The following is a 115,343-nucleotide window of genomic DNA, read 5'->3' as shown; positions in this document are numbered from 1 at the left end:
TGAGCAGGACGACCCCGCACCCCTCGCCCCGTACGTACCCGTCGGCCGCCGCGTCGAAGGTCTTGCAGCGGCCGTCCGGGCTGAGCATCCCGGACTGCTGAAAGGAGACGAACAGGGCCGGACTGAGCAGGACGTTGACGCCGCCGACCAATGCCTGCTCGCACTCCCCCGCCGCCAGTGCACCGACCGCGTGGTGGAGGGCCACCAGCGAACTGGAACAGGCGGTGTCGACGGATTCGCTCGGGCCGCGCAGGTCCATCAGGTACGAGACGCGGTTGGCGAGGATGGCGTGCGCGACGCCGCTCGCGCTGTGCGCCTCCACCGGCGCCGTGTCCTTGCCGAGCAGGTCGGCGTAGTCGGAGGTGGAGACACCGGCGAACAGGCCGGTCGCCGTTCCGGCCAGGTCGGAGGGCCGGTAGCCCGCGTCCCAGACGGCGCGCCAGGTGGTTTCCAGGAAGAGCCGCTGCTGTGGGTCCATCAGGGCGGCCTCGCGCGGGGCGATGCCGAAGAAACGGGCGTCGAAGCGGCTCACGTCGGTCAGGAAGCCGCCCCGGTAGCCGGCGGAGCCGGGGGCGCCCGCGAGTTCCGTACGGTCCTCGGGCACCCCCGTCACCAGGTCCCGGCCCGCCAGCAGGTGGTCCCAGAACTCCTCCGTGGTGGCGGAGCCGGGCATCACTCCCGCCATACCGACGACCGCGACCTGGAACGCGCGGGGGGCCGCGCCTGGTGAGGGCTGTGCGGGTCCCGTATCGGAAGCGGTTGGAGGGGCCTGCGTCGGCTCCGCCACGGGTGTGGGCCTGTGCCGTGCGGACGTTTCGGCGGCGTGGTGGCGGCCCAAGTAGGCGGCGAAGGAGGCCAGATCGGGGCACTCGAAGAGGACGGTCGGCAGCAGGTCCAGGCCGTAGAACTCGTTGACCTGGTTGATCAGTTCGGTCAGCGTGATGGAGTCGAATCCGAGTTCCAGCAACTGGGCGTCCAGCTCCACCTCTTGCGGATCGACCAGCAGGAACCCGGCGGTCATCGCGCGCAGTTCGCGCTCCAGCTCGGCCATCGGCGGCTCCACGGGGCCGGCCGGTTCGGCGGACTCCGCCGCGAGGGCGCCGACGGATGTCACGGCGGGCGCGGCAGTGGGCGTGGCGACGGACTCCGGGGGCGGCACCGGCCGTTGGACGACCGTGACCCGTACCTCCTGACCGCCCACGGCCAGGTCGAGCGCCCTCAGCCCGTTGGCGGTGCTCAGCGGCGCCATGTCCCAGCGGCGCGCGAGGAGTTCGCGGGTGGCGGTGTCCACGCTCATGCCACCGTCGGCCCAGAGCGGCCAGGCGATCGAGACGGTGTGCCCGGTACGGACGCCGGCCGCGTGGCGCTGGGCCCGTTGCTCGGCGAACTCGTCCAGGAAGGCGTTGGCGTAGGCGTAGTCGAACTGGCCGGGGTTGCCGCTGTAGGCCACCACCGAGGAGTAGAGGACGAAGAAGTCGAGCGGCTGGCCGGCCGTCGCCTCGTCGAGCGCGACCGCGCCGGCCGCCTTGGGGGCGAGTACGGCGTCGAGGTCCGCGCGGCTCTTGGAGACCGCGCGGGAGTCGCGGGTGACACCGGCCGCGTGGACGACACCGCGCAGCGGGCCGTACCGCGCGACGGCGTCGGCGACCAGCCGGTGTGCCTGGCCGGCGTCCGAGACGTCGGCGCGCAGGTACGTGACGGTGCCTGCGCCCGCGCCTGCGCCCCGGTTCAACTCGTCCACCAGGTCCTGCCGCCGGGCTTCCAGTTCGGAGCGGCCCACCAGGAGGACGGTCACCCGCTCGCGGGAGGTCAGCAGCCGTGCGGTGTGCACGCCGAGCGGTCCGGCCCCGCCGGTGATCAGGTAGACGCCGTCCGGGCGTGGGCGGAGTTCCGCGGTGGGCGGGGGGACGAAGTCCCGCAGCACTCTGGTCTGCCGCGCGCCGTTGCTGTGGCGGACCTCTGCGGCGGTTCCCGGCCGGCATCCGGCCAGTTCCGCCACCAGCGCGGCGGCCCGGAGGTACGGCGGCGCCACCGCGTCGGCGCCCTCGAAGGCGACCCGGGCGGCACCCAGCCGGCCGTGTTCCAGCGCCAGAGTGCGCAGCGCGGCGCCGACCGCCGCGTCGTACGGGCGGGAGGATGGGGTGGGGGCGGTGAAGCCGTAGACCACCCGCAGGTCCCTCGGGGCGCCCGGCCGGGCGAGCAGGGCGGTGGTGAGGCCGGCCAGGGAGTGGAACCCCCGGTCGAGGCTGTCGGGCAGGTCGTCGCTGCCTAGGCCGGCCGGGTTCTCGGGGGCGCAGAAGATCAGGGCGTCCGGTTCCAGGCCCCGGTCGGTGAGGTCCGCGACGAGGCGGGTGCAGTGCTCCCGGTCGCCGAGCGCCAGCCGGTAGGAGTTGTCGTCGGTACGGGAGAAGTCCTCGGCGTTGTCGGTACGGGAGAAGTCCTCGGCATCGTCCGTACGCGCGAAGTCCTCGGCCCGGGTGAGGAGGACGGCCCGTACCCCGTCGGCGGCGAGCCGCTCGGTCAGGGCCTCGGCCAGCCCCGGCTCCTCGGCGACCACCAGCGCGGTACGTGGCGCCGGGGTGCCGGACGCGGGCTCCGGTAACGGTGCGTCCTCCCAGGCGGGGCGGGCGAAGCGGACGAGGGCGGCCTCTTGGCGGGTGGGGGTGGGCGGCGGGGCCGGTAGGTCGTGCTGCGCGGGGTTCGGTGCGGGGTGGGGGGTGGCGCTGCTTTGGCTGACCTCTTGTGCGCCGTTTCGTACGGCCTCCGCTTCGGCGTCCCGTACGACTTCCCGCGCGTCGTCCTGTACAACCTGGCGCACTTCCTCCCGTACAGCTTCCTGCACGTCGTCCCGTAGGGCCTCCTGCGTGCCGTCCGGCTCGGCGAGCCAGTAGCGGGCGCGGTCGAAGGGATAGGTCGGGAAGGCGGCGCGCCGTGGCCGGGGGCCGGACCACAGGGGCCGCCAGTCCACCTCCGCCCCGGTCAGCCACGCCCGAGCGGCTTCCACCCGGTCGTCGCCCTGCCACCGTGGTACGCCGGTACGGGCGGCGGTGCCGGTGAGGACTCCGGGGGCCCGGCGTCCCTCGGCGAAGGCCCGCAGGCCCTCGGCCAGTTCCGGCAGGTCACGGGCCACGACGGCAAGGCGCTCGGTCAGTTCCCGGCGCCCGGTCTGGCTGGTCCAGGCGAGCGAGCGCAGCGACGGTCCGGTGGTGTCGGCGGTGTGGGTGACGTCCTCGGCGAGTGCGCCGTGCCGCAGGTGCTCCGCGACCCGCGCGGCGAGCACGGTCAGCCGTTCCTTCGTCCGGGCGGACAGCAGGAACACCTCGTCGTGATCCTCGGGAGCGGCCCCGGCAGCGATCGCCGGAGCGTCCACCTCCAGGTACTCCTCCAGCACGAGGTGCGTGTTGGCCCCGCCCGCGCCGAACGAACTGACGCCCGCCCTGCGCGGATACGCGGTCACCCGCCCGTCGAGATTCAGTTCGGGCCGGGGCCACGGGGCCGCGCCGGTCAGCGGACGGAACGGCGATCCGTCGAAGTCGATCTTCGGGTTGATCCGTTCCAGGTTCGCGCTCGGGTACAGCGTCCGGTCCCTGAGCTGGAGCAGGACCTTGGTCAGCCCGGCGATGCCCGCCGCGCCCTCCAGGTGGCCGATGTTGGCCTTCACCGAGCCGATCGTGACCGGCGGGCCGTCCCAGCCGGCGCCGCGCACCGCGTCCTGGCCCGGGCCGCCCGCCGCATCCGCGCCCGAGCCGAAGGCGCGGGTGAGCGCCACGACTTCGATCGGGTCGCCGAGTGCGGTGCCGGTGCCGTGGGCCTCCACGTACCCGACCGTGCGCGGGTCGACCCCGGCCTCCTCCAGCGTCCGGGTCACCAGTGCCGCCTGGGCGTTGGGGTTGGGCACCGTGTAACCGCTCGTCTTGCCGCCCGCGTTGGCCCGGCTCGCCTTGATGACGGCCCAGATCCGGTCGCCGTCCGCCTTCGCCTCCGCCAGCGGCTTGAGGAGGACGGCGCCCACCCCCTCGCCGGGGACGTAGCCGTCCGCGCCCGCGTCGAAGGTCCGGCAGGCGCCACCGCTCGCGAGCATGCCCCGGCCGGCCAGGGCCACCAGGTGCGCGGGGTGGAGGATCAGGTTGACCCCGCCCGCGACGGCCATCCGGCACTCCCCCCGGCGCAGGCTCTCGCAGGCCAGGTGTACGGCGGTGAGCGAGGACGAGCACGCGGAGTCGACCGCGAAGCTCGGCCCGGTCAGGTCGAAGACGTAGCTGGCCCGATTGGCCACCGACCAGTAGGCGGAGTGCGCGGCACCGAACTCGCCCCGGTTCCAGCCGGAGGCCGCGGCGAGCTGACCGTACGAGCCGTACATCAGTCCGACGAAGACGCCGGTCTCCGGGACCCGGGTGTGCTCACCGAGGTAGCCGGTCTCCTCCAGGAGGTTCCAGCAGGTCTCCAGGAACAGCCGCTCCTGCGGGTCGATCGCGGCCGCCTCGCGCGGCAGGATGCCGAAGAGCTGTGGGTCGAATTCGTCGATGCCGTCCAGGAATCCGGCCCACTTGCCGTAGGTACGGTTCGGCCGGCCGCGCCGGGAGTCGAAGTGGTCGCGCCAGTCCCACCGGTCCGCGGGCACTTCCGTCACGGAGGTGGCGCCGGCGGCGAGGTTGCGGGCGAAGGCGTCGAGGTCGGGTGCGCCGGGGTAGCGGCCGGTGACGCCTACGACGGCGATGTCGAGGCTGTCGTGGGGGGCGGGGGCCGGGTGCGAGGGCGACGTGACGTCAGGGATTCCCTGGGCGGGGGGAGTTGGTGGGGTGGCGGGATTTGCCTCTCCCGTGACTGTGACCGTGACCGTGGCTGGGTCCGGGGAGTCGGTGGGCTGGGGCTGGGGCTGGGTGACTGGGGCCGCCGGATGTGCCGGGCCGTCCTCGTCACGGATCAGGACGGCGGTGAGACGCTCCCTCCGTATCTGAAGGAGGTGAGTGGCGAGCCGCTCGATCGTCGCGTGCTCGAAGAGCAGGGTCGCCGGGAGTTCGCCGAGGTCGTCGGAGAGCAGGTCGATGATCTCGGCACCGAGCAGCGAGTCGACCCCGATGTTGTCCAGGGTCTCCCGGTCGGTGATCTCGTCCTCGCCGCACTTGAGGAGCCCGGCGAAGACGCGCTTGAGGTAGTCGCGGGCTCGCCGCTCCAGATCGGGAGCGGAAGCGGGAGCGGGGATCGCCTGGGAGGTGGCAGCGCCGGTAGCGGCCGACGCCCGCTCGGTGGCGAGCGGCATGCCGTGCCCGGCCAGCCGGGCCGGGTCGGCCTTGATGACCAACGCCTGCCCCGCGCCACTGGACAGAGCGGTCCGCAGGGCCGAGAACCCCTCCGCCGGGTCGATGGAGCCGACACCGAGGGCGGCGAACGAGCGGTGGTAGCGCTCGTCCGACACCGCGCCGACGGTTCCCCAGAAGCCCCAGTTCACCACCGACACCGGGAAGTCGTACCGTCCACGCGCCTGCCAGGCGTAGGCGTCCTCCAGGGTCGCGGCGGCGGCGTAGTTGGCCTGCCCCGGCGAGGCGACGAAGGACGCGGCGGAGGAGAACAGGACGCAGAAGTCGGGCCGTTCGTCCGCGAGCGCCTCGACCAGTACGGCGGTGCCGACCGCTTTCGCGGCGAGTACGCGGGTGAAGTCCGCCTCCGTCATCCGGGCCAGGGGTACGTCACGCAGCTCGCCGGCGGCGTGCAGCGCGCCGTGCAGGGCGCCGAAGTCCTGCCGGGCCCGGGCCACGGCCGCCCGGACGGCGACGGGGTCGGTGACGTCGCCGCGTACGTAGCGGATGTCGCCGCCCAGCCGGACGATCTCGGCCGTTCCCGCCAGGACCTCCGGGTCGTCGCCGGGTCTGCGGCCGAGCCACACGAGCCGGGCGCCGTGCACGGCCGCGAGGCGTTCGCTCACCGCCCGGCCCAGGCCGCCGGCCCCGCCGACCACCAGGTACACGCCGCCAAGGCGCAGGGCGGGACCGGTCGCCTCCCGCGCGAGGGGCTCGAAGCGGCGCAGGTAACGGCGCTCGCCGCGCAGGGCCACGACGGGGTGCGTGCCGTCCTCGGCCACGATCCGGCGGGCGGCGCGGGACGGGTCGGCGGCCACGCTGTCCGGGTCGACGTCCACGCAGTTCACCCGCCAGAGCGGGTGCTCGGCCGCCACGGTACGGGACAGCCCGACCAGGCCCGCGCCGTGCGGCAGGACTCGGTCGTCGGGTGTGACCGGCAGGACGCCGTGCATGACGAAGGTCACGGCGAGCGGGCGGGCCGCCTGGCCGAACCGGAGAAGTTGCTTGAGCAGGTAGAAGGCGGCCAGGGTGACCGGGTCGCCGGTGGGCGCGGTGTCGGCGAGTTCCGGCACGGCGCCCGCGCTTCCGGCGAGGACGTAGAGCACGTCGAAGGGCCCCGGGGCGGGGGTGGCCCCGCCCAGCGCGATACGGATCACCTCGTCGTGGGGGTGCAGCCCGGCGAGCGCATCGGCGAGCGGGCCGCCCCCGTCGGCACAGGCGACCGCGACCCGACGCCCTGCGGCACCGGGGAGCCGATCGGCCGGCGCGGCGTCCTCGTACCAGGCCGGGCGGCAGATCAGCAGCGGGTGGTCCGGGGAGGGGGCGGCTGGTGCGGACATGGCGGGCGCATCGGCAACGACCGGGGAGTCGGGGGGCACTTCGGCCACGACCATGGGCTCGGCGGGCCGGTCGGCGACGGACGCGGACGCGGCTGGCGCGTCGGCGATGGTCACGGCCACGGCCGGCACGTCGGTGACGACTGCGGGTACGGCAGCTACGTCGGCGACGGCGGGCCTGGCGGCCGGGATGGCCGCCCCGGGCAAGACGATGGCTGACGCTGCGGATGTGCGGGAGTCCGCAGGCTGCACGACAGCGGAAGCGACGGAGGCGCCGGTCTCCACGGGCCGTACAACGGCGGGCGGCGTAGCGGGGCCGGACCCCGAAGGCCCCACGACACCGGGCGCTGTGAACGTGCCGGACACCTGAGGCCGTACAACGGCGGGTGCAGCGGATATGTCGAATTCCGCAGCCTGTACAACGGCGGGCATGACGGACGTGTCCGTCACCACGGGCCGTACAGCGGCAGCCGCCGTAGCCGGGTCGGCCCCCGCAGGTCCCACGACATTGGGCGCGGCCAACGCGCCTGACACCCCGGACCGTACAACGGCAGGCGCGGCGGACGCGCCGGATTCCGCAGCCCTCGCGACAGCGGACGTCCCAGGCACGACGGACGTGTCCGTCGGCACAGGACGTGCTGTGGCAGCCGCCGGAGGCGGGCCGGGCTCCGCAGGCCCTGCGGGTGCGGGCGCTCGGGACGTGTCCGATGCGCCGGGCCGTACAACTGCTGGTGCTGCGGATGTGCCGGGTGCCCCGGGCCGCACGGCGGCGGACGTGGCGTACGTCATCGGGTTTGTAGTAGTGGGGTCGGACTTCGCCGGTTGTGCCGTGGCTGGGGCTACCGTCCAGTGCCTGGTGCGGGCGAACGGGTAGGTGGGTAGTGGGACGTTGCGGCGTGGGCGGTCCGCGTGGGCGGTGGTCCAGTTGACGGCCTGGCCCGTTAGGTAATCCTCGGCGAGTCGCCGCAGGTGCTCGCCGTGGGTGTCCGTGGGCGGTCGGCCGCCGGTGAGTAGTTCCTCGGCCTGTTCGCGTAGTTCTGCCACGTTCCGGACCACGAAGGCGGCCCGTACGGGGAAGTGTGCCCTCGACAGCGCGAGCGTGCGGGCGGTGTCGCCCAGGTCGTGTTGTTCCGTCAGACGTCCGGTCAGCTGCCGCACCCGCTGGTGCAGGGCCTCGGCCGTGCGCGCCGACAGGGGCAGGACGACTGCCTCGTTGGCCGGTCCCTCGGCCGACGCCGCCTGGGGCGGGGCCTCGGCCAGCACCACGTGCGCGTTGGTCCCGCTGAACCCGAAGCTGCTCACCGCGCCGACCCGCACGCCGGACGGCCCTGGCGGCCAGGGGATCGCCGACGTGGCGACCCGGAACGGGCCGCGCTCGAAGTCGATCTTGGGATTGGGCGTCGCGAAGTTCAGCGACGGGGCGATCCGCCCCGCCCGCAGGCCGAGCACCACCTTGATGAAGCCCGCGATGCCCGACGCCAGCGTGGTGTGCCCGATGTTGGACTTCACCGAACCCAGGTGGCACACGCCGGCCGACGCGGCCCGGTCGCCGAAGACCTGCATGAGGGCCTTCACCTCGATCGGGTCGCCGAGCGCCGTCCCGGTACCGTGTGCCTCCACGTACCCGACCTCGTCGGGGCTGAGGCCGGCCCGCCGGTAGACGTCCGCCAGCAGCGCCGCCTGGGAGTCGGCGCTGGGGGCGGTGATGCCGTTGGTCCGGCCGTCGCTGTTGGAGCCGGTGGCCTTGATCACCGCGTACACGGTGTCGCCGTCCGCTAGGGCGCGGTCCAGCGGCTTGAGCACCACCGCGCCGACGCCCTCGCCGAGGACGATGCCGTCGGCCGAGGCGTCGAAGGGGGCGCAGCGGCCGGTGGGTGAGAGCATGCCCGCGCTGCTGGTCCAGACGTGCATCCGGGGCGTCAGCATCACCGCGACGCCGCCCGCGACGGCCGTGTCGCACTCGCCGGACCTGATGCTGCTCACGGCCTGGTGCACGGCCACGAGCGACGAGGAGCAGGCCGTGTCGATGGCGACGGCGGGGCCGCCGAGGTTGAGGTGGTAGGCGATCCTGGCCGCCAGGATGGACGGCGAGTTGCCGAGGAACGCCTGGCCGGTGCCGTCCTGGCCGTTCTCCTCCAGCAGCCGGAGGTAGTCGCCCGCGCCGGATCCGATGAACACGCCACAGTTGGCGCGCTCGGCGCCGGGGACGGCGTAGCCGGCGTCCTCCAGGGCCGACCAGGCCTCCTGGAGGAAGAGGCGCTGCTGCGGGTCCATCTGCTCGGCCTCCATCGGTGAGAGGTGGAAGAAGGCCGCGTCGAACCGGTCCACGTCATCGAGCAGCGCGGCCCACTTGCTGTAGGTACGGCCTTCGGCGCGGCGGTCGGGGTCGTAGTACTCGGCGATGTCCCAGCGTTCGGCGGGGACTTCGCGGACGCTGCCGCGTCCGGCGACCAGGTTGGACCAGAAAGCCGGCAGGTCGGGGGCGTCGGGAAAGCGACCGGACATGCCGATGACGGCGATGTCCGCGGGGGCGGGGGACGTGGCGGGCGTCGCTGGCCTGGCGGCCTTGGTGGGCGTGGCGGCCTTGGTGGGCGTGGCGGGCTCGGTGGGCGTGGCGGGCTCGGTGGGCTCGTTGGGCTGCGCGGGTGAGGCGGCCTCGGCGGGCTTGACGGACGGGGCGGTCTGCGCGGGTACGGCAGTCCCGACAGGTGTCGGAGATGCCGGAGACTCCGCAGGTACGGGGGGCACGGCTGCGGGCGGGCGAATCGGGGTGAGGGTTATGGGTCGTGGCCCGGTTGGGACCCCGGGGCCGTCCTGCGGTCCGGCCGGGCCCGCGGGGCGGATCAGCAGAGGTGGCGGCTGCGCTGGGCCGGTCGGTCGGTCCGGTGACGGCCCGTCACTGGACCGACCGATCGGGGTCTTGGGAGGTACGGCCTGCGAGAACGCCGTATCACTGGCTACGGGCCCCGGTGCGGCGGAGGAAGCCTCCTCGGCCGCCACCGGAACGTACGGGGGCTCCTCGGCCGGAACATATTGCGCCTCCGGGCCCGGACCCTGCGGTGCCTGCGGCGCTTCCTCGACCACGGCTGGGGCGTGGGGGCGGACGGCGGCGGCGTGGAGGGCGCGGCCACGGGCGAACTCGGCGACCACGTGGTCGGCCAGCCGGTCCAGGGTCGGGTGGTCGTAGACCGCAACCGAGTCGAGATCGAGGCCGAAGTGCTGGTTGAGGTCACGGACGATCTCCACCGCGCCCAGCGAGTCGACGCCCATCTCGCTGAAGGTCAACTGCGGGTCGATCTCGTTCCGGTCGAGGTACAGGTGACCGCAGAGCGTGTCCATCACCACGGCGATGACGACGTCCCGTTGCGGCCCGGGGGTGACCGGCCGGGGCGAGCCGCCCTCTCCGTCCTGCCGCGGCGCGACGGGCGCGGGCGGAGCCGCGTCCGAGGGCTGGGCCTGGGCCGAGGGCGAAGCCGGGGCTTGGGGCGACGCCAGGCCGGGGGCTGAGGCTAGGCCCGGGGGCGGCGACGGCACCAAGCCTGGAGACGAGGGCGATCCCGGAGCCGGGGGCTGTACCGCGTCCAGGCCCGAGTCCGTAGCCGGAGCTGGCGCCGGGCCAGCCAGGCCCGAACCCAGGAACCGGGCCGAAGCCGCGTCCGGGCCCGAGCCCGCTGCATTGGCTGGCACCGTGGTAGTCGAGCCGGAGCCGGGGCCCAGGAATGGGGCCGAGGTCGAGGCCGCGTCCAGGCCCGAGCCCGCCGCCGGAGCTGGCGCCGTGGCGGCCAGGCCCGAACGCGGGAACGGGTCCAGGGCCAAACCCGGAGCCGGGGCCGGAGCCGGGGGCAAGTCCGAGTCCGAGGCCGAGGCCGGAGCCTGGGCAGAAGCCGCGTCCGGGCCCGAACCCGCAACAGGGGCTGGCGCCGTGGCGCCCGGCCCCGAGCCGAGGAACGAGGCCGAGGTCGAGGCCGCGTCCTGCCCCGAGCCCCCAGCCGGAGCTGGCGCCGTGGTGGCCGGGCCCGAACCCAGGAACGGGGCCTGGCCCGGAGCCGGGGGCAAGCCCCAGGCCAAGGCCGAGGCCGGAGCCTGGGCCTGGGCCTGGGCCGGAGCCGGAGCCGGGGACGGAGCCAAAGCCGAGGCCGGGGACGGAGCCGGGGCCAAGTCCGGGGCCGAGACGTGGGTCTGGGCCGCATGGAGGGGCCAGTCCAGTGTCGGGGCGTCCACGTCTGGAGCCGGGAACGGGGACGAAGGCGAGGGCCGGGCATGGGTTGGATTCGGGGACTGGGGTGGGGCCCAGGGTTGGGGCTTTGGATCGGCCCGGGCCGGGGAGGGGGTGGGGACGTGGGGGCGTCCTGTGGCGTCTTGGGGGGTGGGCCTGGGGTGGGCGTATCCTCGTACCTTTGCCGTGTGGTGCTGTACCCGGGTCACCGCGTCCTCGCCCAGTACCCGGCGGTGCAGGTCGGCCTCTCGGGTGATCACTGTGTGCAGTTCGGCGAGGGTACGGTCCGCCAGTTCGCGTTTCAGGGCCCGTACCGGCAGGGAGGGTTGGGACGCGATCGTCCGGGCCAGGTCCAGGGCGGCCGGGAGTACCTCGTCGCGCGGGAGGAAGGTGACCTGGGCACCGCGCCGTTCCAGTTCGGCGCCGCTGAAAGGCCTGCCGGTGTAGAACATCTCAGTGGCCAGCGAGCGCCCGAACCTCCGCTCCAGGATGTACGTGGCGCCCATGCCGGGCGTGAAGCCGTACTTGAGGAAGCTGGCCGCGTACATCCCCTCGCGTGCCATCAGGACCATGTCGGCGTGCAGGCCGAACATCAGGCCGCCTCCGGACGCGTGCCCGGACAGCGCCGCGATCACCGGGCGGTCGCAGGACAGCAGCCCCTCGTAGAGGAAGGGCACGTCGGTGAAGCTGCCCCGGCCGCCGGCGAGCCGCTCCAGGGCCTCGGGCGTTCCGCCCATGCTGAACGCGGGTCCCGCGCCCGTCAGTACCACGGCCTTGACGTGGTCGTCCGCGCTCAGTTCGGCGAAGGCGGCCTCCAGGCCGCGGACGGTCTCCTCGGTGAACATGTTGCTGCTGGTCCGCATGACGACCAGGGCGATGCCCGGGTCGAGAATCCGTGTCTCGACGGCAGGGCCGTCCGCGGGGCCGTCCATGGGGCCGTCCATGGGGAGCGGACCCGCCGTCCGCCGTGCCGCGTGCGCGCCGGGAGCCGTGGAGGGTTTGGCCGACGTCGCCCTCTCGGCCGCCGCCACCGCCCGATCGGGCCCGCTTGACCGCTCCAACTCCAGCCCCGATCCAGGCTCTTGGCCGCCCGCCGCCCGCCGTACCGCCTCCGCCTCTCCCCCGCCGTCCTCAACAGCGGCCGGGCCCGTGGGCCCGCCCCGCCACTGGCCCAGCCAGCACCTCTCCTCGTTCAGCGGGTGCGTGGGAAGCGGGATCCGCCGCCCCGCCGGGCCACCGTCCCGCCCGCCCCACTCGTGCCAGCGCACCTCCGCTCCCGCCGCCCACGCTGCGGCCAACTCCCGGAGCCGTCCCCGCCGGAACAGCGCCGCGCACTCCTCCGGTGAGGGCCGGCCCGTCGTGCCGTCGGTGGTCCGGTCGTCGGGTCCGCCCGTGACGTACCCCGCGCTGTCCGGCGGCGCGCCGTCCAAGAAGGCGTCGAGGGCCTCCCGCAGCCGGTCGAGAGCGGTGGCCGGATCGTCCGCGACGACCGCCAGCCGGTAGGGCCTCGCCGTACGGCCGACCTGCAAGGTGTGGGCGAGGTCGGCCGGGTCGGGACCGGCGCCCGGCCTGGGCAACGCCGCGAGTTTCGCGATGCGGCGCAGCGTGCCGTCGGGGGCGAGGGCGTCCGGGGGTACCGCGAAGGCCAGTTCCTCCTCGATCCGCCGCGCCAGCTCCAGCAGGCCGGACGGGTCGAGGCCGAGATCGCCGAGCCAGGCGTCCGGATCGACCTGGTCGTCGCGTACGCCGAGCAGCTCGGCCGACAGCCGGACGAGCGTGGCGGTGCGCGCCCCCTCGTCCGGGGCCGGGCCCGGCCCGGCGTCGAGGTGGGCCCGTAGCGCATGTGCGTACGCGCGCAGGCCAGCCGGGTCCGGTGCCGAGAGGACGAAGAGCAGCGGGCCGCCGGTGCCGGACGGGGGCCGGGCACCACCGTCGTACCCCTCCACCACCAGATGGGCCCCCGCGCCACCGGCGCCGAAGGCGCTGATCCCGGCCCGGCGCGGAGAGCCGTCCGCCGGCCGGGGCCATTCCGCGGCGTCGCTCTGGATACGCAGCGGCGAACCCGCGAGGTCGAGGTGCGGGTTGGGTTCACGGGAGTGCAGGGACGGGACGAGGCGGCCGTACCGCAGTTGCAGCAGCACCTTGGTCAGCGCGGCGATGCCCGCCGCGCTCTCCAGGTGCCCGATGTTGGCCTTGACCGATCCCACCGCGACCCCGCCGTCCGCCGCCGCGCCGGTCCCCGCGAACGCCTGGCGCAGCCCCTCGATCTCCACCGGGTCACCGAGCGAGGTCCCCGTTCCGTGGGCCTCGATGTAGCCGATCGTGCGCGGGTCGACCCCGGAGCGGTGCAGGGCCGTACGGATCAGCACGGCCTGCGAGTCCGGGCTCGGGACGGTGAAACCGCTGGTGCGCCCGCTGTGGTTGGCGGCCGACGCCCGAATGACGCCGTGGATGTGGTCGCCGTCCGCGAGCGCCCGCCGCAGCGGCTTGAGCAGGACCGCGCCCACCCCCTCCCCCGGTACGTAGCCGGTGGCGCCCGCGCCGAAGCTCCGGCACCGGCCGTCGTCGGAGAGGAACTGCCCCTGCGCGAGCTGGAGATACTTCTGCGGATGGACGGTGACGTTCACCCCGCCCGCCAGGGCCAGACTCGTCTCTCCCCGGCGCAGGCTCTCCACGGCGAGGTGGATCGCGGTCAGTGAGGACGAGCAGGCGGTGTCTACGGCCATGCTCGGGCCGGTCAGGCCGAAGGTGTACGAGACCCGGTTCGGGACCGCCGCGTGCATGGCGGTCGGCGCCACGCCTCGGTCCTGGAAGAGCTGGTAGTGGTTCCACATGACCCCGGCGAAGACGCCGACGGTCTCGCCCCGAAGCGTGTGCGCCGGGCGCCCGGCGTCCTCCAGGGTGCGCCAGCAGACGGTCAGGAAGAGGCGTTCCTGCGGGTCCATCCGCTCGGCGTCGCGCCGGGAGATGCCGAAGAACTCCCGGTCGAAGAGGTCCACGCCGTCGAGGAAACCGCCCCATCTGCTGTACGTGGAGCCGGGGCGGCCTCGTTCGGGGGCGAAGTAGCCGCTGTGGTCCCAGCGTTCCTCGGGGACGGTGGTGATGGAGTCCCTGCCCTCGGCGAGATTGCGCCAGAACGCGTCGAGGTCGGGGGCCTGGGGGTATTGGCCGGCCAGGCCGATGATCGCGACGGCGTCGGTCTCGGGGGCGGGGGCGGAGGCGACGGCGGTCGGGGCGGAGGGGGCGGCTGTGGAGGGGGCGGGGGCGGGAGTGGCGTCGGCGGCCAAGTGCGGGGCTTGGTGCGGTGCTTGGTGCGTGGCTTGGTGCAGGCCTTGGTCCGGTGCCTGGTCCGGGGCTTGCTGGTACGGAGGCCGCTGATGCGGGGCTTGCTGGTACGGGGCCGTGTCCGCGTCCGCGAAGGGCCGGGCGACGCGGTCCGGTGAGCCGTACACCGCGACCGACACGCCCTCGGGTCCGGACAGGACACGCTCCAGCAGTTCGAGTCCCTCAGGCGTGGGCATCGGCCAGGTCCCCCGGGTGCGCCGTGAGTGCGCGATCGCGTCCGGGGTGAGCCGCATGCCGCCCTCCGCCCACATCGGCCAGCCGATGGCGTGGGTACGGCCTGGCCGGTCGGCGCGGGCGGAACGGGCCTCGGCGAAGTGTTCCAACCATGCGTTGGCGAAGGCGTAGTCGCTCTGCCCGGGGGTGGCCTGGGAGGCGGACAGCGAGGAGTAGAGCACGAACAGGTGGAGCGGATCGCCTGCCGTCGCCCGGTCGAGGTTCAGGGCGCCGAGGACCTTGGGGAGGACCACCGCCGTGGGCGCGGCGTCCGGCTTGGTACGGAACAGGGAGTCCGCGGTGACGCCGGCGGTGTGGAACACCCCGTCGATCGGCCCGAACCGCTCCCGGACCAGGGCGAGCGCCGCCTCGACGTCCGCCGGGCGGGTGACGTCGGCCGTCAGGTACGCGACCTCGGCGCCGAGGGCGCGCCAGGTGTCGGTCCTGGCGGCCAGTCCGTCGTCCATGGGACGGCGGCCGATCAGCGCGATCCGCGCGGCGTACCGGGCGGCCAGGTGAGTCGCGAGGGTGCTCGCGAGCGCCCCGGCTCCGCCGGTCACGACGTAGACGCCGTGGCGCTTGAGCGCGAGCGCCGAGTCGGGGTCCGTGGGGGTGGCGGGCGCCAGCCCCCGCAGTTCGCGACGGCCTGCGATGTGGCGGGACTGCGGGCCGCCCCCGCCCGCGGCGAGTTCCGCGAGGACGGCGGTCGCGACGGCGCCGGCCGTCCAGCGGTCCACTCCGACCGCGCGGCAGAGCAGTGCGGGAGCCTCGGCCGTCACGCACCGGGCGAGTGCACCGACGGCGAGGTGCTCCGGGGCGCCGCCGCCGTCCGGGACGGGATGGACGAAGAGGATCGCCGGTACCGGGTGCACGGCCGGGCGGCCGGTCACGGACCTCGCCAGGCGCAACAGGGTCAGGGCGGGCGCGTCCGGCCCGGTGGCCCCGGCCTGGGCTGCCGGGACGACCAGGGCGGCCGGGCGTACGCCTCGGGCGTCGAGCGCGGACCAGAGCAGGTCCAGCTGGGCGGGATCAGCCGCGTCGAGGCGGTAGCGGGCGGCACCGGCCTCCTCGAACACCGGTCCCGGGCCGACGTGGACGACGGACGCACCGGTCGCCAGGACGGCCAACTCGGCCGTGAGGCCGTCCGGTTCACCGTCAGGAGCGAACACCACGAGGTCGCCGCCCGGCGGGGTGTGGGCCGTGGCCGGAGCCTCGTACCAGCGCGGCCGGAACAGGGCGGTGGCGGAAGGACCGGACGCGGAGGGGGCCGTACCGGAGCCGGCACGCTCTCCACCGGCTGCGGGCGGAGTGGCGGCCGAAAGACCGGACGCGGCAGGGGTCCCACCGGACGCGTCACGCCCTCCACCAGAGGCCGGCAGAGCCGCAGCCGAAAGGCCGGACCCGGCAGTGGCCGCACCGAGCGCAGCAGCCTCGGCGCGGGGGGCCAACGGAGCCCCAGCCGAGGAGCCGGACTCGGCAGGAGCCACACCGAAAGCGACAGCCCCGGCACCGGGGGCCGGCGGAGCCGCCGCCGAAAGACCGGACCTGGCAGCAGCCGAACCGAGCACAGCAGCCCCGGCACCGGAGGTCGGCGGAGCCACAGCCGAAGAGCCAGACACGGCAGGAGCCACACCGAACGCCACAGCCTCGCCAGCCGGAGACGGCAAAGCCGCCGCCGAAAGGCCAAACTCCCCGGGAGCCACACCGGACGCGGCACGCCCCTCACCAGAAGCCAACAGAGCCGCAGCCGAAAGACCAGACCCGGCAGGGGCCACGCCGAGCACAGCAGCCCCAGCACCGGGAGCCTGCAAAGCCCCGTCCGAAAGGCCCGACTCCCCGGGAGCCACACCAGACATGGCAGGCCCCCCACCAGAACCCAACAGCGCCGCAGCCGAAAGACCAGACTCGGCGGAGGCCGCACCGAGCGCGGCAGCCCGGGCACCGGGAGCTGGCGGAGCCACAGCCGACGACCCAGCCTCGGTAGGCGTCACACCGGACGCGGCAGGCTCGGCGCCGGGAGACGGCAGAGCCGCGGCCGAAGGACCGGACGCAGACGCGGCGCGCCCTCCACCAGAAGGGGGGAGAGCGCCGGCCGTAAGGCCGGACCCGGCAGAGGCCGCGCCCGACGCGGCCGGGTCGGCGCCGGGAGGCCGTAGCGTGGTGGCTCCCTTCGGGTGCGCCTCCGCGAGGTGGGTGGCGAGGCTGTTGATGTGGGTGAACTCGAACAGCAGCGTGGGGTAGAGCGGGCTGCCCACCACCTCCTCCAGTAGTCCGCTGATCCGTACCAGGTCGGCTGAGTCCAGGCCGAGTTCGTAGAAACCCGTGCCGCTGTCGACCGCCGCCGGGTCCACGCCGAGTGCGTCGCCGACCAGGCGGCGTACCTGCGCGGTGTACGCCGTGACCGGGTCGGTGGCGCGGCCCGCCTCCGTACCCATGGCCGTGTCGGGGGCTGTGAGCGCGTCCGCACCTGCGCCCGCGCCCGCGTCCTCCGCCTCCCGCCACGCCGTCGGCTCGTCGAGCAGTCGGGTGATCAGGTCGGGGCGACGGATGCGCTTGCACGTGAGCGCGCCGAACTCGGCCGCCAGTACGCCGTGTTCGTCGTAGAGTCCGTAGTCGCTGCGGATCACGTCGCCGGAGTCCGCCAGGCGCTCGACGCCCGGCACGTACAGGTACATCTTCCGGCCGAGCGGCCGGGGCGCCCTGAACCGGTCGATGTGCATCGGGATGAACGGCTCGCGCGAGACCGCCTCCGTCTGCCCGTACGCGGCGATGGTGGCCGCGTCGAGCAGCGCGGGGTGCAGATGGAAATCGGCGGCGGCGGGGGCGGCCGCGTCGGTGCTCAGTTCGGCCAGCAGATAGCCGTCGCCTACGTGCAACGGACCGTGGCAGGCCATCGCGGGACCGTGCCGGATGTCCTCGTCCCGGGCGCGGGCGTACAGCTCGGCCATGTCGGTCGTACGGATCGCGCCGGCCCGCAGGGCGTCCACGTCGATCGTCCCCGGCTGCGCCGTACCGCCCGGTCCGCCGTCGAAGGAGTCGAAGGAGAGGACGGCCGTCAGGTTCTGCCGCCAGGGCGAGCCGGGAACCGCCGACCAGCGGCTGTCCACCGTCACCGGGCGCTCTCCCGCTCCGTCCGCCGCACCGATGATGATCCGGATCTCCCGGTCCATGCCCTCCGTGGTGGCCACCGCCTCGGTGAACAGGATCCGGCCGAACACCGCCCGTTCGTGGTCGAGCCCCTGGCTGCGCAGGATCCGCAGCAGGATGTCCAGGAAGGTCACGCCGGGCATGACCGGGACGCCGTGGACGCGGTGGTTGCGCATGATGAAGTCGGTGTCGGTCAGTACCACGCGACACTCGATCGGTCGGTCCGTCACGGTCGTGCTCCCCTTCGCCCGAGTGCTGAGGTCGGTTCGTCGTCACCGGCGAATCGGAGGTCAAGAATCGAGACCACCGGCCCGGGATCGCCATCCCGGCCGGGGCTGTTCGGGCCGGGGCTGTTCGGGCCGCCGGCATACTGGGGCGGCCCGCCCTCACCCGGGCCGTCTTGGAGCGGCCCGCCCTCTCGTGGTCCCTCCGGCTCGCGCTCCAGCCAGTACCGGCGCCTCTTGAACTCCGGTTCGGGCAGGGGCCGGCGGGTCGGGCGATACCGTGCCCGGCGTCCCGCGTCGAGTTCGCCGACGATCGCGTGGGCGTTGGTGCCGCCGAGTCCGAAGGCGCTGACCCCGGCGATCCGGCGGACCCCGGCCGGCCAGGAGGAGAGCGCGGTGTTCACGCGGAACGGTGACGTGCTGAGATCGAAGCGCGGGTTGGGACGGTCGCAGCCGATGGTCGGCGGGATCGCCGCGTGCTCCACGGCCAGCAGTGCCTTGATCAGTCCGGCGATCCCAGCCGCGCTGAGCAGGTGGCCCAGGTTGGACTTCACGCTGCCGATCGCGCAGCGGCCGGTCCCGTCCGCCGCGTCCGTCGCGTCCGCCGAGCCCGTACCGTCCGTACCGTCCTGGAACGCGTCGGTCAGGGCCCGGAGTTCGATCGGGTCGCCGATCAGGGTGGCGGTGCCGTGCGCCTCGATCATGCCGATGTCGGCGGGCCGCACTCCGGCGTCGGCGAGCGCCCTGCGGACCACGGTCGCCTGGGCCTTGGGGTTGGGCGTCGTCAGACCCATCGTCCTGCCGTCGTTGTTGACCGCCACCGCGTGGATGACGGCGTGGACGCTGTCGCCGTCGCGGAGCGCCGCGCCGAGCCGTTTCAGCAGCAGCACGCCACAGCCCTCGCCGGGTACGAACCCGTCCGCCCGCTCGTCGAAGGTCCGGCAGCGGCCCGCCGGGGAGAGCGCCTTCGCGGCGCTGAACTCCAGATACGGCTCTTCGTCGAGGAGCACTTCCACCGCACCGGCCAGGGCCAGTTCGGACTCCCCCGCCAGCAGGCTGCGGCAGGCGAGCTGGACGGCGACCAGTGCGGAGGAGCAGGCGCTGTCGACCACCATGGCGGGACCGTGCAGGTCGTACTGGTGGGCGACCCGGGCCGCGATGAAGTTCTGGTCCCCGCCGAGCCCCGTCGTACCGCCGGCCCCGGCCCGGTGCCGGTATCCCGACATCCGGGCGCCCGCGAAGACCCCGACGGAGCGCCCGGCCAGTTCCTCGTCCCGGTAGCCCGCGTCCCGTACGGCGCCCTCCGCGCCCTCCAGGAAGAGCCGTACCGCCGGGTCGAGGCCGGTGGCCTCCTCCTCGCTCATGCCGAAGTAGTCGGCGTCGAAGTCCTCGATCCCGTCGAGGAAGCCTCCCCACCGGCTGATGCTATGGCCGGGTTCGTACGTGGGACGGTAGAGGCGTGCGGTGTCCCAGCGGCCGGGCGGCACTTCGGTGACGGCGTCGGCCCCGGAGGCCAGTTGCTCCCAGAACGCGGCGATTCCGGCGGCGCCGGGGAACCGGCAGGCCATGCCGACGACGGCGATCGCGAACTCGCCTGCGGCGGGCGCGGGTCCGGGCGGTCCGGTGGGTCCGTCCGGTCCGTCTGGTCCACCAGGTCCGCCGCTTCCGTACGGTCCACCGGGTCCGTCGAGTCCGTCCGGTCCGTCGGGGCCACCGGGTCCGGCGTCGGGGCCGTCCGATCCACCGGGGCCGTCGGTTGCGTCCGGTCCACCAGGACCACCGGGGCCACCGGATCCGCCGGGGCCGTCAGCTCCACCAGGCCCATCGGATCCGTCCCGCCCGGCCCGGCCCGTCGCCCCGTCCGCAGGTCCTTCCCCGAGCGCCGCACCCTGCCCGACCGCGGGTTCGGCGGGCATCGCCGGGAGCGTTCGCGCCAGATGGGCGGCGAGGGTCTGTGGTGTGTCGTGCTCCAGCAGCGCCGTCGGTTCCAGCGGCCGGCCGGTGCGCTGCTCGATCCGTACCACCAGTTCCGCCAACATGACGGACTCGACGCCGAGTTCGGTGAAGGACGCGGTCGGCTCTAGCTCCTCGCGCGGGACACCCGCCACCGCCTCGAACACCTCAGCCAGCCACCCCGGCACCGCGACCGGCCCGGCCGCCGCCAGCGGCGGAGTCGCCGCGGGCGAGGTCACCGAAGGCGGGATCGTCGCGACCACCCGTGGCGCGGGCAGCACGACCGGCGGGCCGTCCGACGTCATCGCCCAGTCGAGGACGGCGAGCCCGTCCGCCGTGGACAACAGCCCGATCCCGGCGTCCCGGCAGGAAACCCGGGCCGCCTCCCCGGCGGAGCCGGCCGCCCAGACCGGCCACTGCACGGCCCGGACCCGGACCCGGCCGAGCCGCGCCAGGTGGCCCGCGACGAAGTCCGCTCCGGTGTTGGCCGCCGCGTAGTCGCTCATCCCGGCCGCCAGTCGTGGCAGGGCCGAGGAGACCGACGAGAAGAGGACGAAGAAGTCCGGCCGGTCGGCGCCGCACAGTTCGGCGAGGGTCTCCAGCCCGTCCGTCTTCGGCTCGAACACCTCCCGTATGTCCTCGGACCGCTTGTGGACGAAGGCCCCCGGGCCCCGTGAACCGAGCCCCGCGCAGTGCACCACTCCGCCGACCGGCCCCAGGACGGTACGGACCTCCGCGAGGAACGCCGACAGCCGGGCCCGGCCGGAGAGCGCCCCCGTGAACACCCTCACCCGGGCGCCGGCCCCTTCCAGGTCGCGGATCGTGGCCACCGCCTCGGCGGTCTCGGCGGACAGGCCGGGGTCGTCCCACCGTTCGCGTACGGGCAGCTCGCGCAGGCAGGTCAGGGCGAGCCGCCGGGCCCCCCGGGCCACGAGATGGCGGGCAACCCCGGAGCCGAGGCCGCGCGTGCCGCCGGTCACCAGGTACGCGCGCGCCGGGTCGGCCAGGAACGGCGCCGTGGTCGCCCCGGCAACCTCCGTCCACCGAGGGAGCAGCCGCCGCCCGTCCCGGTGGCAGACCTCGACGGGCGGCTCGGCGGCCCGCCACTCGGCGGCGATCGCCTCGGGGAGGAGCAGATCGCTGTCCAGGTGGGTGGCCAGGACCCTCGGGTACTCCGCGCCGAGCATGCGGACGAACCCCGCGACGCGGGAGCCGGCGAGCGACGGCCTGGTGCCGGGCAGGTCCTGGAGCCCCTGGGTCACGTGGAGCACGCGCGCTTCCCCCCGGTGACGGCGGATCAGCTCCTGGAGGATCACGATCCGGGCCGTCCATGGGCCGGGCCCGCCGTCCGGCCGGCCTACGTCGGTGAGGTCCAACAGGCCGGTGAGGCCGGGCAGTCCCTTGAGGATGCGGCGGACGGAGGCATCGTCGTGGAAGGCCGGTACGCCGCGACCAGTGCCCGGGCGCTCGCCGTCGCCCTGGCCGTTGCCCTCGCCCTCGCCGAGCAGCACGCAGTCGGTCTGTGGCGCGAGCAGCGCCATGGTTCGCCGCGCGAGGGCCTCACTGCCCGGCCCCGCGAGTACGGCCACCGTCCCGCGAGACACCGCTCCGGCGTCAACCGCCGACGGGGCCGCCTCCCAGCGACGCGCACGCAGCGGTACGCCGAGCGCGCGGCGAAGTGCCTGCGGCAGCTCGGGCACGGCGTTCGGCGCGGCGAACGGTGCGGCCCCGGCGACCGCCCCAGGTACGGACCCGGTGACCGCTACCCGTACCGGCTCGGAAGCCGCGACCGGCACAACTCCGATAACCGCCTCAGGCACGGACCCGGTGCCCGCAAGCGGTACGGGCCCGGTGCCCGCGGCCCCTACAGGCCCCGCGGTCTCCGCCCGCACGGTTCCAGTAGCCGCGGCCGTCACCGGTCCGGTAAGCGCCGCCCGGGCGGACTCGGCAACCTCCGCCGGTACGGACCTCGCGGCTGCCGCCCCTACCTGCTCGGCAGCTGCCACCGGCAGGGACCCGGCAGCCTCCGTCCGGACGGACCCGGCAGAGGCGACCGCCTCCGGTCCGCTGACCGCCACCCTTAGGGGGTCGGCACCAGCAACCGGCGCAGTTCCGGAAGCCCCTGCGTGCACAGACCCGGTAACCGCGACCGGTACGGACCTGGTGACCGCCGCCCGTTCGGCTCCGGTAGACGCGACCGCCGCCCGTAGGGGGTCGGCGCCAGCGACCAGCGCGGTCCCGGAAATCCCTGCGGGCACCGACCCGCTGACCCCGACCGACGCGGGCCCGGCGGCATCCGTCCGGACGGACCCGGCGGCCGCGACCGCCTCTGGTCCGCTGACCGCTGCCCGTACGGAGTCGGCAGCCACGACCGGCGCAGTTCCGGAAACCCCTGCGGGCACGGACCCGCTGGCCGCGACCGGCGCGGGCCCGGCAGCCTCCGCCCGGACGGACCCGGTGGCCGCGACCGCCTCCGGTCCGGTGACCGCAGCCCGGACGGGCTCGGCGCCAGCGACCGGCGCGGTCCCGGAAACCCCTGCGGGCACCGACCCGCTGACCCCGACCGCCTCCGGTCCGGTGACCGCCACCCGTACCGGGTCGGCAGCCACGACCGACGCAGTTCCGGAAACCCCTGCGGGCACAGACCCGCTGACCCCGACCGGCAGGGGCCCGGCAGCATCCGTCCGGACGGCCCCGACAGCCGCGACCGCCGCCGGTCCGCTGACCGCCGCCCGTAGGGGGTCGGCACCAGCGAGCGACACAGTTCCGGAAGCCCCTGCGGGCACAGATCCGGTAACCACGACCGGTGCGGACTCGCTGACCGCGACTGCCTCCGGTCCGGTGGCCGCCGCCCGTACCTGGTCGGCGGCCACGACCGGCACAGTCCCGAAAACCCCTGCGGGCACAGACCCGCTGACCCCGACCGGCGCGGGCCCGGCAGCCTTCGCCCGGATGGACTCGGTGGCCGCGGCCGCCTCCAGTCCGGTGATCGGCGCCCGTACGGGCTCGGCAGCCCCCACCTGTACAGACCCGGTACCCCCGACCGGCACGGACACAGTGGCCGCCGCCCGTGCAGGCCCGGTGGCCGCGGCCGCCTCCAGTCCGGTGACCGGCGCCCGTACGGGCTCGGCAGCCCCCACCTGCACGGGCCCGGTGCCCCCGACCGGCACTGACCCGGTGGCCGCCCGTGCGGGCCCGGCAGCCCCGACCGGCACGGACCCGGTGGCCGGCGCCCGTACGGACCCGGTGGCCGCAACCTCCGCTGTTCCGCTCGTCGCCACGAGCCCACCGGGCTGCCGTACGTCCCGCGGCGTGTTCTCCGGGGGCGATTTCGGGAGCCAGCAGTGGCGGCGCGCGAAGGGGTACGTGGGCATCGGGACGATCCGGCGCGCAGCCGCGCCCGGGAGGGCCTGCCAGTCCCAGCGCGTTCCTGTGACCCAACGGCGAGCTAGTTCCTCGAGTTCAAGACCGGCCGGGTCGACACGCTCCACGGGCAGGCCGGAGCCGGACGGCCCCGTCACCCGTCCGCGCAGCTCGGCCGTGCCCCGGCTGGCCGCGAACGCGGCGAGGCGGTCGGCCAGTTCGGGCACGGAGGAGACCACCAGGGCGAGGCGCTCCCGCAGTTCCTCGCGGCCGACCCGGCTGGTGTGCGCGACGTCCGCGAGGACTGCCTCGTCCGGTACGCCTCCAGGCCCGGCCTCCCGCAGGTGTGCGGCCAGGCGGCCCGCGAGGGTGGTCAGGGCCTCCTCCGTACGGCCCGACAGCGCCACCAGGTGCGGTCCCGCCGCCGCGTGGTCCGGGACGTATGGGGGCCGCGGGTACTCCTCCACCACCAGGTGCGCGTTCGAACCGCCGGCGCCGAACGAGCTGATCCCCGCCCGGCGCGGTCCCCCGGCCGGCCGGGGCCACTCGGCGACCGCCCGCTGCACCCGGAAGGGCGAAGCCGCCCAGTCGATCGCCGGGTTGAGCTCTTCGGCGTGCAGCGAGGGGACCAGCAGTCCGTACCGCATCTGGAGCAGCACCTTCGTCAGCCCGGCGATGCCGGCCGCCGCCTCCGTGTGCCCGAGGTTGGACTTGACCGTCCCGATCGCCACCGATCCCGGTGCCAGCGCGCCGAACGCCTGCCCCAGGCCCGCGATCTCCACCGGGTCGCCGAGCGCCGTGCCGGTGCCGTGCGCCTCGACGTACCCCACCGTCCCCGCGGGCACTCCGGAGCGTGCGAGCGCCTCGGTCACCACCCGGCCCTGCGCGGCCGGATCGGGAACGGTGTAACCGTTGGTGCGGCCGCCGTGGTTGACGGCCGTGCCCTTGATGACGCCGTGGATCCGGTCGCCGTCCGCGACGGCCCGGGCCAGGGGCTTGAGCAGCACCGCCCCGACCGCCTCGGCCGGTACGAAGCCGTCGCCGCCGGCGCCGAAGCCCCGGCAGCGGTGGTCGGAGGACGTCATGCGCATCGCGCGCTGCTGCACGTACTTGTTCGGGTGCAGCGAGAGGTTGACCCCGGCGGCCAGGGCCACCGCGCACTCCCCGTCGCGCAGGCTGCGCACGGCGAGGTGGATCGCGGTCAGCGAGGAGGAGCACATGGTGTCGACGGTCAGGCTGGGGCCGTGGGCGTCCAGGAAGTACGAGACGCGGTTGGCGATCCCCGCCGGTGTGGAGCCGCCCGCGACGGGCGTACCGGTGAGCGTGCGCTCGACGCCGAAGTACGGGTATTCGTTGTGCATCGAGCCGACGAAGACGCCGACCCGGGAGCCGTGGGTACGGAGCAGCCGGTCCCTGGGGTGGCCCGCGTCCTCCAGGGTCTCCCACACCACCTCCAGCAACAGCCGTTCCTGGGGGTCCATCAGGTCGGCGTCGTGCGGGGTGATGCCGAACAGCAGCGGGTCGAAGTCGGCCACCGCGTCCAGGAATCCGCCGTGCATCAGCTCCTCGCCCGGCCGGCCGGTGCGCCGTTCGGCGGGCAGTTCGGTCACCAGGTCCGTACCGCCGAGCAGGTGTTCCCAGAGCGCCTGGGGGGTGGGCGAGCCCGGGTAGCGACCGGCGAGGCCGATCACGGCGATGTCGTCGCCGACTCGTTCGCTCGCTCCTTCGCCTGCCCCCTCGGTCGCTCTCTCGCTCATCCTCTCGCCCGCCCGGTCATCGGCCCGTTCGGCGACCGTGGCGCCCTGTGCCGACCGCACGACTGCGCCCGTGCCCGTGGTGGCATGGGCGGCGACGCTCCTGGCGACCCCGGCCAGATCGCGCTGTTCGAAGAACACCGTGGCCGAGGTGACCCCGAACTCCTCGCGCAGGTCCGCGTTGAGCCGCGCCACCAGGAAGGAGGTGAGGCCGTACCGCTCCAGTGGCGTGTGCGGGTCGATGCCGTCCTCCGGCAGGCCCGACGCCCGCGCGTAGAGCTGCACCAACCGCCGCTCGATCCGGGCGGCGTCCGCCCCGGACAGAGCGGGCGCGGGCTCCGGACGCGCCCGGCCGGCCGGGAAGGTGCCGGTGGGCAGCGGCACCCGGCGGGCCGGTACGGCCCAGAACGTACGCCAGTCCACGTCCTCCCCGGCCAGCCAGGCCGCGCCGGGCCCGGTCGCGGGGGCCGCCGGGTGACGGCCCGCCAGATGGTCCGCGAGCGCGGCCCGCAGGGCGGGCAGGCCCCCGGAGCAGTCGAGGACGAGCCGGTGCGCGTGGTGGGTGCGTCCGGTCTGGAGGGTGTACGCCAGATCGGCGGGGGCGGGGGCGGGCGCGGCGGACCGCAGGTGGTCGGCCAGCCTCTCCGCCGTACTCCGCAGATCGTCCTCGTCCCGGCCGGAGAGCACCGCGAGGAGCGGGCCGTACGGGGCGCCGTCACCGGGGGCGAGTTCCTCTGCCGTCGCCGAGCGGATCACCGCGTGGGCGAGCGAACCGGTCGCCCCCGCCGCGTTGACCAGGGCGCGCAGCGGGGCGGTCCCGTCCGGCGAGCGCCAGGACACGGCGCGGTCCGCGAGCCGGACGGGGAGGGTGTCCCAGTCGACCAGCCGGCTGAGCCGGGCGGCGGTCGGTGTCGGCGCGATGCTGCGGTGGCGCAGCTGGAGCAGGGTCTTGGTGACCTGGGCCAGTCCGGAGGCGGCTTCCAGGTGTCCGATGGCGGATTTGACCGTACCGAGCAGGACGGGCTCCCCCGCCCGGGCGTGAAAGAGCCTCCCCAGCGCCTCCGCCTCGGCGGCGTCGGCGAACGAGGCCCCGGTGGCGGCGCATTCGACGTACGAGACATCGTCGACGGTGACTCCTGCCCGGTCCAGGGTGCGGGCCATCGCGTCCCGGAAGGCGGTCACGTCCGGGGCTCCGAAGCGGCCGGAGCCGCCGGCGAAGTCGATCCAGGTCCCCTCGACCACTCCGTGCATGTGGTCTCCGTCGCGGCGCGCGTCCTGGACGCGGCGCAGCAGGAGCGCGCCCACGCCCTCGCCGGGGGACCAGCCGCTCGCGTCGTCGTCGAAGGCGCCCGCGACGCCGGCGGGGGCGACGAGTCCGAGGCCTTCCAGCAGGGCCGTGTGGTACGGGTGGGCGATCAGGTTCGCCGCACCCACCACCGCGGCGTCGCAGTCGCCCCGGTGCAGGGCTTCGAGGGCGAGGTGCAGGGCCGTGAGCGAGGACGAGCAGGAGGTGTTGACGGCGACGCTGGGGCCGCGGAAGCCGAAGAGGTGCGAGATACGGTTGGGGATGTCCGAGGCGATGGCCGAGACCTCGGCCCGGCCGGTGCGCTCCCAGTCGGCGGCGCCGACGTGCTGGTGGTCGTTCCACATCGTGGCCACGTAGACGCCGACCCGTGGGGCGGCCCGGCGCAGGGACTCCGCGGTGTGCCCGGCGTCCTCCAGGCATTGCCGTACCGCGTGCAGCAGTTGGCGCAGTTGCGGATCGAGGGTGGCGGCCTCGGCGGGCGACAGGCGGAACAGTCCGCTGTCGAAGCCGTCGATGTCGGCGAGGTACCCACCGGGTACGGCACCGACCTCGGCGGCCCGGTCCGGGCTCGGGGCGGCGATGGAACGCCGGCCGTCCGCGAGGTGGCGCCAGAACTGGTCGGGCGTCTCCGAGTCCGGGTAGCGACCGGCGAGTCCGATGACGGCGGCGGGGGTGACGGTGGCCTTCCGGCCGGATGCGGGGACGCGGGCCGGAACGGGCTCGGCGGGGTTGGCGGGGTCTGCGGGTTCGGCGGGGTCTGCGGCGCGGTCGGTGAGGGGGCCGCCGAGGAACGACTGGAGGAATCGCTGGCCCTCGTCCAGGCGCAGTTGACCGCGGATCGCGTCGAAGGCGACGCTCCCGATGGGGCAGAGGCCCACTCCGGTGTCCTGCTGGGCCTCCATCAGGAGCTGCCCCATGTAGCCGGCCTCCAGCAGCAGGAAACGCTCGGCGTCCTTGCCGTACAGCGGTTCGATGCCCTGGGGCTGGCTGATCAGGTACAGCTCGAACGCCGACTGGTCGAACAACGGCCGGTTGTAGAAGAAGTGCGCGGTCCTGTCGATGGCCGGGTCCGGGTTGATCAGGCGGAGCGCGTGCACGGCGGGGTCGTAGTAGTAGGCGCCACCGGGCAGCGACTCGACGGCGCCGGCGCGTACGACGAGGTAGGTGTGGACGGCGTAGGTGTCGCCGGCCGAGGGGTAGCCGCGACGCTCGCGGCCGTCGCTGTCGCTCGCCCGCAGCCGGGCGAGCAGGGCGCAGAGGTCCGCGTACGGCAGTGGCCCCGGGGCGAACTCCCGGCTGCTGGACCGGGCGAGGTGCGGGGGGCCGCCGACGGGGACGCCGGAGTCCGCGAGCCGCAGAACGGGTTCGTCCGGGGAGGCCGGACGGAGATTCCACGCACCCTTCTTGAACGCGTCGCGCTCCTCGGCCGAGAGGACGTCCACGAACGGAGGGGCTGCGGGTCGGCCGACGACCGGGGCCATGGCGGGCGCGACGGGTACGGACTCCACGCCCCCAGGGACCGGGCCGCCGGGCGCGGGACTTGGGCCCGCGCCAGGGGTGAGCGTCGGGGCGACCCCGGGCGCCGAGGCCCGGGCAGAGCCGACGGCGGGCACCGGGGCAGGGCTTGGCGTGGTGGGTACGGAGGCCGGGACGGACGCGGGCGCGGCGGCAGGCGCCTCCGCCGTCACCAGGACAGAACTGGTGGCGGCGGCCTCCAGGACGGGACGTGCCGCAGGCACGGAGGCCGGGACGGACGCGGACGTGGCAGCGGACGCTGCGGCCGGAGCAGAGTCGGCAGCAACCACTGAGGCCAGGGCGGACGCGGGCGCGGGAGCGGACGCCGTCGCTGGGACAGAGCTAGCGGCAGGCACCGGTACGGGACTTGGCGCAGGTGTGGGGGCCGGGGCGGACGCAGACGTGGCAGCGGGTGCCGTGGTCGAAGCAGAGTTGGCAGCGGGAGCCGGGGCAGGGCTCGGAGGAGGCACGGTGGCGGGGACGGACGCGGACGTGGCAGCGGGCGCCGCAACCGGAGCAGACTCGGCAGTCGGAGCCGCGCCGGGACTTGGCGCAGGCACGGAAGCCAGCGCGGACACGGGCGCGGTGGCCGGGGCAGAGTTGGCAGCGGGAGCCGGGCTGGGGCTCGGAGCAGGCATGGAAGCCGGAGCGGACACGGACGCGGCAGCGGGCGCCGTGGTCGGGGCGGGATTCGCGTCAGGTGTGGAAGCCGGGACGGGCAACCCTGCGCCAGCGGGCGTCGGGACCGAGGCCGTGGCGAACGCGGGGGCCAGTCGTGTGGCGATTCCCGTGACCGTCGGCGCGTCCAGTAGGGCGTCGACCGGGATCCGGAATCCGTGTCGTTGTCGGAGCGCCCGGGAGATCCGCACCATCGTGAAGGAAGTCGCCCCCTGGTCCCAGAGGTCCTGGTCCGGGTCGACCGGGCGGCCGTCGAGCAGCCCCGAGACCAGGTCGGCGATCTCCCCGGCCAGCCGGGCGGCGTGCGCGGTGTCCGGCCCCGCCGCCGGATCCCCGGCCGTTTCCGGTACGGGAGCGGGCACCCGTACAGCACCCGACGTCGGCACAAGTACGGCAACCGGTACAGCAGCGGGTGTGTCGACGTCAGCCGTAACCGGGGCAGGAGCGAGCCCGGGAGGGACCGCGGGCGGTCCGGCGGGAGCGACCCCGGGAAGGCCGGCGGAAGCGGCCCCACGAGGACCGGCGGGAGCCACCCCCGGAAGGCCGGCGGAAGCGGCCCCACGAGGACCGGCGGGAGCCACCCCCGGAAGGCCGGCGGACGCCGCCCCCCGCAGCGGCCACGGCAGCGCGTCCCGGTCCAGTTTGCCGTTCGGCGTTGCCGGGAGGGTGTCCAGGAAGACCAGGTAGTTGGGGACCATGTAGTCCGGGAGGGCGCGCGCCGCGTACTCCCGTAACTCGGACACCGAGGGCGGCACGCCGTGGGACAGCAGGTAACCGACCACCTTGTGGTCCCCGGAGTCGTGCGGCCGCACCAGCACCACGGCCTCCCTGACGCCGGGGTGGCCCCGCAGCCGGTGCTCGATCTCGCCCAGCTCCACCCGGTGTCCCCGGATCTTGACCTGGGTGTCGGCCCGGCCGAGGAAGGTCATCACCCCGTCGGGGCCGAACGCCGCACGGTCACCCGTGCGGTACATCCGCTGCCCGCCGCCCGGTACGAACGGATCGGCCACGAAGCGCTCGCCGGTGAGTTCGGGCCGGTTGTGGTAGCCGAGCGCCAGGCAATCCCCGCCGATCATGAGGTCGCCCTCGATCCCGACCGCACAGGGCTCCAGGTTCTCGTCCAGGATGTAGTAGCGCGCGTTGTCGATCGGCCGGCCGTACGGAACGCTCCGCCACGCCGGGTCGACCTCGCCCACCCGGTGGTAGTTGGACCAGACCGTCGCCTCGGTGGCGCCGCCCAGGCTGACGAGTTCGGCGGAGCGGAACACCGCCCGCAGCTCGTCGGGCAGCGACAGCGGTGTGTAGTCCCCGCTGAGGAAGACCAGACGCAGATCATCCGTGCCGGCGGTGCGGTCGCCGGCCGGTGCCGGCAGCAGCGGCATCATCTGTGCGAGCGTGGTGGGCGCCGAGTTCCAGAAGGTGATCGGCCGCTCCAGCAGCAGGTCGAGCAGCAGCCCCGGGTCCTTCTGCTGGGCCTCGTCGGCGACGTACAGGGCGGCGCCCCGGCCGAGGAGGCCGAAGACGTCGAACACGGAGAGGTCGAAGGCGAGCGAGGTGACCATCAGCCCCAGGTCGCCCGGGCCGAAGTCGAAGGTGCGCCAGCACCAGTGCAGGAGGTTGCGCACCGAGCGGTGGGCGACGGCGACGCCCTTGGGCCGGCCGGTGCTGCCCGAGGTGAAGATGACGTACGCGGTGCTGTCCGCGTGCGCGGTCGTCAGGGGCGCGACGTCGGCGGGGACGACGGCCGAGCGGTCGGCCTCGACCACCCGGACCCCGTCCGGGACGGGGAGCGGCCCGGTGTCGGTGGTGGTGAGCAGCAGGACGGCACCGGCGTCGGCGAGCATCCCGGCGGCGCGTTCGGCGGGGGTGGTGGGCTCGATCGGCAGGTAGGCGGCACCGGCCTTCAGGACGCCCAGGACGGCCGCGATCAGCGCCGGGCCGCGCCGGGCGCGGATGGCCACGACCTGGCCGGTGTCGATGCCAAGCGCGCGCAGGCGGTACGCGATGCCGTTGGCCCAGCCGTCGAGTTCGCGGTAGCTGACGGTCCCTCCGGCGTGCAGGACAGCGGCGGCATCGGGGGTCCGTCGGGCGTGGTCCTCGAAGAACCGGTGGACGGGGCGCTCGTCGGGGACGGGTTCCGCGGTGTCGTTCCAGGTGTGGAGCACCCGTTCCCGCTCGCCCGGGGTCAGCGCCGCCGGCTCCTGAGAAGCGGAGACCGCGGCCGGGGCCGCCGCCGTGAAGGTCTCGGCGAGCCCGCCCAACAGGCGCTCGTACACGGCGAACATCGCCTCCAGGGCGCCGGGGGCGAAGTCGGCGGGCACGGTGTCCCAGTGGTAGTGCAGTTCGTCGCCCTCCTCGACGCAGATGCTGTCCAGGGAGACGCCGGGGGTGCAGGTCATCCACCGCCCGTTCCGCACGCCCGACGGGGGTGCCTGCGCGGTGAGTTCGAGCAGGCCGGTGTGCACGACGGGGAAGGCGAGACCGGTGCCGGCCCGCTCGCGCATGACCACGCGGCGCAGTTCGGCGAGCCCGTCCGCGCCCGCGCCCCGGGTGTCGTCCTGGTCCATGCGGTGCTGGTGGGCGGCGGCGCGTTCGGCGAGCGACCGTGCGGCGGGACCGTGGTCGAGCCAGCTGAGCCGGGTGTGCTCCCCCGGGCGCCGGTGCTCGTCGTCCCGGTGCCAGCGGGCGGCCACCACGGTGAAGTCGCCGTCCACGCACGTCGACAGGGCTTCGGTGAGGACGGCGAGGAGGGCCGCGTCGGGCGTCAGGCCACGTCTCTCGACGGCCGCCCGGGTACGCCGCCATCCGGTCAGGACGCCGGAGCGGCGGGTACGGTGCCGGTCGGCGCCGCCCGCGAGGGCGGGCCCCCCGGGGAGGCCGGTGAAGCGTTCCCGCCAGTACGCGACGGCGGAGGGGTCGGGCGGGCCGGGGAGTTCGACGGCGAGTGCGGCCCCGGGGGCGGGCAGAGCCGGCGGCCGGTGGGCCGGAGAGCCGTACCCGGCCACCAGTTCGCGCAGCAGCAGGTGGAGGCTGCGGCCGTCGACCACGGCGAGGTCGAGGGCGCAGTGCAGGGTCGCCCGGCCGGACGCCGCGCGGGTCACCCGGAGGTCGAATTGCGGCCAGCGGCCGAGCGGGAAGGCCGTCCCCGCCATGCGGTCGCGGAACGCGTCCTCGACCACGTCACCGGGCGTGCCGGACGCTTCGGCGGCCGCGAGGTCGACGACCGGGATCCGGCGGCGCGGGCCGGCCGTCCGCCGTACGCGCAGCTCGCCGTCGTACGACAGGTGGGCGCGCAGCACGTCGTACCGCTCGGTCATGGCGTGCCAGGTGTCCTCCAGGCGGCCGATGTCGAGGTGGTCGAGGGCGAAGGAGTGGTAGACCTGGCAGCCGTCCCAGGGCTCGGCGCCCTGCGAACGGGCGACGTAGTAGGCCTGTTGGAGCTGGTTGAGCGGCCTGGTCTCCTCGTCGGGCGCGGACACGAGGTCGCGCAGGGTGTTGCCGAGCGCGGTGAAGAGGGTGTCGGCGGCGCCCGGCGCGAGCAGGGTGTCGGCCACGTCCCAGCGGTAGTGCAGCGCCCCGTCCACCTCCCACATCTGGTGGTCGAGCGCGATGCCCGCGGTGCGGCTGGTGGCGTGCGCCAGGTGGTCGGTGAGACCGCCCGTGCGGCCCGTACCGGTGTCCAGGAGGCTGGTGAAGACCACCGGCAGGGCGACCGGGGGCGCCGATCTGTCCCGGGAGCGCAGTTCCCGCAGGATCTCCACCCCGGACACTCCGGTGTGGGAGAGGCCGGCCCAGAGCCGGTCGTGCAGCGTGCGGGCGGCGTCGCCGAAGGACCGGTCGGTGAGCGGCGGGACGGCCAGCAGCGCGGTGGAGGTGAAGGGGCCGACCAGGTGCTCGGTGCCGGCGGGCAGCCGTACCCGGTCGGAGGTGGTCAGCACCAGCGTGAACGGCTCGCCGGGCGCGTCGGCGGCCAGCACCTCGGCGAAGGCGGTGAGGACCAGCGCCGTGGGCGACACCTCCAGGGCGGCCGCGCGGTCCTTGAGGGCGTTCCACTGCGCCGGGGTCAGGGCGGCGCCGAGGGAGCGGCGCGGGTGGCCGCCGGGGCGTGCCTCCGGCCGTGTCCGGGCCGCCGCCGGGCCGGGCGCCGGGCGGCCGAGCAGGTCGCACCAGTGGTCCAGGTCCTCGCGGTGGGCGGGGGTGGAGCGCCGCGCGTGCAGCGAGAGGACGGCGTCGCGCAGCGGGACGGCCGAGGCCGGCAGCGGGTCGTCGGGCCGCTCGTGGGCGAGCCACCAGTGGTCGAGGAGGACGTCCAGTCCGTGACCGTCCGTCAGCATGGCGTCGATGTCCAGGTGGACGACGCCGGTGCCGTCCGGCCCCAGGGACATCTCGACGGTGTACGGCGGCCACCCGGCGGCGTGGAGCGGCGCCGGGTCCGTCAGCCGCTCGCGGACGTCCCGTACGTGCCGGGCGAAGTCGTCGGGTCCCGCTCCTGAGAGGTCGTGTACGGGCAGGTCATGTGCGGGGAGGTCGTGTACGGGCAGGTCGGCTGGCGCCCCCGAGGCGATCCGCTGGCGGCCGTCGTCATCGATCAGGACCCGCAGGATGTCGTGGTGCGCGACCACGCGCCGCCAGGCCGCCGTGAGCCGTACCGGGTCGAGTGCGGGCAGTGCGAACTCGCGGTAGATGCGGCAACCCACCGGGTCCGCGCCGAGGTCGGGGTCCCGGCCCACCAGGTAGGCCTGTTGCACAGGTGTGAGCGGGAACGGCTCCCCGCCGGGATCCGGCCCGGACGGCGCCGACGGGCTGTCCGGAAGGCCGGTGCCGGAGGGCGGCGGGGCCGACTCGGCGACCTTGTCGATGAGTTGACGCGTGGTGGCCCCGGCCCCCAGCCAGTCGACGGGGATCCTGACCCCGTGGGCGGCCTCGATCCCGAGCACCAGACGGGTCGCCGCCAGCGAGGCGAGCCCGTACTCGCGCAGGGGTGTGTCCAGGTCCGGCTCCGCGCCTCCCGACCTGACCTCGCCGACGAGGCGGACGACCGAGCGGGCGAGGTCGTCGTGGTTCATGGGATCCTCCTTCGCGGCGGGGGCGGGGGTGGTGCCCGGCTCGGGGAGCCGGGCGGCGGGGCGGAAGCGGCGTCTCGGACAAGCTCGGAACAACCTGACGAAGCGTCACACCATTGCGTCAGAGCGGGTGTTCGGCCAGAAACCCGGCCACCGCCTCGAACAACTCCGGCTCCCCCCGGAACACCGAGATGTGGTCGCCGTGCGGGCGGACCACGCTCACCGCACCCGGCAGCGCGGCGGCCACCGCCGCGGATCCGCCCGGATGGGCGGTGTGGTCGTCCGTGCTGGTCACCACGAGCACCGGCAGGTCCAGGGCGGCGAGCCGCGGGCGGAGGTCCTCACCCATCACCGCACTGTTCAACGCGCAGTAACGGGCGAACAGTTCGGCCGTCGCGTACGGATAGAGCACCAGGTGGGCGAGGTCGGCGGGGACGTTGTCGCCGAGCGACCGGCAGAGCGTCTCGTGGATCGTCGCGGCCAGCCCCGGGTCGGAGCACGCCATCGCCATGAGGGCCTGGAGATTGCGCTGGTGGTCCGTCTTGGGGCTGTCCGGGCCGAGGTCGAAGTCGCCGTGCCAGAGGCTGAGCGAGGTGATCCGGTCCGGGTGGAGCGCGGCGGCGGTGACCGCCGGCACGGCGCCGCCGCACAGTCCCACCACGTGCGCCCGGGTCGCGCCGGCCCGGTCCATCGCGGCCAGCAGGTCCCCGGCCTGCGCGGTCACGCCGTAGTCGGCCGGCGCCGGTTCGCCCGGATCCGCGAACAGGCCCCGGCTCTCCCAGGTCACCACGTAGTGCGTACGGGCGAGTTCACGGATCCACCGCTCGGCCAGCCGGGCCGGCATGCCGGGCGCGAGGGCCAGCACCACGGCCCCCTCACCGGGCCGCCCCGCGGTGTACACGCGCAGCGGCACACCGTCCCCCGCCTTGGTGTCGAGCCGGGCGCAGAAGCGCCCGAAGTCCGCCGCCTCGGCGTCGTCGACGATGTCGGCGAGCCGGTCGGCGCCCTCGACCCGGCCGTCCGGGGTGACGGGCAGCGCGGCCAGGTCCAGCCGGTCCGCGACCACCTGGGTGAAGGGGTCGGGCCGCCCGGGCCCGGCGGCCACCGCGACGGCGGGAGAGCCGAGCCGCCGGGTGACCGTCTCCAGCAGCGGGCCGAGGGCCTGGGCCCGGGGCCCGGCGGGGACCGTCACCGGCGGCAGCACGCCGAGCAGCGGGCCCAGCGACAGGACCGCCTCCACGAGCCGGGCGAGTGCCCGCTCCGGGGTGGGCGCGGGGCCCACCCCGGTGGCGGCGTCAGCTGTCCCGGAAGACATGGCCCCGCGTGGTGCGGTCCACCAGCTTGTTGTGTCCGTACGTGTCCTGGCCCGCCACCAGGACCGAGCCGAAGCGCTCCAGCGAGACCGCGCCGCCGTACTCCTCGATCGACTCGGTGTCCGGGTAGACCCGGACCGAGGTGGGCACGTACCGGGAGGCGAAGCCCATCCGCATCTGCTGCCCGGGGCCCTCGTTGGGGTGCGAGGCGTGCATCAGGGTGGACCAGAACATGATGGCCTCGCCGGGCTTCATGACCATCGAGACGGCCTTGGACTCGTCGGGGACAAAGTCCTCGTCCTTCTGCAACTCGCGGTAGTCGTAGCCGAAGAAGCCCCGGCGGGTGGCGCCCTTGCGTTCCGTGTTGATCCGGTCCGGGTCGTAGTGCATCTTCTTGGTCTCGTCGTAGTTCATCTGCTGGTGGGAGCCGGGGATGAACTGGAGGCAGCCGTTGTCGACGGTGGCCTCGGTGAAGGCGGTCCAGACCGTGATCGTCCCGCCGAACTCCTTGAACTCGTCGGGCCAGAGGATCTGCGGCTCGCCCGAGGCGTTGGCGAAGGTGTCCGCCTGGTGCCAGTCGGTGCCCTCGTCGCCGGGGTACTTGGGGAAGAACTCGGTGCGCCAGCACAGGACATCGGGGCCCAGGGCGCTGACCACGCGGTCCACGATCGGTGCCCGGCCGATGTGGCCGGCCAGGAAGTCCGAGTCCAGGTGACGGTCGTAGTTGGAGATGTTGGTGTTGCCGGAGGAGGCCGCCTCGTCGCCGTAGACCGCCATCGACCGGTCCATCAGGGCCAGCCGCTCGCGCCGCCACGCGGCGGTCATCTCCTCGGGCTCGTAGACCTTGAAGGGTCCGAAGAAGCCGTTGGTGCGGAAGCTCTCCAGTTCCTGCTCGGACAGCGCGAACGCGCGGCCCTTTCCGGCGAGGGTCATGCCTGCTCCTTCACGGGGTGGTCGTGGGAACCGCTGTCCTGCCCGCCGTACCGGCCCGTCCGCTCCTCCACGCAGAGGGCCAGCCGGGCGACGGTGGCCTCGCCGCCCAGTTCGGCACCGGTCAGGCGCAGTCCGAACCGCTGGTTGACCTGCGCGACGATCCGGACGAACGCGAGCGAGGTGGCGCCGATGTCGAAGAGGTCGACGCCGGCGGGGGGCGGCTGCGGGCCGCGCAGGATCTCGTGGACGATCTCCGTGACGGCGGCGACGGCGCCGCGCTCGGACGGTGACGGATGTACGGAAGCGGAAGGTGCGGGAGATACGGACGGTGAGGGCGGTACGGTCGCGGGCGCCTCGTCGAGGATCCGGTGCAGGGCCTCCCGGTCGGTCTTGCCCTGCGGGGTGAGCGGGATCGCGTCGATGACCCGGTGGGCCGAGGGCCGCAGGTGGGCGGGGAGAGCGGCGGCGGCGTGCGCGGCCAGGGCCGCGGGCAGCGCGGCCGGGTCGGCATCGCTCTCCGGCACCACGAAGGCCGCCAGGCGCGGGTCGCCGTCGTAGTCGTGCGCGACCACCACCGCGGAACGGACCTGGGGGTGGCCGAGCAGGCAGTGCTCGATCTCGCGCGGCTCGATCCGGAAGCCCCGTACCTTCAGCTGGTCGTCCAGCCGGCCGAGGTAGCGCAGCTCCCCGTCGGGTGTACGGACGGCGAGGTCGCCCGAGTGGTAGTGGCGGGTGACGGGGCCGCCGCCGAAGGACCCGGTGGTGAAGCGCTCGGCGGTCAGCTCCGGGCGGTCCAGGTAGCCGCGGGTCACCCCGGCCCCCGAGATCAGAAGTTCGCCGGGCGTGCCGTCCGGCACGGCGGCGCCGTCCGGGCCGGCCAGGACGAACTCCAGGTCGGGCAGGGGGACTCCGATCGGGCTGTGCTCGGGCGTGTCCAGGTCCGCCGTGGTGATCGGCCGGTAACTGGCGTGCACGCACGTCTCGGTGATGCCGTACATGTTCACCAGCCGGGGACGCGCGTCCCCGTGCCGCTCCAGCCAGCCCGCCAGGTCCCGGACGTCCAGCCGCTCCCCGCCGAACACCACGAGGCGCAGGGCGAGTTCGCCGGGCCCCTGGTGGTCCGCGTCGGCGGTGTCGAGCTGGCGGAAGGCGGACGGCGTCTGGTTCAGTACGGTGACCCGCTCGGCGCGCAGCAGGGCGTGCAGGTCGGCGGGGACGCGGGTGAGGTCCTTGTCGACCACGACGAGCCGGCCGCCGTGCAGGAGGGCGCCCCAGATCTCCCAGACGGAGAAGTCGAAGCTCGCGGAGTGGAAGAGCGTCCAGACGTCCTCGGGGCCGAAGCCGAACCAGTCCCGGGTGGTACTGAACAGCCGTACCACCTGCCGGTGTTCGACCAGGACGCCCTTGGGCAGCCCGGTCGACCCGGAGGTGTGGATCACGTACGCGAGGTCGCTGCCGGTCGCCGCCCGGCGGTCGCCCGCGGCGGCGCCGGTGGTGTCGGCCCCGGCCTCGGCGCTGATCGGCACGATCTCGACGTCCGGTGCGGTGGGCAGGGTCTTGGCCGCCTCGGCGGTGGCCACGACGGTCCGTACCCCGGTGTCCTCCAGCAGGTGGAGCAGCCGGGCCGCCGGGTAGTCGGGGTCGAGCGGGACGTAGGCGCCGCCGGCCTTGAGGATGCCGAGCAGACCCACCACGAGTTCGATCCCCCGGTGGGCGCCGAGCCCGACCAGCACGCCGGGGCGCACTCCCCGGGCGGCCAGGCGGTCGGCCAGCGCCTCGGCGCGGGCGTCGAGTTCTCCGTACGTCAGCTGCTCGCCGGACGCCGTGACGGCGATCCGTCCGGGCGCTTCGACGGCCCGGTCGCGAAAGATCTCGTGCAGACTTCGGCCGCTCATGGCCGACACCTCCTGGTCCAGGGGTGAGTGGGGTCAACGCGCGGACGGGAGTCGGGTGGCGTACAGCCCCCAGTGGTGCGGTGTCAGGGCGACGTCCTCGAAGGAGCCCTGGGCGAACATCCGGGCCCAGGTGCCGCCCGCGCCCTTCTCGGGCGCCCGCTCCCGGAAGAAGATGTCCCGGACGCTCTCGTTCTGGACGTGCAGCTGGAGCAGCCGTTGGTACGTGCCCAGCGAGCGCAGGTGGATCAGCCAGTGGATGCGGTCCATCGGGCCGAAGGCGTCCTCGTAGAGGAGGACGGTGGCCTCGCCCGCCAGGTTGTCGTTGATGGCCTCGGCGGCCTCACGGGCGAACTGGCGGGCCTCGGAGCGGAAGTCGTACATGATCTGGGCCGTGCGGTGGATGACGATGCCGGCGTTCGCGGAGTGCAGCAGCAGGTCGTCGGGCTGGGAGGTCTGGTGCCGGGCGGGCGGGAGCGCCACGGTGGTGCCGGCTTCCTGGAACACCGTGCTCTGCCGCTCCAGGGTGCCGTCGACGGCGGTGCCGTACATGCCCCAGAACTGCGGCAGCAGCACCGATTCCCGCAGGGTGCCGTCGACGAACATCCGGGCCCAGCCTCCGCCGCCCTTGCTCTCGTCGATGCGGGGCTTGCCGAAGAGGCCGCGGTAGCCCTCGTCCTGGCTGCCCATCCGTACGAGCGTCTCGTAGTCGTCCATCGAGTTCAGGTGGATCAGCCAGTGCACCAGGTCCTTGGTGCCGAACGTCTCCTCGTAGACGAAGACGCTCGCCACGCCCTGCTGGCGGGTGGTGATGTATTCGGCGAGTTCGCGGGCGAACTCCCGGGATTCCGAGTGGAATTCACCGCGGACCTGGGCGGTGCGTTCGACGATCATTCCGGAGTTTCCGGAGTGCAGGATGTGTTCGGGCGCCAGGACGGTCTGGTGACCGGCCGGCGGAACGGCCGCTCCGGTCCCTCCGGCCGAATCCCCGGTTTCCGCTGCGGTCATGAAACCCTCCTGATCGAATACCCGGCGAAATGCCGCCGGGAACGTTCCGGAAATCCCCTGTCAGAGACTATTGAGCCGGGGTGACACTTCCTGCTCAGGATTGCGCACGCAGCATCGCGTTTGTCCGGTCCGTCAGAAGGGACGCGGCTCCCGTCATCAACCGGTCGGCGATGACGTCGACATGGCGGCGGCGCCAGTCCGCCAGTTCGCCGCCCGCGGCGTACCGGTTGAACGCGCCCATCGCCGGGCCGCAGTGGATCTGGTAGTTGACCTGCTGCTCCGGGGTGCCGTGCATGGCCAGCCTCGTCGAGTGGACGAAGTACCAGCGGAAGACGAGGGCCATCCGGTGCCGGTCGCTGCGGCGGGCCCGCGTCAGTTCCCCGGGGGCGGTACGGGCGAGATGCGCCTCTGTCTCGCGCCAGACGTCCTCGACGGGGCGCCCGAAGCACTGCTCCTCCAGCGACCGTCTGGTCCGGTCGTCCAGCTCCTCCAGGGCGCCGTACTGCCGGTACAGCTGATAGAGCTTGTTCGCGCGGGCCGGGAACAGCGTGCCCTTGCGGACCACTTGGACCCGCGCGCCCAGTTCGAACATGTCCCCGGCGGGCGCGTACGTGGTGTCCTGGACGTCCAGCCCGGCCAGCAGCTCCTTGACCGCCTCTGCGGTGCCCGCCTCGGGCGAGCACTGGTTGACCGAGCCGGTCAGGACGAAGTCGGCCCCCAGCAGGAACACCGCCGCCACGGCCTCGGGGGTGCCCAGGCCGCCGGCCGCTCCGACGCGGACCCGCCGCCGGTAGCCGTGCTCGGCGCAGACCCGGTCCCGCAGCCGGGCGATGGTCGGCAGCAGGGCGAGCGCCACCCCGCCGTCCGTGTGGCCTCCCGAGTCGGACTCGACGCACAGGTCGCCGCTGACCGGCAGCCGGCGGGCGATCCTGCCCTCCTCCGGGGTGAGCCCGCCCTCCGCGAGCAGCCGGTCGACCACAGCGGCGGGCGCGGGGGCCAGGAAGGCCCGCGCGACCTCGGGCCGGGACACCTTGGCGATCACGTGCCGGCCGGCGACGGGCCCGTCCGCGTCCTGGCGGGCTCCGGCGAACCGCACCCGGACCAGCGCCGGGGTGATGCGGGTGAAGCCCGCGGCCTCCACGCTCCGCACGCCGGAGCGGACGCAGAGCGAGGCCACCGCGTCCTCCCGTACCGGATCGGCGGGCGTGTGCAGCAGGTTGGCGCCGTACGGGCGGTAGGGGCCCGACTCCCGGGCGATACGGTCCAGGTCGCGCGCGATCCGGTCGAGGCCGAGTCCGCCGGTGCCGAGGAAGCCCAGCAGGCCGGCCCGGCCCATCCGCAGGACCAGCTCGGCGGAGGAGATGCCCTTGTACATCGACCCGGCCAGGTAGGCGGCCCGGACCCGGTGGTCGCGGCGGAACTCGGCGCTGCCGAGGCGCTCCGCGCGGAAGACGGCGGGAGCCTGCGGCGCGGGCGCGGGGTGCGCCGGCGTAAGGGCGGGCGGCGCGGAGACGGGTGGTTGGGGGTCCGGCGGCCCGGGGTCCGGCGGCGTGGTTCTGCCGTTCGGCGGTACGGGGTCCCGATGCGCGGCGGGTTCGGCGGAGGCGGGCGGCCGTACCGCCGCCCGGGGCGCGGGCGCCGGCGCGTCCTTCAGGGCCGCCTGCCAGAGCCCGGTCAGTACGGTGCCGGGTCCCCGCTCGTCCACGTCCCGCACGCCGAGGCCGACCAGGAGGCTCATGCTCCGCGCCCACTGCACGGGTTCGGCGATCTGCCGGGCCAGCAGCCCGGCGACGTCGTCCCCGTAGGGCGCGGCGGTCACGTTGGCGATCACCGGCAGGGCGGGCGGCCGCAGCGTGAACCCGGCCAGGAATCCGGCGAACTCCGTGGCGGCCGCCCTCATGTACCGGGAGTGGAAGGCCGTGCGGACGGCCAGCGGGACCGTTCTGGCCGCTCCGTCCTCGCGCAGCCGGGTCGCCACCGTCCGCAGCTGTTCCGCGGGGCCCGACAGGACCACCTGGGTCCGCGCGTTGTGGTTGGCGATGTCCACGGTGTCGGCTCCGTACCGGCCGAGCGTCCCGGCCAGTTCCTCGGCGGACAGTCCGAGAACGGCGAGCATCCCGAAGTCACCGACACCGCCGCCCGACATCAGCTCGCCCCGCCGCTTGACCAGGCGGACCCCGGTCTCGAAGTCGAAGCAGCCGGCCGCGAACAGCGCCGCGTACTCGCCGAGGCTGTGCCCGGCCAGCACGCCCGGTTCCGGCTCGCCGTCCGCCCGGGCGGTCAGCACCGTCAGCGCCTCCACCACGAAGAGCGCCGGCTGGGCGTAGCGCGTGTCGCCCAGCCGCTTGTCGGGATCGTCGCGCAGGAGCGGCGCGAGGGGGAAGCCGAGGACGGCGTCGGCCGTCTCCACCAGGGCACGGTGACGGTCGATCAGGCCGGCGCCCATGCCCTTGCGGTGTGATCCCTGACCCGGGAATATCCAGGCACGCACGAGTGCCCTCCTCCTCGTCGGTGAGCGGATGGAACGCGGGGTCAGCGCGGGGGTGTGGGCGGGCCCTCCCGGCCCGGCCCGGCGGCGAAGCCGGCGATCCGGTCGCGGACCCGGTCCGACGACATCAGCCGGACGAACTCGTCCACCGCCGTCCGGCCGGTGTGTTCGTCGAGGATCCACAGCCGGCGCGTGTAGCGCTTGAGGTCGGTCACCGTCGCGGGGTCCAGCTTCGAGGCGCGGAAGAGGAGCCGGCGCAGCGCGGGCCCGGCGTCCTCGGCCAGTTCGTCCACGAGCCCGTGGACCGCGGCCTCGCGGGCAGCGACCGGCAGGGTGCCGAGGGCCATGGCGTAGGCGCGCTGGAAGCCGACCCGCCGGATCAGGAAGGGCAGGACCGAGCAGGGCAGCAGTCCCCAGAGCGCCTCGGGGAGGCTGAACCGGCTGCGCTCGGTGGCGTGGACGAAGTCGCAGGCCGCGGCCAGTCCCACGCCGCCGCCGACCACCTGGCCGTCGACCTGGGCCACGACGATCCTGCCGAGGGTGGTGAGCCGCTCCAGCAGGGCGTAGTAGTCCTCCCCGCCCTTCCGGGTGTCCTGGACGTCCGCGCTCCGGCCGACCCCGCCGGCCCCGCCGGCCGAGCCGTCCGAGCCGCGCGCCGCGTCGGCCGCCGCGACGCCGGAGAGGTCCATGCCGCTGCAAAAGGTGTCGCCCTCGGCCCGCAGCACGACCACTCGGCAGTCCTCCGTGCGTTCGGCGAGGTCCAGCGCGGCGCCCAGCTCCGTGATCAGGTCGCGCGTGATGCTGTTGCGCTCCCCCGGCCGGGTGAGCGTCACCGTCAGCCGGCCCCGGTCGTGCTCCAGGCGCAGAGTCCGGTAGGCCGTCGGGCCCGGTGCGGGTCCGGTCAGCTCCACCGGTACCTCCGGTGGAACGCGCTGATCTCGTCGAGCACCAGGAGCCCGCGCCCGGCGAACCCCTTCTCGTAGACGGTCCCGTACCCCGCCGGGTCGAAGCGCTGGTCCCGTACCCCGGCCATCCGCAGCGCGCCGCCGTCCGCGAGCGTCTCGTACTCGGGCATCGAGAGCGGGTAGCGGTCGGCGATGGCGGCGTCGATGCCGAGGGCGGCGAGCCGCGCGCCGGCGCCCTCGGGGACCACGCCGCTGTAGAACTCCGAGGCGCAGCCGGAGCCGTACGAGAACATCCCGACCCGGCGCGGTCCTGCCCGCGGTCCGTCCCCGTCGATCAGCGAGCACAGGGCGAGGTAGAGGGCCGCGGAGTAGACGTTGCCGACGCGGGAGCAGTAGTCGAGCGAGGCGGCGGTGCGCCGCTCGAAATCGGCCTCGACGGCGGCGGTGTCGTACCCCTTGAGCTTGCGCAGCAGCGTGCGGTGGGCGGAGCGCACCATTCCGGCGAACGGGGTGTGGAGCACGAGCCGGTCGAAGGTGGTGACGATGTCCGCCCCGACGACGCGCTCCGCGTAGTGCCGGTAGCTCTGCTCCAGACAGGCGAGGTACGACAGCAGGGAGAGGTCCGAGTCGCCGGCCTCCAGGTCGGGCCGGGGGCGCAGGGTGTCCATCACCTCGTAGCTGTGGAAGCCGCTGGCTCCCGGATCGAGGGCCAGAATGCGCGGCCGGCCGCCGACTATCATCGCCACCGCGCCGGCTCCCTGGGACGGCTCCCAGTAGGTGTCGCGTGCGGCGGCGCTGGCCGCGTCGGCGGCGATGACCAGTGCCTTGGCGTCCGGGTCGGCGCCGACTTCGAGGAGGGCGGCGGCCGAGCGCAGCGCGGCGGTGCCGCCGTAGCAGGCGTGCTTGGTCTCGAAGGACCGGCAGCGGCGGCTGAGGCCGAGTGCGTCGTGGACGTAGGTGCTCAGCGGTTTGCCGTAGTCGAGGCCGGACTCGGTGCCGACAATGACCAGTTCGATACGGTCGCGCTCGGCCTGCGTCAAGGCGTCGACCAGTGGTTTCGCGGCGTTGACGGCGTTGGTGACGGCGTCCTCGCAGGGCAGGTTGACCGACTTCTGGCGCATCATCAGGTTGCCGAAGCGGCGCATGTCGAGGCCGCGTGCCTCGAAAAGGGTACGGACGTCGAGCGAGGCCCTGCCGACGTAGGCGTTGACCGCCTCGATGCCGACCTCCATCTAGTTGCCCGCTCCGGCGTGATGGGGCACGAGGACGGTCTCCTGGAGGGTGCCGTCCAGGAACATCCGGCCCCAGGTGCCGCCGCCGCGGCCCTCCGGGATCCGGCGGCCGGTCAGGATCTCGCGGAACTCGGCGTCGGTGCGCTCCAGTTCGACGATGCGGCTGTAGTCGTCGAGGCTCCGGAGGTGGATCATCCAGTGGATGCGGTCCTGGGTGCCCCACTGCTCCTCGTACAGGAAGACGGTGGCGTGGCCGGCCAGCGCCTCGTTGATCCGGCTGAGCCAGGCGAAGGCGAAGTTCCTCCCCTCCTTGCGGAACTCGAACCTGACCTGTCCGGTGCGGTGGATGATCACGCCCGCGTTGGCGCTGTGGAGCTGCTGCTCGGGGAGCTGGTCGCTCTGGAAGCGGGCCGGGACCGCGAAGAGTCCGTCGAGGTCGGCCTCCTCGTGGGCGTGGGTCAGTCCGTGCTGGGGGACGATCACCCTTTCGTGGAAGGACCCCTGGAGGAACATCCGCTCCCAGTTGCCGCCGCCCTGGCCGGCGAGCCGGTCGGAGGTCGAGACCTCCTGGAACTCCGTGTTGTGGTCGACCATTTCGAGGAGCTGGCCGTAGTCGTTGGGGGCCCGCATGTGAATGAGCCAGTGCAGCCGGTCCTGGGTGCCGAACAACTCCTCGTAGACCAGCGTGGTGGCATTCGGGTGCAGCGCCTTGTTGGTGAAGAATTGGAGGTCCCGTGCGAAGGACCGGCCCTCGGTGCGGAATTCGTAGGCGAGCTGTCCGACCCGGTGGATGATCAGTCCGGAATTACCGGTGTGCAGGAGTTGCCCGGGAGGTTCTGCGACCTGCTCGGCTGCCGGGGGGACGAATGACCATGCCATGAGGAGAAATTCCCTTCTGCGTGGTTCGGCGGATTCCACCGGCGGCCGGTCAGCACGCTCGATTCCGCGGTGCGGCCACGCTATCCGGGGCCGGAAACACGCCTCTGCTCAATGTTGGGCAACACCTGAGGGCACCGGATCGACTAGACTCCCCGTCAAGCGGACCGCCCGGTCCTCTTTGCTCGGGACGTCGGCCGCGGCAGCCCGCGGGCCCCGCCCGATGATTGGAGTGCGCCTTCATGACCTCTGTCACCAGCGAGTCCCTCCGGTTCGACAAGGACGCCGACGACTACGACGCGTACCACGGCGGCCTGGAGCGCGGCCGCAAGGCAGCCGAGGATCTCTCCCCCCACCTGCTCCCCGGTGCGGTGCTCGACATCGGCCTGGGCACCGGCCTGGTCGACGTCGGCCTGACCGAGCTGGGCCACTCCGTGCTCGGGGTCGAGGTCGCGCCGCAGATGGCCGCCCGGGCGGAGAGCCGCCTGAGCGGGCGGGTCGCGGTCGGCGACGCCCACCACCTGCCGTTCGCCTCGGGCTCGCTGCCCAACGTGGTGATGGTGCACGTGCTGCACGTGGTGGACGACATGGACCGCGTGCTCGAAGAGACCGCCCGGGTGCTCGCGCCCGGCGGCCGCCTGGTGACCGTGCACGGCGTCCCGGTCGCCGAGTCCGACGACCTGGTCGACACGGAGTCGCCGCTGAACGTGCTCAAGCCGACGGTCCCCGACACCCCGGAGCGGCTCGCGGCCGCCGCCGCCAAGGTGGGGCTGCGGGTGCTGGAGGAGGCCTCGGTCAACCCGTACGAGATCGACCTGACGCCGAACCAGTACGCGGACAGCATCGCGGGCCGGGTCTGGTCCTACCTCAAGGACGTCGGCGAGGAGGACTGGGAGCGGCTGGTCGTCCCGGTCGTCGCCGCCATGCGCGCGCTCCCGGACCCGGACACCGAACGCCACCAGGTGTGGCGCGTCCCGCTGACCGTGCTGGCGAAGAACTGACCGGCCGGGGGGCTGACATGGGATCCACCACGACCGGCCTGCCCGAGGCGGGCCCGGCGGACGGCACCTCGGGCGGAACCCTCACCGGCCTGCTGCGCGAGCGGGCGGACGCCGACCCGGACGGCGTCGCGATCGTCGTCGACGGCCGGGAGCCGCTCACCTTCGGGGAGTGGAACCGGCGCGCCGACGCCGCCGCGCACGGCCTGCTGGGGTTCAAGGAACCGCGCCTGCGGCGGATCGCCCTGTACTTCGGCGGGCTCGACTGGATCGACTACGCGGTCGCCTACCACGCGGCGCAGCGCGTCGGCGCGACCACCCTGCACCTGAACGACACCATGCCGGCCGACGAGATCGCGCACCGGCTGGCGGAGTGCGGGGTGAACGGCATCGTGCACGGCTCCGGGCTGACCCCGCCGGCCGGCTCCAGCGGCTGGACGGCCTCACTGGACACGCTCGACACGGGGCGCCACGACCCGCCGGCGCCACCGCCCCGGATCGACGGCATCGCCGACATCCTGTACACGTCGGGCACCACCGGGCAGGCCAAGGCCATCACGGTGACCCATGCCAACATGCTGTTCGGACGGGCCAAGCCCACCATCGACACCCTCGGCAACGCGGACCACCTGCTCGCCGCGATGCCGCTGGGCACCTCGTCCAGCCAGGGCACCGCCTCGCTGCCGCTGCTGTCCCGCAGCATCCTGCTGGTCGCCCCGCCGAACGACCCGGAGCGGATCGCCGAACTGATCACCGCCTACGCGTGCGGCTCCATCATGATCACGCCGGCCACCGCCCTGGCGCTGGTCCGGGCCCGCGTGCACGAGCGGCACGACCTGAGCAGCGTGCACACCGTCACCACCGCGTCGTCCGCGTTCCCGCCGGCCGTGGCCCGCGACCTGCTGGCCGCGCTCCCGGGGGCGTGCCTCGCGATGGCGTACACCTCGCTGGAGGCCTCGCCGGCCGTCACGCTCCACCTCTTCGACCCGGCGAAGCCCCTCTCGATGGGCCGGCCCGCGCACGGGACGGAGCTCCAGATCACCGACGAGGAGCAGCGGCCGCTGCCGGCCGGGGCGGTCGGCGAGATATGGATGCGTACCGCAGCACCGAAACGCCGCTATCTCGACACCGACCTCGACCAGCGCTTCAACATCGGCGACTGGACCAGGATGACGGACCTCGGACGGGTCGACGAGGACGGCGAACTGACCTTCTTCGACCGCTCGGCCGACGCGGTGCGGTCCGGTGGCGCGCTGATATCCAGCATCGCCGTGGAGGCCGAGCTGTACGAGCACCCGGACGTCAAGGAGGTCGCCGTGATCGGCGTCCCCGACGCCGAGCTGGGCCAGGCCGTCGCCGCGGTCCTCGTATTGACCTCGCCGGACCGGCTCCCCGACGTGCGCGCGTTCGTCGAGAACCGGCTGGACAAGGCCGAGATCCCGGCCCGTTACGTCCTCACCCGCGCCCTGCCCCGGAGCTTCCTCGGCAAGGTGCTCAAGCGCGAACTGCGCGCCCGGTACGGCTCACCGGACACGGCCCCGGCGGCCTGACCCGCGTTGCCGGGCGGGCAGGCCGCCCGTCCACCGATTCACCACAAGGAGAACCCAGATGCCGCTCGACCCCGCCCTGCTCGACGTTCTCGGCTGCCCCGACCACCCCGACGCCGGCCTGCGGCACGACGCCGGAGCCGAGACCCTGACCTGCCTGGACTGCGCCCGCGACTTCCGGATCGTCGGGGGCGTACCGGTGCTGACGACCCAGAACCAGCGGCCGTAGCGGTCACGGTGCGCCCCCCGCCGTGCGACGTCTGGTGGGCCCGGACGGACTGGCTCCGCCCGCAGCACCTCACCGTGCTCGGCGCGGCGGAGCGCGAGCGGCTGCGGCGCTACCGGCGCCGGGCCGACCGGGACCGCTGTGCCCTGGGCGCCGTCCTGTTACGGGCGGTCGCCGCGCGGGCGCTGGGTTCGGCGCCGGGCGCGGTGGCGGTGGACCGCTTCTGCCCGTCGTGCCCCGGGCCGCACGGCAGGCCCGTCCTGCCCGGGACCGGTCTGTACGTGTCGACCAGTCACTCCGGCGCGTTCGTGGTGGTGGCGGCGACCCGGGCCGGACCGGTCGGCGTGGACGTGGAGGAGGAGCCGGCCGGGCTCGGCCGGGATCTGCGCGTCGGCGCCCTGGGCCCGGAGGAGGCGGCCGGCACCACGGACGCGACGGGATTCGTCCGCTGCTGGGCCCGCAAGGAAGCACTGCTCAAGGCCGTCGGTGTGGGCATCACCGTGCCGCTCGCCGAGGTCGACCTGGGCCCGCCGGGCGGACCGCCGCGCCTGCGCCGGTTCCCCGGGGCCCGGCCCGACCAGGTGTTCGTCACCGACCTCCCGGCGGCCGAGGGGTACGCCGGGGCGGTCTGCGTCCTCGCGCCGGGCCCCGTCCCGGTCAGGCACCATGATGCGGGGCCCCTGCTGCGTTCGGTCTTTCCCGGGGAGCCCTCAGTCACCGGCGGGTCCGTCCCGCCGGGCGGGCGGGTCGGATGACCCGCGGCGCCCGGCGGGACGGACCGGCCGGCACCCACCACCCTGGAGGTCCTCCCCCGTGTCCCGCACTCCCGCACCCGGCGCCCCGGCCGCGCGGTCGCGCGCCGACGCCGTCCGCAACCAGCGGCTGCTCGTCGACGCCGCGGCCCGCTCGTTCGCCGAGGGCGGCCTCGGCATCACCGTCTCCGAGATCGTCCGGGAGGCGGGCCTCGGCAAGGGCACGGCGTTCCGCTGCTTCTCGTCCAAGGACCACCTGGTCGCCGCGATCGTCACCGAGCGCCTGGAGGAACTGACCGCGTTCACCGTCTCGTTGGCCGACGACGAGGACGCGTGCGGGGCCCTGTACTCCTTCATGCGCGCGGCGGCGCGGCTGTACACCGCGGACCGCGGCTTCTTCGAGGCGCTCTCGCTGGCGCCGCACGCGCACCCCGAGGTGCTGGCGGCCGAGGAGAAGCTGACCGAAGCGGTGACCGCCGTGCTGCGGCGGGCCCAGGACCGGGGCGCGGTACGGGCCGACATCAGCACGGTGGACGTCATGCTGCTGCTCGGTGGTGTCCGGCAGGCGGCCGCCCCGCTGGGCGCGGAACTGCCCGCGCTGTGGGAGCGCTACCTCGACGTGGTCTTCGACGGGCTCCGTACCCCGGCGACCGGCCCCCGCGACCGGCCGCTCGCCGGGGCCGCCCCCTCCCTGGCGGACTACCGCCGGGCGGTGGAGGCACTCGGAGCGCCGTGACGGGGCCGCCCCGGGCGCCGCCCCGGGGCACCCCCGCCCGGCTCGCCCCGGCGCCGATCGCCGGTACGGCCGTACGGCGCCCCATATCCCTGCCCCCGTACCCCTGTCTCCCGTATCCCTGTCTCCCGTGTCTCTGTCTCCCGTGTCTCTGTCTCCGCAAACCGGACCGGAAGGTCCGCTTACGATGTTACGATCCCGCGGAACCGGCCTCGCCCGGTCCACCGACCTGCTGTTCTGTCAGGAGCGCCTGTGACCAACACCTCTGCCCAGGGCACCCCGCCGAGTCCGGAACCAGCACCGTCCGGACCGCGGCGGCCCGCGCTGATCATCGTCTTCCTGTGTCTCGCCGACTTAATGGTCGTCCTGGACGCCACGATCGTGAACGTGGCCCTGCCGTCCATCAGGTCCGACCTGGACATGTCGCAGGGCGACCTCCAGTGGGTCGTCAACATCTACGCGCTGATGTTCGGCGGCTTCCTCATCCTCAACGGCCGGCTCGGCGACCTCTTCGGCCGCAAGCGGCTGCTGCTGGCCGGCGTCGTCCTGTTCACGGTCTCCTCGGCGGTCAACGGCCTGGCGACCGACACCGCCGTGCTGATCGCCGGGCGTGGCGTCCAGGGCCTGGCCGGCGCCATGATCGCGCCCGCCGGACTCTCCATCATCAACACCTCCTTCAAGGACGCCTCCCTGCGCACCAAGGCGCTCGGCGCGTGGGGCACCATCGCCGCCGCGGGCGGTGCGCTCGGCCTGCTGCTCGGCGGCCTGCTGACGGCCTCGCTGTCCTGGCACTGGATCTTCTTCATCAACCTCCCGGTCGGCGCGGCCGTCCTGCTCGGTTCGCGTCTCATCCCGGACTCCCGGGTCAACGACGGCGACAAGTCGGTCGACGTGGTCGGGGCCGTCAGCGTCACCGGCGGCCTGCTGCTGCTCGTCCTCGCCCTGAGCAACGGCCAGTCCTGGGGGTGGACCTCCGCCCGCACCCTGGGGACGGCCGCCGCCACGGCGGTCCTGCTGGCCGTCTTCGTGGTGGTCTCGCTGCGCGGGCGTGCGCCGATCGTCCGGTTCGGGATCTTCCGGATCCGCTCGCTGGCCGTCGCCGACCTCGTGCTGCTGATGCTGACCTCGGGCATCTTCTCGATGTTCTTCTTCTCCTCCCTGTACTTGCAGGGTGTCCTCTCCTACAGCCCGGTGCGGGCCGGGCTCGCCTTCCTGCCGGCCGCCATCGGTGTGATGGTGGGCGCCACCCTCGCCCAGCCGACCGTGGCGAAGCTCGGCCCCGTCGCGGTCGGTACGACCGGCCTCGCGCTGGGGGCCGGCGGCATGCTGCTGCTGGCCCGCCTCCCGGAGAACGGCAGCTATGCCGCCGACCTGCTGCCCGGCCTGCTGACGCTCTCCATCGGCCTCGGCATCGCCTTTGTCCCCGTCACCCTGCTGGCCACCTCCGGTGTCCCCGAGCAGGACGCCGGTCTGGCCTCGGGCCTCTACCAGACCGTCCAGGAGATCGGCGGGGCGGTGGGCCTCGCGGTGCTGTCGGCCATCGCGGTGCGCCAGGCCGCCGCCGATCTCGGCGACACCCCGTCGCCGGACGCGGCCGCCCAACTGGCCGCCCAGGTCTCCGGGTTCCGTGCCGCGTTCGCGGTCGGCGCCCTGCTGCTGCTCGCCGGGGCCGTGCTGTTCTGCGCCCTGCTGCGCAAGCGGCACGTCGAGGCGGCGCTCCGGGAGATGACCCAGCAGCCGACCGCGACGGAGCCGGTGGCCGACCCGGCCTGATCCCCCGCGACGGCGCCCGACGGCGCCTGCCGTCGCCCGAGGTGGTCATGGAAGCAGGGCCCGTACCGGAGACGCGGTCACGGGCCCTGCTTCCGTGCGCCGTACGGCCGGTCAGTCCTCCGGAAGGCTCTCGCCCGCCGCGAGCCGTTCCAGCAGCCCGACCGCCTCGGCCGGCCCCGGCAGGTCGCGCAGTTCGGCCCGCAGGCGCGCGGTGTTCTCCCGGAAGCTCAGGTCCCCCAGCACCTCGGTGACCGCCGTGCGGACCGCCTCCGGTGTCAGCGCCGCCGGGTCGACGCGGCGTCCGATGCGCAACTCCTCTACGCGGCGGGCGTTGTCGGGGTGGTCCCCGAGGAACGGGATGACCACCTGCGGGATCCCGGCGTCCATCGCGCCCACCACGGTGTTGAAGCCTCCGTGGGTGACGGCGATCGCGCAGTGGGGCAGCAGCAGGCTCTGCGGGATGTAGCGCTCGACCCTGATGTTCGGGGGCAGCGGCCCCAGTTCGGCGGGGTCGCTGTCCCGGTCGGTGGTGCCGATGACGTTCACCGGCTCGTCGGCGAAGGCGGCGAGCACCTGGCCGAACAGTGCGGGGAAGGCCCCGGGCACCCAGCGGTTCGCGATCGTCCCGAAGGTGACGTAGACGGTGGGGCGGTTGGGCAACTCGGTCACCCACGCGGGCAGTTCCTCGTCCCGGGCGCGGTCGAACGGCATCGGCCGCAGAGCGCGCATGGTCGGCGGCCGGTACTGCCCCGGGTACAGGTAGCCGGGCGGGGCGCAGCACAGGTGCAGGTGACGGTGGAGCATCCGCTCCTCCGGGTCGGGCGCCAGCCCGGCCTCCTCGCGGGCCAGCGCCAACTCCTCGGTGATGAGGTCCTGGAGCGGCGCCATGTCGTAGAGCGGGGTGGTGTCCAGCGCCGTGTGCGGTACGCCGAGCACTTCCGCGGCGACGGCGCCGCCCACCTCGTAGCTGTCGCGCACGATCACGTCGGGCCGCCAGTCCTTCGCCAGGGCGAGCAGGTCAGGGACCATGCGGCGGGTCCGTACCCCGTACAGGACACGGGCGATCGCCACCCGGTCCATCTCCACGCCGTGCGGCGCCAGGCCCCGGGCGCTCTCCTTGATCCGGAGGAACTCGGCGTCGCCGTCGCCGTCCCGGCCGAGGCCGGCCGGGAAGCCGCGGAATCCCATCGCCTCGACGGCCGGGAGCATCGACGTGCCGGTGGCGAAGGCGACTTCGTGGCCCGCCGCCCGGGCGGCGGCGGCCAGCGGCACGAGGGGGTGGAAGTGCCCAGGGGCCGGTGTCGTCGTGAACAGCACACGCATCGAGGACTCCTCAGCAGTCGGTTTCCAGGTGTGTACCGCCCACCCGGGGTTCTCCGCTGCTCAGTTGTGCCCAGTCCGGGTTCCTGGGCCGACCTGCGGGCACCTCACGACCGGTCGGCCACCACGACGCGCGCCGGACCGTCCGGTACGCAGACCGGCAGGAGTTGCTCCGCCTCCGCCGCCAACTCGGCCGTCACGGTGCGGGAGAGCTCCGTCAGCGGAGTGAGCGTGAGCACCGCCTCGCGCCGTTTGCGGTCGAGTGCCCACACACCCGCCACCGTTCCGTCCACCAGGAAGGTCGGCCGCAGTTGGAGGTTGGCCTTGGCGTACACCGCGTCCCGGTACTCCTGCGGCAGGATCCGGGTCCGCCGTTTCGGCGCGTACGCCAGCAGGGTGCTGTCGAACCAGGGCAGCAGGCGCACCGGCGCGGGCGCGTCGGCCGGCGGGCGGGGCGCCTCCGGCAGGTCGTAGAGGAGCTGTCCGCCCTCGTCCCCGAACACCGCCAGCCGGTCCTCCAGCGACTTCAGCAGCGCCTTCACGGGGGTGACCTTCGCCCCGATCCACTGGGCGACGTCGGCGGCGCCGGCCGGTCCGAAGGCCCGCAGATGGCGGAGGACCACCTCGTGGAGCGCGTCCTCGGCAGACGGCGGGCCGCCCGCCGGGACGGGGGCGGCGAGCACCCCGTCCGGTACGCCCTCGTCCCAGACCCCGCTCACCGGGGAGCGGGTCACGGCCACGGTCGAGCGGAACGGCCGCCACTTGTAGGTCCGCTGGAACTCCAGCTCGGCCGCGTCGATCGCCTCCGGGTGCGCGGCGACCCACTTCTCGATCCAGTCGGCCACCTCCTCCGGGGAGCGCGCCACGGATCCGGCGAACTCCGTCAGGCGCTCCCTGAGCCGGTCCGCCGCGGGATCCGGCTCGCCCCGGGTCCGGCGCCAGGTGTCGTCCCCGGCGGCCACCACGACGGCGGCGTACGCGGCGTGCTGGGCCGGGGTCACCAGGTGGAGCGTGCGCCTCAGCAGCGTCCCCACCACGAGCGTGCGCCGCTCCAGCGCGGTCCGCACACTGCCGGCGTCCACTCCGCGCACCCGGGTCCACAGCGCGACCGGCAGCGCGGGACCGTACTGCGCCTGTACGGCCCCGATGGCCTCGACGGCCTCCGGTAACGGCAGGTCCAGCCGCTCCAGCAGCCCCTGTCTGGCGAGCAGCGCCCGGTTCAGCTCACGGTCCGTCAACGTCTTCGGAGTCACTGCCCATCCTGTCCCCGCGGGAATCTGCCGCGGGCCAGCCTAGGGCTGTCCCGGAGGGCGCACCCCGCACTTGCCGGTGTTCCCGGTGATCCGGTGATCCGGTGTTCCGGCGGGCAGCGGGGCGGCGGCGCGCCCGGCGCCGCCGTACAGGTGAATGCGCAATTGTGCCTATCCGGTGTCCTCCGCCGGCTCCTAGGTTCTCGCTCTGACTCGCCCGTCGGACACCGTGGGAGACGGACCGGATGAGCGCAACCGACAACACCCGCCCTCCGAACGCGGCCGTCCGCCGACGGCCCGTCGTCCTCGCCTGCGTCGCCCTGGCGGTGGTGTCCGTGGCCGTCAGCCTGCTCGCGCTGCGCCACGCGGGCGCCGCCGCGTCCGGTGACGGCGTCAGGGCCGCCGCCGACCACCCGGACCTGACCCTGCGGTTCCTGATCGCCGTCGTGGTGGTCCTGGGCGTCGCCCGGCTCGCCGGGCGCCTTGCCGTGCTGGCCGGGCAGCCGCCCGTGATGGGCGAGATCTGCGCGGGCATCGCGCTCGGGCCCACCCTGCTCGGGCGGATCGCCCCGGACGCGGCGGCGCGGCTGTTCCCCGACGGGGTCCTGCCGATGCTCAACGGGCTGGCCCAACTCGGGCTGGTCCTCTTCATGTTCGGCGTCGGACGGGAACTCGCCTCGGTCCGCCTGCGCGGTACGGGGAGCCGTACCGTACTCGTCACCCAGGCCTCGCTGATGGTGCCCTTCGCGGCGGGGACGGTGGCGGCCGTCGCGCTCGGCACCGCGTACCTCGGACCGGCCGGGGACCCGGTCGCCTTCACCGTCTTCCTGGGCTGTGCGCTGAGCATCACCGCGTTCCCGGTGCTGGCCCGCATCCTGGAGGAGCTGCGCATGACGCGCAGCGAGGTCGGGCGGCTGAGCCTGCTGGCGGCGGCGGTCGGGGACGCGGGCGCCTGGCTGCTGCTGGCGGTGGCCGTGGCACTGACCGAGGGGCCCGGCACGGTACGCCCGGTGGTGACGGCAGTGGGCGGGCTCGCCGTCGTCCTCCTCCTGCTGTGGCCGGTGCGCGAGGCCCTGCGCCGGGCGGCACGCCGCTGGGACGGCGGGACCGGCGCACCGCGGGGCCACCGCGCGGCGCCCACCGCCCTGTTGCTCTGTCTCGCCTGCGGAGCGGCCGCGGTGACCTCGGTGATCGGCCTGCACCCGGTGATCGGGGCCTTCCTCGCCGGGGCGGCCTACCCCGCCGGTCCGGCGTCGCTGGACGCGGCAGCCGACCGGGTGGCCTCGTTCTCCGGCGGTCTGCTGCTGCCGTTCTTCTTCCTCGGGTTCGGGCTCTCGGCCGATCTCGGGGCCCTGCCGTTCGACGCGGACACCCTCCTGGTGGGCGGCGCGCTGCTGGCGGTGGCGATGCTCACCAAGATCCTCGGGCCCGGGCTGTGCGCCCGGCTGACCGGCATGGGCCGGCGGGACGCGCTGAGCCTCGGTGTCCTGCTGAACGCCCGTGGCCTGACCGAACTGGTGGTCCTCGGCATCGGCCTGGAGGCGGGGATCATCGACGAGCGCGTCTTCGCCATCCTCATCGTCATCACCCTGCTGACCACGGCTCTCACCGTCCCTCTGCTGCGGCTGCTCGGCCACGCCCGGCCGGCGCCGTCGGCCGGGCCGCCCGAACCGGTACGGGAACAGGCGGCGGAGTCGAGGGCCCACGCCGTTCCCGCCGTGACCCCGCCACCGAGCACCCCCGCCGGCCACCCATGACCGGGCACGGGCGCTCCGTGCGCAACCCCGCTTCCCACCGACCCCACCCCGGCCGCCGGGCCGGCCCACCCGTTGCGGAGAAGCCATGGAAGAGCTGTCGCACGCCCTGTTGGCCGGCCGATCCCCCGGCGACGCGCCGGGACGCTCCCTCGGGCGGCGCTTCATGCTCTCCCTGGCCGCCGAGGACAGCCCGCACTTCCCGCTGAGCGGCTTCCACACCTGGTACGCCGAGCGCTGCGCGCGCCGTTTCAAGGTCTCCCGGATCCCGTTCGACGCACTGGAGCAGTGGTACTCGGAGCCCGGCAGCGGCAACCTCCGCCACCGTACGGGCCGGTTCTTCTCGATCGAGGGGCTGCGGGCGGAGGACGGCGACCGCGTCACGGCGGGTGACGCCCGGCCGATCATCGTCCAGCCCGAGATAGGCACCCTGGGCCTGCTGGTACGGGAGTTCGGCGGCGTCCTGCACTTCCTGATGCAGGCGAAGATGGAGCCGGGGAACATCAACACTGTGCAGCTGTCGCCGACCGTGCAGGCGACCCGCAGCAACTACACGCGGGCGCACGGCGGTTCGGTCGTCCGCCACCTGGAGTACTTCGCCCGCCCGGGCCGGGCCGACGTCCTGGTGGACCTCCTCCAGTCCGAGCACGGCTCGTACTTCCTGCACAAGCGCAACCGGCACATGGTCGTGGAGACCACCGAGGACGTGCCGCCGCACGGCGACTTCCACTGGCTGACACTCGGTCAACTGCGGCTGCTCATGCGGCGGGAGCACGTCGTCAACATGGACTCCCGGACAGTCCTGTCCTGCGTCCCGATCGACTCGGCGGGTTTCGCCCCGGCGGGCGCCGCTGGCTTCGGCGCGGCCGTCCTGCGCTCGCTGAGCCCCGCGGCGCGGCCCCGGCACACCCTGGCGGAGCTGACCCGGTGGCTGACCGACATGCGGGCGGGCGCGCCCGGCTCGGTGCGCCGGGTGCCGCTGCGCGACACCGAGCGGGCCGGCTGGGTCCGTACCGCCGACGCCATCGCCCGGCCGGACGGCGGCGGCGCGTTCGCCGTGATCGGCGCCAGGGTGGAGGCGGACAACCGCGAGGTGACCTCGTGGTCGCAGCCGCTGCTCGAACCGACCGGGACCGCCGTGCACGCCTTCCTGGCCACCCGGCTCGACGGTGTCCTGCACGTCCTGGTGCAGGCGTACGAGGAGGCCGGGTCGCTCAACGGGCCCGAACTGGCCCCGACCGTGCAGTGCCTGCCGGGTGAGCGCTCCCGCTACCTCGACGAGGTGGTGTCGGCCCCGGCCTCGCGGGTGCACTACGACGTCCTCCAGTCCGAGGAGGGCGGCCGCTTCCACCGGGCGGAGAGCCGCAACCTGCTGGTCGAGGCCCCGGAGGGGTTCCCCGTCGAGCAACCGCCGGAGTACCGGTGGGCGACGCTCGACCAGCTGGCCCGGATCACCCGGTTCGGGCACCACGTCAACATCCAGGCCCGCACCCTGCTCGCCTGCCTCCCCAGCACGTGGTGACCCCGCCCGCGCGCCGCCCTCTCCCTGCCCCGGCCGGCGCCCGAACCGCCGCACGGGCACTCCGTACCGCTACACGGGCCGTCCGTACCGCCGCACGGGCCGTCCGTACCGCCGCACCGGTCGGGTACCGCTCGCGCGCCCGCACCTCCGAACTCCCCTAAGGAGACCCGCCCATGACCGAGCTGCCGGCGAGAGACCTGGCCGCGCCCCAACCGCCCGCGGGGCCCGGCACCTCCCCCGCCCACCCGGCGGACGACCCGTCCGGCGCCCACCCGCCCGCCCGGCTCGACACGCTGACCGGGCTGAGGTTCGTCGCCGCGCTCCTGGTCTTCCTCTACCACTCCTTCGTGGAGGTCAGCTTCGTCAGCGGCGACACGGGCCAGCGGCTGGGCTCGGCCATGGACCGGGGCGGCAGCTACGGCGTGGGGTTCTTCTTCGTCCTGAGCGGCTTCGTCCTGACCTGGTCCTACCGGCCCGACACCTCGCGGGGCCTGTTCCTGCGCCGGCGGCTGGCCAAGATCTTCCCCAACCACCTGGTCACCCTCGCGGCCGCGATCCTGCTGGCGGTCAGCTCCGGCGCCGCGCTCGGCGTCACCGACTGGCTGCCCAACCTCTTCCTCCTCCACTCCTGGTGGCCGGATCCGGTGGTCTCGTCCTCCGGCAACCCGGTCAGCTGGTCGCTCTCCTGCGAGCTGCTGTTCTACCTCGCCTTCCCGTTCCTGCTGGCGGCGATCGAGCGGATTCCGCGGCGGCTGCTGTGGCCCGCGACGGTGGCCGTGGTCGGGCTGTGCGCGGGCGCGGCCCTGGTCGGACGGTACGTGATCTCCAGCGAACCGGGCCTGCCGTATCCCGGCTTCGAGTCGATGTCCTTCCACCAGGTGTGGTTCGTCTACTGGTTCCCGCCCGTGCGGATGCTCGACTTCGTCCTCGGCATCCTGGTGGCCCGGCTGGTACTGACCGGCCAGTGGGTACGGATCGGCATGCTGCCCGCCCTCGGCCTGGCCGTCGCGGGGTACGTGGTCTCCACCTACTCCTCGTACCTGCTGGGCGTCGGCGGCCTCGCCTCGGTGTGGCTGGTGCCGCTGATCGCCAGTGCCGCGACCGCCGACACGCGGGGCACGGTCTCCGTGCTGCGCGGTCCGGTCTGGGTCCGGCTCGGCGAACTCTCCTTCGCCTTCTACATGGTGCACTACCTGGTGCTGACGCGGCTGCGCAAGGCGCTGGGCCCCGAGTGGACCTCCTCGCTCGGCGTCGAACTGCTGGTCGTCCTGCTCAGCCTCGGGCTCTCCCTGGGCCTGGCCTGGATCCTGTACGTCGTGGTGGAACGCCCGGTGACCGCACGCGCCGGCCGCCGCCGGAGCGCCCCCGCCGGTGCTCCGTCCTGACCCGCCTCCTGAGCCGCCCCGGCCGGGGCGGCTCCCCCGGACCCCGAAGGAAGCAGACGGTATGACGGCCCACGTCCCCCTCCCGGCCGACGCCCCGCTGATCACGGTGCTGGGCGCCTCCGGCTTCGTCGGCTCCGCGGTCACCGCGGCGTTCAGCCGCCTCCCGGTCCGGCTCCGGGCGGTGGCCCGCCGGCCCAGCAGTGTGCCCCCGGGCGCGGCCCTGGCCGAGGTCCGCAGAGCCGACCTGACGGACCGCCGGGCCCTCGCCGAGGCGGTGGACGGCTCGGACGTGGTCGTCTCGCTGGTCAGCCACACCGACGGGTGGCGGGCGGCCGGGGAGGGCGGCAGCAGCCCCGAGGCGGTGAACGTCGGAGTGATGGGCTCCCTGGTCGAGGTCCTGGGCGGCCCGCGGCCGGACGGCCGGCGCCCGTTGGTCCTCTTCTCCGGCGCCGCGTCGCAGATCGGGCTGCCGGAGGTGGAACCGATCGACGGGAGTGAACCGGACAGGCCCGAGACCGAGTACGACCGCCAGAAACTGCGCGCCGAGCGGCTCCTCAAGGAGGCCACCGCCGCCGGGGCGGTACGCGGGGTCAGCCTGCGCCTGCCGACGGTGTTCGGCCGGCCGGCCGCTCCCGGGGCGAAGGACCGGGGCGTGGTGTCGTTCATGGTCCGGCGGGCGTTCGCCGGCGAACCGCTCACCCTGTGGCACGACGGGACCGTACGGCGCGACCTGGTGTGCGTGGCGGACGTCGCGCGCGCCTTCGTGGCCGCCGTGGAGCGGCCGGACGCGCTGGTCGGCGGTCACTGGCTGCTCGGCTCGGGGCGGGGCGAACCGCTCGGGGACGTCTTCCGGACGATCGCCCGGATGGTGGCCGCCCGGACCGGCCTGCCGCCGGTGCCGGTGCTCTCCACCGAGCCCCCCGCGCACGCCCCGGCGACGGACTTCCGCAGCGTCACCATCGACTCCACCGCGTTCCGCGACGCCACCGGCTGGCGGCCCCGGGTGCCGCTGGAGGAGGCCCTGCGGGCGACGGTCGACGCGCTGGCGGACGCCCGTACCTGACGCCCGTACCTAAGTGGGCGCCCGTACCCGAGAGGAACGCCTCGCGACGCGTCGCACCCCGCACAGCCCCCGGCCCCCAGCCGCTCCAGGCGGGGGCACCGCACGGACAGAACGGACGGAACACGAATGACCATCCGGGTGTGGGACTACCAGCAGGAGTACGAGAACGAGCGCACGGATCTCCTCGACGCCGTCGACTCCGTCTTCAGGTCGGGGCAGTTGGTGTTCGGCGCCAGCATGCGGGGCTTCGAGGCGGAGTTCGCGGCGTACCACGGCTCCGGGCACTGCGTGAGCGTGGACAACGGGACCAACGCCGTCAAACTCGGCCTCCAGGCCCTCGGCGTCGGCCCCGGCGACGAGGTGATCACCGTGTCGAACACCGCCGCCCCCACCGTGCTCGCCGTCGACGCGGTCGGCGCCACCCCGGTCTTCGTCGACGTGGACCCGGACACGTACCTGATGGACACCGGCCAGGTCGGGGCGGCGATCACCGACCGCACCCGGGCGCTGCTGCCGGTCCACCTCTACGGCCAGTGCGTCGACCTGGCACCGCTCGAACGACTGGCCGCCACGCACGGCCTGAAGCTGCTGGAGGACTGCGCCCAGGCACACGGCGCCCGGCGGAACGGGCGGGTGGCCGGCTCCACGGGCGACGCGGCGGCCTTCTCCTTCTACCCGACGAAGGTGCTCGGCGCCTACGGCGACGGCGGCGCGGTGCTCACCTCCGACGACGAGGCCGCCGCGCGGCTGCGGCGGTTGCGCTACTACGGCATGGAGGAGCGCTACTACGTCGTGGAGACCCCCGGTCACAACTCCCGCCTGGACGAGGTCCAGGCGGAGATCCTGCGCCGCAAGCTCCGCAGGCTGGGCACGTACGTGGCGGCCCGGCGGGCGGTCGCGGAACGCTACGCGGAGGGTCTGGGCGACACCGATCTGGTGCTGCCGGCGACGCTGGACGGCAACGAGCACGTCTACTACGTCTACGTGGTCCGGCATCCGCGGCGGGACGCGATCCTCGAAGCCCTCAAGGCGGACGACATCGTGCTGAACATCAGCTACCCCTGGCCGGTCCACACCATGACCGGCTTCGCGCACCTCGGCTACGCCGAGGGCTCCCTTCCGGTCACGGAGCGGCTGGCCAAGGAGATCTTCTCGCTGCCCATGTACCCGTCGCTCGCGCCGGAGGTGCAGGACCGGGTGATCGCTGCGGTCCGCGAGGCGCTGCTGAAGGTCTGACCGGGCGCTCCCGGCCGCAGGCACGCGTACGTACACGTACATCCACGCACAGGAGACGACATGGAAGCACGCAAGCTCACCGTCGACGGCGCCTTCGAGTTCACCCCCCGGGTCTTCCCCGACGACCGGGGGCTGTTCGTCTCGCCGTTCCAGGAAGCGGCCTTCGCCGAGGCGACCGGTCTCGCGGCGTTCCGCGTGGCGCAGAGCAACCACAGCAGGTCCCGGCGCGGGGTGGTCCGGGGGGTGCACTTCACCACCACACCCCCCGGCACGGCCAAGTACGTCTACTGCCCGCAGGGTGAGGTGCTCGACATCGTGATCGACATCCGGGTGGGATCGCCGACGTACGGCCAGTGGGACGCGGTCCTGCTGAATCCGCGGACCTTCAAGGCCCTGTACTTCCCGGTCGGCGTCGGCCACGCCTTCGTCGGCCTGGGCGAGGAGTCGGTGGTGTCGTACCTGCTGACGAGCCCGTACGTCGCCGAGAACGAGCTGGCGATCTCGGTGTTCGACCCCGCGCTGGCCCTCCCGATCCCGCAGGAGATCACCCCTGTCGTCTCCGACCGCGACAGGGTGGCCCCCACGCTGTCCGAGGCGCGGGCCGCCGGTCTTCTTCCGGTGTACGGGGAGTGCCTCGCCATCGAACAGAACGCCGCCCGGGCCGCCCAAGGCTTGAAAGAAACCTACTGACCAACCGGTTATCGGTATCGGTCCCGCCGGCGCTCCCTGCGCCGCAGAGCGCGCCGCTGTTCGCCGGGCGTCCCGGCACCGCCACACCGGTGGGTCCGCCGAGTCCGATTCGCTCCGGTCCCGGCCGTCGGCCCTGGCCGGCCGGGTGCGCAGTAATCTCGTATTACGGGCGCGCACGACAGCGGGCGCGGGAAGAAGGCGTGATGAACCAGTACGAGGGCGGAGTCGCCCTGCTTGAGGACGCGGCGCTCACGCGGGCCGCGCAGGCGGGTGAGGTCGCCGCACTGGGACTGCTGCTCGAACGGCACCGGGCGGGAATGCGCGCGGTGGCGCTGAGCATTCTGGGGCCGGGGCCCGACGTCGATGATGTGCTCCAGGACGCGGCGGTGACTGCGCTCCGGCGCGTGGGTGACGTGCGCGACCCGGCCGCCGTAGGGGCGTGGCTGCGGATGATCGTACGGAACACGAGCCGTTCCCTGGTGCGCGGAGCCGTACCGTACCGGCCCATAGACGACCTGCGCCTGCCCTCCGCGGACCCCGGGCCGGAGCAGTGGCTGGAGCGGCACGCACTGCGGGACTGGATCTGGGAGGCGATGGAGGAGCTGTCCCCCGCGCTGCGCCTGCCGATGGTGCTGCGGCACTTCAGCACCGGCGTCACCTCGTACGAGCGGATCGCCGAGGCCGTCGGAGTCCCGGTCGGCACGGTCCGCAGCCGGCTCAGCCAGGGACGGGCCAAGCTCGCGACGGCCCTCGCCGCCACGGCGGACGCCCCGCACGGCGACACCGCGCGGCGCGTCCGCGCCAGCAGCGCCGAGGCGCGCGAGACGCTCGCCGCCGCCGAGAGCGGACGCTTCGGCGCGCTGCTGACGGAGCGCTGGTCACCCGAGATCGCGCTGCTGCGGGGGAACGAGCCGGTGGGCGGCCGGAGCGTCCTGGCCCGTGGCATGGAGTGCGATCTGGAGGCCGGTGTGCGCCAGCGCCTCGCGCACACCGTGGCGGGCCGGTCCCTGGCGGTCTGGGAGATGGATCTCCTCAGCCCGGCCGACGACCCCGACCACTGCCCGCCCTCGGTGGCGTGGGTGATGACCCTGGACGACGCCGGCCGTCCGTACCGGCTGCGTCTGCTGCACCCCAGGCCGGTGGCGGCCCTCCAGGCACTCGCCCCAGTGTGACGGGCGTCACATCCAAGAATTCGAACTTCTCCCTTTCTGGCGCGTCATGCCGGTGTCATCGACATCTGCCGGATACGGAGAACCCCATGACCACCTCTGCGACCGATCCTCTGGCCGCCGGATCGCACACCGTCGAGATCGACGGTGTCGTACAGCGCTACCACGTCCACGGCACCGGCCCGGTGTGCGTCGCGCACTCCGGCGGGCCGGGCATCGCCTGGGAATACCTGCGCATGCCCGAGCTGGAGCGCCACCTGACGATCGTGTACCCGGAGCCGGTCGGCACCGGCGCCTCCGGCCGCCTGCCGTCCCACCCCGACGGGTACACCCGGCGCCTCTACAGCCGGTTCCTCGGGGAGCTGATCGAGCACCTGGGCGTCCCCGAGGTGCACCTGCTCGGGCATTCGCACGGCGGCTTCGTCGTCCAGTACCACGCCCTGCACCACCCCGAGCGCGTCGCCGGGGTGATCCTCTACGAGAGCGCGCCGCTGACCGGTCCCGAGCACGGCGCGGAGGCCATGCGCCTGGTGGAGCTGTTCGCGGCGCGGAACACCGGCCGGGCAGGACTCCCGGAGGTCCTCGCCGCGTTCCAGGCCATCCCCACCATCTCCGACGACGCGCGGATGACCTCCGTCGTCAGGGGGCTGCTGCCCGCGTACTTCGCGGACTACTGGGGCCGGGAGGAGGAATTCGCGCCCCTGCGCGCCTCTGTGCGGGGGTCGCACATCTCCGGGCTGGACGAGAATGGCGTACCGGACGTCATCGACGACCGTGCGGCCCTGGGCTCGCTCACGGTGCCGGCCCTCGTGGTCGTCGGCCGCCACGACGTCATCTGCGGGGTGCGGTGGGCGGAGGAGCTGCACCGGCTGATCCCCGGATCGGAGCTGCTGATCCTGGAGGACAGCGGGCACTTCGGCCACCTGGAAGAGCCGGCGGCGTTCGCGCGGGCGGTGACGCGCTTCGTAACGGCTACGGCGTGAGGGGCGCCGGGGCGACCGCTCTCACCGGCTGACGGCCCGGCCGCCGGACGGACGTCACGCCCCGTACGGCGGCCGGCCGGCTCGCAGCCTCGGCCTCGTCCACGTCCTCGGCCGTGAAGGGGTGTGACCGAGATGCGAGTCAAAGGGGCAACGGGATGATCTTGGGCGCTTAGGTCGTCCGCTCGTCGTGCTCGCGCAGCATCCGCACGACGGTGGCGGGCGAGGGATGCTGGCCCCTTTTCGCACCGGTGGTGATGACGAGGCCCTTGGCGATGCTGGCGCACACCGGCCGGGGCGGTTCGGTCCACGCCGAGCCCGGCTTGCGTACGGCAGGGGTCGGCACGCTGAGTGCCTTGGCGAGTTGGCGCACCAGGCGGAAGCGGGCGGTGTGGTTTCCGTGTTTCATGAGCGACCACGCATGAAACGCAGCGCACCCGGCAACAGCCACGCTACCGGGGCCTCCGTACGGAGAACTCGTTGCCGTCGGGGTCGAACATCAGCACCCGGCCGCCGTCGCTCTCGCCGGTGTCGGTGCGCGTCGCGCCGAGCGAGATCAGGCGGTCGACCTCCGCCTCCCAGTCGGCGTCGGCGGGGAGCGCCAGTTCGAGGTACAGCCTGTTCGTGCCCGTCTTCGGCGCCACCGGAGGACCACCCCACGTGATCTTCATACCGCCGTTCGGCGACTGGATTGCGGTCTCCTGGTCCTGGTCCCAGACCAACGGCCACCGCAGCGCCTCGCTCCAGAAGTAACCGACCTCCTGCGTACCGTCGCAGGCCAGCGCTCCGATGAAGCCGGTGTCGGCGAGGAACTTGTTGCCCGCCTCGATGACGCAGAACTCGTTGCCGTCTGGATCGGCGAGCACCACATGCCCCTCTTCCGGGAGTTGGCCCACGTCGATGTGCTTCCCGCCGAACTCCAGCGCCCTGGCCACCGTCTGCTGCTGGCCCTCCGGGGAGGTGCTCGTCAGGTCGAAGTGCGCCCGGTTCTGGCCGATCTTCGGCTCCTGGCTCGGCAGGAAACGGATACGGAAACCCGCGGTACCAGGGGACAGGATCGCGACATCGTCGTCCGGACCGTCAGCCAACTCCCAGCCCAGGAAGCCGGACCAGAACCGCGCCAGGACCGACGGCTGGGTCGCGTTGAAGCAGATCGCGAACAGTTGACTGGTCATACCCCGCGCATCTCCGATCCACCGACGGTCGATACGGCGCCTCGCCCGCCCCGCGAGCGCAGCCTAGGGGTGGCCGTGCGGCACCCGCATCCGAGTTTCCGTCGCGGGGAAACGCGGTCACGCGCCAGGGCCACCGAAGCCGTTGGTTCGCTCCAGGGCGGACATCGGCGTGACCCCATGTACGCGTGGCCGCCTCCCACACCCCGCACGGGATGAACTTCGTGAACAGCCCGATGTAGGTGTCCGAGACGTGGCGGTAGGCGATTCCGCCCGGCTTGCCGTATCTCACGCTCGTCTCGGAGAGCAGGTTGTCGAGGTACGTGTCCATGTGGGTGCCGTCCGGCGCGACGGCGGTCCCGTCGCCCCACGCCTACGAAATGTCGAGGCGAGCGTGCGCGTTCACCAGGTCGGCGATCGCCTCGTTCAGCAGCACGATCGAGAAGTGCTTGTTCGCGACGTACGACAGCTCGTGCCCGCTCACGCCGGGGATGTGCCGGCGGCCTCGTACGGGCCCATGTTGGTGCCCTTGACGAACGTGACGATCACGTAGCGGCCCAAGGTGTCGGTGACCTTGGGCTCGTCGCCGGACGGCGGGCCGAAACGGCGCCACCACTCCACCCAGTACGCGGTCCGGGCCGCCGCCGCCCGACGTGCCGTCAGGCCCGCCGTACGTCAGTCGTGTCGGACGAAGTCCGGGACACCGGCGGTCGAGTCCGGATCGCCGATCGGCCACGTCGGCATGTGCTCGGGAGCGCGCACCCGGGAGACCGTGATGCCGTGCAGACACGCGTCGCACCAGAACAGGGCATGGCCGGTGCGGCTGTCGGGGTCCACGATGTAGCGAACCCGGAGCCGATCCCGGCCGCAGTTCGGACACGGCTCGTCACCTGTCACGTCCCGGCCGTCGGCCACGAGTGCCAGCGCCCTCAGCCAGGATCCCCGATCGGCCATCCGCTCAGCCTCCCACACCGGTCGAGGGCCCCGGGGGTCGGATGCCCGGATGGGGTGGGGAATCCGGAAACCGGCACTACGCGCCTCCCGCGGTCGGCAGGATGGGCGCATGGGTCATCGGGATGAGGGTGGGGGCCGGATGCGGCCGATCGTCGTGAGGCAGCCGCGGGGGCCGGTGGAGGCGGTCACGGAGGCGGACGCGCTCGACGCCATACTGGATGAGCGGGCGGTGCTCGTGCGGGGGCCGCTGTTCGGCGTGGTCGCACAGGACACTGGGGCCACGGGGGACGCGTCGCGGTGGCGGGTCGTGGTCCCGGTGGTGGCCGGCTGTCCGCAGGAGGCCCGGGACAGCCTCAACTCCTTACTGTGGTTCCGGGCGAAGGACGACGCCGAGGACAGGGCCGAGCGGCGCGCCCTGCTCGCGGCGGTCGCCCGGTTGGAGAGCGAACGCGTCGATGAGCTGACCGTCCTCGGCACCCGCTACCGGGTGGTGCGCGCCGAGGAGTACACCGCCGCCGGGCCGGACGGCATCGAGCGGCCCCGGCCGACCGATCCCGAGCCCTCCGTGCCGAATTGGGACCGCGGCGTCCGCGAGCCGGGAATCGATGACGGTCTGGTCCTGGACCCGGAGGCGGCGGTCACCCCCCTCCAGGCCGCCGAACGGCTGGCGCGGCGCCAACTGGCGTACAACGGAGCCCGGTTCCCCGAAGACGTGCTGGACGACTCCGAACGGGCGCTGGACACCCACCCCGACGTGGTGCTGCTGCCCGCGCTGTTCAGGATCGTGGAACAGGACGGTGACGCGTGGAAGGCGGCCAGCGGCCTGCACCCCAGCGCGCACGAGGCGCGCAAGACACTGGACTTCTCGCTCACGTGGTTCGAACCACGACGGCTGGGCCTCATCCCCTGGGACGTCGAGGACAGGAACGCCGACGCGCGTACGGTGACCGCCAAGGGCACCGCGACCGCCGAACTGGCCACCTACGCCGAGGCCGCCGACCGCCTCCGGGCCGAACACGCCAACCGCATCGAGGTCCTGGGCACCGTCCACCAGGTCTGCCGCGCGCGCCGACTGCTGCGCTGGGGCCCCGACGGGCCCGAAGGACCACGCCCGTCCGACATCGACAGCCATCCTCCCGAGCGGATCCGTCCCCCGATGGACGAGGACGGCACCGTTCACTATGAGGGCGGGGACGAGGACGAGGACGAGGACGAGGTCGAGACGTCCCCTGAGACTCAGATCTGACGGTGACGGCGACCCGGCCCCCGGCCGGAGTGCCGGTGACTCCGGCGGGGGGCGGGCAGCCGAACCAGGTCCGGGCCGGTTCGTTCCCTAGTCGTGAACACGATCAGGACGGGGGTCCGGACCGATCAGCCGTCATCAGCCCGTCATCAGCCCGTCAGTGGCGTGTCATCGCCAGATCGGTGTGTTCGGCGGCGGGCTGGGGAGCATTCAGGCGTGCGCCCTCCAGATCCACGTCGGGCAGGCGCCGGGCGATCCGGGCCGGCAGCCACCAGGCCGCGTGCCCGGTCAGGGCCAGCACGGCCGGGACCAGTGTCATCCGTACGACAAAGGCGTCCAGCAGGACACCGAGGGCGAGGGCGAACGCCACCTGCTTGAGGATCATGCCCTCGCTGCTGATGAACGCGGCGAACACGGACACCATGATCAGCGCCGCGGCGGTCACCACACGGGCGCTGTGCCGGGCACCCATGTGGATCGCGTGAAGAGGCTTGCGGGCGTGGGCGTACGACTCGTGGATCCGGGAGACCAGGAAGACCTCGTAGTCCATGGCCAGCCCGAACAGGACGGCCATGACCACGACGGGGAGGAACGACGCCGTGGGGGTGGACCCGTCGACCCCCACCAGGCCCGCGAAGTGGCCGTTCTGGAAGACGCTGACCGTGGCGCCGAACGTCGCCGCGACGGAGAGCAGGAACCCGGCCGCGGCCTTCAGCGGGACGACGAGGGACCGGAAGACGATCAGCAGGAGCACCAGGGACAGGCCGACCACGACGGCGCCGAAGGGCACCAGGGCGGAGGCGAGTTGGACGGAGACGTCGATCGAGACCGCCGTCTGGCCCGTGACGCGGATGCGCGCCCCCGTCTCCTCGGCGATCCCCGGCGCCCGGTCGCGGATCGTGGTCACCAGGTCCTTGGTGGTCTGAGCGTCGGGCCCGCCCCGGGGAACGAGCTGGACGATGGCGTACGCACCCGAGGCGTTCACCTTGGGCGCCGCGACGGCGGCGACGTCGTCCAGGCCCTTCAGGTCCTTGGCGACGGCCGCCGCCGCGACCTTCGGTGACGCGGTGTCACCGGTGTCGGCCAGGACGACGAGGGGGCCGTTGAAGCCGGGGCCGAAGGTACGGGAGACGGTGTCGTAGGCCGCGCGCTGCGAGGAGTGCGCGGGCGCGGAGCCGTTGTCCGGCAGGGCGAGGTTGAGGTCCTTCACGGGCCAGGCCAGCGCGCCGAGGGCCGCGAGCACGGCGACGGTCGTCAGCCAGGGCTTGGCGGTGGCGAGGCGGACCCAGCGTTCACCGAGGTTCGCCGCCCGGGTGTCGGGCCCGGCCACGGCCGTCTCCCGGCCGGCGGCCCGCGATCCGGGCTTCGGTACGAGACGGGCGCCGGCCACGCCGAGCAGCGCGGGGAGCAGGGTGAGCGCCACCGCGACCCCGGCCAGTACCGCGAGGGCCGCGCACAGGCCCATCACGGTCAGGAACGGGATCCCGACGACGGAGAGTCCGGCCATGGCGATGATGACGGTCAGCCCGGCGAACACGACCGCGCTGCCGGCGGTCCCGGCCGCCAGCGCCGCCGACTCCTCGGCGCTGCGGCCCTCGGCCAGGTGGGAGCGGTGCCGGGAGAGGATGAACAGGGCGTAGTCGATGCCGACGGCGAGGCCGATCATGAGGGCCAGGGTCAGCGCGGTGGAGGAGATGCCGACCACCCCGGTCAGCGCCAGCACGCCGCCCACTCCGGCCAGTACCCCGGCCAGCGCGGTGAGCAGCGGCATGCCCGCCGCCAGCAGTGATCCGAAGGTGATGGCCAGGACGAGCACGGCGACCAGGACGCCGATGAGGTCCTGGGCGCCGGGCTCGGCTCCGCCGCCGCCGAACGCCGACCCGCCGAGGTCCACGCGCAGGCCCGCCGCCCGGGCCGGGGCCGCGGTGGCGTCCAGCGCGTCCAGGCTCTCCGCGTCCAGGTCGTTCTTCGACACGCGGTAGCCGACCTGGGCGACGGCGACTCCGCCGTCGGCCGAAACGGTGCCCGTCGCCTCGGGCGCGGTCACGCCGGCGACCTGCGGGGCGCGGGCCGCCCGGGCCAGCGTGTCGTCTATCGCCGCCTTGAAGGGGGCCGCCTCGACGCTCTCGCCCGAGGGCGCGGTGAACACGATCTGCGCGCTGGTCCCCGCGGCGCCGGGAAACGCCTGCCCCATGACGTCCAGGGCCTGTTGGGACTCCGAGCCGGGGATCGAGAACTCGTCGTCCAGCCGCCCCGGCCCGCCGAACGCCGCGCTCATGGCGATCACGGCCGCCAGGAGGGTCAGCCAGCCGGCGAACACCAGCCGGCGGCGACGGAAGCAGGACCGGCCGAGCCGGTACAGGAGGGTGGCCATATGTGTGCTCCAGAAGGAAAGCAAAGGGAAGCGCCGGAGAGAGCCGGGCCCGAAAGTGGCAGCGCTGCCATGTTAGCCCAAGTGGCAGTTCTGCCATTTTCCAGGTCCGGAGGGCTTGCGATAATCCGCGTATGGACAGCCCAGGACTCCGTGAACAAAACAAGCAGAAGACGCGCCGGGCCATCGAGGAGGCCGCCGCGCGCCTCTTCGGCGAGCGGGGTTTCGAGCACACGACGGTGCGCGACATCGCGACGGCCGCCGGCGTCGGGGAGCGGACCTTCTTCCGCTACTTCCCGTCGAAGGAGTCCCTGATCGTGAGTCAGGTCCGCGACCTCATCCCCCGGCTGGCCCTTCTCCTGCGCGAGCGCCCGGCCGCCGAGGCGCCCTACCGGGCCCTGTGCAACGCCGTACTGACGCTGGCCGGTGAGCACGACGTACCGCCGGCCATCTTCATCACCGGTTCACCGAAGGATCTGACGCCGGACTCGTCCCGTACCGACCGGTTCCTCCTGCGGGACCTCGAACACGCCGTCACGGCCGCCATGGAGGAACGGCTGGGCGCCGGCGAGGACGCTCCCGAGCTGCGCCTGCGGGCGGCGGTCAAGGCACGGGCGGGTGTCTCCGCCCTGCGGGGGCTGCTCGCGGTCCACACCGGGGGCGCGCTGACGGCAAGCCTGACCATGAAGCAGCTCGCGGGCCTGGTCGAGGACGCGTTCGCCGCGCTGGACGACTGACAGGCGGGACCGGCGCCGATGCCGGTCCCGCCTTGGCCCGTATCGCTGTCGATCCCGCCTGCACGGGAGTACGAGGGTACGGGCGTACGGGACGTACGGACGCCGCGTTACGGCCGGGGCTTGTCCGCGAACACCCAGCGGTTGCCCGCCAGCGCGTCGTTGTCCTCGGGCAGCGGGCCGCGTCCGTGGTACCGGGTGAAGTCGAAGGGCGTGTGGACCGCGGTGGACCAGCCCTTGGCCACCAGGTCACCGGCGGAGTCGGGCCGCTGCCCCAGGTCGAACAGGTCGAGCAGGTCGATGCCGATCTGCTGGTGGGTCGACGTGTAGAGCGGGCTGTCGCGGTACTCCAGCAGGTCCCGTTCGAGCTTGACCTCGAACGCGAGGGCGCTCCCCGGCGCGCTCAACCGGTCCACCGTGTCGATGAGGAAGGTCTCGGCGACGGGCGGCAGGTAGAACAGCAGCCCCTCCGCCAGCCACACGCTCGGTGCCGTCGCGTCGAAGCCCGCGTCGGCCAGCGCCGTGACCCAGTCGTCCCGCAGATCGACCGCGAGGGCGACGCGCTCCGCCTTCGGAACGGCCGACAGCCCGTCGAGGACGCGCTGCTTGAACGCCAGCACCCCTTCCCGGTCGATCTCGTGGACCACACAGCCGGGAGGCCAGTCGAGCCGGTACGCCCGCGTGTCCAACCCGGCGCCGAGCAGGACCACTTGACGGGCGCCGCCCTTGCGCACCGACCGGAGGACGAAGTCGTCGAGGACCCGCGTCCGCAGGCCGAAGTACCGCGCGAACCGCCCCCACAGCGGGTTCGCGTCCCCGTCCGCGACCTGGTGCGGGCGCACCGGCCAGCCGGCGGACGCCGGTGCGGCGCGTACGAAGTGCTCCGCGTAGACGTCCCGGGCCAGGGCGTCGTGGCGGTGGGTCTCGATCGCCCGCGACGCGGCGACCAGGAGAGCGGTCAGGCCGACCCCTCCCTCCACGCCTTCCACACCGGTGTCACGGGTTGTTGTGCCGGTCACATGTTCTCCCTTGTCGCACGTCGGCCGCTCCCGCTACGGGAGCAGGACGGGTTTGACGACGCGGCCCGCCTCACAGTCGCGTTCCGCCTCGTTGATGTCGGCGAGTGGGTACGTACGGATCAACTCGTCGAAGGGAAACCGCCCGGCCCGCCACAGTGCGGTCAGCCGCGGTATCAGCAGTCCCGGCACCGCGTCCCCCTCGCAGATGTGGGAGATCTTCCTGCCCCGGTCCAGTGCGCCCGGTTCGAGCGGCAGCGCGGTGTGGAGCCGGGCCACCAGACCGAGGTGACCGGTCGGGCGCAGGGCCCGCAGCGCGGCGTTGATCAGCGGGGCGCCGGCCGTGGTGTCCAGCGCGTACCGCGCACCGCCGTCGGTCAGGTGCCGGATACGGCCGGGCAGGTCGGCCGTCGTGGCGTCCAGCGCGGTCGCGCCGAAACGCCGGGCGAGGGCCAGCCGTTCGGGGTACCGGTCGACGGCCACGACCACCGCCCCGCAGGCGACCGCCGCCATGACGGCGGCCAGGCCCACCGCTCCCGCGCCGAGGACCACGACGGTGTCGCCGGGCCCGGCGCCGAAGGAGTTGAGGACCGCACCGGCGCCGGTGAGGAATCCGCAGCCCAGCGGCCCGAGCAGCTCGACGGGGAGCGCGGGGTCGACCCGGACGGCGTTGCGGGCCGCCACCACCGCGTACTCGGCGAACGAGGACTGTCCGAACCACCGGGGGGCCAGCGCGCCGCCGGTCGCGTCGGTGAGCCGGGCGGTGTTCTCCTCACGCCCGCCGAAGAGGTTGAGCGAGGCGAAGGAGTCGCAGTAGGCGGGGGCCGCGCCCAGACAACTCCGGCAGTGCCCGCAGGAGTCGAAGCTGAGCACCACGTGGTCGCCATGGCTCAGACCGGTGTGCGGGCCGCCGGTCTCCACCACCACCCCGGCCCCCTCGTGGCCGAGCACCGCCGGCAGCGGCGAGCGGCCCGCCGACCGCCGGACGGCGAGGTCGGTCCGGCACATGCCGGTGCCCGCGATCCTGACCAGGACCTCGCCGTCGGCGGGACCCGGGTCCAGCTCCACCTCCTCGACGGCGAAGGGGCTGTCGTACGTACGCAGCACCGCCGCGCCGAATCTCATCCTCACGGCTCCAGCGGACGGTGTACGACGAACGGCGCGAGGTTCCCGTACAGCCCCCACAGGCCGCCCGCGACCCCGACCCCGCTGTCCTTGACGCCCGCGAAGGGCTGGGCGAGGGACAGTTCGGCGTGGTGGTTGATCCACGCCGTCCCGCACTCCAGCCGGTCGGCGACCGCCTCGGCCCGGTCGAGGTCGGTGCCCCACACCGACCCGCCGAGCCCGAAGCCGGTGCTGTTGGCCGCCTCGACGGCCTCGCCGACGTTGTCGTACGGCAGCACCGGCAGGACGGGGCCGAACTGCTCCTGCGTCACCACCGGGCTGCCGGGCGGGACGTCGGCGAGGATCGTCGGGGCGTAGAAGTAGCCGGGCCGGTCCAGCCGGTGGCCGCCGGCCACCGCCCGGGCGCCGTCCGCCAGGGCCCGGGCCGTGCAGCTCTCGACCCGGGCCAGTTGGGGGGCGTTGTTGACCGGGCCCAGCTGGGTGCCCGGATCCAGGCCCGCTCCGACGACGGCGCTCTTCGCGCGCTGGGCCAGGGCCTCTACCACGTCGGAGCAGAGCCGGGCCGGGGCGTAGACGCGCTTGACCGCCATGCAGACCTGCCCGCAGTTGCGGAAGGCCGCCCAGAACAGCCGGTCCGCGATCCGCTCCACGTCCACGTCGTCCAGCAGGATCGCGGCGTCGTTGCCGCCCAGCTCCAGGGTGACCCGGGAGAGCGTCGCCGCCGCTCCGCGCGCGACGGCCCGCCCGGTGGGGACGGAACCGGTGAAGGTGACGTGCCGGATCCCCGGATGGGCGGCCAGGCGGGCGCCGAGGGGTTCGTGGCCGGTGACGACGGTGAGCACGTCGTCGGGGAGGACGGAGGAGACGACGGACGCCAGCAGCCGGGTGGCCAGCGGGGTGTGGGGGGACGGTTTGAGCACCACCGTGTTGCCCGCCGCGAGCGCGGGCGCGAACTTCGCCGACGCGAGCTGGAGGGGGAAGTTCCACGGCACGATCGCGGCGACGGGCCCCAGCGGCCGCCAGCGGATCTCGCTGCGTACCGGACGGCCGTCGGAGATCCGCTGGGGCCCGGGGACCAGGTCGGCGAAGTGGCGCAGACGGGCGGCCGTACGGTCCACCTCCCCGTACGACTCCGCCAGGGGTTTGCCCTGTTCGCGGGTGAGCAGCGGGGCGAGGTCCGCGCCGGCCGCCTCGACGGCGTCGGCCGCCGCGAGCAGCGCGGTGGTACGGGCGGCGGGGTCGGTCCGCCAGCCCCGCCAGGCCTCCCGCGCCCGGCCGACGACGGTGTCCAGTTCCCCGGGCGACTGGTCGGGGGCCTCCGCGAAGGGCTCGCCCGTCGCCGGATCGAGGACGGCGAAGCGGTCCACGCGGGTCCCGGATGCGTGAGCGGGCCGAGGTGTCGGCATGCCGGCACTCAGCTCGCGGCCGCGGCGGCGGCGTGTTCCCGGGCGTGCCGGTCCATCTCCGCCCGGAAGGCGGCCACCAACCGCGGCTGGATCCTTCCCGTGGTGCGGTCGCCCCCCTCGCAGACGGCCCCGCGCACCCCCACGATGTCCGTGCCGATACGGGTCAGCTCACCGAGGTCCCCCGCCTTCACGCTGCCGGCGAGGGCCGCGAGCAGACCGTACTCGTGGGCGAGGCGGACGAACTCCCCGCAGATGTCCGGCGGAACGTGGTCGAACAGCCGGGTCCCGTCCTTGATCGCGGTGTCGAGCATGGCCGCGTCCGAGCCGGAGCGGCGGGCGATGTCGGGCAGCGCGAGCGGGTTGACGCAGCCGATCCGGTGGGCGTCGGCGTAGCCCGAGGCGACCACCAGCGCCTCCGGCCGGTACTCCTTCACCGCCCGGACGACCCCCCGCATGACGTCGACGGCCTGTTCGGGTGTCGTACAGCCGTAGAGGCCGACCTTGATGTACGTGGCTCCCGAGACGGCCGCGCCGAGGGCCGCCTGGGCCACCGTGCCGGGCTTGTACGGCACGTCCCCCACGGTCGCGGACACCGGCGTCCCGGCCGGGACCGCCTCACGGATCTCCCTGATGACCCACGGGAAATTCGCGCCGAGCGAACCCTCGTCGGGCTTCTTCACATCGACAATGTCCAGATACTCCGCCGCCTTCGCACAATCGAGAGCTTCCTCGACACTGTCCGGAGAGATGAGAAGCAACAACGTGGACTCCTTTTCCTCGCACATCCGTCCGACAAGCAGACGGGTATGCGGAAACGACCGGATCCCTTGCGGTGTGTTCATCATTCACCGCGGTCCACAGCCCTCGGTAGAGCGCACAAGACCCGGACGGGAATGACAATCCACCACGCAACGCGCCGTGCACGCCCGTAAAAGTACGCCGCACACATCAGTCCGAATCGAAGAGGCCGCCGATCACTCGATCGACCATTCCGGCATATGTGAGATATAGGATGAGTAGGACATAAGGCTCCGGCCCACCGATCGCGACGAGAACGGACCCGTCATGTCCCATCACCTCGACACCCCGCTGGCGGCGCAGAACGGCCAGCTGTTCATCGACGACCTCTATGTCTTCGCCGGCGAGGACAGCACGGTGTTCGTCATGGACGTCAACTCCGACATCACCGGCGTCCACGCCGAGCCCGGCTTCCACCACGAGGCCCGCTACGAGATCAAGGTGCACTTCGACGGCGCCGACCAGGAGGCCCTGACCTACCGGTTCTCCTTCGGCGAGCCCGGCGCGGACGGCCGGCAGTCGCTGCGCCTGCACTCCCTGACCGGCGCCGACGCGCGGGGGGACGCCGCCGAGGGCGAACTGGTCCTGGAGGGCCGTACCGGCGAGACGGCCACCGGGGGCGGAATCCGGGCCTGGGCCGGGCGGGTCCAGGACGCCTTCTACGTCGACCTGTCCCTGCTCTCCGTCGTCAACGGCGCCGTGGGGAAGGGCACCGCGGTGGACCTGTCGTCCTGGAACCCCCGGGAGGCGCGGAACACCTTCGACGGGACGACGGTGGAGGCGATCGTCCTCGAAGTCCCCCACAGCCACGACCGGTTGCGGCCCGGGGCCCGTACCGGCGTGTGGTGCGCGACCAAGCTGGCGACCGACGCCGGCGGCTGGCGGCAGATCAACCGGGGCGGCAACCCGATGATGTGGCCGATCTTCTGGCCGGACGACACGGACTTCTCGAACCCGGCCAACACCCGCCACCCGTCCGAGGACGTCGCCGCCGACGGCCGGACGATCGCCGCCCGGGTCGCCGCCGTGGTCGCGGCCACCGGCACCTCGGCCGACCCCGCGGGCTACGGGCAGACCGTCGCCATGGGGCTGCTCCCCGACGTCCTGCCGTACGTGGTCGGCACCCCGGCCTCCTTCGGCTTCGCCGCCCGCAACGGCCGTACCCGCGCGGACAACGCACCCGAGGTGATGATGTCCCTCGTCACCAACCTGCCGGTGCCCAGCGGCCTCTCCCCCGCCACGGCCAAGGACCGGCGGACCGACCGGTTCCCGTACGTCGTCCCGGCATGAGCCCGGCCCCTGGGCCTCGGTGAGCGAGCCCTCGTCCGGCCTCCGGTGGCGAGAGGCGCGAGGGCGTGAGACCGTGTCGTCCGTTGGGTCGTGCGCCGGGTTGTACGGGGGGCCGAGGAGGAGAATCCGATGGCCATGGAAGCGCTGAGCAAATTGATGGACCAGATTTCTCCGGAGCATCAGGACTGGGTCAACTCATTGCCGAGGGAACGACAGCTCGAACTGCTGAAAATGTGGGAGAACCACGGCGGGAACACCGAGCTCGGCAATATCGGGACCGACAGCAACAGCGTGGACCCGGACGCGCTGATCGAGAAGTTCAGAAAGCGCTGACCCCTCAGCTGTCGTATCAGCTGTCGTAGTCGACGCTCACCTTCTCGGAGACCGGGAACGTCTGGCAGGTGAGGACGTACCCGGCGTCGACCTCGGCCGGTTCCAGCGCGTAGTTGCGGCGCATGTCGGCCGTGCCGTCGGTGACCAGGGCCCGGCACGTCCCGCACACCCCGCCCTTGCAGGCGAACGGCAGGTCGGGGCGGGTCTTCTGGGCGCCGTCGAGGATCGTGGCGGCACGGGCCAGCGCGCCGGTCGTGGAGCGGCCGTCGAGCGTGATGGTGACCTGGCTGACCGGGCCCTCGGCGGCGCCGTCCACGTGGCGCGTCTCCCGCACCGGCGCGTCGTCGGCGAAGAACAGCTCGCGGTGGACGCGGTCGGCGGGGACGCCCAGCCCGGTCAGGACGCGCTGGGCGTCGCGGACCATGCCGTGCGGGCCGCACAGCCACCAGTGACCGGCGCCGGCGACGTCGACCAGCCCGTCGACGAGTGCGGCGAGCCGGTCGCCGTCGAGGCGGCCGGTGAGCAGCTCGGCCTCGCGAGGCTCGCGGGAGAGGACGTGCGCGAGCTGGAAGCGGGTGGGGTGGAGGTCCTTCAGGTCGGCCAGTTCGTCGGCGAACATGACGGAGTTGGTGCGGCGGTTGCCGTAGAAGAGGGTCACCCGGGAGCGGTCGTCGGCGGCGAGGACCGACTCGGCGATGGAGATCATCGGGGTGATGCCGGAACCGGCCGCGATCAGGACGTGGTGACCGGGCGCGGTGAGGTCGGGGGTGAACGCGCCGGTGGGGGCCATCACGTCGATGACGTCCCCCGCCCTGACCTCGTGGACCAGCCAGGACGAGAACAGGCCGTCGGGCACTTCCCGTACCCCGATGCGCGGCGGGGTGCCCGCCGGGGCGCAGATGGAGTACGAGCGCCGCTCGTCCCGTCCGTCGACCTCGCGGCGCAGGGTGAGCGCCTGCCCGGGGGCGAAGGCGAACGCGCCGGCCAGTTCGTCGGGGATCGCGAACGCGACGGAGACCGCGTCCTCGCACAGCCGCCGCACCTCGGACACGCGCAGGGGGTGGAAGGCGGGCCGGCGCCGTGGGGCCCGTACGGGTGCCGGGCTCAACAGGTCTGCCATCAGATCTCCTTGACGTACTCGAACGGCTCGCGGCAGGCGCGGCAGCGCCACAGCGCCTTGCACGACGTGGCGCCGAACCGGGAGGTTTCCTCGGTGTCCGCCGAGCCGCAGCGGGGGCACGCCACCGCGGCGCGGGCCGGCGACAGCACGAGCGGCACCGGGCCGGGCGCGTGCCGGGGGGCGGGTCCCGGCGGGGCGATGCCGTGCTCGGCGAGCTTGCGGCGGCCGGCGGGGGTGATCCAGTCCGTGGTCCACGGCGGGTCGAGCACCGTACGGACCTCCACGCGCGGGTACCCGGCGGCCTTCAGCCGGGTGGCGACGCCGGCGCGCATCTCGGCCATGGCCGGGCAGCCGGAGTAGGTCGGGGTGAGGCTCGCGACGATCGTGCCGTCCGCGCCGGCCTCGACGTCGCGCAGCACTCCGAGGTCGGCGAGGGTGAGCATGGGGAGTTCGGGGTCCGGGACGCCCTCGGCGATGTGCCGGGCGCGGCGGACGTCCGCCGGGCCGGTCACCATGTCCCCTCCGGGTGGGCCCGGGCCACGGACTGCAATTCGGTGAGCAGCGGGACGAGGTGTTCGGTGTGGTCCCCGTCCCGGCCGGATCCGGGGAGCGGCTGCCAGGCGGGCAGGGGCAGTCCGGCCGCGTCCAGGACCTGGCGCAGGACTCCCACCACATCGTCGCGGACGTCGTACGCGGCGAACAACTCGCCGAGATACGGGGTCACTTGGCGCAGCGCGGCCCGCATGCGGCGGTGCGACTCGTCCGTACCGTCGCCGAGGCGCACCGCCCAGTCGGCGGCCCACTGGCGGTGGTACGCCAGTTCCTTCACGCCCTTGACGGCGATGGCCGAGAGGACGGGGTCGGCGGTGGTGGTCAGCCTCTCGAAGTGGGCGAGCCGCCAGCTGGACAGCACCAGCAGCCGTACGACGCTGAACGCGAAGTCCCCGTTGGGCAGTTCGGCCAGGCGTACGTTGCGGAACTCGCCGGGGTCGCGGAAGTAGGCGTACGCGTCCTCGCCGCGGCCGGTGCCGTCGGCGTGGCCGGCCCGGGTGTACAGGAGGCGGGCCTGGCCGAGCAGGTCGAGTCCGATGTTGGCGAGGGCGACGTCCTCCTCCAGCTCGGGGGCGCGGGTGGTCCACTCGGCGAGCCGCTGGGCGCTGACGAGGGCGTCGTCGCCGAGGGCGAGGCAGGACGCGGCGAGTTCGCGCCGGTCGACCCCGTCCGGGACGGTGGTGTCCACGCCGTGCAGCGGATCCTCGAAGCCGGTGCCGAACGCCCACCGGGCGTCGCCGTCGTCGTGCCCCTCGGCCAGGGTCATGTAGACGTGGTCGTCGGTCATGCCCTGCTCCTAGATGTGGGGGACGTCGTCGGGGATGTCGTAGAAGGTGGGGTGGCGGTAGACCTTGTCCGCGCTGGGCGCGAAGAACGGGTCCTTCTCGTCGCGGGTGGAGGCGGCGATGTGCGCGGAGGGCACCACCCAGATGCTCACGCCTTCGTTGCGCCGGGTGTACAGGTCCCGGGCGTGGGTGAGGGCCATGCGGTCGTCGGCGGCGTGCAGGGAGCCGACGTGGACGTGGTTCAGCCCGCGCTTGCCGCGTACGAACACCTCGTACAGCGGCCAGCCCGCCTTCGGTTCCGGTGTCTCGCTCATGTCGCCGCTCCTTCGCGCGTGCGTGCCGCCTGCTTCGCCGCGTGGGCCGCGGCCGCCTCCCGTACCCAGGCGCCTTCCTCGTGGGCGTCGCGCCGCCGCTCGACCCGTTCCGCGTTGCACGGACCGTCGCCCTTGATGACCCGCGTCAGCTCGTCCCAGTCGGGGGTGCCGAAGTCGTGGTGGCCCCGCTCCTCGTTCCACCGCAGTTCGGGGTCGGGGAGGGTCACGCCGAGCTTCTCCGCCTGCGGGACCGTCATGTCCACGAAGCGGCGGCGCAGTTCGTCGTTGCTGTGGCGCTTGATCTTCCACGCCATGGAGGCGGCCGAGTTGGGCGAGTTCCCGTCCGGCGGGCCGAACATCATCAGGGACGGCCACCACCACCGGTCGACGGCGTCCTGGACCATGGCCCGCTGGGCCTCGGTGCCGCGCATCATCGTCATCAGCAGTTCGTAGCCCTGCCGCTGGTGGAAGGACTCCTCCTTGCAGATGCGCACCATGGCGCGGGCGTACGGCCCGTAGGAGCTGCGGCACAGGGGCACCTGGTTGCAGATGGCCGCGCCGTCCACGAACCAGCCGATCACGCCGACGTCGGCGAAGGTCGGGGTGGGGTAGTTGAAGATCGACGAGTACTTCTGGCGGCCCTCGATCAGCCGCCGGGTGAGATCCTCGCGGTCGACGCCGAGGGTCTCGGCGGCCGAGTACAGGTACAGGCCGTGGCCGGCCTCGTCCTGGACCTTCGCGAACAGGATGGCCTTGCGGCGCAGCGAGGGCGCGCGGGTGATCCAGTCGCCCTCCGGCTGCATGCCGATGATCTCCGAGTGGGCGTGCTGGGCGATCTGCCGGATCAGCGTCTTGCGGTAGCCGTCGGGCATCCAGTCGCGCGGCTCGACGCGCTGGTCGCGCGCGATCGTGGCCTCGAAGTGCTCCGCGAGCCCGGGATCGGCGCGAACCGCCGCCCCGGGCTGTGTGTCATCCATGCCATCTCCCCAACCGACCGTTCGTTCGGCTCTTGATATCACGCATTCTACGGCCTCCGGCACGTGCCGCGCGGGTCCGGCGGCCCGCGCCCGCGGTCCTGTCGTACGCCTCCCCGGCCGGGAGGGATTCCGGGTCCCCCTGGCTCACACCCGCTCCACCAGCATCGCGACGCCCTGGCCGACGCCGACGCACAGGGTCGCGAGGCCCCTGCGGGCGTCCGCCCGCTCGAGACGGCCGAGCAGGGTGAGTACGAGGCGGGCGCCCGAGCAGCCCAGCGGGTGGCCGAGCGCGATGGCCCCGCCGTCGGCGTTCACCCTCTCCTCGTCGAGCTTGAGGCGTCGTACCACCGCGAGCGCCTGCGCGGCGAACGCCTCGTTCAGTTCGACCGCGTCGAGGTCGGCGGTCTGCCATCCGGCGCGGGCGAGGACCTTCTGGGTGGCGGGCACCGGGCCGAGGCCCATGAGGTTCGGCTGGACGCCGGCCGCCGCGGAGGCGACGATCCGGGCGCGCGGGGTGAGTCCGTACCGCGCGACGGCCGCGGCGCTCGCCACCACCAGCGCGGCGGCGCCGTCGGAGAGCGGCGAGGAGGAGCCCGCGGTGACGATGCCGTCCGCGCGGAAGAGGGTGCGCAGGGCGCCGAGCTTCTCCGGCGTGGTGGTGGGGCGCGGTCCCTCGTCCCGGGTGGCCTCGCCGTCCTTCACCGGGACCGGCACGATCTCCCGGTCGAAGTGCCCGGCCGCCTGGGCCGCGAGGGCGCGCCGGTGGCTGCGCAGGGCGAACGTGTCGGAGTCGGCGCGGGTGATGCCGTCGAGCGCGGCCACCTCCTCGGCGGTCTCCCCCATCGACAGGGTCACCTTCGGCGTCATCGGATCGGCGCCGGCGGGTACGGCCCGGTCGGCGGCCGCGAACCGCGGGTTGGTGAAGCGCCAGCCGAGGGACGTGTCGTGCACCTGGCCCGGCTTGGCCCACGGGGTGCCGGGCTTCTCCATCACCCACGGGGCCCGGGTCATCGACTCCACCCCGCCGGCGACCACCAGGTCGGCCTCGCCGGCGCGGATCGCCTGGGCGGCGGAGGCGACGGCCGTCAGCCCCGACGCGCAGAGCCGGTTGACGGTGTAGCCGGGCACGGTGTGGGGCAGTCCGGCGAGCAGGACGGCCATGCGGGCCACGTCCCGGTTGTCCTCACCGGCCTGGTTCGCCGCGCCGAGGATCACTTCGTCCACGGCTTCGGCGGGGATCGCGGCGCGGCGCACGGCCTCGCCGACCACGAGGGCGGCCAGGTCGTCGGGGCGCACGGAGGCGAGGGCGCCGCCGTAACGTCCCTGCGGGGTACGGGCTCCGTCGATCAGGTAGACGTCGTCGGTCATGGGCGGGCTCCTCGGCGGTGACCGGGCTGCGGGACTGGAGGGGGGTGAACCGGCTTTCCTGCGGCACGTGTCCACCTCTTGACGGACACGGTTCGTGGCTGGCTAACGTAACCTTTCCGCACGCTAACCGAATGGTCGGTCGGGACACAAGACGGAGGGAACCGTGACGCGAGCCACCCCGCCGGAGCGGGACCCCGTCGAATCGATGTTCGCCGCCGACGAGGCGTCCCGGCGCCTGGGAATCGAGCTGCTGGAGCACGGCGAAGGGACCGCCGTGACGCGCATGACGGTGACGGCGGCGATGGTCAACGGACACGGGATCGCCCACGGCGGCTACCTGTTCCTCTTCGCCGACACCGCCTTCGCCTGCGCGTGCAACGGGCACGGCCCCGTGACGGTCGCCGCCGGGGCCGACGTCGACTTCGTCGCCCCCGCGCGCGAGGGCGACGTCCTGACGGCCGTCGCCGTGGAGCGGACCCGGTTCGGCCGCAGCGGCCTGAACGACGTGAGCGTCCTGCGCGGCGACGAGGTGATCGTGGAGTTCCGCGGCCGCAGCCGCGCTCTCAGGGGTACGGGAGCGGCGGACCCGCGCTAGGGGTGTCTTGCCGATCACGCCGCGCCCGCGAAGTGGCGCCCGGCCGTCTTCCGTACCGCCCGGCGCACCGCGGTGCCCTGACCCCGTGTCAGCGTACGGACGGATTTTCCCGGTGGCCCCCGTACGCCCGCGGACGGGTGTGGTGAAGACGTCCCGCCACAAGCATTGATCATGTCTATGTCATCCGCTTTCCTTGCCTTGTTCAGGCATCGGCCCAGCGGTGCCGGAACAGTCGCGACGTGTGTGGTGCGTCGGCGCGGAGAACCGCGCGGATGTCTGGATCGCTCCCCCCGTGCCGGCCTGATGTCGCGTCATGGGTCTTGAGTCCTGCGAGGAGAGTCAAGAATGAGAAGTTTTCTGCGCCTAGCGCCGGTGGCCGAGGCGGGGGTGAGGACGTCGGAGAGGTCGGCCGTACCGGTCGCCGCGCCGTCCCGGCCCTCCTTCCTCAGGCGCCGGGCAGCCCGGTTCGCGACCGTGCTCAGCGCCACGATCCTGGCGGTTGTCGTCCCCGCCTCGATGGCGCACGCCGATCCGCCGCGCAACCTGCCGCAGAACGCCGGAGGTTGGGAGCAGTCCTTCTCCCCGGCCTACGACTACGACACCGACGGCTGCTACGCCACCCCCGCGATCGGCCCCGACGGCACGCTCGCTCCCGGGCTGAACACGACCGGCGCGGTCAACGGCAGCTGCCGGGACCAGTCGGACCTGGACAACTCCCAGACGTACGCCCGCTCGAAGTGCAACAACGGCTGGTGCGCCATCGTGTACGCCAGCTACTTCGAGAAGGACCAGGCCGTCGCGGGCAGTGGCCTCGGGGGTCACCGCCACGACTGGGAGCACGTCATCTCCTGGGTCAACCAGTCCACCAACCAGGTGGAGTACGTCACGACCACGCAGCACAGCAGCCAGGTGACGTACCCCCGCTCGCAGGTCCGCTTCGACGGGTCGCACCCGAAGGTCGTCTTCCACAAGGACGGGCTGTCCACGCACTTCTTCCGGCTCGCCAACAACAACGACGAGCCGCCGGAGAACCACTACCACAACTGGCGCTACCCGCCCCTGGTGGACTGGAACGGCTGGCCCACCACGGCGCTGCGCGACAGGCTGATGAACGCCGACTTCGGTTCGGCGACCATCAAGATCAACGACGGCAGGTTCGTGTCCCTGCTCACCAACTCCAAGCCGTCCGGGATCGCCTTCAACCCCCAGGGCTGACCGACGTCCCCCGGCACCGGTGGCAGCGCCGCGGCGTCGCCACCGGTGCCGGCGTGCGCGGACGGCCGCCTCGGCCCCTCCCGTCCCCACGACTCAGTCGCGGGGCCACGGACGGCCGTCGAGGCGTTCGATGTCCCGGTTCAAGCGCCCCAGGCTGTCGGCCAGTTGGGCCGCTTCCCCGGGCGTCCAGGCGTCCAGCAGCCTCGCCAGGCCGCTCACGTTCTCGGCCCGGTCGCTGTCCAGCCGGCGTTCACCTTCGGGGGTGATCGCGAACCGCCGGGCGATGCCCCCCTCGGGATCCGGGATCCGCTCGACCACCCCGGCCCGCAGCATCGCGGCCGTCTGCCGGTTGAGGGTGGACGCGTCCAGGCCGAAGGCGTCGCTCAACCCGCCGATGGACATCGGCCCCTCGGCCCGGATGCGGCTGAGCAGGGTGTAGGCGCTGCGGTCGAGCCTGTCGCCGCCCCGGGAGGCGAGCAGGTGCAGGTACCGGCCGAGGAGCATGGTCTCGAACTCGATCCGCTCCAGGGGCTTGTCACGGGCGTGAGGGCTTTCCGGCTTCTCGCGCTCTTCGGGCTTGTCCAAGGGATGGTCCACGCGGGCTCTCTTCGGCTTCGGATCCTGCCCGCCTTCTCTATCACGGCATAGATGCATCACGCACATCACGTGCATCTAGCACGTCCCATGCATGACACACGTCTCATGTATGGTGCACATCGAGCGCACCCGTGGGGGCGCTCGGCCGTGACCTGGAAGAGCAACAGGGAGACACCCGTGGACAGTTCCCAGCCCGCAGCCCGCCCCGGCGGTGTTGTCGGCATCCTCGCCTTCGCCGGCATCGTGGCCGCGATCACCCAGACCCTGGTGGTGCCGCTGATCGCGGAACTGCCGAAGCTGCTCGACACCTCCGCGTCGAACGCCTCCTGGGTCATCACCGCCACCCTGCTCGCGGCGGCCGTCGCCACGCCCGTCGCCGGACGGCTCGGCGACATGTACGGCAAGCGCCGCATGCTCCTGGTCTCCCTGGTCCCGCTGGTCGCGGGCTCGGTGGTCTGCGCCGTGTCCTCCTCCGTCGTCCCGATGATCGCGGGCCGTGGTCTCCAGGGCATCGGCATGGGCGTGGTCCCCCTCGGCATCAGCCTCCTGCGGGACGTGGTCCCGGCCGAGAAGCTCGGCTCCTCCATCGCGATCATGAGCGCGTCCATGGGCGTGGGCGGCGCGCTCGGTCTCCCCTTCGCCGCCGCGATCGCCGAGAACACCAGCTGGCGGGTGCTGTTCTGGGTGGTCGCCGCCCTGGCCCTGGCCGTCGGAGCGCTCATCTGGGCCTTCGTACCCGCGGGTGGTGAGACGACCGGCTCGAAGGGCTTCGACGTGCTCGGCGCCATCGGCCTCGGCATCGGCCTGGTCTGCCTGCTGCTCGCCGTCTCCAAGGGCGCCGACTGGGGCTGGGGCAGCGGCACCACGCTCGGCCTGTTCGCCGCCGCGGTGGTGGTGCTGCTGGTGTGGGGCCTGTGGGAGCTGCGGATCAGTGACCCGCTGGTCGACCTGCGCGTGACCGCCCGCCCCCAGGTCCTCATGACCAACGCGGCCTCGGTCCTGGTCGGGTTCGCGATGTACGCCCAGTCCCTGGTCGTGCCCCAGCTGCTCCAGCTGCCCGAGGCCACCGGTTACGGACTGGGCCAGTCGATGCTCGCCATGGGGCTGTGGATGGCACCGGCCGGCCTCATGATGATGATCATGTCGCCGCTCGGCGCGAAGCTGTCCGCCGTCAAGGGCCCCAAGGTCACCCTGGCCGTGGGCAGCCTGGTCATCGGCGTGGGGTACGGCATCTCGCTGCCGCTCATCGGCTCCAGCAGCCCGTGGAGCCTGCTGGTGGTCACCCTGGTCTGCAACACGGGCGTGGGCTTCGCGTACGGCGCGATGCCGGCTCTCATCATGGGCGCCGTACCGCTGTCGGAGACGGCCTCCGCCAACAGCTTCAACACACTGATGCGGTCGATCGGCAGCTCGGTCTCGGCCGCCGTGATCGGTGTGGTCCTGGCGCAGATGACCACCGACTTCGGTGGTTTCGCCCTGCCGTCCGAGGACGGCTTCCGTGTCGCGATGCTCATCGGCTGCGGTGTGGGACTCGTGGCCGCGGTGCTCGCGTCCCTCATTCCCGTACGGAAGACAGCGCAGCCCGGATCCGGCCTCGCGCCGGCCCCCGTGCCGGAGACCGCCGCCAAGGCCTGACCGTACGCCCGTACATGAGATCGCCGCCGGCGCTCGCCAGAGCGCCGGCGGCAACTCCCGTGTCCGCTACCGGGTTTCTGCGGTGCGGGAGCGCAGACGCAGGGCCTGCTGCTGCATCGTGCGCTTGAAGCGGGGGCCGAACGGCTTCTCCACCAACCGGTGGATGAGCCAGGCCAGTACGAGCATCAGGGCGACGGTGGCGAGAAGGGTCAGGCGCGGGTCGATCCCGAACTTCCGGTGCAGGACGGCGATCGCGAACCAGCCGAGGTGTTCGTGGACCAGGTAGAAGGGGTACGTGAGGGCGCCGGCGAAGCTGAGCCAGCGCCAGTCCGCCCACCGGAACCAGCCCAGCGCCACGGCCGCCACCGACGCGAACGCGAAGGTGACGATGAGCAGGATGACGTGCGGGGAGCGCTGCTGGAAGACCTCGGTGGCGTCCGGGCTCCACAGAGCGACGGTCGCGTAGTGCTGGCCCAGCAGCCAGCTCGTGGCCACGATGCCCCAGAGCAGCAGGTCGCCGCCGTACCGGTGGATCAGATAGAGCGCGAGACCGCCGACGAAGAACGGCGCGTACTCCTGCATCACGATCTCGTTCAGGAGTGGGACGTCGGCGACCTGGGCGAGGGCGGTGGCCACGATCCAGAGGCAGCAGAAGATGACCACACGCCGGTAGTCGACACCCTTCCACACCACGAAGACCGCGAACAGCAGGTAGAAGCGCGCCTCCACCCAGAGGGTCCAGCACACGCCCAGGACGCGGTGCACGCCCGTCGGCTGCTGGAGCATGGTGAGGTTCACCAACACCTCGTCGAGGCGCAGCGGTTCACTGACGGACGGAAGCACGAAACACGCGGCGGTGACCAGGACTATGGCCGCCCAGTAGGCCGGGTAGAGGCGGGAGACCCGGGAGCGGAAGAAGTCGCCGAGGGTACGGCCCCAGCTGCTCATGCAGATGACAAATCCGCTGATGACGAAGAAGATCTGGACGCCGAGGCACCCGTAGACCGCGACCGCGGAGAGATCGGGGAACAGGTGCTTCGGGGACTGCCCCCACACCCGGGTGATCTCGCCGCCGCGCCCCGCGTAGTGGTAGAGACAGACCATCAGCGCGGCCAGCAGTCGCAGCCCGTCGAGGGCGCGCAACCTGCTCTGCTTCGTGGGCTGTTCCGCCGGGGGCGCCGCGGCGCCCTCCGGCCGGGGCGCCGGATCCGGCGCCCGTACCAGGGTCGCGTGAGTCATTCCGTCTTTGTCCGTTCGTTCCGGGGCGGGAGGGGACCGGGGGTCGCGCGGCGGGATCCGGAGGAGACGGTCCAGGCGGCGCAACGGTCCATCGAAGAAATCTAGGCGGCGTTCGATGAACCGTGCGATATCGCACGGGTGAACAGGTCCTGACTCGCGGCGACCACCGCGTGAACACCGGGCACCGGCGCCCGGATGTCCGATGCCGTCACCCTCCCGGGCCGCGAGGCGTGGACGCGACCTGGCCGGTGACGGCGACGCGCCTCCGCTCTCTTCGGCGGACCGTCACGCCGCGTTTCGCCCCTGTTCGCCGCAGCGTCCGCCCCGACCGGGTTCGATGACACGTCCGCGGCCCCACCCGCCACCGTCCGAACTCGCCCGCGCCCCACCGCGCCTGGGAGCGCCCGTGTCCGTGTCCTCTCCGCTCACGCGCGGAACCGTACTCGTGGGGCTGGCCGCTCTCCTGTGCGGGTGTGTCAACTCCAGCCGCGCGGCGGAGGGTTCGGGCGGCGGGGCCGCGCGCTGCGAGTCGTCCGTGGTCTTCCGGTCCGGGACCGGTGGCTACCACACGTTCCGTATACCGGCCGTGGTCACCACCGCCCCCGCCCCCGCCGCCCCGGGCGCCCCCGGCACGCTTGTCGCCTTCGCCGAAGCCCGCCGGCACTCCCAGGCCGACGCCGGCGACGTGGACGTCGTCTCCCGGCGTTCGGCCGACGGCGGTTGTACGTGGTCCCCCGTTCAGGTCGTCGCCGACGCCGGCGCGGACACGGTGGGCAACCCGGTCCCCGTCGTCGTCCCCGGCACCGGCCGCCTGGTGCTCGTGACGTGCCGCAACGCGGCGACGGCCACCGAGAGGACGATCCTGGAGGGAAAGCGGCCCGCGGGGCGGCGGGTCTACGTCCAGCACAGTGACACCGCCGGACGCACCTGGTCCCCGCCCACCGAGATCACCGACCAGGCCACACGGCCGGACTGGCGCTGGTACGCCACAGGCCCCGGCCACGGCCTCGCGCTGACCCACGGCCCGCACACCGGACGCCTGGTCGTGTCGGCCGACCACTCCACCGCACCGCCCGCCGGCAGCCCCGACACCGGCGCGGAGCCGCGGTACTACGGCGGTCACGCCCTGCTCAGCGACGACGGCGGCGCCACCTGGCGCATCGGTTTCGCCGACGACACGCCCGACGGCCGCGTCAACGCCAACGAGACCACCGCCGCCCAACTCCCCGACGGTCGCGTCTACTTCAACACCCGCGACCAGCACGGCACCGCCCCGGCCTCCCGCGCCGACGCCTACAGCGGCGACGGCGGGGAAACCCTGGACGGGCCCTTCGCCCCCACGGAGGACGTGACGGCGGCCCTCTCCGAAGGAAGCGTCCTCCAGACCCGGCACGGCGGACACGCCGGCCCGCTCCTGCTGTCCGCACCCGCCGGCCCCGAGGCCCGTACCGACATGACCGTGCGCGCCAGCGACGACGGGGGCCTCACCTGGAGCACCGGGCTGCGGCTGACCGCGGACCCCGCCGCCTACTCCGACCTGGTCGAGGCCGGCCCCGGCACCGTGGGCGTCCTGTACGAGACCGGCCGCCGTACCCCGTACGACACCATCACCTTCACCCGGCTCCCGCTGGACCGGCTCCGCGCCCCGAACTGATTGGTTCATCAGTTCTGCGGTGACCTAGGCTGGGAGGCATGCAGCAGCCGACTCCCCCGCCCGCCAACCGCTTCGAACGCCGCAGGGCGCACTCCCGTCGGGCCCTGATCTCGGCGGCGCGCCGGATCCTGGCCGAGACCGGGGACACGGCGGTGAGCATCCAGCAGATCTCCGAACGGGCGGACGTCGGCTTCGGCACCTTCTACAACCACTTCGACACCAAGACCGCCCTGTTCGACGCGGCGGTCGCCGACGCCCTGGAGGAGTACGGGCAGCTCCTCGACAAGGTGACCGAGGGGATCGACGATCCGGCGGAAGTGTTCGCCACCAGTGTCCGCCTCACCCTGCAACTGTCCGCCACGCACCCGGAGATCACCCAGATCATCCGCTTCCGGGGGCTGTCGCACGTCCACACCGACACCGGCCTCGCCCCCCGCGCCCTGCGTGACCTGGAGATCGGCAAAGCCTCCGGCCGGTTCAGCATCGACGACCCCGAGGTCGCGCTGAGCGCGATCGGCGGCGCCCTCATCGGACTGCTCCAGCTCAACACCGTCAGCGAGATCGGTCCGGGGGCCGGCGAGCAGATGGCCGAGCTGCTCCTGCGCATGCTCGGCCTGCCGGCCGACGAGGCGTCGGACCTGGCCACCCGCCCGCTGCCCCTGCTGGGCTGAGGCCCCTCTCGGCTCACATCTCGGCGACAGCGCGACGGCGGCGACGCGGCTCGTCACGCCGGATCCGAGACAACGGGCCTAGGGCGTGTCCGCAAAGTGGGGTCTGGCTCGCGGCGCCTGGCACGCGCGCTCGCGGCGTTGTCGGACCCACCCCGTACGTCCAGTACGGGGTGAGTCCTCCGCCTTGCGATCGCACGCACCAGACGCCGCGAGCCCCGCCCTCCGGGCGGACGACCCCACTTTGCGGACACGCCCTAGCGCCTGGTCTCGCTGTCCGCGCCGTACGTCCGGATGTCGTCCATCGCGAGCGTCTGCGGCCTCCGTACGTTCTCCGCCTCCGCGTCGACCGCGTCCACCAGGGCCCGGTAGCCGCTCGTGATGCTGAGGAGTGTGTCGAGGACCATCTCCCGCTCCTTGCGGGCCTGCGGGCCGACCTGGTTGGCGAATTCGTCGTCGCCGCCCTCCTCGCCCCAGCAGCCCTCGTACGCGCTGCTGTCGGTGTCGAACCTCGGTCCGATCTCCTCGCCCGTCCTGGAGGCGTCCGCGATGTGCCGCGAAAGGCCCCGGATTCCCTCGTAGTCGCCCGAGTACGTACCCGGCATCGCTATGCGCCCCCCGGCCGCTCGGTGCCCGTGCCACGACCGCCGGGCGGCGGGCCGGCCGGCTCCGGGTCGTCCTCGTGGATCTCGTCACGCAGCCGGCTCATGGCCGTCGGCGCCCGGTCGACGGAGGTCTCTTCGAGCAGCGATCCGAAGAGCGAACCCCAGTCGACGCCCGCCCGTTCCGGTGCGGTGCCCCGCGCGGTCATCCGGGTGAGGGGGTCCAGCAGGTCGACGACCCGGCGCGCCATCTCGGCGCGTGCCGTGTTCGCGGCCTCCAGCACCGAGGCGGAGAGCTGTGAGGCGGCCATGGAGCGGTACTTGCCGTCGAGGAACTCCACACTGGTCAGTTCGCCCTTCGACCCGACGGTCACCCGCACCGACCTGTCGGCCGAACGCGCCGTCGCCGACGCCGCGTCCATTTCGGCCCGGGCCTTCGCCGCCGCCTCCTCCGTGGCCTTCAGGTGCGCCATCGCCTGGGCCACCCGGTCATCCATCGACTGACTCAACCCGGTCTCCTCACTGGGTAACTCTGCTGCGTGCGGGGCGCGTTCATCGTCCCAGGGCCTGCGGCGCGCCGCCCTCGTCGGTGCCCCAGACGTCCTCGTCCTCCACCACCCACGTGGTGCGCTCGCGGTCGCCGCTCTCGGTCTGCTGCCCTCCCCCGCCGCCGGGCCCGCCGGCCATCGGCGGCATGAACGGCGTCTGGCTGCTGGTCTGCGTGCCGCGCGGGACGACGCGGTGTTCCTGGTCCTCGACGGTCGACACCCCGCCGCCCGCCCGGGCGGAGCGGCCGAGGCCGGGTTCGATGACGTTACGGGTGCGCTCGCCGGAGGACCCTGACTCGCCGCCGCCCCCGGCGCCCCGCATCATCGGCGGGGACATCCCCGGCGAGCCGGCCGCCCCGTTGGAGCCGTCGGAGGCGGCGGCCAGGGCGCCGCTCCCCTCGGGGCGTCCCAGCGCGGACGTCAGGTCGTCCTGGTTGTAGAGGTTGTCGTGGAAGACGGACGAGTACGGCGAGTCGGCGCCGACCGAGGAGAAGTCGGGGGGCTGCGGGAGATCCGCGATGCGCTGGCGGATCTGCTCATCGATGTCCCTGTCGCCGGCCCCGATCCGGTCCTGCTCGGCCTGGATGTCGCCCATGCGCCGGTCGTACTCGGCCCTGGCGTCCCGCCGCGCCTGCTGTGCGTCGTCGCGGGCCTCCTGCCGGGCGTCGTCGGCGGCGGCCTTCTGCTGCTCGTACTCCTTCCTGGCGTCCGCCTCGGCGCCGTTGGCGTCCTGGACGGCGTCCCGCTCAGTGGCGTCGATCTCGGCGAGCCTGCGGTCGTACTCCTCACGGGCCTGCCGCTCGTCGCCACCGCCGGCGATCTCGCGCTCGTAGTCGCTCCGTGCGTCCGCCCGGTCCTGGTCGGCCTCCCGCCTGGCCTCGTCGCGCTGTTCCTGTGCCTCGGCCTTCTCGTGCTCGTACTCCTGCTTCGCCGCCGCCTCCTGGCGATCGGCCTGCTGCTCAACGGCCTCGCGCTCGGCGCGCGCGTCGGCCTTGTCCCGCTCATAGTCAGCTTGTGCTTCGGTCTTCGCCTGCTCGGCCTCCAGCCGGGCCTGCTGCTTCTCCCGTACGGCCTCGCTCCTGGCCTGCTCCTGGGCGTTCTCCGCCTCGCCGCGGGCGGCGGCCTGCTCCTCCTTCGCGGCGGCCCTCTCGGCGTCCGCCTCCTTCCTGGCCTCCTCCTGGGCCTTCTCGGCCTCGGCCTTCGCCGCTGCCTGCTCCTCCTTGGCGGCTGCCTTCTCCGCGACCTGCTCGGCCTTCGCCTCCTCCTGGGCCTGCTTGGCCTCGGCGCGGTCCGCCTCGTTCTGGGCCTTGACCTCTTCCCGCTCCTTCTCCGCCTCGGCCTTCTCCGCGGCCTGTTCCGCCTTGGCCGCCTCCTTCTCCTTGTCGGCCTCGGCCTTCGCGGCCTCCTGCTCGGCCTTCGCCGCCTCCTTCTCCTGCCGGGCCTCCTCCTTCGCCTGTTCCTTCTCCGCCTCGGCCTCGGCCTTCGCCGCTGCCTGTTCCTCCTTCGCGGCGGCCTTCTCCGCGTCCGCCTCCTTCTTGGCCTGCTCCTTCTCCTTCTCCGCGTCGGCCCGCTGCTGCGCCGCCACGGAAAGGGCCAGCGCCTGCTGCGCCGCCGCTTCGGCCTTCGCCTCCTCCTGAGCCTTCTTGGCCTCGGCCCGGTCCTCGGCGTTCTGGGCCTTCACCTCTTCCCTGTCCTTGTCGGCCTCCGCCTTCGCGGCGTCCTGTTCCGCCTTGGCCGCTTCCTTCTCCTTGTCGGCCTCCGCCTTCTCCGCGTCGCGCTCGGCCTTGGCCTCTTCCTTCTCCCTGGCCGCCTCGGCCTTGGCTTCCTCCTTCTCCTTCTCCGCCTCCGCCTTCTCGGCGGCGTGCTCGGCCTTCGCCTCTTCCTTCTCCTTCGCGGCCTCGGCCTTGGCCTCTTCCTTCTCCCGGTCGGCCTCCGCCTTCTCGGCGTCCCGTTCCTTCTTGGCCTCCTCCTTCTCCTTCTCGGCCTCCTTCTTGGCCTCTTCCTTTTCCCTCTCGGCCTCCGCCTTCTCGGCGTCCCGCTCGGCCTTGGCTTCCGCCTTCTCCTTCTCGGCCTCCTTCTTCGCCTCCTCCTTTTCCTTCTCCGCCTCCTTCTTGGCTTCCTCCTTCTCCTTCTCCGCGGCGGCCTTCTCCGCGTTCGACTCCTCCTTCGCGGCGATGTCCGAGAGGGACTTCTTGTCCTTGTCCGTGATGGTGGGGTCGAACGCCTTCTCCGCCGCGGTGAACGCGTTGTCGATGGCGACCATCGCCTCGGCTCCCGCCGGACCGAGCCAGTTCTTCACCGACTGTTCCCAGCGGCGTACGGCCTCCTCGCCTATCTTCTTCCACGTCGTCATCTCGGTCGGCGGGCCGTAGGCCTGGCCGTCGATCGTGATCACGCCCGAGAATCCCTCGCCCGCGACGATATTGCTGGAGTAGTCGTAACGGTTGGTGGACGGCTGGAAGTCGATCTTGCCGAACTGGTTGTCGAGGATGTCCATCCGGGCTTCCTGCAACAGGTCGTACAGATGCTGCTGCGGACTGCTCTCGGGCCGCCACGCGTCCCAGGCCGCGATCAGATTCATCGCCTGTTGATACAGAATCCACTGGGCGTCCGCGAGAGCGCGCGCGGGCTCGGAGAACACCGGATCACCCTCGATGGTGGAGTACGTGGTCGACTCCGCGCCGTCCTCACCCGCGATCTGCTCGGCGTATCCCTCGTAATTCCTCGCCAGCTTGTGGATGAGCGCCTTGAAAATGGCCGCCGAGGTGCCGTCCCAGGATTTACTGCCCTCGCCGATGTCCTCGTTGTCCCATTTCCCGACGGCGGCGGCACTGTCCTTGAAGAAGGTGACCACCCGGTCGAACGCCCTGGCCGCGTCCGAGAAGGACCCGAGGTCCACATAGAGGGAGTCCGACACGTCGACGCCGCTGTGGCTGAACCCGTGTGAGGAATACGGGGAGGTCGCGATCTCCATCAGGGCGGCCCGGGTGCCGTGGATGTACTGGGCGAGCTTGGTGGTGTCCCAGGAAACGGCCTTGCCGTCCTTGTTCCAGCCGCCCTCGTCCTTGAGCACCTTGCTCGTGTACTCGAAACTCCCGATCACGTCCATGCCGCTCGGCGGCGCGTCGCCGACGGTCGCCAGGATGGTGATGTACGCCCGGTACCGGTCGAGCTTCGTTCCCGGCGACGTCTGGTCGGCGTCGTGGTAGGACCGGTAGAACGGAATCGTGTAGTCGGTGTTCTTGGTGTGCCAGCCGCCCGAGCCGGCGAAGCCGGATTCGTAGTAACTGCCCGCGTGATCCAGCCGGACGTGCATCAGCGGGATCTCGTCGTTGCCCTTCATCTTCTCGAACAACGACGCGCGCGGACCCACCTCGTACCCGGTGAGCTGCTTGACCGCCGTGGCCCAGTCGTCGTCGTTGTTGTCCGTGGGGCTGGCCTCGGGCTCTGCCATCACCGTGCTCCGGGAGGTTGTGGGGGTCGTGGAGGGGGCAACCGGGGGCGAGAGCCGCGGGAGGAGGCCTACTCCTCCCTTTCGCCACCGGATCCGCCGAGGTCACTGTCGACGTCTTCGAACACGTCCATGAACTCTTCCGGGGTGATGGCTTGCAGGGTCGACCCCTGGTTCTTCTCCAGCTGTGTGATCGTCTCCCGCAGCGCTTCCTCGAAGTCCTCGAAGAGCACGGTCTGCTCCTCGATGATGCGGACGATCTCGGCCGCCTCTGCCTGGATGACCCCGTTGAGCTTGCCCCCGGCGGCCTTCTCCCCGGCCATGTTGCCGATGATGAGCGGCTTCGTGGAGCTGAGCGTAGTGGTCGACCTGCCGTCGGCGATGTACGAGATCGCCTCGCCGTCGGTCGGGCTGTACTTGACGATCCCTTCCAGGGTCCCCACGAACGGCTCGATGTGGTCGCTGATGAACTTCTTCAGGAACGCGCTGTCAAGGACCGTGACCTCGGCCATGTCGCCCTTCCCCTCCGGTTTTCCCTACCCTGCCGCCCGGTCGGCGACCGGTCAGCGGCCGCCGATCCTGATGTCCGACCACCGCTGCGAGAGGTTCTGCTCGGTGTGCCGGTAGCTGCCGGAGATGTCCGTCAGCAGGGCCGAGTGGTTGGCGAGCAGCGTCCGGATGTTCGTGACGGCCGCGTCCCACTTCGCCTGCACGTCCTGGTAGACGTCCCGGTCGTCACCGATCCAGCTGTTCTTCAGCTCGGTCAGCTCCGCTTCCAGGTTCTCGAGGACGCTCATGATGGACTGGGACTGGGTGACCATGTTGTCCGCCGCGCCCTCGGCGTGGTTGTAGTCGATGTAGATGTAACCGTCGGTGAAGTCCATCAGAAACCCTCGATTCGCCGCGTGTACGGTGAGTGTGCGGTCGGTGTGCGATCACGGCCGGCGGACCGGCCCGTGACGGTCAGGCGTGGGGGGTGGTCAGGCGTTGGGGTTGGTGCCGCCCGCGACGCCGGCCGAGCCGCTGTTGTACCCGTTGAGTTCGTCGAAGACGGCCGTGGACCGGGAGTACTCCTGGTCGATCGCCTCGCTCGACGAGCCCTGCGCCAGGCCGTGTTCGGTGAGGGTGGAGTTGAGCTCGTCCACCATCCGGTCCAGATTGAGCAGGATCGTGTCGACGTGCCCGTCCCACTGTTCGAGCAACCGCTTGAAGCTTCCGCCGTCCGAACCACCGTAGTTGGACGCGAGCGTGCCCGCGGTGGTCTGGACGTCCTGCTGACACCGCTGGACACCGCTGAACGCCGTCTCCAGCGCCATGATCCCGTTGCGGGTCGCCTGCTCTTCGGACTGCTGCATGGCCATGAGAGAGAACTTCCTTCCGGCTTCCGGCGAAATTCACCGACCTGTGGACCCCCGCACCACCTGTGGGCAGACAAGGCGGCCCCGTGAACACACCCCGGTTCACAGGGACATGGGGTGGCCCGATGCTAAGCAGGCGACAAGTTGTTTGGCAATTGCCTCCCAACCCGCCGTGGCGGCCCGGGCCTTGCCCCCGAATGCTCGATTGAGCAAGGGCCCGGAATGCGGGCCGCTCACCTGAGCGACAGCCGGATTCCGGCCGGAGATAACGGTCATTGACCCCGTTTCCACGAGGCGTCAGGACACGCGGACTTCACCCGGGACCACCGCGGGGAATCCAGGAGTTCGCCCGTACGAACAGGCGCCGCGGGGCGACTTTTCCGCTGTAGCCCCTACATCTCCGGACACCGCAGTGTCACCCGCCCTTCTCCCGAGGAGGCCGCCTCGGGCGTGAGGTCGGGGCCGCTCGGCAGCATGGCCAGCAGCGGCGACGGCATCGTCCGCTCCTCCACGCCCTCGTACCCGAGCGCCTTGACCCCTTCCTGGGACAGCAGCCGGTACTTCACCCCTTCGTCCGTCACCAGGTACGTGGTGTCGCCCAGCGCGCTGCCGCCCGCGCCCACCACCCGGACCAGCGCGCCCTTCCCGGCCCGTACGGCGATGGCGTCGACCTTCAGGCAGGCGGGCACGATCTCGGGGGCCGGGGGCTGCACGACCTGCGGCAGCGCGTGCCCGGGCAGGACGGACGTACCGACCCGTATACCGCCCGGGGTGGAGTCGACGTCCGCGCACGCGACGGAACCGGCGGCGATCTCGACCGTCCTCGGCGGCTTCTCGGGCAGCCGCGCCGGGTTCACGGCGGCGTCCTCGGAGCGCGGGGCGAGATTCCCGGTCAGGGCGTCGGCCCCGAGCGTCGCGACCCGTACGGCGTTGCCGTCGTACGCCTTCGCGCGGGTCTCCGGGTCGCCCATGAGGAGTGCCGCCCCGGTGGCCGTGAGCGGGACCAGGCCGTCCTTCTGGAGCAGGTGGTAGCGGGCGGCGGAGCCCGGTACGTCGACGAGGAACAGCTGCCCGATCCGGGTGGCGCGGCCGGCCAGGTCGGGCCCCTCGGCGCCCCGGTCCGGCACGTCGGCCGCCGCCAGGTCGGGTCCCTGGGGGAAGGCGTCGAGGAAGGAGGCGGCGACCGGGCGGGGGGTGACGTTCCCGTACCCGAGAGCCTGCGCCGCGTGCCCGCGCCCGTCGAGGCGCAGCCTGCTCCCCTGCCACAGCAGGTAGGTGGTGGAGCCGGGCCCGGCGACCAACAGGCCCTCCTGGTCGGCCAGTCGGCGCCCGCCCGGAACGTCCCCCGGCTCGTCCGTGCCGACGGCGAGCGTGGTGGTCGCCGTGGCGCCGCCCGTCGAGACCGGGAGGAGGCCGGAGCACACCAGCCACGGCTTGGTGTCCAGGTCGCCGGTGCCGGGCAGCGCCTCGGGGCCGTCGGGGATGCCGACGGGCGTGCCGTGCGGGGTGCCGGCGAGGGAGCCGGTGCCGACGGTCGTGACGGCGAGGGCGCCGCCGGTGATCAGCTGGGCGGACGCGTAGTTCCGTACGGGGCGGAGCCGTCCGTCCAGGTACAGGTAGCGGGCGCCCGTCTGTTTGTCGACGATCAGGTTCTGCGCGGTGCGCCAGGAGTCGTTCCCGCCGGGCTTGATGAGTCCGAAGACGAACGCCCCCGCGCACACCAGCACGGCGATGAGCACGCCGATCGCGGCGCCGCGGTTGGTCCGGCCCAGGGGGCTCTCCGGATCGTCGGGTTCGGCCCGCAGCATGGCCGAGGCCAGCCTGCCCATCACGAAGAGGTGGGCCTGTACTTGGTCCCGTTTGCTGTGCATGGTTGCCCGTTCTTCCGATGAGCCGGATCAGCCGTTGATGCCGCGCAGCGTGCCGTACACGCCCATCGTCCAGAGCATCAGCGGCAGCATGCTGATGGCGGCGAGGGAGTGCAGCAGCTCGGCCGCGCGTCCCCAGTACGGCAGGAGCCGCCGCCCGGGCACGGTCCAGGAGGCGATGGTGATCGTGGCGGCCAGGGCCAGCAGACCGGCCGTCAGGGTCAGCCGGTCCGTGGGGTCGAGGGCCCGGGCCGCCCCGTACAGCAGCAGGGCGGTGCCCCAGGCGCCGGCGGTGGTCAGGGCGAGCCGCTGCCAGACGTTGCCCAGCCCCCTGCTGTGCAGCAGCAACAGCAGGGACAGGGCGACGACGGTGAGGAGGCCCGGGAGGTCGGGGTCGGCCACGAGCATCGCGAGGCACGGCAGGCAGATCAGGCCGATGGCCGCGTAGAAGGCGGTCATCCAGCCGTCCGCCAGAGTGGCGCGGGTCTCCACGTCGGAGGCGGGATACGGGTCGATGCCCTGCTGCAACTGCTGGACGTTGGTCGGCAGCGGGGGCATCCGCATCCCGGAGAGCCGGAACGACAGCGAGGGGACGAAGCCGCCGAACAGCACCATCGCGACGGCCACCACACTGGCCGCCTGGTCCGGCGCCAGGTCCATGATGATCAGGGTCGCGCCGAGCGCGCCCGCGACGGCGACGGAGGCCGTGCCGAGGAACAGCGCCGGGTACACGCCGACCGCCGCCAGCGCGAGCACCACCGCGCCACCGCCGGCGGCGGAGGCCGCCAACAGCCGTGCTCCCAGCACGGCGTCGCCCCCGGCGCCGCCCAACTCCCCGCCGGGCAGCAGCCATCCGGCCAGCGCGAAGTAGGGGGCCGCCATGAGGCCGAGCACCGAGCCGGCCCCGGAGTCGCCGACGGCCCGGGCGGCCGAGCCGGCCCCGGCGATCAGCAGCAGTCCCGCGGCCCCGGCGGCCAGCGCCCGCAGCCAGCCGGGGGAGCCCGGCAGGCCCAGGAGCACGAGGCCCAGCGTGAGGGTGGCGGCGGCCAGGGCGAGCAGCAGGCGCCGTCCCGCCACCGGGCTCCACCCGTGCGGGCGGTTCTGCATGGTGGTGGATATGCCGTCGACGAGGTCGTCGAGGTGGACCTCGGGGAGCGCCTCGGCGCGCGGCCGCAGACTGAGTACCTCGCCGTCACGCAGGCCGAGGGAGTCCAAGGTACTCTCGGGGTCGAGCGGTGGGCCGCCGAGACGTTGCAGCACCCAGCCGCCGTGCTCCAGGCCGGATTCCTCCAGGTCCTCGCCTCCGTAACCGACGACTGTGGGCAGCAGGTCGGCTACGGAGACGTCGGAGGGCACCGCCAGGTCGATGATCCTCGTCGGAGCGCGTACGGTGACGCGGCACAGATTCGCCGTCCGGGTTTCTGTCATGGGCTTGGGTTTCACGCTTTCCGCTGAATGTGACAGGAAGTCGGGCGTGTGGGTGCCGACGAGCCCATTGGGGAAACCGGCGGCATCGCGCGAGACTCTACTTCATCCGCATTGCGAGGCAACTCGCCCTTCCGGCAGCCGACTTCGATTGCCTTACGGGCGCCCGTCGTTCCGGCGAACCCCGGTATCGGGTGAACTCCGGTAAAGACCGGGTGAACTCCGGTAAAGGCGGACCGCCCCGCGCTGTTGTCATGGAATTGTTCGGAATCGCACAGGAGGCCATTCGTTGAGCGTGATCCTGTTCCGCAGGCCGGCACGCCGTAGAGGTCCGGAATCGCCGTCGGGAGACCTGAGTCTTCAGGAGCCGCCGACCCTTCCCGAAGTGGTCCCGGACAGCTCCGCGGTGTGGACCTACCTGCCGATGGCCCTGATGTCCGTGTCCATGATGCTGATGTTCATGCGGCCCGGCATGGCCAGGTCCAGCGGCGGATTCATCTATATCGCGCTCGGTGTGATGGTGGTCGCCTCCGCGGGGATGATGATCGGTCAGGTGATGAAGCGCAACGCCGACCGCAAGCAGCGGATGAAGGGCGAACGCCGCGACTACCTGCGGTATCTGCGCCAGACACGGCGCAAGGTGCGGGCCTCCATCGCCGACCAGCAGCGGGCGCTCGCGTGGCGCCATCCCGAGCCCGACGCGCTGTCGTCCTTCGTGCGGACGTCACGGCTGTGGGAGCGCCGGACGTCGGACGAGGACTTCGCGGAGGTGCGGATGGCCGTCGGCGACCAGCGCCTCGCGATGAAGCTGATCCCGTTGTCCACCAAGCCCGTCGAGGACCTGGAACCGCTGTCGGCGCACGCGCTGCGCAGTTTCACCCGGGCCTATTCGACCGTACGGGACCAGCCCATCGCGATCTATCTCCGTGCCTGGTCGAAGGTGCTGTTCCGGGGTGACGAGGAGCGGATACGCGGTCTGGTGCGCGGCCTGCTCGGCCAGTTGGCGGTGTTCCACTCCCCCGACGACCTGTGGATCGCGCTGTGCGTGTCCGACGAGCGGCGGGCGGAGTGGGAGTGGGCGAAGTGGCTCCCGCACAGCCTGCACCGGTACGAGGAGGACGGCGCGGGCCCGACCCGCATGATCACGTCGGCCTTCAACGAGCTGGAGAACCTGCTCGGTGTCGAGTTCCAGGAGCGCCCGGGGGCCGATCCCGACGCGGCCCCGGGACGGGAGGAGCCGTACACGGTCATCGTGATCGACGGCTGCGCCCTGCCGGCCGGCCACCGTTTCGACGGCCCCGGGTTCCGCAACGCCGTCGTCCTCGACATCACGGGGGCCCTCACCTGGAAGCCCGGGCGCACCACGCTTCGCCTGGAGGTGGCGGAGGACAGTGTGGCGCTGGTCCGTACCGACCGCGACCGCAAGGAGCAGTCGACGGTGCTGGGCAGGCCCGACAGGTTCGGTCCGGTGGGGGCGCGGGCGCTCGCCCGGCTGCTCGCGCCGTACCGGATGAGCATGGGCGGCGACGACTCCAAGCCGTTCTCGGACGACGTCGAGCTGACGGCGCTGCTGAACATCCCCGATCTGCACCAGCACGAGCCGGCCACGCTCTGGGAGCGGTACACGGGCAGCGCCCGGCTCCGCGTCCCCATCGCGGTCAGTGGCGAGGGCAGGCCCGTGGAGCTGGACATCAAGGAGTCCGCGCAGGGCGGTACGGGTCCCCACGGCATGCTCATCGGGGCGACCGGTTCCGGCAAGAGCGAGCTGCTGCGCACGCTGGTCCTGTCGCTCGCCCTCACCAACTCCTCGGAGACGCTGAACTTCGTCCTGGTCGACTTCAAGGGCGGCGCGACCTTCCTGGGGCTGGACGAACTGCCGCACACCTCGGCGGTCATCACCAACCTCGCCGACGAGGTGTCCCTGGTCGCCCGGATGCAGGACGCCCTGCACGGTGAGCTGATACGCCGTCAGGAACTGCTGCGCGCCGCCGGGAACTACACCTCGGCCCTGGAGTACGAGAAGGCACGGCAGTCCGGGGTGCCGCTGGCTCCGCTGCCCAGCCTGTTCGTCGTGGTGGACGAGTTCAGCGAACTGCTGTCCGCGCACCGGGACTTCATGGAGCTGTTCGTCATGATCGGCCGCCTCGGGCGTTCGCTCGGTGTGCATCTGCTGCTGGCCTCGCAGCGGTTGGACGAGGGCCGCATGCACCAGTTGGAGAGCCATCTCTCGTACCGGATCGGTCTGCGCACCTTCTCCGCGATGGAGAGCCGCGGTGTGCTGGGCGTGCCGGACGCGTACGAGCTGCCGGCCCAGCCGGGCGCCGGGTTCCTGAAGAGCGGGGTGGACGCGCTGACGCGGTTCCGCGCCGCGTACGTCTCGGGGCCGTACCAGCGCCGCCGGGCCGTCGTGCAGGCGCAGGTGGCCCGGCAGGTGGTGCCGTGGACGGCGGAGTGGGTGGTGCCGCGCGCGCCCGCGGACCCGGACGTCTCCGGCGGGGGCGAGGAGGAGCCGGAGGGCGACGGGGAGAGCGGCGAGACGCTGTTGTCGGTGGCGCTGGACCGGCTGCGCGGTTCGGGGCCGCCCGCCCACCAGGTGTGGCTGCCGCCGCTGTCCGCGCCGGCCAGTCTGGACCAGATCCTGCCTCCGCTGGCGCCTGATCCGCGCTTCGGTCTCACCACGGCCGACTGGCCGCTGCGGGGCCGGCTCACCGTCCCGGTGGGTGTCGTGGACCGGCCGTTCGACCAGCTCCGTGATCTGCTGACGGTGGACCTGTCGGCGGCGGGCGGCCATGTGGCCATCGCGGGCGGCCCGCAGAGCGGCAAGAGCACGCTGCTGAGGACCCTCATCACCGCGCTCGCGCTGACCCACACCCCCAGGGAAGTGCAGTTCTACTGCCTGGACTTCGGCGGTGGCACCCTCGCCGCCCTGGACGAACTGCCGCACATGGGCGGGGTGGCGGCGCGGGTGGACGCCGAGCGGGTGGGCCGTACGATCGCCGAGGTCAGCACGCTGCTCAGCAAGCGGGAGCGGTTCTTCCTCGAACAGGGCATCGACTCCATGCCGACGTACCGCAGGCGGCGGGCGGCGGGCGAGTTCCCCGGCGAACCGCACGGCGACATCTTCCTGGTGGTGGACGGCTGGTCCACGGTGCGCCAGGACTTCGACCGGCACCTTCCCACCTTCAACGCGCTGGCCGCCCGCGGCCTCAACTACGGTGTCCACCTGATGATCACCACGGGCCGGTGGGTGGAGCTGTCGTCGTCCGTACGGGACCAGACCGGCACCCGCCTCGAACTGCGCATGGGGGACGCGATGGACTCGCAGATCGACTCCCGCAAGGCGGCGACGATCCCGCGCAGCCCCGGCCGGGGCCTGACCCCCGACAAGCTGCACTACCTGTCGGCGCTGCCGCGCGTCGACGGGGTGGAGGACGCCGACGACCTCGCCGACGGTGTCGCCGGCCTGGTCGCCGCGATCAGCGAGAACTGGACGGGTCCGTCGGCGCCCCGGGTGCGGATGCTGCCGACCGCCCTGCCCGTCGCCGACCTGCCGGCGCCCGTGGGCGAGAACGGGCTGCGGATCGCCATCGGCCTGGACGAGAACGAACTCGCCCCGGTGTGGCACGACTTCTCCGAGAACCCGCACATGATCGTGGTGGGCGACAGCGAGTGCGGCAAGACCAACCTGCTGCGGGTGGTCGCCAAGGGCATCACCGAGCGGTACACCCCGGCCGAGGCCCGCATCATGACGGTGGACTACCGGCGGGAGCTGGTGGAGGCCGTGCCGGAGGCGTACCGCCTGGGTCACGCGGTGTCGATGGACATCCTCAAGGACCTCGTGGACGGGGTGGCGAGGGCGGTCAGGCAGCGCGTCCCCGGGGAGGACGTCGCCCCGTCGCGGATGCGGCTGGCCGACTGGTGGTCGGGGCCGCGGCTGTTCATCCTGGTCGACGACTACGACATGATCGGCAGCGGTCCGATGGCGCAGCCGTTCGCCCCGCTGCTGGACCATCTGGCGCTCGGCCACGAGGTGGGCCTGCACCTGGTGGTGGCCCGCTCCTCGGCCGGCGCCGGGCGCGGCCTCAACGAGGCTTTGCTGCGGCGGCTGTTGGAGGTCAACACACCGGGCCTGCTGATGTCGTGCCCGCCGAGCGAGGGGTATCTCTTCGGCAGTGTGAAGGGGCGGGAGCTGATCCCCGGCCGGGCGGTGCGCATCGCGCGGCGCAAGACGCTCCAGATCCAGACCCCGCTGGGGGACGAGCGCTGATGTCCCCCGGGGGTGTCGCGGCGGCCGGCGGCCGGCTCCCTCCGGGGGGCCGGGCCGCCGGGGCCGTACGGACGTTACGGAGCCGGCGGAGCGCTGTCGGGGCGGCGCCCGGGCGGCAGCCAACTCCTGGCCCTGCCCCGGGGGATCACCGCGGCGGCGCCTCCCACCAGCAGGACGAGCGCCAGTCCCCCGCCCGCGATCGCCAGCGCCCGGTTCCGGGGGCCGGGGTCGGCGGGCTCGGGCAGGTGCGCGGGCGCGGCCCGCACGGCGGCCTCCCGCGCGGACGTGCCCTGTTCCGGTACGAGGGACAGGGCGGCGTAGGGGTCGAGGCGGGGCGTGTCCGACGGGTAGGCGGTCGCGAGCAGGCGGCGCGCGACCTCCGGTGCGGTCAGCGTCGGCCGGTAGGCCCGTACGAGAGCGGCGGCCCCCGCCGTACCCGCCGCGGCGAGCGAGGCGCCGGACCCGATGTAGTGGCCGGGTCCGCCCGGCCCGGCGCCGACCATGGAGCTGCCCGGCGCCGAGAGGTCCGGCTCGTGGGCGGGCGGCGCGTTCTCCTGCCGTACGCCGGTGGGCCCGAAGTCCACCACGGCGAGGACGCCCGGCGCGGCGGCCGGCCAATAGGGGCCCCGCGGCATGGAGTTGCCGGGCCCGCGCTCCTCCTTGGGCACGGCGTCCGGGGCGGCGGGGGCGACCACCAGCACGTCGTGCTCCGTGGCGTAGGCGACGGCGTCGGTGATCTCCTCCCTGCCCGTGCGCAGCGCGTGCCCGACGTAGACGACCCGCGCCTTCCGGTCCACGGCCGTCCGGATCCCGAGGGCGACCAGCTCCGGCGACGGCACCCCGCGCTCGTCGGTCCCGCGCAGCGCGACGATGTCGGCCTTCGGGGCGACTCCCGTGATTCCGCTGCCCTGTTGCGGGGCGGCGGCGATGAGACCGGCGGCGAAGGTGCCGTGTCCCACGCAGTCCTCCTCCGCGCCGCCGACCGCCGTCACCCGGCCGGACAGGCCGGGCACACCGGAGGCGACCCCGGTGTCGACCACCGCGACGGTCACGCCGGCCCCCTCGGAGATCCGCTGGGCCCTCGGCAGCCCGAGCGCCTTCTGCGACCAGGCCGCCCCGGTCGCGGTCTCCTCGGAGGGCCCGGTGCAGGGGTTGCCCTCGCCGAGGCGCAGCGGCAGCGGGGGCAGCAGGGTGGCGACCGGCTCGTCGGCGCCGGGACCGAACGACCCGCCCGGCGTGGCGAAGGCGGGCCCGCAGGTGACTGGCAGGATGACCGCGACAGCCAGCGCGAGGCCCGCATACCTGTATTTCATGGTGCTTCGCATTATCGCATGGTATGCGCATGCCATACTCAGGCGCACGCACAGGGCAGGCCAAAGACCCAGCAATACCAGGAGGTTCGAGGCGCGTGGCACGGCACATACTCACGGTCTGCCCGGAACGGCCGGACTGTTTCCCGACGATCGGTGAGGCACTGGCCCAGGCGCGCACCGGGGCGGTGATCCATGTGCGCCCCGGGCGGTACGCCGAGAACCTGGTCATCAGGAACCGGGTGACGATCGTCGCCGAGGGCGAGCCGGGAACGGTCGAGATCTGCCCCCGCGCGGGCAGTGCGATCAGTCTGATGGCCGACGCCGTCATGCTCAGCGGTCTGACCCTGCGCGGACGCGACAAGGAACTGCCGGTCGTGGACGTCCCGGCCGGCCAGGCCGCTCTCGACGGCTGCACCGTGAGCGGCGCGGGGTGGGCGGCGCTGCTGGTCCGCGGCAAGGGCTCGCTGGCGGCCCGCGCCTGCCGCGTCACCAATCCCGGCGGCGCGGGGCTCGTCGACTCCTCGGAGACCGAAAGCGTCATCGAGGACTGCGTGTTCGAGAACTTCGGCACCTCCGCCGTGGTGATCGGCGAGAGCGCCCGGCCCCTCGTCCGCGACTGCCGGATCCGGGGGGCGCGCGCCAACGGCATCCTGGCCAGCGGCGAGGCAGGCGGCACCGTCGACAGCTGTGACATCTCCGGCACCGACAAGCCCGCCATCGCCCTGGAGGGCCACAGCTCGACCCGTATCGTGCGCTCCACCGTCCACCACACCTCGGTGGGCCTGCTCGTGAGCAGCCTCTCCCGCCCCGAGATCGAGGACACGACCTTCGAGTCGACGGCCCAGAGCGGCATCGTCATCTCCGGCGGCGCCGACCCCCTGCTGCGGCGGTGCGTCACCCGCCGTACGAAACACAGCGGACTCCTCGTCCTCGACCGCTCGCGCGGAAACCTGGAGGGGTGCGCCTTCCACACCTCGGCGCAGTCCGCCGTCCGGGTCGTGGACGGCAGCTCCCCGCTGCTCAGGGACACGGTGGTGAGCGACTGCGCCGACCCGTCGGGGGCGGTGTACCTCAGCGACCACTCCACGGCCGAGTTCGAGCGCCTGGACGTGCTGGACGCGGCCGGGGTCGGCATCCACGTCCGCGCCTCCGCCAACCCCCTGCTGCGCCACACCCGGGTGATCGGCGCGGGAGGCCACGGCATCGAGATCACCGACGACGGCCGGGGCCGTCTGGAGCACTGCGAGGTCGAGTCGGCGGGCGGCTCCGGGCTGAGCGTGGACGACGACGCCGACCCGGAGATCAGCGACAGCGCGCTGCGCTCCTCCGCCCGCTCGGGCGTGGTCATCGGCGAGCGCGGGCGCGGAACCCTGCGGGACTGCGAGATCAGCGACAGCGCCGACGCGGGCATCACCGTGGGGGACGAGGGCGAACTCGCCCTGGACCGGGTGCGGGTGAGCGGTTCGAAGGCCCACGGCATCCAGGTGTCCCACGGCGGCCGGGCCTCGCTCTCCTCCTGCGAGATCACCGGCAGCACGGGCGACGGCGTACGGATCGACAGCGCCGAGCCCGTCCAGCTCAACCGGTGCGTGGTGCGCGACAACCGCGGGGCGGGCCTGCGGCAGAGCCGGGGCGGCGACCGCCTCTCGGTCGAGTACCTGACCAGTGCGGACAACGGCGCGGCGGACAGCTGGGGCGAGACGGCCGAGGTGTCGGGCGAGGGCGGGGCCCCGGGCGGGTCCGAGAAGGGGTCCGCGCCGCGCACCCCGATGGACGACCTGGACGCGCTGATCGGCCTGGAGAACGTCAAGCACCAGGTCACCACCCTGGTCAACCTCAACCAGCTCGCCGAACGCCGCCGCAAGCTCGGCATGCCGGTCCCCTCGATGAGCCGGCACCTGATCTTCTCCGGACCGCCCGGCACCGGAAAGACCACGGTGGCCCGGCTGTACGGGAGCATCCTCGCCGACCTGGGCATCCTGCGCAGCGGCCACCTCGTCGAGGTCGCCCGGGCCGATCTGGTGGCCCAGATCATCGGCGGTACGGCCATCAAGACCACGGAGGCCTTCACCAGCGCGCTCGGCGGGGTGCTGTTCATCGACGAGGCGTACACCCTCACCCCCGAGGGATCCTCCAACGACTTCGGCCGGGAAGCCGTCGACACCCTTCTCAAGCTCATGGAGGACCACCGCGACGACGTGGTGGTGGTCGCGGCCGGATACTCCGAGCAGATGGAGTCGTTCCTGTCGGCCAACCCGGGGATGGCGTCCCGCTTCACCCGTACCATCGAGTTCGGCAACTACGCGGTGGACGAACTGGTCACCATCACCGAATCCATGTGCAACCGGCACCAGTTCGAGCTGGGGCCGCTCACGCGCGAGGCGCTGGCCGTACGGTTCGAGGGCATGACGCGCGACGCGTCCTTCGGCAACGGCCGTGCGGCGCGCGGGGTGTTCGAGGACATGGTGGACCGTCAGTCCTTCCGGCTCGCGTCCATGGCCGACCCGGACGAGAGCGACCTGACCCTGTTGCTGCCGCAGGACGTCGGGGACGCCGAGGCGGCCGCCGTCGACGGCACCCCGCGCGGCGGGGACGACGCGGCCGACCCGATGGCGGAGCTGACCGCCATGGTGGGCCTCGCGGCGGTGAAGCGCGAAGTGACCGATCTGGTCAGCCTGTTGTCCAACGCCCGGCAGCGGGTCGCCGCCGGGCTGCCCAGCCCCAGGATCAGCAACCACCTGGTCTTCACCGGGCCGCCGGGCACCGGAAAGACCACCGTCGCGCGGCTGTACGCCAAACTCCTGCACTCCCTGGGGGTGTTGCCCCGCGCCGGCCTGGTCGAGGTGGCCAGGGCCGACCTGGTGGGCCAGTACGTCGGGCACACCGCCCAGCGCACCAAGGAGGTCTTCACCAGCGCGCTGGGAGGGGTGCTGTTCATCGACGAGGCGTACACGCTCACCCCCGAGGGATCCTCCAACGACTTCGGCCGGGAAGCCGTCGACACGATCCTCAAGCTGATGGAGGACCACCGCGACGACGTGGTGGTCATCGTCGCCGGGTACACGGAGGAGATGGAGCGCTTCCTCGCGTCCAACCCCGGGCTGGCCTCGCGGTTCTCCAAGTACGTGCAGTTCGAGGACTACAGCACGGAGGAACTGGTCACCATCGTCTCCCGGCACGCGGCCGCGTCCGGTTACGAGTGCGGCCCCGACACCCTCGCGATGCTGCGCGCCCACGTGGACGCGATCCCCCGGGACCGGTCGTTCGGCAACGCCCGGCTCGCCCGTCAGCTGCTGGAGACCATGATGACCAGCCAGGCGCGCCGGCTCGGCGGCCTGCGGTCCCCCAGCCTCGCCGACCTCACCACGCTGCTGCCCGAGGACCTGCCGTACGGGGAACGCCCGGCGCGGCACGAACAGGCGGCGCGCTGACGCCGTACGTCGCCGTCGTCGGCGTCGTCGGCGTTATTTATCGCCGTCGTCGCCGTCGTCGCCGTCGTCGCCGTGGAAAAGAAGCGCCCGCCGGGGACGTACACCCGGCGGGCGCTTCCTCCGCAGTCACGTGCGCGGCGTTCCGCCACCCACCCGCGGGGCGGCCCGCCTCACACGGTGAGCCTGATGGCCTGGAGGGCCAGGGTCTTCTCCAGGGTCCCGGCGAAGATGAGGTTCTCGCCGCCGGGGTCGTCGCACTTCAGACCCAGCCAACCCCGGTCGGTGACAAAGGCGTTCTCGCACACCAGGGGCACCCCGATGTTGATCGCGAAACCGCCCAGCGCCGGGGCGCTGCTCGACGCGACCCCGATGTACAGGTCGCCGCCGTCGGCCGCGCCCTTCCATGGTGCCTTGTAGCCCTCCCCCATGGTCCAGGGGGTGGCGTTCACCCCGTTGGTCGAGGACACGGCGATGTTGAGGGCCGTGATGGGCCGGTTCTGCCCCTGCGTGCCCGCCTCGGCGCCGTCGCACACGGGCGCCTGCCAGCCGATGCCCTTGACGTAGGCCCGGTAGCAGATGTGCCGGCCCGCGTGCTGGGTGGCCAGCTTCATGACGGCGAGCGACGCGGTGTTGGCCGGCGGCTTGACCTCGGCCACCGGCTTCTTCTTCGGCGTCTTCTTCGCCGGCGCGGACTTCTCCGCCGTCGGCGACGGCGACGGCGGACTCACCGGCTCCGCCGGGGGCAGGGCCTTCGCCTTGGCCTTGACGGAGGGCTTGGCGGTCGTCGGCTTCGCCGTCGGCGACGCCGGGGCGTAGTCCTCCGGCGGCGCGTTCAACGCCTGGTCGTCGAGGATGGTGTCGGACTCGGCGACCACCGACGTGGTGTCCGTCTTCTTGTCGGAGTCGTTCGTCGCCCAGATCAGCAGCGGCACCGCGAGGAGGACCACACCCGCGAGGCCGGCGGCCGCGAGGAGGGGCTTCTTCGGGTTGCCGGAGGGCGGTTCGCCGTCCCCCCGCCCGGCTCCTTCCCCAGAGGCCTCGCCGGAGTCGGAGGCGGAGGCCGCGGCTGGGGCTGCGGTTCCGGTTCCGGCTGAGGCTGAGGCGTCCGGAGCGGTCGCGGCCGAGGCCGATCCCGTACGGGCCGCCTGGGCCGCTTGAGCCCGCCGGCCCGTACCGGCGGCCGCTTCCGCCACCGGCTCCGGCTCCGGCTGCTGCCGGGTGGCCGCCGCGCCGGTGGCAGCACCGACGGCCGCCTCGCCTTCGGCCGTACCGCTCGTGGTGCTCGGCTGTACGGCGGCGGGCGCCGCCGCGGCCTCCTCGTCCGCGCCTCTCGCCGCGGGGGCGGAGGGCGACGCGGTGGAGGGCGACGCGGCGGGCGTCGGGAGCCGGCCCGGGTCGGCTCCCACGGACCCCAGGGTGACGGCCCGGCGGATGGACGGCCCGCCCGTGGCGGCCGACGGGTCTCGTGATGGTTCGTCCGGTGACGATCGATTGTGACGATGTGTCATATTCTTCCTTCGCTGTCGTACGTGATCGGTGGTGCGAACCCCGGCACGCCGGGGTGGTCTTGGATCCCCCTCGGACGCACGCCCTAGCCAGCGCCCTGGCCCACGGGCCCGGCGCATCGTTCCGGCCAGCCCTGACCCTCGCCGACGGACGGTTTCGCGGCCAGCGCCGCTTCGAGGTGCGCGAGCGCCTTGAGGTCCAGGCCGCTCAGTTCCTCCGCCCCGTCCATGTAGGCGGTGGCGTTGCCGGGAAGTTCCCGCAGCAGCACGACGGAGGGGCCGGCGGGCACGGTCCGTACCCCCAGCACCCGGAAACCGGTCCCCGGCACGAAGACGATCTCGTCGTACGGGTCCGGGGATCCGGCGGGCCGGTCGAGCAGTTGACGTACCTTGCGCCCGGTGATGGACCAGATCGCGTACCGTACGGTGGCCCCGGCCGGCAGCGCGGACGGCTTGGCCAGCGCGCTGACGGGCCCCGGCTCCTGCAAGAGCGCGCCGACGGCGGGTTCGGGGATGGCCACGTCACCGCCGCGCAGCGCCACCCCCCGGTAGGAGGGCAGCCGCCGCAGCGCGGACGCCAGGCACCCGGCGTAGGGCAACAGACGCCCTTCGCCGGTGCGCAGGTCCCGGATCAGCTCACGCGGGTGCAACGGCCCTTCCTCGGTGGTCAGATACGCGTGCGCCGCGATGAGATCGGTCCGCGCCGCGTCCAACTCGTGCCCCCGCAGCGCGGGCATGCGCGTGAGCACCCGCGAGACGGGCGCCGCGTGCCCTTCCCAGGCGCCCCCGGCAAAGTCACGAAACGCGACACGCTCGGCGACGGAACTGACGTGCCCCGGCGAAAAGGGCAGGAACACGGCGGCACGCACGGACGCGGCACCCCCGCCCGCCGCACGGCGAACCGCCCCCGGCAGGACAGACGGAACCGACATCACGGAACCCGGGGCAACCGGCCCGCCCCGATCCACCCCCGGGCCGACCGATCCGGACCCGCCGGTCCCCGAAGCAACACGAGCCGCCACGCCCGGGACGACGGATCCCGGCGCTTGCGCCTGCCCCGGAGAAACCGAACCATCAGGTCCCAGCCCGGACGCACCCGAACCCGAAGCCACGCGACCCGACTCATCCGGGTCCACGGAACCCGGCGCCCGCGCCGGAGGAACCGGACCATCAGATCCCCGCCCGGATGTACCCGAACCCAAAGCGGCGCGAGCCGACTCGTCCGGGAAGACGGAACCCGGCGCCCATGCCGGAGGAACCGGACCATCGGTTCCCGGCCCGGACCCACCCGAACCCAAACCAACGCGCGCCGACGCATCCGGAACCACGGAACCCGGCGCTTGGGCCCGCCCCGGAGGAACCAGACCATCAGGTCCCAGGTCGGGTGCGCCCGGACCCAAACCGACACGAGCCGACCCGCCCGAAACCACGGAACCCGGCGCCCACGCCGAAGGAACCGGACCATCAGATCCCGTCCCGGACGCACCCGAACCCAAACCAACACGACCCGACTCACCCGGGACCACAGGATCCGGCGCTTGGGCCCGCCCCGGAGGAACGGGACCGTCCGGGGCCGGGACGGCGGATCCCGCCGCGACCGGGCCGGACACGGCCGGGGCCATGGGATCCGGTGCCTGTGCCGACGCCGGCAATCCGGGAACGTCCGGGCCCGGCGCGGCCGGACCGGACGCCACCGGCGGCGAAGTGCCCCAAGCCCGTTCGGCCGGGGTAACGGAGTCAGGTTCCGGTTCTCGCGCCCGCGTCGGCGGTACGGGAACGTTCGGGCCCGCTGCAATCGAACCGTGGGCCGAGGCGGCCCGATCCGGTGCGGCCGGGGCCAACGGCACCCCTGCCGGTGGAACCGAACCATCCTGGCCCGGCACAACAGGCCCCGCTGCGGCTGGACCCGTACCCGCCGGATCCGGGGCGGCCGGTGCAGCCGAACCCTGCGCCCACGCCGAAGGAACCGAACCATCCCGGTCCGCCGCAACCGGACCCATACCCGCCGGATCCGGCGCCTGTGCCTGCGCCCATGCCGGTGAAACCGGAACATCCCGGCCCGGCACGACCGGTCCCCCTGCGGGCGAGCCGGAGGCGGCCGGAGCAGAGGGGACGCCAGCCGATTCGTCTGGGGACACCGGATCCGTCGACTGCGCCCACGCCGGTGCAACCGGAGCCTCCAGTCCAGAATCGGCAACTCCAGAACCGGCCGGACCAGACGCCGCCGGGGCCATGGGATCCGATACCTGTGCATGTGCCCGCGCCGGGGGTGGTACGGGAGCGTCCGGGCCTGGTGAGGTGGGTTCGGCTGTGGCCGGAGCCGAAGGGGTCCCAGCCGGTGCAGCCGAGGTCACCTGATCCGCTGACTGCGACCACGCCGGCGGAACCGGAACATCCCGGCCCGGCACGACCGACCCCGCCGCGACCTCGCCGGACGTGGCCGGAGCGGAAGTGAGGCCAGCCGATTCGTCTGGGGACACCGGATCCGTCGACTGCGCCCACGCCGGTGCAACCGGAGCTTTCGGTCCTGAAGCCGCAGCTCCAGAACCGGCCGGACTAGACGCGGCCGGGGCCACGGGATCCGATGCCTGGGCATGTGCCCGTGCCGGCGGTACGGGAACGTCCGCGCCCGGTGCGGTGGGTTCGGCTGCGGGCAGGCCGGACGCGGCCGGAGCCGAAGCCGTCCCAGCCGGTGCAGCCGGTGCGGTCGGGGTCACCTGATCCGGTGACTGCGCCCACGCCGGTGGAACCGGGACATCCCAGCCCGGCACGACCGGACCCCCTGCGGGCAGGCCGGACGCGGCCGGAGCCGAAGCGGTCCCAGCCGGTGCGGCCGAGGTCACCTGGTCCGCTGACTGCGACCACGCCGGTGGGACCGGAACATCCCGGCCCCGTACGGCAGACCCCGCCGGGACCGTGCCGGACGCCGCCGGGTCCGTACCCGTCTGGGCTGTGGACAGCCGCTCGCCCGTCGGCGCTTCCCGTTCGGGACGCTCCCACTCTCCGTCTCCGGCGCGTGCCGGTCCCCCGCCTGCCGTACCGGCAACAGGCCCGCCGGGTACGTGGCCCAGCGCCCCCGCAACCGCTTCGCCGGCGCCCGCCCGTGGTGCGCCTGCGGGGGCCGCCCCCTCAGCGGACGACGCGCCGGAGAGCGGGGGGCGGCCGGGCAAGGGCCGCCCGGGGGACGCATAGCGCGCCGGGGTGGCACCCGGGGCTTGCGGCGTCGTCGCCGCGACCGGGGCGCTCCCCGGCGTATCGTCACGCCGTCCGCCGCCGCGCGGCGGCAAGGCGCCCCGCGCCGTCCCGCCGGGCGCTCCACCCCGCACCGCCGACGTACCGGCAGCAGTGGCCGCCACCCCCTCGGCCGCACCCCGGACCGCCGGTCCGGCAGGCTCCCCGGACGGGCCGCTCCCGGTGGCGACCGGCTGTCCCGTCGGCCCGGACGAGGAGGAGACCCGTACCGGAGGCAGCGGTGGGCCGGCCGGAGCCGGAGCCGCGCCCTCCGTCGGGCGTGGCGCGGGGGCGGGGCGGCGCGCGGGGCCCGGGACCCGGGGCGGCCCCGCAGTGACGTAACGGATGCCCGGTACGCCGTGTTCGGCGGCCAGGCGGCGCAGTTCGCCCTCCCCGCTCATGAGCCTGCCGCGCACCAGCAGCGTCGTCCTCGCGCGGACGTCGGACCCCAGGCCCGCCAACAGCCGGGAGAGCGCGGGCAGCACGGAGTTGTCCAACGGCCTTCCCGGCGCGCCCAGTTCGACGGCGCACCGGTCCGCGTCCACGGGCAGCGCCGCCAACGGCGGCCGGGGGCCGTCCCGTTCCCACAGGGCCAGCCCGGCCCGGGTCACCGTGGCCTGCCAGCGGTCCGTCAGCACGACGGTCCCCGGCTGGGTGCCGCGCGGGATCCAGGCGGGCGGATAGCTGCCCAGCGGGCGCGGCGCGGGGATCCTCCCCTCCGCGTCGGCGGGCCCGCACATCACGGAGGACACGAACGGCTGCCAGCTCGGCGTGCCGTCGACGCCCACCAGGGTCGGCCGGGGAGCCGTCCCCGGCGGCGCGTGGTCGGCGAGCAGCGGCAGACCGGTCAGGACTTCCACCTCGCCGCCCAGCAGACCGGCGACCGCGTGCCCGAGCCGCAGCAGATCGCGCCGCCCGCCCGGTGCGAGGCGGACGCGGGACCGCTGTCCCACCGGCAACGCCGCGAGCACGGCGGCCACTTCGTCGGCCGCCACGTCCTCCGCCCGGAGAGCGCCCACCACGACGGTGGGGCGCTCGACGTCGGCGGGCACCGCGAAGCACAGGTCGTCGAGGGCCGGCGCGGGGGCGCCCGCCGGGCGCATCACCACGCCCGCCGGTATCTGCTCCACCACACAGCCGCCGGTCGTGCGCGCGGGCACCCGGCCCAGCGCCTCCTGCCAGGCGGGGGCCGGAGCGCGCGGGCCGAGTCTTCTGGGCGCCTCGCCGGGCGCGAACCGCCACCAACCGCGGCCGCCCGTCCGGGAGTCGCCGTGGACGAAGAGCCCACCCCCGGGGGTGATCAGGACGGGCCCGTCGGGAGCCAGCACCTCCAACTCCCAGGCGTCCGCGATCCTGCGGGCCACACAGGGCCGGCCCGGCTGGTCGTCACCGGCACCGGACATGACGAGCCGGACCCGGCCGGCGCCCGCCGAACGCAGGGAGTCGAGGAGGGCGCCCAGCCGGGACCAGAGGTCGTCGTCCGCCGGGCCGCCCCCGGCGGCGGAGCCCACCATCACCGTGACGATGTCCGCGTCCACGCCCACGGCATGGGCGACTTCGGCGAGCGTGGCGAGCGGGAACGAGTCGTCCTCGACGGAACGCACCAACAGCAGGCCGTCGATGTCCTCGACGGGCGGGGCGCCGACGGCGCCGACTGTCCCCTGGCGCCCTGCGCCGCCCGGCGCCGCGGCCGGATTCCGCGGGGCACGCTCGGGGGCGGATCTGCCGCGCCTGCGGGGGATGGCGGACGACCAACGGCTCACGCGTCCGTCCCCCGTGACCGAGGGCCGGCCTCGCGGATCTCGGCGGGAACGGGGAGAACGAGGGGAAGCCCGTCGTCCGGGCCGTCGCTCTGGCGCATCGCTGTCCTTACTCGTTGGTTCGGTGGGGGGGCGGTCACACGACGGGGGCGGCGGCCGTCGTACGGCGGGAGGTGCGAGGGTGGCGGGTCCCCCGGAGGGGCGGCTCGCGAACGGCCGTACGCAAGGGCCCGGTTGTCCGGTACGGAGTCCTCACGTGGCGGCCTCCACCACGCGCGCGCTCGTCGCCCGTACCGCGTGGTCGGGCGCCCGCGCCACGTCCTCCGGCGCCCGCGCCGCGTGGTCCGGCGCCCCTACCGCGTGGTCGGACGTCCACGCCGTGCCGTCCGGCCTCCGCGCCACGTCCCCCGGCGCCCGTACCGCGTGGTCCGACGTCCAAGCCGTGCCGTCCGGCGCCCGCGCCACGTCATCCGGCGCCCGCGCCGCGTGGTCCGACGTCCCTACCGCGTCCTCAGGCCTCCGCACCGCATGGTCCGGCACCCGTACCGTCGCATCCGGCCTCCGCGCTACGTGGTCCGGCACCCGCCCTGCATCCTCCAGCCTCCCCGCCGCGTGGTCCGGCACCCGCCGCGCGTCCTCCGGCCTCCCCGCCGCATGGTCCGGCACCCGCCCCTCGTCCTCCGGCCCCCGCGCCGCGTGGCCCGGCGTCCACGCCATCCCATCCGGCCTCCGTACCGCGTCCTCCGGCGCCCATTCCGCGTCCTCGGGCCTCCGCGCCACGTGATCCAACGTCCAAGCCGCGCCGTCCGGCCTCGGCGCCGCGTCCCCCGGCACCCCTACCGCGTGGTCCGACGTCCGTACCGCGACCTCAGGCCTCCGCGCCACGTGGTCCGGCACCCGCCCCGCGTCCTCCGCGCCGTCGTACCAAAGCAGGCGGCGCGCCGTGGTCGCGTCCGTGACCACGCGGGTGAGCAGGCCGGACGTCAGAACGGCGCGGATCGCCCCGGCCCTGCGCACACCGCCCGCGACGCCGATCAGCTCGGGGATCTCCCGGAGTTGGCCGACGCTCGGGGCGATCGTGCGGGCGTCCAACTCCTCCGAAAGCGTCCGGCCGTCCCGGTCGAAGAGGTGGCCGGCCACCTCGGCACACGCGCCGAGCGCGCGGTACGTGTCGCGCTCCCGCTCCGTCAGGGCGTCGTACACCGCCGAGAGGGTGGCCTCCCACGCGCCGATGCCGACCACGGCCTTCGTGACGCGGCCGAACCGGCCCAGGGTCTCGGCCGTGTCCGGCTGGCTCCTGAGGAGGGTCGCCGTCGGCGCGTTGGGCAGGATGAACGGGGCGTGGAGCGGGAAGGCCCTGCCCCGGCCGGCCGCGGCGGTACGGTGCACCGCCTCGATCGCCGTGTCGTGGGCCAGATCCGGCCCGTGCACCCCGGTCAACTGGACGACCTCGCGGGAACGCAGCCGCCCGACCGCCTCGCTGAGGGCCTGGACCGAGCGGCTCGCGTCCAGGCCGAGGACGTCGTCCTCCTCGCTGATCTCCGAGATCAGCGAGGCAGCCGCAGTCCCCAGCCAGCGGCCGGCGCGGCGCGTGTCCCCCGGGGCCACCGCGTCGCCCTCGCTCCGGGTCAGATCGACCACCACGGCCTGGCGGAGGCCGAAGCGTTCGGCCAGGGCGTGCGAGAGCGGGGCGTCGATCTCGGCGGGGACTGTGATGTCGATCCTGACGATGTCGTGGGCCACGGCGGCGTCGAGGAGGCGCGCCACCTTGAACCGGCTGATCCTGAATTCCTTCGCGATGCTGACCTTCGACTGGTGCTCCAGATAGAAACGCCGGGCGACGGACGCGGCGAGCAGTTTGTCGACCGCGGCGAAGGGAGCCTCCGCCTCGCGGTCTTCGCCCAGGTTCATGAGGTGCCGACCGCCGTCCGTGACGTTCCCGGGCGGATCGCCGCCGACGGCGCGGTCCGTGCCACGTGCCACGGCTCACGGGGGTGCGCGCCCGGCGTACTGTCCGCTGCTAACACGTCTCTCCTCCTCCGGGAATGCCGTCCTCCGCGGGACGCGCCGCGCCGGAGTCCGGTTCCGGGGCCGGGCACGGACGACTCCCCGCGTTCGGACCGGCACGCGGAGCGGTGGCCACGATCGGGGCGGTCGTGGCCTGGGCCGCTCCGCGCGGGCAGACTTCCGGATCCCGGATGGCCGGGCCCGTCTCGCCGTCCCGTGCGTTCCACAGACAACTCCCGCCCCACGGTCACCAGTTCGATGCTACGCACCTGGTGTTACGCCAGGGGTACAGGGGCACCACATGAGGCGGAAATCTCGCCATCGCGCGAACGTCTTCCACACGACGCCCCCCTCTGAACGGTGAGTCCCCACCCCGCCGGGGCGCGGAACAACCTCCGTCCCGCACGACCGCACGACCGCACGACGACAAGTTCTCCGGCGGTGCACCGAAACCCACCACACCCGGCCCCGGACGGCCGCCGAGCTGAAGAACCGGCAACCCCTGGGTGCGGTCCACGCGAGGCCGCCGCCGAGCCCGAGTGCCCGGAGTACGGGCGCAGGTGGGTGGCCGGGGGCCTGACTGCGCCGGGGCGAAGCCCCGAGAACGATCGCCTGGGCAGCCATCACTCGGGGGCAGTGGCCCGGGGCTTGACCGCCCGGACGAGGGCGGAGTGCATTCCGTCCGCGACCGCGTGGGTCGGGGTGATTTCGATGGCGGTGAACCCGGCCGCTTCGAGGCCCGCCCCGTATTCGGTGAAGGAGAGGGCGCCCGCGACGCAGCCGACGTAGTCGCCGCGCTCGGCCCTCTGAACCGGGGTCAGTTCGTCGGCGGCGACGACGTCCGAGATCCCGATCCGGCCGCCGGGGACCAGGACGCGGTGCATCTCGGTGAAGACCGCCCGCTTGTCGGTGGACAGGTTGATGACGCAGTTGGAGATCACCACGTCGATCGTCGCCTCC

Annotated in this window: 68 protein-coding genes and 1 pseudogene (2 of these 69 running past the window's edge); 26 read left to right on the top strand and 43 right to left on the bottom strand. The window is 73.3% G+C overall.

Going from position 1 to position 115,343, the window contains the following annotated elements; genetic code table 11:
- The 10 genes from ACIODU_RS15465 to ACIODU_RS15420 form a co-directional block, all read right to left on the bottom strand.
- Positions 1-17,785, bottom strand: the 5' portion of a protein-coding gene (locus ACIODU_RS15465; protein WP_401767822.1) for an SDR family NAD(P)-dependent oxidoreductase. The gene continues 5,099 nt to the left of window position 1, outside the view; only the first 17,785 of its 22,884 coding nucleotides appear in the window; its start codon is at positions 17,783-17,785; its stop codon lies off the left edge, out of view.
- On the bottom strand, positions 17,782-33,414 hold the full coding sequence (locus ACIODU_RS15460; protein ID WP_401767820.1) for an amino acid adenylation domain-containing protein: 15,633 nt from the start codon (positions 33,412-33,414) through the stop codon (positions 17,782-17,784). The genes ACIODU_RS15465 and ACIODU_RS15460 overlap by 4 nt, the downstream gene beginning before the upstream one ends.
- A 118-nt stretch (positions 33,415-33,532) precedes the next feature.
- A complete protein-coding gene (locus ACIODU_RS15455) occupies positions 33,533-34,726 on the bottom strand; it encodes an alpha/beta fold hydrolase (protein ID WP_401767818.1) in 1,194 nt (397 codons plus the stop codon).
- Positions 34,707-35,657 (bottom strand): chlorinating enzyme, encoded by a 951-nt coding sequence (locus ACIODU_RS15450; protein WP_356428292.1) that lies wholly within the window; start codon positions 35,655-35,657, stop codon positions 34,707-34,709. The genes ACIODU_RS15455 and ACIODU_RS15450 overlap by 20 nt, the downstream gene beginning before the upstream one ends.
- The gene (locus tag ACIODU_RS15445) at positions 35,654-37,552 is read right to left on the bottom strand and encodes an amino acid adenylation domain-containing protein (protein WP_401767816.1); all 1,899 of its coding nucleotides are present in this window, start codon (positions 37,550-37,552) and stop codon (positions 35,654-35,656) included. Before ACIODU_RS15445 ends, ACIODU_RS15450 begins: the two co-directional genes overlap by 4 nt.
- Before the next feature lie 33 nt (positions 37,553-37,585).
- Entirely contained in the window at positions 37,586-38,557 is a 972-nt protein-coding gene (locus ACIODU_RS15440) for a DUF6039 family protein (RefSeq protein ID WP_401767814.1), read from the bottom strand.
- A 94-nt stretch (positions 38,558-38,651) separates the two neighbouring features.
- A complete protein-coding gene (gene fabD / locus ACIODU_RS15435) occupies positions 38,652-41,048 on the bottom strand; it encodes an ACP S-malonyltransferase (protein WP_401767812.1) in 2,397 nt (798 codons plus the stop codon).
- Positions 41,049-41,089: 41 nt separating this feature from the next.
- Positions 41,090-41,956 carry an enoyl-CoA hydratase-related protein gene (locus ACIODU_RS15430; RefSeq protein ID WP_401767810.1) on the bottom strand — a complete coding sequence of 289 codons (867 nt, stop codon included), beginning with the start codon at positions 41,954-41,956 and terminating at the stop codon, positions 41,090-41,092.
- The gene (locus ACIODU_RS15425; protein WP_356428306.1) at positions 41,947-43,182 is read right to left on the bottom strand and encodes a hydroxymethylglutaryl-CoA synthase; all 1,236 of its coding nucleotides are present in this window, start codon (positions 43,180-43,182) and stop codon (positions 41,947-41,949) included. The genes ACIODU_RS15430 and ACIODU_RS15425 overlap by 10 nt, the downstream gene beginning before the upstream one ends.
- Complete coding sequence (locus ACIODU_RS15420) at positions 43,183-44,061, bottom strand: DUF6039 family protein (protein ID WP_401767809.1); 879 nt, start codon at positions 44,059-44,061, stop codon at positions 43,183-43,185.
- A 239-nt stretch (positions 44,062-44,300) separates the two neighbouring features.
- Between ACIODU_RS15420 and ACIODU_RS15415 the strand changes: the two genes are divergently transcribed.
- The 6 genes from ACIODU_RS15415 (at position 44,301) to ACIODU_RS15390 (ending at position 50,087) form a co-directional block, all read left to right on the top strand.
- Positions 44,301-45,059, top strand: a complete 759-nt coding sequence (locus tag ACIODU_RS15415; RefSeq protein ID WP_161312750.1) for a class I SAM-dependent methyltransferase — start codon at positions 44,301-44,303, stop codon at positions 45,057-45,059.
- A 17-nt stretch (positions 45,060-45,076) separates the two neighbouring features.
- Complete coding sequence (locus ACIODU_RS15410; RefSeq protein WP_401767806.1) at positions 45,077-46,606, top strand: class I adenylate-forming enzyme family protein; 1,530 nt, start codon at positions 45,077-45,079, stop codon at positions 46,604-46,606.
- 58 nt (positions 46,607-46,664) lie between these two features.
- Positions 46,665-46,832 carry a Trm112 family protein gene (locus ACIODU_RS15405; protein ID WP_401767804.1) on the top strand — a complete coding sequence of 56 codons (168 nt, stop codon included), beginning with the start codon at positions 46,665-46,667 and terminating at the stop codon, positions 46,830-46,832.
- Between the two features lie 8 nt (positions 46,833-46,840).
- Positions 46,841-47,584 (top strand): 4'-phosphopantetheinyl transferase family protein, encoded by a 744-nt coding sequence (locus tag ACIODU_RS15400; RefSeq protein ID WP_401767802.1) that lies wholly within the window; start codon positions 46,841-46,843, stop codon positions 47,582-47,584.
- A 58-nt stretch (positions 47,585-47,642) separates the two neighbouring features.
- The gene (locus ACIODU_RS15395) at positions 47,643-48,317 is read left to right on the top strand and encodes a TetR/AcrR family transcriptional regulator (protein ID WP_401767800.1); all 675 of its coding nucleotides are present in this window, start codon (positions 47,643-47,645) and stop codon (positions 48,315-48,317) included.
- Positions 48,318-48,566: 249 nt separating this feature from the next.
- On the top strand, positions 48,567-50,087 hold the full coding sequence (locus ACIODU_RS15390) for an MFS transporter (protein ID WP_401767798.1): 1,521 nt from the start codon (positions 48,567-48,569) through the stop codon (positions 50,085-50,087).
- A gap of 111 nt (positions 50,088-50,198) precedes the next feature.
- On the opposite strand, the gene ACIODU_RS15385 is transcribed toward ACIODU_RS15390, so the two are convergent.
- Positions 50,199-51,410, bottom strand: coding sequence for a glycosyltransferase (locus tag ACIODU_RS15385; RefSeq protein ID WP_401767796.1), 1,212 nt, complete (start codon positions 51,408-51,410; stop codon positions 50,199-50,201).
- Between the two features lie 104 nt (positions 51,411-51,514).
- Positions 51,515-52,660, bottom strand: coding sequence for a winged helix DNA-binding domain-containing protein (locus ACIODU_RS15380; protein WP_401767794.1), 1,146 nt, complete (start codon positions 52,658-52,660; stop codon positions 51,515-51,517).
- A 242-nt stretch (positions 52,661-52,902) separates the two neighbouring features.
- Between ACIODU_RS15380 and ACIODU_RS15375 the strand changes: the two genes are divergently transcribed.
- The 8 genes from ACIODU_RS15375 to ACIODU_RS15340 all read left to right on the top strand — a co-directional run bounded on the left by ACIODU_RS15375 (position 52,903) and on the right by ACIODU_RS15340 (position 62,459).
- Positions 52,903-54,414 (top strand): cation:proton antiporter, encoded by a 1,512-nt coding sequence (locus ACIODU_RS15375; RefSeq protein ID WP_401767793.1) that lies wholly within the window; start codon positions 52,903-52,905, stop codon positions 54,412-54,414.
- Positions 54,415-54,499: 85 nt separating this feature from the next.
- Positions 54,500-55,933, top strand: coding sequence for an NDP-hexose 2,3-dehydratase family protein (locus ACIODU_RS15370; RefSeq protein ID WP_401767792.1), 1,434 nt, complete (start codon positions 54,500-54,502; stop codon positions 55,931-55,933).
- Positions 55,934-56,106: 173 nt separating this feature from the next.
- Complete coding sequence (locus tag ACIODU_RS15365) at positions 56,107-57,318, top strand: acyltransferase family protein (RefSeq protein ID WP_401767790.1); 1,212 nt, start codon at positions 56,107-56,109, stop codon at positions 57,316-57,318.
- Between the two features lie 61 nt (positions 57,319-57,379).
- Positions 57,380-58,381: an NAD-dependent epimerase/dehydratase family protein gene (locus ACIODU_RS15360; protein ID WP_401767788.1), complete on the top strand. Its 1,002-nt coding sequence runs from the start codon at positions 57,380-57,382 to the stop codon at positions 58,379-58,381.
- Positions 58,382-58,507: 126 nt separating this feature from the next.
- Positions 58,508-59,617, top strand: a complete 1,110-nt coding sequence (locus tag ACIODU_RS15355) for a DegT/DnrJ/EryC1/StrS family aminotransferase (RefSeq protein WP_401767787.1) — start codon at positions 58,508-58,510, stop codon at positions 59,615-59,617.
- A 60-nt stretch (positions 59,618-59,677) separates the two neighbouring features.
- Entirely contained in the window at positions 59,678-60,307 is a 630-nt protein-coding gene (locus ACIODU_RS15350; protein ID WP_401767785.1) for a dTDP-4-dehydrorhamnose 3,5-epimerase family protein, read from the top strand.
- A 203-nt stretch (positions 60,308-60,510) separates the two neighbouring features.
- Positions 60,511-61,479 carry an RNA polymerase sigma factor gene (locus ACIODU_RS15345; RefSeq protein WP_401767784.1) on the top strand — a complete coding sequence of 323 codons (969 nt, stop codon included), beginning with the start codon at positions 60,511-60,513 and terminating at the stop codon, positions 61,477-61,479.
- A gap of 86 nt (positions 61,480-61,565) precedes the next feature.
- Entirely contained in the window at positions 61,566-62,459 is an 894-nt protein-coding gene (locus ACIODU_RS15340; RefSeq protein ID WP_401767783.1) for an alpha/beta fold hydrolase, read from the top strand.
- Positions 62,460-62,628: 169 nt separating this feature from the next.
- Here the strand turns inward: ACIODU_RS15340 and ACIODU_RS15335 are convergent, their stop codons facing one another.
- The 5 genes and pseudogenes from ACIODU_RS15335 to ACIODU_RS15315 form a co-directional block, all read right to left on the bottom strand.
- Entirely contained in the window at positions 62,629-62,865 is a 237-nt protein-coding gene (locus ACIODU_RS15335) for a hypothetical protein (RefSeq protein WP_401767782.1), read from the bottom strand.
- 43 nt (positions 62,866-62,908) lie between these two features.
- A complete protein-coding gene (locus ACIODU_RS15330; RefSeq protein ID WP_401767780.1) occupies positions 62,909-63,631 on the bottom strand; it encodes a VOC family protein in 723 nt (240 codons plus the stop codon).
- Positions 63,537-63,986, bottom strand: a pseudogene (locus ACIODU_RS15325) (Tn3 family transposase); the annotation flags it as partial. The pseudogene ACIODU_RS15325 and the gene ACIODU_RS15330, both read right to left, overlap by 95 nt.
- A gap of 122 nt (positions 63,987-64,108) precedes the next feature.
- Positions 64,109-64,249, bottom strand: coding sequence for a hypothetical protein (locus ACIODU_RS15320; protein WP_401767779.1), 141 nt, complete (start codon positions 64,247-64,249; stop codon positions 64,109-64,111).
- Positions 64,250-64,303: 54 nt separating this feature from the next.
- Positions 64,304-64,582, bottom strand: coding sequence for a hypothetical protein (locus tag ACIODU_RS15315; protein ID WP_401767777.1), 279 nt, complete (start codon positions 64,580-64,582; stop codon positions 64,304-64,306).
- Positions 64,583-64,691: 109 nt separating this feature from the next.
- Here ACIODU_RS15315 and ACIODU_RS15310 point away from each other — a divergent pair, with 109 nt between their 5' ends.
- Entirely contained in the window at positions 64,692-65,828 is a 1,137-nt protein-coding gene (locus tag ACIODU_RS15310) for a DUF5954 family protein (RefSeq protein WP_401767775.1), read from the top strand.
- A gap of 154 nt (positions 65,829-65,982) precedes the next feature.
- On the opposite strand, the gene ACIODU_RS15305 is transcribed toward ACIODU_RS15310, so the two are convergent.
- Positions 65,983-68,199 (bottom strand): MMPL family transporter, encoded by a 2,217-nt coding sequence (locus ACIODU_RS15305; RefSeq protein ID WP_401767773.1) that lies wholly within the window; start codon positions 68,197-68,199, stop codon positions 65,983-65,985.
- Between the two features lie 131 nt (positions 68,200-68,330).
- On the opposite strand from ACIODU_RS15305, the gene ACIODU_RS15300 reads away from it, so the two are divergent.
- Positions 68,331-68,933 (top strand): TetR/AcrR family transcriptional regulator, encoded by a 603-nt coding sequence (locus ACIODU_RS15300; RefSeq protein WP_401767771.1) that lies wholly within the window; start codon positions 68,331-68,333, stop codon positions 68,931-68,933.
- Positions 68,934-69,040: 107 nt separating this feature from the next.
- Here the strand turns inward: ACIODU_RS15300 and ACIODU_RS15295 are convergent, their stop codons facing one another.
- The 4 genes from ACIODU_RS15295 to ACIODU_RS15280 are packed head-to-tail and all read right to left on the bottom strand — an operon-like array spanning position 69,041 to position 73,238.
- Complete coding sequence (locus tag ACIODU_RS15295; protein WP_401767769.1) at positions 69,041-69,949, bottom strand: class I SAM-dependent methyltransferase; 909 nt, start codon at positions 69,947-69,949, stop codon at positions 69,041-69,043.
- Positions 69,950-69,982: 33 nt separating this feature from the next.
- A complete protein-coding gene (locus ACIODU_RS15290; protein WP_401767887.1) occupies positions 69,983-71,071 on the bottom strand; it encodes an NAD(P)-dependent alcohol dehydrogenase in 1,089 nt (362 codons plus the stop codon).
- Positions 71,072-71,073: 2 nt separating this feature from the next.
- Positions 71,074-72,477 carry an aldehyde dehydrogenase family protein gene (locus ACIODU_RS15285; RefSeq protein WP_401767767.1) on the bottom strand — a complete coding sequence of 468 codons (1,404 nt, stop codon included), beginning with the start codon at positions 72,475-72,477 and terminating at the stop codon, positions 71,074-71,076.
- An 8-nt stretch (positions 72,478-72,485) separates the two neighbouring features.
- Positions 72,486-73,238: a (5-formylfuran-3-yl)methyl phosphate synthase gene (locus tag ACIODU_RS15280; protein WP_401767765.1), complete on the bottom strand. Its 753-nt coding sequence runs from the start codon at positions 73,236-73,238 to the stop codon at positions 72,486-72,488.
- A gap of 304 nt (positions 73,239-73,542) precedes the next feature.
- Here ACIODU_RS15280 and ACIODU_RS15275 point away from each other — a divergent pair, with 304 nt between their 5' ends.
- Both ACIODU_RS15275 and ACIODU_RS15270 read left to right on the top strand, forming a co-directional pair.
- On the top strand, positions 73,543-74,565 hold the full coding sequence (locus ACIODU_RS15275) for a DUF4331 family protein (RefSeq protein ID WP_401767763.1): 1,023 nt from the start codon (positions 73,543-73,545) through the stop codon (positions 74,563-74,565).
- Positions 74,566-74,694: 129 nt separating this feature from the next.
- Positions 74,695-74,898 carry a hypothetical protein gene (locus ACIODU_RS15270; RefSeq protein WP_356429058.1) on the top strand — a complete coding sequence of 68 codons (204 nt, stop codon included), beginning with the start codon at positions 74,695-74,697 and terminating at the stop codon, positions 74,896-74,898.
- A gap of 16 nt (positions 74,899-74,914) precedes the next feature.
- Here ACIODU_RS15270 and paaE read toward each other — a convergent pair whose 3' ends face one another.
- The 6 genes from paaE to ACIODU_RS15240 all read right to left on the bottom strand — a co-directional run bounded on the left by paaE (position 74,915) and on the right by ACIODU_RS15240 (position 80,014).
- Positions 74,915-76,018, bottom strand: a complete 1,104-nt coding sequence (gene paaE / locus ACIODU_RS15265) for a 1,2-phenylacetyl-CoA epoxidase subunit PaaE (RefSeq protein WP_401767761.1) — start codon at positions 76,016-76,018, stop codon at positions 74,915-74,917.
- Positions 76,018-76,533 (bottom strand): 1,2-phenylacetyl-CoA epoxidase subunit PaaD, encoded by a 516-nt coding sequence (paaD, locus tag ACIODU_RS15260; protein WP_401767759.1) that lies wholly within the window; start codon positions 76,531-76,533, stop codon positions 76,018-76,020. Before paaD ends, paaE begins: the two co-directional genes overlap by 1 nt.
- A complete protein-coding gene (gene paaC, locus ACIODU_RS15255; protein WP_401767757.1) occupies positions 76,527-77,357 on the bottom strand; it encodes a 1,2-phenylacetyl-CoA epoxidase subunit PaaC in 831 nt (276 codons plus the stop codon). Before paaC ends, paaD begins: the two co-directional genes overlap by 7 nt.
- A 9-nt stretch (positions 77,358-77,366) precedes the next feature.
- A complete protein-coding gene (paaB, locus tag ACIODU_RS15250) occupies positions 77,367-77,669 on the bottom strand; it encodes a 1,2-phenylacetyl-CoA epoxidase subunit PaaB (RefSeq protein WP_356429069.1) in 303 nt (100 codons plus the stop codon).
- Complete coding sequence (paaA, locus tag ACIODU_RS15245) at positions 77,666-78,646, bottom strand: 1,2-phenylacetyl-CoA epoxidase subunit PaaA (RefSeq protein WP_401767754.1); 981 nt, start codon at positions 78,644-78,646, stop codon at positions 77,666-77,668. The genes paaB and paaA overlap by 4 nt, the downstream gene beginning before the upstream one ends.
- A gap of 144 nt (positions 78,647-78,790) precedes the next feature.
- Positions 78,791-80,014 carry a thiolase family protein gene (locus ACIODU_RS15240; RefSeq protein ID WP_401767752.1) on the bottom strand — a complete coding sequence of 408 codons (1,224 nt, stop codon included), beginning with the start codon at positions 80,012-80,014 and terminating at the stop codon, positions 78,791-78,793.
- A gap of 205 nt (positions 80,015-80,219) precedes the next feature.
- Between ACIODU_RS15240 and paaI the strand changes: the two genes are divergently transcribed.
- A complete protein-coding gene (gene paaI, locus ACIODU_RS15235) occupies positions 80,220-80,609 on the top strand; it encodes a hydroxyphenylacetyl-CoA thioesterase PaaI (RefSeq protein ID WP_401767886.1) in 390 nt (129 codons plus the stop codon).
- A gap of 345 nt (positions 80,610-80,954) precedes the next feature.
- The gene (locus ACIODU_RS15230) at positions 80,955-81,824 is read left to right on the top strand and encodes an NPP1 family protein (protein WP_401767750.1); all 870 of its coding nucleotides are present in this window, start codon (positions 80,955-80,957) and stop codon (positions 81,822-81,824) included.
- A 93-nt stretch (positions 81,825-81,917) separates the two neighbouring features.
- Here the strand turns inward: ACIODU_RS15230 and ACIODU_RS15225 are convergent, their stop codons facing one another.
- On the bottom strand, positions 81,918-82,328 hold the full coding sequence (locus ACIODU_RS15225) for a MarR family winged helix-turn-helix transcriptional regulator (RefSeq protein ID WP_401767884.1): 411 nt from the start codon (positions 82,326-82,328) through the stop codon (positions 81,918-81,920).
- A 270-nt stretch (positions 82,329-82,598) separates the two neighbouring features.
- Between ACIODU_RS15225 and ACIODU_RS15220 the strand changes: the two genes are divergently transcribed.
- The gene (locus ACIODU_RS15220; RefSeq protein ID WP_356429079.1) at positions 82,599-84,056 is read left to right on the top strand and encodes an MFS transporter; all 1,458 of its coding nucleotides are present in this window, start codon (positions 82,599-82,601) and stop codon (positions 84,054-84,056) included.
- A gap of 66 nt (positions 84,057-84,122) precedes the next feature.
- Here ACIODU_RS15220 and ACIODU_RS15215 read toward each other — a convergent pair whose 3' ends face one another.
- Positions 84,123-85,295 carry an acyltransferase family protein gene (locus ACIODU_RS15215; RefSeq protein WP_401767748.1) on the bottom strand — a complete coding sequence of 391 codons (1,173 nt, stop codon included), beginning with the start codon at positions 85,293-85,295 and terminating at the stop codon, positions 84,123-84,125.
- Positions 85,296-85,701: 406 nt separating this feature from the next.
- Between ACIODU_RS15215 and ACIODU_RS15210 the strand changes: the two genes are divergently transcribed.
- Both ACIODU_RS15210 and ACIODU_RS15205 read left to right on the top strand, forming a co-directional pair.
- Complete coding sequence (locus tag ACIODU_RS15210; RefSeq protein WP_401767746.1) at positions 85,702-86,949, top strand: exo-alpha-sialidase; 1,248 nt, start codon at positions 85,702-85,704, stop codon at positions 86,947-86,949.
- A 38-nt stretch (positions 86,950-86,987) separates the two neighbouring features.
- Positions 86,988-87,620 (top strand): TetR/AcrR family transcriptional regulator, encoded by a 633-nt coding sequence (locus ACIODU_RS15205; RefSeq protein WP_356429088.1) that lies wholly within the window; start codon positions 86,988-86,990, stop codon positions 87,618-87,620.
- Between the two features lie 254 nt (positions 87,621-87,874).
- On the opposite strand, the gene ACIODU_RS15200 is transcribed toward ACIODU_RS15205, so the two are convergent.
- The 8 genes from ACIODU_RS15200 to eccD form a co-directional block, all read right to left on the bottom strand.
- On the bottom strand, positions 87,875-88,222 hold the full coding sequence (locus tag ACIODU_RS15200) for a hypothetical protein (protein WP_401767744.1): 348 nt from the start codon (positions 88,220-88,222) through the stop codon (positions 87,875-87,877).
- Between the two features lie 2 nt (positions 88,223-88,224).
- Entirely contained in the window at positions 88,225-88,716 is a 492-nt protein-coding gene (locus ACIODU_RS15195; protein WP_401767742.1) for a YbaB/EbfC family nucleoid-associated protein, read from the bottom strand.
- Positions 88,717-88,771: 55 nt separating this feature from the next.
- Positions 88,772-92,221 (bottom strand): AAWKG family protein, encoded by a 3,450-nt coding sequence (locus ACIODU_RS15190; protein WP_401767740.1) that lies wholly within the window; start codon positions 92,219-92,221, stop codon positions 88,772-88,774.
- Positions 92,222-92,289: 68 nt separating this feature from the next.
- The gene (locus tag ACIODU_RS15185; protein ID WP_356425265.1) at positions 92,290-92,730 is read right to left on the bottom strand and encodes a type VII secretion system-associated protein; all 441 of its coding nucleotides are present in this window, start codon (positions 92,728-92,730) and stop codon (positions 92,290-92,292) included.
- 51 nt (positions 92,731-92,781) lie between these two features.
- Positions 92,782-93,102: a WXG100 family type VII secretion target gene (locus tag ACIODU_RS15180; protein WP_356425263.1), complete on the bottom strand. Its 321-nt coding sequence runs from the start codon at positions 93,100-93,102 to the stop codon at positions 92,782-92,784.
- Positions 93,103-93,198: 96 nt separating this feature from the next.
- The gene (locus tag ACIODU_RS15175; RefSeq protein ID WP_401767883.1) at positions 93,199-93,573 is read right to left on the bottom strand and encodes a hypothetical protein; all 375 of its coding nucleotides are present in this window, start codon (positions 93,571-93,573) and stop codon (positions 93,199-93,201) included.
- A 395-nt stretch (positions 93,574-93,968) separates the two neighbouring features.
- Complete coding sequence (eccB, locus tag ACIODU_RS15170) at positions 93,969-95,447, bottom strand: type VII secretion protein EccB (RefSeq protein WP_401767737.1); 1,479 nt, start codon at positions 95,445-95,447, stop codon at positions 93,969-93,971.
- Between the two features lie 27 nt (positions 95,448-95,474).
- Positions 95,475-96,872 (bottom strand): type VII secretion integral membrane protein EccD, encoded by a 1,398-nt coding sequence (eccD, locus tag ACIODU_RS15165; RefSeq protein ID WP_401767735.1) that lies wholly within the window; start codon positions 96,870-96,872, stop codon positions 95,475-95,477.
- A gap of 292 nt (positions 96,873-97,164) precedes the next feature.
- Between eccD and eccCa the strand changes: the two genes are divergently transcribed.
- Complete coding sequence (gene eccCa, locus ACIODU_RS15160) at positions 97,165-101,136, top strand: type VII secretion protein EccCa (protein WP_401767881.1); 3,972 nt, start codon at positions 97,165-97,167, stop codon at positions 101,134-101,136.
- A 74-nt stretch (positions 101,137-101,210) separates the two neighbouring features.
- Here eccCa and ACIODU_RS15155 read toward each other — a convergent pair whose 3' ends face one another.
- On the bottom strand, positions 101,211-102,449 hold the full coding sequence (locus tag ACIODU_RS15155) for a S8 family serine peptidase (protein ID WP_401767733.1): 1,239 nt from the start codon (positions 102,447-102,449) through the stop codon (positions 101,211-101,213).
- Between the two features lie 95 nt (positions 102,450-102,544).
- On the opposite strand from ACIODU_RS15155, the gene ACIODU_RS15150 reads away from it, so the two are divergent.
- Complete coding sequence (locus tag ACIODU_RS15150; protein WP_401767731.1) at positions 102,545-105,880, top strand: right-handed parallel beta-helix repeat-containing protein; 3,336 nt, start codon at positions 102,545-102,547, stop codon at positions 105,878-105,880.
- Between the two features lie 170 nt (positions 105,881-106,050).
- Here the strand turns inward: ACIODU_RS15150 and ACIODU_RS15145 are convergent, their stop codons facing one another.
- Together ACIODU_RS15145 and ACIODU_RS15140 are read right to left on the bottom strand one after the other, a co-directional pair.
- Positions 106,051-107,286 (bottom strand): hypothetical protein, encoded by a 1,236-nt coding sequence (locus ACIODU_RS15145; RefSeq protein ID WP_401767729.1) that lies wholly within the window; start codon positions 107,284-107,286, stop codon positions 106,051-106,053.
- Positions 107,287-107,471: 185 nt separating this feature from the next.
- Positions 107,472-108,122 (bottom strand): hypothetical protein, encoded by a 651-nt coding sequence (locus ACIODU_RS15140; protein WP_401767727.1) that lies wholly within the window; start codon positions 108,120-108,122, stop codon positions 107,472-107,474.
- Between the two features lie 2,893 nt (positions 108,123-111,015).
- Here ACIODU_RS15140 and ACIODU_RS15135 point away from each other — a divergent pair.
- Positions 111,016-111,300: a hypothetical protein gene (locus tag ACIODU_RS15135; RefSeq protein ID WP_401767725.1), complete on the top strand. Its 285-nt coding sequence runs from the start codon at positions 111,016-111,018 to the stop codon at positions 111,298-111,300.
- Positions 111,301-112,628: 1,328 nt separating this feature from the next.
- Here ACIODU_RS15135 and ACIODU_RS15130 read toward each other — a convergent pair.
- Positions 112,629-114,359, bottom strand: coding sequence for a sugar-binding domain-containing protein (locus tag ACIODU_RS15130; RefSeq protein ID WP_401767723.1), 1,731 nt, complete (start codon positions 114,357-114,359; stop codon positions 112,629-112,631).
- Between the two features lie 647 nt (positions 114,360-115,006).
- On the bottom strand, positions 115,007-115,343 hold the final stretch of the coding sequence (gene arsM / locus ACIODU_RS15125; RefSeq protein WP_401767721.1) for an arsenite methyltransferase. It continues 503 nt past the right edge of the window; only the last 337 of its 840 coding nucleotides appear in the window; the start codon falls outside the window, past its right edge; the stop codon is at positions 115,007-115,009.

It is taken from the genome of Streptomyces sp. NPDC088261 (assembly GCF_044740805.1).
Lineage (GTDB): Bacteria > Actinomycetota > Actinomycetes > Streptomycetales > Streptomycetaceae > Streptomyces.
The sequence above is the reverse complement of the archived record's forward strand: the minus strand, read 5'-3'. Positions and strand labels throughout refer to the sequence as shown.

Coding starts and splice junctions, on each gene's coding strand:
- ACIODU_RS15275 (WP_401767763.1), top strand. CDS start 73,543: ATGTCCCATCACCTCGACACCCCGCTGGCGGCGCAGAACGGCCAGCTG.
- ACIODU_RS15350 (WP_401767785.1), top strand. CDS start 59,678: ATGGAAGCACGCAAGCTCACCGTCGACGGCGCCTTCGAGTTCACCCCC.
- ACIODU_RS15200 (WP_401767744.1), bottom strand. CDS start 88,222: ATGCCGGGTACGTACTCGGGCGACTACGAGGGAATCCGGGGCCTTTCG.
- ACIODU_RS15285 (WP_401767767.1), bottom strand. CDS start 72,477: ATGCCGACACCTCGGCCCGCTCACGCATCCGGGACCCGCGTGGACCGC.
- ACIODU_RS15410 (WP_401767806.1), top strand. CDS start 45,077: ATGGGATCCACCACGACCGGCCTGCCCGAGGCGGGCCCGGCGGACGGC.
- ACIODU_RS15365 (WP_401767790.1), top strand. CDS start 56,107: ATGACCGAGCTGCCGGCGAGAGACCTGGCCGCGCCCCAACCGCCCGCG.
- ACIODU_RS15405 (WP_401767804.1), top strand. CDS start 46,665: ATGCCGCTCGACCCCGCCCTGCTCGACGTTCTCGGCTGCCCCGACCAC.
- ACIODU_RS15185 (WP_356425265.1), bottom strand. CDS start 92,730: ATGGCCGAGGTCACGGTCCTTGACAGCGCGTTCCTGAAGAAGTTCATC.
- ACIODU_RS15240 (WP_401767752.1), bottom strand. CDS start 80,014: ATGACCGACGACGTCTACCTGATCGACGGAGCCCGTACCCCGCAGGGA.
- ACIODU_RS15215 (WP_401767748.1), bottom strand. CDS start 85,295: ATGACTCACGCGACCCTGGTACGGGCGCCGGATCCGGCGCCCCGGCCG.
- ACIODU_RS15230 (WP_401767750.1), top strand. CDS start 80,955: ATGAGAAGTTTTCTGCGCCTAGCGCCGGTGGCCGAGGCGGGGGTGAGG.
- ACIODU_RS15290 (WP_401767887.1), bottom strand. CDS start 71,071: ATGAGATTCGGCGCGGCGGTGCTGCGTACGTACGACAGCCCCTTCGCC.
- ACIODU_RS15310 (WP_401767775.1), top strand. CDS start 64,692: ATGGGTCATCGGGATGAGGGTGGGGGCCGGATGCGGCCGATCGTCGTG.
- ACIODU_RS15195 (WP_401767742.1), bottom strand. CDS start 88,716: ATGGATGACCGGGTGGCCCAGGCGATGGCGCACCTGAAGGCCACGGAG.
- ACIODU_RS15190 (WP_401767740.1), bottom strand. CDS start 92,221: ATGGCAGAGCCCGAGGCCAGCCCCACGGACAACAACGACGACGACTGG.
- ACIODU_RS15415 (WP_161312750.1), top strand. CDS start 44,301: ATGACCTCTGTCACCAGCGAGTCCCTCCGGTTCGACAAGGACGCCGAC.
- ACIODU_RS15340 (WP_401767783.1), top strand. CDS start 61,566: ATGACCACCTCTGCGACCGATCCTCTGGCCGCCGGATCGCACACCGTC.
- ACIODU_RS15385 (WP_401767796.1), bottom strand. CDS start 51,410: ATGCGTGTGCTGTTCACGACGACACCGGCCCCTGGGCACTTCCACCCC.
- ACIODU_RS15205 (WP_356429088.1), top strand. CDS start 86,988: ATGCAGCAGCCGACTCCCCCGCCCGCCAACCGCTTCGAACGCCGCAGG.
- ACIODU_RS15370 (WP_401767792.1), top strand. CDS start 54,500: ATGGAAGAGCTGTCGCACGCCCTGTTGGCCGGCCGATCCCCCGGCGAC.
- eccD (WP_401767735.1), bottom strand. CDS start 96,872: ATGACAGAAACCCGGACGGCGAATCTGTGCCGCGTCACCGTACGCGCT.
- ACIODU_RS15335 (WP_401767782.1), bottom strand. CDS start 62,865: ATGAAACACGGAAACCACACCGCCCGCTTCCGCCTGGTGCGCCAACTC.
- ACIODU_RS15450 (WP_356428292.1), bottom strand. CDS start 35,657: ATGACCCTCGCCGGAAAGGGCCGCGCGTTCGCGCTGTCCGAGCAGGAA.
- ACIODU_RS15460 (WP_401767820.1), bottom strand. CDS start 33,414: ATGAACCACGACGACCTCGCCCGCTCGGTCGTCCGCCTCGTCGGCGAG.
- paaE (WP_401767761.1), bottom strand. CDS start 76,018: ATGGCAGACCTGTTGAGCCCGGCACCCGTACGGGCCCCACGGCGCCGG.
- ACIODU_RS15140 (WP_401767727.1), bottom strand. CDS start 108,122: ATGCCCGCGCTGCGGGGGCACGAGTTGGACGCGGCGCGGACCGATCTC.
- ACIODU_RS15355 (WP_401767787.1), top strand. CDS start 58,508: ATGACCATCCGGGTGTGGGACTACCAGCAGGAGTACGAGAACGAGCGC.
- ACIODU_RS15440 (WP_401767814.1), bottom strand. CDS start 38,557: ATGACCGCAGCGGAAACCGGGGATTCGGCCGGAGGGACCGGAGCGGCC.
- ACIODU_RS15360 (WP_401767788.1), top strand. CDS start 57,380: ATGACGGCCCACGTCCCCCTCCCGGCCGACGCCCCGCTGATCACGGTG.
- ACIODU_RS15330 (WP_401767780.1), bottom strand. CDS start 63,631: ATGACCAGTCAACTGTTCGCGATCTGCTTCAACGCGACCCAGCCGTCG.
- ACIODU_RS15180 (WP_356425263.1), bottom strand. CDS start 93,102: ATGGACTTCACCGACGGTTACATCTACATCGACTACAACCACGCCGAG.
- ACIODU_RS15270 (WP_356429058.1), top strand. CDS start 74,695: ATGGCCATGGAAGCGCTGAGCAAATTGATGGACCAGATTTCTCCGGAG.
- ACIODU_RS15315 (WP_401767777.1), bottom strand. CDS start 64,582: ATGGCCGATCGGGGATCCTGGCTGAGGGCGCTGGCACTCGTGGCCGAC.
- ACIODU_RS15305 (WP_401767773.1), bottom strand. CDS start 68,199: ATGGCCACCCTCCTGTACCGGCTCGGCCGGTCCTGCTTCCGTCGCCGC.
- ACIODU_RS15300 (WP_401767771.1), top strand. CDS start 68,331: ATGGACAGCCCAGGACTCCGTGAACAAAACAAGCAGAAGACGCGCCGG.
- ACIODU_RS15135 (WP_401767725.1), top strand. CDS start 111,016: ATGAGCCTGCCGCGCACCAGCAGCGTCGTCCTCGCGCGGACGTCGGAC.
- ACIODU_RS15225 (WP_401767884.1), bottom strand. CDS start 82,328: ATGCTCCTCGGCCGGTACCTGCACCTGCTCGCCTCCCGGGGCGGCGAC.
- ACIODU_RS15445 (WP_401767816.1), bottom strand. CDS start 37,552: ATGAGCGGCCGAAGTCTGCACGAGATCTTTCGCGACCGGGCCGTCGAA.
- paaA (WP_401767754.1), bottom strand. CDS start 78,646: ATGGATGACACACAGCCCGGGGCGGCGGTTCGCGCCGATCCCGGGCTC.
- eccB (WP_401767737.1), bottom strand. CDS start 95,447: ATGCACAGCAAACGGGACCAAGTACAGGCCCACCTCTTCGTGATGGGC.
- paaD (WP_401767759.1), bottom strand. CDS start 76,533: ATGGTGACCGGCCCGGCGGACGTCCGCCGCGCCCGGCACATCGCCGAG.
- ACIODU_RS15425 (WP_356428306.1), bottom strand. CDS start 43,182: ATGGAGGTCGGCATCGAGGCGGTCAACGCCTACGTCGGCAGGGCCTCG.
- paaB (WP_356429069.1), bottom strand. CDS start 77,669: ATGAGCGAGACACCGGAACCGAAGGCGGGCTGGCCGCTGTACGAGGTG.
- ACIODU_RS15375 (WP_401767793.1), top strand. CDS start 52,903: ATGAGCGCAACCGACAACACCCGCCCTCCGAACGCGGCCGTCCGCCGA.
- paaC (WP_401767757.1), bottom strand. CDS start 77,357: ATGACCGACGACCACGTCTACATGACCCTGGCCGAGGGGCACGACGAC.
- ACIODU_RS15420 (WP_401767809.1), bottom strand. CDS start 44,061: ATGGCATGGTCATTCGTCCCCCCGGCAGCCGAGCAGGTCGCAGAACCT.
- ACIODU_RS15155 (WP_401767733.1), bottom strand. CDS start 102,449: ATGAAATACAGGTATGCGGGCCTCGCGCTGGCTGTCGCGGTCATCCTG.
- ACIODU_RS15175 (WP_401767883.1), bottom strand. CDS start 93,573: ATGCAGCAGTCCGAAGAGCAGGCGACCCGCAACGGGATCATGGCGCTG.
- paaI (WP_401767886.1), top strand. CDS start 80,220: ATGTTCGCCGCCGACGAGGCGTCCCGGCGCCTGGGAATCGAGCTGCTG.
- ACIODU_RS15455 (WP_401767818.1), bottom strand. CDS start 34,726: ATGTCTTCCGGGACAGCTGACGCCGCCACCGGGGTGGGCCCCGCGCCC.
- ACIODU_RS15345 (WP_401767784.1), top strand. CDS start 60,511: ATGAACCAGTACGAGGGCGGAGTCGCCCTGCTTGAGGACGCGGCGCTC.